This window comes from Rosistilla ulvae (assembly GCF_007741475.1).
GTDB classification, from domain to species: domain Bacteria; phylum Planctomycetota; class Planctomycetia; order Pirellulales; family Pirellulaceae; genus Rosistilla; species Rosistilla ulvae.
This window is the reverse complement of sequence record NZ_CP036261.1, coordinates 2,537,546-2,652,888: the sequence shown is the minus strand read 5'-3', so window position 1 is coordinate 2,652,888 and position 115,343 is coordinate 2,537,546. Positions and strand designations below refer to the sequence as shown.

The 115,343-nt window shown below is 58.1% G+C and carries 73 protein-coding genes and 4 tRNA genes (2 of these 77 running past the window's edge); 55 read left to right on the top strand and 22 right to left on the bottom strand.

Going from position 1 to position 115,343, the window contains the following annotated elements; all coding sequences use genetic code 11:
• Positions 1-1,061: the 5' portion of a TolC family protein gene (locus EC9_RS09510; RefSeq protein WP_145344400.1), read on the bottom strand. The gene continues 985 nt to the left of window position 1, outside the view; 1,061 of the gene's 2,046 nt are visible here — the first part of the coding sequence; it begins with the start codon at positions 1,059-1,061; its stop codon lies off the left edge, out of view.
• A gap of 348 nt (positions 1,062-1,409) precedes the next feature.
• Here EC9_RS09510 and EC9_RS09505 point away from each other — a divergent pair, with 348 nt between their 5' ends.
• Both EC9_RS09505 and EC9_RS09500 read left to right on the top strand, forming a co-directional pair.
• Positions 1,410-2,174 carry a hypothetical protein gene (locus EC9_RS09505; protein WP_145344398.1) on the top strand — a complete coding sequence of 255 codons (765 nt, stop codon included), beginning with the start codon at positions 1,410-1,412 and terminating at the stop codon, positions 2,172-2,174.
• Positions 2,175-2,493: 319 nt separating this feature from the next.
• Positions 2,494-31,020, top strand: coding sequence for a DUF4347 domain-containing protein (locus EC9_RS09500; RefSeq protein WP_218934700.1), 28,527 nt, complete (start codon positions 2,494-2,496; stop codon positions 31,018-31,020).
• A 397-nt stretch (positions 31,021-31,417) separates the two neighbouring features.
• On the opposite strand, the gene EC9_RS09495 is transcribed toward EC9_RS09500, so the two are convergent.
• Complete coding sequence (locus EC9_RS09495; protein ID WP_246106042.1) at positions 31,418-32,476, bottom strand: efflux RND transporter permease subunit; 1,059 nt, start codon at positions 32,474-32,476, stop codon at positions 31,418-31,420.
• Positions 32,477-32,608: 132 nt separating this feature from the next.
• Between EC9_RS09495 and EC9_RS26925 the strand changes: the two genes are divergently transcribed.
• Entirely contained in the window at positions 32,609-32,749 is a 141-nt protein-coding gene (locus tag EC9_RS26925) for a TetR/AcrR family transcriptional regulator C-terminal domain-containing protein (RefSeq protein ID WP_246106041.1), read from the top strand.
• Positions 32,750-33,302: 553 nt separating this feature from the next.
• On the opposite strand, the gene EC9_RS09490 is transcribed toward EC9_RS26925, so the two are convergent.
• The 4 genes from EC9_RS09490 to EC9_RS09475 form a co-directional block, all read right to left on the bottom strand.
• Positions 33,303-33,385 (bottom strand) — tRNA-Ser (locus tag EC9_RS09490).
• Positions 33,386-33,468: 83 nt separating this feature from the next.
• A complete protein-coding gene (gene rho, locus EC9_RS09485) occupies positions 33,469-34,803 on the bottom strand; it encodes a transcription termination factor Rho (protein ID WP_145344394.1) in 1,335 nt (444 codons plus the stop codon).
• A gap of 614 nt (positions 34,804-35,417) precedes the next feature.
• A complete protein-coding gene (locus EC9_RS09480; protein WP_145344392.1) occupies positions 35,418-35,609 on the bottom strand; it encodes a hypothetical protein in 192 nt (63 codons plus the stop codon).
• A 334-nt stretch (positions 35,610-35,943) separates the two neighbouring features.
• A complete protein-coding gene (locus EC9_RS09475) occupies positions 35,944-37,110 on the bottom strand; it encodes a cysteine desulfurase family protein (RefSeq protein WP_246106040.1) in 1,167 nt (388 codons plus the stop codon).
• 381 nt (positions 37,111-37,491) lie between these two features.
• Between EC9_RS09475 and EC9_RS09470 the strand changes: the two genes are divergently transcribed.
• The 4 genes from EC9_RS09470 to EC9_RS27140 all read left to right on the top strand — a co-directional run bounded on the left by EC9_RS09470 (position 37,492) and on the right by EC9_RS27140 (position 40,589).
• Positions 37,492-38,106 (top strand): OmpH family outer membrane protein, encoded by a 615-nt coding sequence (locus EC9_RS09470; RefSeq protein ID WP_145344390.1) that lies wholly within the window; start codon positions 37,492-37,494, stop codon positions 38,104-38,106.
• Positions 38,093-38,752: a DUF2780 domain-containing protein gene (locus tag EC9_RS09465; protein ID WP_145344388.1), complete on the top strand. Its 660-nt coding sequence runs from the start codon at positions 38,093-38,095 to the stop codon at positions 38,750-38,752. The genes EC9_RS09470 and EC9_RS09465 overlap by 14 nt, the downstream gene beginning before the upstream one ends.
• A 279-nt stretch (positions 38,753-39,031) precedes the next feature.
• On the top strand, positions 39,032-39,856 hold the full coding sequence (locus EC9_RS09460; RefSeq protein ID WP_145344386.1) for a sugar phosphate isomerase/epimerase family protein: 825 nt from the start codon (positions 39,032-39,034) through the stop codon (positions 39,854-39,856).
• Between the two features lie 298 nt (positions 39,857-40,154).
• Positions 40,155-40,589: an RNA recognition motif domain-containing protein gene (locus EC9_RS27140; RefSeq protein WP_218934699.1), complete on the top strand. Its 435-nt coding sequence runs from the start codon at positions 40,155-40,157 to the stop codon at positions 40,587-40,589.
• A 173-nt stretch (positions 40,590-40,762) separates the two neighbouring features.
• Here EC9_RS27140 and EC9_RS09450 read toward each other — a convergent pair whose 3' ends face one another.
• Complete coding sequence (locus EC9_RS09450) at positions 40,763-42,295, bottom strand: CehA/McbA family metallohydrolase domain-containing protein (RefSeq protein ID WP_145344382.1); 1,533 nt, start codon at positions 42,293-42,295, stop codon at positions 40,763-40,765.
• Between the two features lie 144 nt (positions 42,296-42,439).
• Here EC9_RS09450 and EC9_RS09445 point away from each other — a divergent pair, with 144 nt between their 5' ends.
• The 8 genes from EC9_RS09445 to EC9_RS09410 all read left to right on the top strand — a co-directional run bounded on the left by EC9_RS09445 (position 42,440) and on the right by EC9_RS09410 (position 52,948).
• Positions 42,440-43,393 (top strand): DnaJ C-terminal domain-containing protein, encoded by a 954-nt coding sequence (locus EC9_RS09445; protein WP_145344380.1) that lies wholly within the window; start codon positions 42,440-42,442, stop codon positions 43,391-43,393.
• Positions 43,393-43,776, top strand: coding sequence for a ribonuclease P protein component (gene rnpA / locus EC9_RS09440; RefSeq protein WP_145344378.1), 384 nt, complete (start codon positions 43,393-43,395; stop codon positions 43,774-43,776). The genes EC9_RS09445 and rnpA overlap by 1 nt, the downstream gene beginning before the upstream one ends.
• Positions 43,777-43,796: 20 nt before the next feature.
• Complete coding sequence (yidD, locus tag EC9_RS09435; protein ID WP_145091875.1) at positions 43,797-44,003, top strand: membrane protein insertion efficiency factor YidD; 207 nt, start codon at positions 43,797-43,799, stop codon at positions 44,001-44,003.
• A gap of 111 nt (positions 44,004-44,114) precedes the next feature.
• Positions 44,115-45,164: a Gfo/Idh/MocA family protein gene (locus tag EC9_RS09430; RefSeq protein ID WP_145344376.1), complete on the top strand. Its 1,050-nt coding sequence runs from the start codon at positions 44,115-44,117 to the stop codon at positions 45,162-45,164.
• Between the two features lie 465 nt (positions 45,165-45,629).
• Positions 45,630-46,193 (top strand): ECF-type sigma factor, encoded by a 564-nt coding sequence (locus EC9_RS09425; RefSeq protein WP_145344374.1) that lies wholly within the window; start codon positions 45,630-45,632, stop codon positions 46,191-46,193.
• A 97-nt stretch (positions 46,194-46,290) separates the two neighbouring features.
• Positions 46,291-48,807 (top strand): serine/threonine-protein kinase, encoded by a 2,517-nt coding sequence (locus EC9_RS09420; RefSeq protein WP_145344372.1) that lies wholly within the window; start codon positions 46,291-46,293, stop codon positions 48,805-48,807.
• A gap of 339 nt (positions 48,808-49,146) precedes the next feature.
• A complete protein-coding gene (locus EC9_RS09415; RefSeq protein WP_218934698.1) occupies positions 49,147-51,471 on the top strand; it encodes a serine/threonine-protein kinase in 2,325 nt (774 codons plus the stop codon).
• Positions 51,472-51,559: 88 nt separating this feature from the next.
• Positions 51,560-52,948, top strand: a complete 1,389-nt coding sequence (locus EC9_RS09410) for a sigma-54-dependent transcriptional regulator (protein WP_145344368.1) — start codon at positions 51,560-51,562, stop codon at positions 52,946-52,948.
• Positions 52,949-53,009: 61 nt separating this feature from the next.
• On the opposite strand, the gene EC9_RS09405 is transcribed toward EC9_RS09410, so the two are convergent.
• The 5 genes from EC9_RS09405 to EC9_RS09385 all read right to left on the bottom strand — a co-directional run bounded on the left by EC9_RS09405 (position 53,010) and on the right by EC9_RS09385 (position 58,626).
• The gene (locus EC9_RS09405) at positions 53,010-54,491 is read right to left on the bottom strand and encodes an Nramp family divalent metal transporter (protein WP_449314243.1); all 1,482 of its coding nucleotides are present in this window, start codon (positions 54,489-54,491) and stop codon (positions 53,010-53,012) included.
• A gap of 242 nt (positions 54,492-54,733) precedes the next feature.
• Positions 54,734-55,519, bottom strand: coding sequence for an enoyl-CoA hydratase/isomerase family protein (locus EC9_RS09400; RefSeq protein WP_246106037.1), 786 nt, complete (start codon positions 55,517-55,519; stop codon positions 54,734-54,736).
• Between the two features lie 32 nt (positions 55,520-55,551).
• A complete protein-coding gene (locus EC9_RS09395; protein ID WP_145344364.1) occupies positions 55,552-56,547 on the bottom strand; it encodes a DUF1573 domain-containing protein in 996 nt (331 codons plus the stop codon).
• A 122-nt stretch (positions 56,548-56,669) separates the two neighbouring features.
• Positions 56,670-57,308, bottom strand: a complete 639-nt coding sequence (pdxH, locus tag EC9_RS09390; protein WP_145344362.1) for a pyridoxamine 5'-phosphate oxidase — start codon at positions 57,306-57,308, stop codon at positions 56,670-56,672.
• A 49-nt stretch (positions 57,309-57,357) separates the two neighbouring features.
• A complete protein-coding gene (locus EC9_RS09385) occupies positions 57,358-58,626 on the bottom strand; it encodes a glycosyltransferase family 87 protein (RefSeq protein WP_145344360.1) in 1,269 nt (422 codons plus the stop codon).
• Between the two features lie 331 nt (positions 58,627-58,957).
• On the opposite strand from EC9_RS09385, the gene EC9_RS09380 reads away from it, so the two are divergent.
• Positions 58,958-60,271, top strand: a complete 1,314-nt coding sequence (locus EC9_RS09380) for an acyltransferase family protein (protein ID WP_145344358.1) — start codon at positions 58,958-58,960, stop codon at positions 60,269-60,271.
• 50 nt (positions 60,272-60,321) lie between these two features.
• On the opposite strand, the gene EC9_RS09375 is transcribed toward EC9_RS09380, so the two are convergent.
• Together EC9_RS09375 and EC9_RS09370 are read right to left on the bottom strand one after the other, a co-directional pair.
• A complete protein-coding gene (locus tag EC9_RS09375) occupies positions 60,322-61,026 on the bottom strand; it encodes a TylF/MycF/NovP-related O-methyltransferase (RefSeq protein ID WP_145344356.1) in 705 nt (234 codons plus the stop codon).
• 86 nt (positions 61,027-61,112) lie between these two features.
• Positions 61,113-62,660 (bottom strand): AI-2E family transporter, encoded by a 1,548-nt coding sequence (locus EC9_RS09370; RefSeq protein ID WP_218934697.1) that lies wholly within the window; start codon positions 62,658-62,660, stop codon positions 61,113-61,115.
• A 147-nt stretch (positions 62,661-62,807) separates the two neighbouring features.
• On the opposite strand from EC9_RS09370, the gene EC9_RS09365 reads away from it, so the two are divergent.
• Positions 62,808-63,884 (top strand): lysylphosphatidylglycerol synthase domain-containing protein, encoded by a 1,077-nt coding sequence (locus EC9_RS09365; protein ID WP_218934696.1) that lies wholly within the window; start codon positions 62,808-62,810, stop codon positions 63,882-63,884.
• Here the strand turns inward: EC9_RS09365 and EC9_RS09360 are convergent.
• Positions 63,832-65,571, bottom strand: coding sequence for a SulP family inorganic anion transporter (locus tag EC9_RS09360; protein WP_145344350.1), 1,740 nt, complete (start codon positions 65,569-65,571; stop codon positions 63,832-63,834). The genes EC9_RS09365 and EC9_RS09360 overlap by 53 nt on opposite strands.
• 466 nt (positions 65,572-66,037) lie before the next feature.
• Between EC9_RS09360 and EC9_RS09355 the strand changes: the two genes are divergently transcribed.
• The 18 genes from EC9_RS09355 (at position 66,038) to EC9_RS09270 (ending at position 86,910) form a co-directional block, all read left to right on the top strand.
• Positions 66,038-67,003 carry a DUF58 domain-containing protein gene (locus EC9_RS09355; RefSeq protein WP_145344348.1) on the top strand — a complete coding sequence of 322 codons (966 nt, stop codon included), beginning with the start codon at positions 66,038-66,040 and terminating at the stop codon, positions 67,001-67,003.
• Positions 67,000-68,055, top strand: coding sequence for a hypothetical protein (locus EC9_RS09350; protein ID WP_145344346.1), 1,056 nt, complete (start codon positions 67,000-67,002; stop codon positions 68,053-68,055). The genes EC9_RS09355 and EC9_RS09350 overlap by 4 nt, the downstream gene beginning before the upstream one ends.
• Positions 68,048-69,076: a vWA domain-containing protein gene (locus EC9_RS09345; protein ID WP_145344344.1), complete on the top strand. Its 1,029-nt coding sequence runs from the start codon at positions 68,048-68,050 to the stop codon at positions 69,074-69,076. Before EC9_RS09350 ends, EC9_RS09345 begins: the two co-directional genes overlap by 8 nt.
• Positions 69,076-72,891, top strand: a complete 3,816-nt coding sequence (locus tag EC9_RS09340; RefSeq protein WP_145344342.1) for a VWA domain-containing protein — start codon at positions 69,076-69,078, stop codon at positions 72,889-72,891. Before EC9_RS09345 ends, EC9_RS09340 begins: the two co-directional genes overlap by 1 nt.
• 299 nt (positions 72,892-73,190) lie before the next feature.
• Positions 73,191-73,274: transfer RNA gene (locus tag EC9_RS09335), tRNA-Leu, on the top strand.
• Between the two features lie 28 nt (positions 73,275-73,302).
• Complete coding sequence (locus EC9_RS09330; RefSeq protein ID WP_145344340.1) at positions 73,303-74,844, top strand: glycosyltransferase family protein; 1,542 nt, start codon at positions 73,303-73,305, stop codon at positions 74,842-74,844.
• 164 nt (positions 74,845-75,008) lie between these two features.
• Positions 75,009-75,503, top strand: a complete 495-nt coding sequence (locus tag EC9_RS09325; protein ID WP_145344338.1) for a 6-pyruvoyl trahydropterin synthase family protein — start codon at positions 75,009-75,011, stop codon at positions 75,501-75,503.
• An 8-nt stretch (positions 75,504-75,511) separates the two neighbouring features.
• Positions 75,512-76,207: a methyltransferase domain-containing protein gene (locus tag EC9_RS09320; RefSeq protein ID WP_218934695.1), complete on the top strand. Its 696-nt coding sequence runs from the start codon at positions 75,512-75,514 to the stop codon at positions 76,205-76,207.
• Entirely contained in the window at positions 76,207-77,424 is a 1,218-nt protein-coding gene (locus EC9_RS09315) for an NAD(P)/FAD-dependent oxidoreductase (RefSeq protein ID WP_145344334.1), read from the top strand. The genes EC9_RS09320 and EC9_RS09315 overlap by 1 nt, the downstream gene beginning before the upstream one ends.
• Complete coding sequence (locus EC9_RS09310; protein WP_145344332.1) at positions 77,372-78,481, top strand: type III polyketide synthase; 1,110 nt, start codon at positions 77,372-77,374, stop codon at positions 78,479-78,481. The genes EC9_RS09315 and EC9_RS09310 overlap by 53 nt, the downstream gene beginning before the upstream one ends.
• A gap of 179 nt (positions 78,482-78,660) precedes the next feature.
• Positions 78,661-79,854: a glycosyltransferase family 61 protein gene (locus tag EC9_RS09305; RefSeq protein ID WP_145344330.1), complete on the top strand. Its 1,194-nt coding sequence runs from the start codon at positions 78,661-78,663 to the stop codon at positions 79,852-79,854.
• A 443-nt stretch (positions 79,855-80,297) separates the two neighbouring features.
• The gene (locus tag EC9_RS09300; RefSeq protein WP_145344328.1) at positions 80,298-81,137 is read left to right on the top strand and encodes a glycosyltransferase; all 840 of its coding nucleotides are present in this window, start codon (positions 80,298-80,300) and stop codon (positions 81,135-81,137) included.
• Between the two features lie 187 nt (positions 81,138-81,324).
• Positions 81,325-82,176: a glucose-1-phosphate cytidylyltransferase gene (rfbF, locus tag EC9_RS09295; protein WP_145344326.1), complete on the top strand. Its 852-nt coding sequence runs from the start codon at positions 81,325-81,327 to the stop codon at positions 82,174-82,176.
• 47 nt (positions 82,177-82,223) lie between these two features.
• The gene (gene rfbG / locus EC9_RS09290; protein WP_145344324.1) at positions 82,224-83,354 is read left to right on the top strand and encodes a CDP-glucose 4,6-dehydratase; all 1,131 of its coding nucleotides are present in this window, start codon (positions 82,224-82,226) and stop codon (positions 83,352-83,354) included.
• Positions 83,355-83,426: 72 nt separating this feature from the next.
• Entirely contained in the window at positions 83,427-84,653 is a 1,227-nt protein-coding gene (locus EC9_RS09285; RefSeq protein WP_145344322.1) for a class I SAM-dependent methyltransferase, read from the top strand.
• 10 nt (positions 84,654-84,663) lie between these two features.
• Complete coding sequence (gene rfbC, locus EC9_RS09280; RefSeq protein ID WP_145344320.1) at positions 84,664-85,194, top strand: dTDP-4-dehydrorhamnose 3,5-epimerase; 531 nt, start codon at positions 84,664-84,666, stop codon at positions 85,192-85,194.
• A gap of 5 nt (positions 85,195-85,199) precedes the next feature.
• The gene (locus tag EC9_RS09275; protein WP_246106131.1) at positions 85,200-86,102 is read left to right on the top strand and encodes an NAD-dependent epimerase/dehydratase family protein; all 903 of its coding nucleotides are present in this window, start codon (positions 85,200-85,202) and stop codon (positions 86,100-86,102) included.
• Positions 86,103-86,145: 43 nt separating this feature from the next.
• Positions 86,146-86,910 (top strand): cephalosporin hydroxylase family protein, encoded by a 765-nt coding sequence (locus tag EC9_RS09270; protein ID WP_145344316.1) that lies wholly within the window; start codon positions 86,146-86,148, stop codon positions 86,908-86,910.
• A gap of 67 nt (positions 86,911-86,977) precedes the next feature.
• Here EC9_RS09270 and EC9_RS09265 read toward each other — a convergent pair whose 3' ends face one another.
• Positions 86,978-88,192 (bottom strand): glycosyltransferase family 2 protein, encoded by a 1,215-nt coding sequence (locus EC9_RS09265; RefSeq protein WP_145344314.1) that lies wholly within the window; start codon positions 88,190-88,192, stop codon positions 86,978-86,980.
• 345 nt (positions 88,193-88,537) lie between these two features.
• Between EC9_RS09265 and EC9_RS09260 the strand changes: the two genes are divergently transcribed.
• The 5 genes from EC9_RS09260 (at position 88,538) to EC9_RS09240 (ending at position 93,765) form a co-directional block, all read left to right on the top strand.
• Positions 88,538-89,197, top strand: coding sequence for a DUF268 domain-containing protein (locus tag EC9_RS09260; RefSeq protein WP_218934694.1), 660 nt, complete (start codon positions 88,538-88,540; stop codon positions 89,195-89,197).
• A gap of 155 nt (positions 89,198-89,352) precedes the next feature.
• Positions 89,353-90,318 (top strand): glycosyltransferase, encoded by a 966-nt coding sequence (locus tag EC9_RS09255; protein ID WP_145344310.1) that lies wholly within the window; start codon positions 89,353-89,355, stop codon positions 90,316-90,318.
• Between the two features lie 86 nt (positions 90,319-90,404).
• Positions 90,405-91,373, top strand: a complete 969-nt coding sequence (locus EC9_RS09250; RefSeq protein ID WP_145344308.1) for a glycosyltransferase family 10 domain-containing protein — start codon at positions 90,405-90,407, stop codon at positions 91,371-91,373.
• A 267-nt stretch (positions 91,374-91,640) separates the two neighbouring features.
• Entirely contained in the window at positions 91,641-92,573 is a 933-nt protein-coding gene (locus EC9_RS09245; protein WP_145344306.1) for an alpha-1,2-fucosyltransferase, read from the top strand.
• 49 nt (positions 92,574-92,622) lie between these two features.
• A complete protein-coding gene (locus tag EC9_RS09240) occupies positions 92,623-93,765 on the top strand; it encodes a glycosyltransferase (protein WP_218934693.1) in 1,143 nt (380 codons plus the stop codon).
• A gap of 61 nt (positions 93,766-93,826) precedes the next feature.
• On the opposite strand, the gene EC9_RS09235 is transcribed toward EC9_RS09240, so the two are convergent.
• Positions 93,827-95,005: a serine/threonine-protein kinase gene (locus EC9_RS09235; protein WP_145344302.1), complete on the bottom strand. Its 1,179-nt coding sequence runs from the start codon at positions 95,003-95,005 to the stop codon at positions 93,827-93,829.
• 335 nt (positions 95,006-95,340) lie between these two features.
• Between EC9_RS09235 and EC9_RS09230 the strand changes: the two genes are divergently transcribed.
• The 4 genes from EC9_RS09230 (at position 95,341) to EC9_RS09215 (ending at position 99,172) form a co-directional block, all read left to right on the top strand.
• On the top strand, positions 95,341-95,979 hold the full coding sequence (locus tag EC9_RS09230; protein WP_218934692.1) for an ankyrin repeat domain-containing protein: 639 nt from the start codon (positions 95,341-95,343) through the stop codon (positions 95,977-95,979).
• Between the two features lie 89 nt (positions 95,980-96,068).
• Positions 96,069-97,328 (top strand): beta-ketoacyl-[acyl-carrier-protein] synthase family protein, encoded by a 1,260-nt coding sequence (locus EC9_RS09225; protein WP_145344298.1) that lies wholly within the window; start codon positions 96,069-96,071, stop codon positions 97,326-97,328.
• Positions 97,329-97,452: 124 nt separating this feature from the next.
• Entirely contained in the window at positions 97,453-97,713 is a 261-nt protein-coding gene (locus EC9_RS09220) for an acyl carrier protein (RefSeq protein WP_145092132.1), read from the top strand.
• Positions 97,714-97,741: 28 nt separating this feature from the next.
• Positions 97,742-99,172: a phytoene desaturase family protein gene (locus tag EC9_RS09215; RefSeq protein ID WP_246106036.1), complete on the top strand. Its 1,431-nt coding sequence runs from the start codon at positions 97,742-97,744 to the stop codon at positions 99,170-99,172.
• Between the two features lie 215 nt (positions 99,173-99,387).
• Here the strand turns inward: EC9_RS09215 and cysK are convergent, their stop codons facing one another.
• Together cysK and EC9_RS09205 are read right to left on the bottom strand one after the other, a co-directional pair.
• A complete protein-coding gene (gene cysK / locus EC9_RS09210) occupies positions 99,388-100,323 on the bottom strand; it encodes a cysteine synthase A (RefSeq protein ID WP_145344296.1) in 936 nt (311 codons plus the stop codon).
• A 441-nt stretch (positions 100,324-100,764) separates the two neighbouring features.
• Positions 100,765-100,851, bottom strand: a tRNA-Ser gene (locus EC9_RS09205).
• Between the two features lie 367 nt (positions 100,852-101,218).
• Between EC9_RS09205 and EC9_RS09200 the strand changes: the two genes are divergently transcribed.
• Positions 101,219-101,302: transfer RNA gene (locus tag EC9_RS09200), tRNA-Leu, on the top strand.
• A 1,139-nt stretch (positions 101,303-102,441) separates the two neighbouring features.
• On the opposite strand, the gene EC9_RS09195 is transcribed toward EC9_RS09200, so the two are convergent.
• On the bottom strand, positions 102,442-104,121 hold the full coding sequence (locus EC9_RS09195; protein WP_145344294.1) for a hypothetical protein: 1,680 nt from the start codon (positions 104,119-104,121) through the stop codon (positions 102,442-102,444).
• A 377-nt stretch (positions 104,122-104,498) separates the two neighbouring features.
• On the opposite strand from EC9_RS09195, the gene EC9_RS09190 reads away from it, so the two are divergent.
• Genes EC9_RS09190 through EC9_RS09145 form a run of 10 tightly spaced genes read left to right on the top strand, consistent with a single transcriptional unit; the run spans position 104,499 to position 112,027 of the window.
• Entirely contained in the window at positions 104,499-104,981 is a 483-nt protein-coding gene (locus EC9_RS09190; protein WP_145344292.1) for a Na+/H+ antiporter subunit E, read from the top strand.
• Positions 104,982-104,986: 5 nt separating this feature from the next.
• Positions 104,987-105,268: a monovalent cation/H+ antiporter complex subunit F gene (locus tag EC9_RS09185; RefSeq protein ID WP_145092641.1), complete on the top strand. Its 282-nt coding sequence runs from the start codon at positions 104,987-104,989 to the stop codon at positions 105,266-105,268.
• Positions 105,265-105,600: a monovalent cation/H(+) antiporter subunit G gene (gene mnhG, locus EC9_RS09180; protein ID WP_145344290.1), complete on the top strand. Its 336-nt coding sequence runs from the start codon at positions 105,265-105,267 to the stop codon at positions 105,598-105,600. The genes EC9_RS09185 and mnhG overlap by 4 nt, the downstream gene beginning before the upstream one ends.
• Positions 105,597-106,148 carry a DUF4040 domain-containing protein gene (locus EC9_RS09175; RefSeq protein ID WP_145119896.1) on the top strand — a complete coding sequence of 184 codons (552 nt, stop codon included), beginning with the start codon at positions 105,597-105,599 and terminating at the stop codon, positions 106,146-106,148. The genes mnhG and EC9_RS09175 overlap by 4 nt, the downstream gene beginning before the upstream one ends.
• Positions 106,145-106,582, top strand: a complete 438-nt coding sequence (locus EC9_RS09170) for a Na(+)/H(+) antiporter subunit B (protein ID WP_145119894.1) — start codon at positions 106,145-106,147, stop codon at positions 106,580-106,582. The genes EC9_RS09175 and EC9_RS09170 overlap by 4 nt, the downstream gene beginning before the upstream one ends.
• Positions 106,583-106,584: 2 nt before the next feature.
• Positions 106,585-107,088: a sodium:proton antiporter gene (locus EC9_RS09165; RefSeq protein ID WP_145124092.1), complete on the top strand. Its 504-nt coding sequence runs from the start codon at positions 106,585-106,587 to the stop codon at positions 107,086-107,088.
• The gene (locus EC9_RS09160) at positions 107,085-108,566 is read left to right on the top strand and encodes a monovalent cation/H+ antiporter subunit D family protein (RefSeq protein WP_246106035.1); all 1,482 of its coding nucleotides are present in this window, start codon (positions 107,085-107,087) and stop codon (positions 108,564-108,566) included. Before EC9_RS09165 ends, EC9_RS09160 begins: the two co-directional genes overlap by 4 nt.
• Complete coding sequence (locus tag EC9_RS09155; RefSeq protein WP_145344288.1) at positions 108,566-110,059, top strand: proton-conducting transporter transmembrane domain-containing protein; 1,494 nt, start codon at positions 108,566-108,568, stop codon at positions 110,057-110,059. Before EC9_RS09160 ends, EC9_RS09155 begins: the two co-directional genes overlap by 1 nt.
• Positions 110,056-110,334, top strand: coding sequence for a hypothetical protein (locus tag EC9_RS09150; RefSeq protein ID WP_145344286.1), 279 nt, complete (start codon positions 110,056-110,058; stop codon positions 110,332-110,334). Before EC9_RS09155 ends, EC9_RS09150 begins: the two co-directional genes overlap by 4 nt.
• Entirely contained in the window at positions 110,324-112,027 is a 1,704-nt protein-coding gene (locus EC9_RS09145; protein ID WP_246106034.1) for a Na(+)/H(+) antiporter subunit D, read from the top strand. The genes EC9_RS09150 and EC9_RS09145 overlap by 11 nt, the downstream gene beginning before the upstream one ends.
• 433 nt (positions 112,028-112,460) lie before the next feature.
• On the opposite strand, the gene EC9_RS09140 is transcribed toward EC9_RS09145, so the two are convergent.
• Together EC9_RS09140 and EC9_RS09135 are read right to left on the bottom strand one after the other, a co-directional pair.
• Complete coding sequence (locus EC9_RS09140; RefSeq protein ID WP_145344282.1) at positions 112,461-113,462, bottom strand: hypothetical protein; 1,002 nt, start codon at positions 113,460-113,462, stop codon at positions 112,461-112,463.
• Between the two features lie 445 nt (positions 113,463-113,907).
• Positions 113,908-115,343, bottom strand: partial view of a hypothetical protein gene (locus tag EC9_RS09135; protein WP_145344280.1) — the 3' end only. The gene runs 1,660 nt beyond the window's last position; the window shows 1,436 of its 3,096 coding nt (coding positions 1,661-3,096); its start codon lies off the right edge, out of view — the gene reads right to left on this strand; it ends in the stop codon at positions 113,908-113,910.

Here is a 115,343-nt window from a genome sequence, read left to right as displayed (position 1 = left end):
AATCCCATCAATAGTCGCAGTTGTCGTTCGCCTCTATAGACCCCGACGGTCTGCCCAGAACGCGGATTGCCATTTAACGCGTCATGAACAAGGTCTTGAAACGCATAGTACTGTACCCGCGCTCGGGCCTCGCGTTCTGCGGTTCCACCAGGCAAGCCCTTTTGAGCGGTGATCGATTGCCAAGTTTTCAGCGCGTTGTCCCGAGCCACGATATTGGCTTCCAAGGTCTGGTAGGCGAGATACAAGTCCCAGTAGGAGTCTTCAACGCGGCTGACAAAGTCACGAACGCCGGTTTCGAAATCGGCCAAACTGATGTCGGTGTTGATTCTGGCAATCATCACCCCATTGGAAAAATTGAATCCTGGTTGCGCGTTGGGGCCGGCGATGCGATTAAATGTGACTCCGGAACCCTGCAACAGCGGATGTCTTGCTTCGGCTTCCCACTGTGTGTCCCATCCGCTTGTGAAACGATTTCCAGGCTGATTGCTTTGGTCATATTGAGTGAGATTGCGGACGGCGAAACGCGTTCCTGTCGCAGTTGTTTTGCTCAACTCTGATGTGAAATTTCCGAGGTCTTGGTTGATGTCGCGTGTGCCGCCACCGAGGGTGATATTGTTGACGGCGCGATCATTCTGAGCCCAGAAAATCCCCGATGTAAACTGTGCATCGAACGCGCTAAGTGCCGCTTCAGTACCGAAAAGCGGATCGGACTCTCGAATGGCTGGGTCGTAGATAGAACTTGTTGTGTCGGCGGCGTTGAGCACGCTGCCACCGAGGTCTTTCATCACTTGGCTGTTCCGCAACGCGACTTGAATCGCCTCGTCAAGTGTCAATTCGCGGTAAACTTCGGGGGGCGCGTCGTCGAGACTACGCGGGGGCAGCGTCGATAGGCCTTGGCTGTGACAAGCGAGCTGGACATCGGGATACTCAATCTGCGTTGCACGGGCAGAGAAATTGTGGTTCTCACAATCGGCGACTTGAGTGCTTTTTTGGGCAAGGTTGCAACCAGCGGTGATGACTATAAATCCTGCCGCCAATACACGAAAATTGTTCTTGTCCACGGTAGCTCCCAACACTTTTCAAGTCGCAGAATACAATTGCCCCAGGGCCAGCAGAGTCTGAACCGGAGACTCCGACCTGAACAACGAGATCGACACGCTCGTTCGGAATTACCAAAAAGAAAGGATTGGGGGGCATGTTCCTCACGAGCGGAAAACTCTCCCGCGCTTCGCTGATTGTTATGATGGGACGATCTGGACCCTCCTCGTAACCGGGATGACCGACAGCAACAACCAAGGGTTCGGTATCAGTATGGTGGATTGAAACGTTGGATTGTTCTGAGGTCATTTGCCGAACGATTATGTTACTCACTTTTGTGCCCTGCAAACCACAGTCAAGGATGGATTCCGATGACCGCAAAGATCCATACATTCTGCCAGATCGTGATTCCTGTCACCTTGATGGCATTCATGTCCAATCTGCAGGGCGAAGAAACGAGCAGTGGGCAAGTTGTAGCCGCGCCCGCGATGAGCCTCTCGTCAACAGCTTTCACGCCATCAAACGACAATGCGAAATCAACAGTTCGTGCGACCGTAAATGAGGTGCCAGAGTTAACAATTCCACGTTTTGCATCCGTCGCGAATCAGTCTGAAGAGACCAAAGTGGTGCACGAGAAAACACATAGCGAAACCAGGGTCGCGGCGCAAGCATTCCCCAAGAAGTTGGTGGCAGAACAAGAAAAACCTACTTTGAGAAGCATTCGCGATATCTCGCTTAACATAGCAACTGTCGGTGCGCCCAAGAACCGGTATCAAACCGATGGTGAACCGGCATCGCATTTGGAGTCGTATCCAACATCAAAGTCTTTCTGTTGGGTTGCGCCAGGGACGGTCCATAACCCACTGTATTTTGAAGATGTCGCATTGGAACGCTACGGAAAAGGTTGTTATCCCTGTATCCAACCCGCAGTTTCCGGTGTCCGCTTCTTTTCCGACGCTCTGTTGTTGCCCTACCAGATGGGCCTCGATTGCCCATGTGAACTTGAGTATACACTAGGTTATCAGAGGCCAGGGAACTGCGCACCGTCAGTTGAGAAGCAACTTCCATGGAGCTGGAAAGGAGCACTGATGGAAGCTGGATTTGTTGGTGGTGGTTTGTTCATGTTCCCACTCTGAAACTCAAGTACGTTTCTATAAATATTAGTTGCAGCACTTGGCCGCCGTGTTCTAAGGAACTCGGCGGTTTTTTTATGCGCATACCACATCCAACAACACCACAGATTAGTACGAACTTACAGAACCATCCCATTCACCCATTGGGGGTGTGATATGGTATACTGCAGCTCGCACTCCTACTCATTTCGGGCCGCTAGCGACTACCGCTTGTTCTGGATTCGCCTCGTTCGGAACGGCCACATTGATCACCAATTGACAACACGCAGACTTAGGTTCAGCCATGACCGAACGTGACCGGAAGTCCACCAAGGCAAAACAGGTGAGTAAGGGTAAACGCGAACGGACGTGGCGGCAGATGAACCTGGATGTACTGCCCATTGAGGTCGAATCTCTCGAACAGCGATTGATGCTCGCGGCGGACGCGGTTGTCATCGATCCCGTGATGCTAGATGTCGACATGGGATTGATGTCGCTTGAGGCTTCACAAGTGGAGGCATCGACAGCGGAGGTAATGCCAGGTTCGCAGCAATTGAACAAGGCAGCAGCCTCTTCGATCTCAGCGAGTATTGAGGCCAATCAATTTGCTGCGGTGCCGGTTCGCCAAATTGTTTTTGTGGACGCGGGAATCGCCGATTCCGATCGTTTAGCGCGCAGCGTTGCTGATAGCGGTGGTGCGGTGATCGTACACCAGCTGGATGGATCGACCGACGGAATCGCTCAGATTTCCGAAGCGCTCGCGCAATACCGCGACGTTCATGCGATCCATATTTTGTCCCATGGTGCAAATGGCGAATTGCAATTGGGGAATTCGGTGCTCAGCGAGTCAACGCTGGAAGACTACAGCAGCGAGCTGGCTAAATGGAACGATTCCCTGGCGCCGGGCGCTGATGTTTTACTGTACGGCTGCAACGTTGCGGATGGACAATGGGGAGTCGATTTTGTCCAAGACTTTGCGCAACTGACCGGCGCCGATGTCGCTGCGTCCTCGAATCTGACCGGCAATGCCAAATTGGGTGGCGACTGGGAACTCGAGTACGCGACGGGTTGGATCGATGCGAGCGTGACCGATGTGTTCTCACAGTCGGCGCTCGACGCATACTCGTACACCTTCGACGTCAATCAGAACGGTGGAGTCCTCACGATCACGGGAACCGATGGGGACGACGAGGTCGAGATTGTCGGAACCGATCCGCTGACTGATGGCGGACTGATCGTCTCACTCAACGGCGACATTAACACGTTCACGAACGTCGATAAGGTCATCTTCGAAGGACTCGACGGCGACGATTCGTTGTCCATTGGCTCGGTCACCGAGGCACTTCTGCCACTTGATTTTTTTACGGGGGTCGGCCTGACAAATTCGACCGGGACGGATATTGAATGGACGTTCCGTGGTGGTGAAGGGAATCTGGACATCCACACCGTACTGAACCTGAGGATCGTCGACGAGCTGACGGCTCACAGCGATGGGACGACGGTTATCGATGCCGACACGGGTGAAGAGAGTCTGGTCAATGGACATATCACGATCACCGGCCAAGATGTTTTGGGCGTCGAATATCGTGGAGTGATCACGATCGCCGCGGGCGCTCTGGTATCGACGCGGGCAATTGACGGCAGCGATCACGAACACGACGCTTCGATCGCCGGTTCCGGCAATCTGACGATCGCTGGCAAGTCGGTTACGGTCGAGTCCGGGGCGCTGTTGGTGACACATGTGATTGAAGGCTCCGTTCCCGATCTGATCGAAGGTGACATCGAAATCACAGCCGAAGAGTTGAACCACCGCGTGTTTCAGAGTCAGCCCGAATTCCCATTTCAGGCGAAGTCGGCTGACATCACACTGAACGACGCGACTTTGATCGGTTCAAACATCACGCTGGCATCAACGGTTTCCGACGAAACGCTGGCCGATGAATTACCGGATCAGGCGGCTGGTGTTGCGGGCGACCTCACCGGCTTTGTCAACCAGATCCCAGGACTGGTGCTGACAGAATTCACAGGTCTCAACGCTTCGGTGATGATACGTGAAGCGTCGACGGATGTCACGGTTACGAACTCCACCATTCGGGCAAGCGGAGACGTCGAGATTTCGTCGAGTTCTTCGGCCGATGGGTCGACGCAGGCGATCGCTCAAAACGCGAAACGCGGACCGCTGGCTGGCGGCGGTGATGGAGGCCAAAACAAGTACGCAATGGCCGCCGGTTTTTCACGCGCGGATTCATCAGCGACCACAACGATCGATGGAACGACGACCATCACGGCCGATGGCAGCGTCGAAATCGCTGCGGAATCCGGTGCGACGGCATCCATGTCGGCGCGCACCGCATCGAACCTTGGCGAAGCTCCCAACGACAACAATCTGGCGACGGCCATCGCAATCGCCACGACGGACCTTGTCGCTCGGACAAATATTGGCAGCACGACGACCATCACATCAACCGGCGGAAACGTAAATATCTCGGCTTCTGGCGAAGCATCGACGGGAGCCGAGGCATCGGTTGGCACCTATCACGACGGAACGGTGGGCGTTGCCCTTTCGTTTGCGTTCGACGAATCAAATGTCGAAACCGTGGTTGAAGGAACGATCAGCGCCAAGGGTGCGAATGCGGATTTGATCTTCGACCCGAGCGCCGATGTTGATCTCGTCAACAACACCATCGAACTCGACTTCAGTGAACACGAACTGATCAACAATCAGAAAGTGATTTACAACTCGGGAGACGAGAATGCCGCGGATCTGCACGTTCCCATTTCAGGCGTCGAAAACGGGAACGAATACTACGTCATACTTAATGGTGACGACACCATCCAACTCGCCCGCGGACCGCACATCGACCTCGATAATTCGCAGGTCGGCGAAGACTCTATTCACACCGTCAGCCAGACGGATGTTATGGAGTTCAACGCAGCGGACACGGTGACCAGCGGAGGTGTGGAAGTACCGACGGTGGACATCGACACCGACACGATCACCATCGTGAATCACGGATTCGCGAACGGCGATATTCTGCTGTATGCCACATTGCAGGAAGAACCGATCGACGGGCTGAGCAACGGCAGCGAATATATTGTTGCCAACGCAACGGCCGACTCGTTCCAACTGCTCAACATCCTTTCCGAAGAACTGATCGATCTGGCCGATGCGCCGGACGTACCGACCTACTTTGTTTATGAACTTCCCGCACTCGAATTCAGTGCTGCGAACGATGTTTCGAGCGACGACAACTTGATCACGATTGAGAACCACGGATTGGAAACCGGCGAGTTGCTGATTTACCGCACGGATCCGACCAAAAGCCGGACCGTGACAAGGGCCCGTGAACCGGATGCTCAGAATCCGGATCTGACCGAAACGACAATCGAGATCAGGGACACTGCGATTGATGGATTGAACAATGCTGGCGAGTTCTTTGTGGTGGTCGTGGATGAGAATTCGTTCCGTCTGGCCGAATCAAAAGATGCAGCATTCGCTGCAGAGGCCCTTGATCTGCTCACGTTCGGAAGCGGAAATCAACATTCGCTCGATATCGGCCTGACCGAGGGCATTGGCATCAGCGCATCGCTGGAAGCCGAAAATGCCGCAGACGCGGGCACCTCGATTGGAGGTGAGCCCGACATTTTTGATAAAGTGAGTAACGCTGAACACGGTGTGGGGAAGCTGGAGCAAGTCGGCGGCGGTATGGTCGGGCGGATTAGTAACGTGGCAAACAACGTCGGCACTCAGACATCGGGAAACCAGACAAATAATCAGCCCAACACCAATCCGCAGAACGCACCAACCAGCCAGACAATGGACGCAGTGGAGGGTGCGGACTTTACGCTTGCCGGCGGAATTGCGGTCAACTACTTCGATCACTCGGTTTTGACTCGCGTAGGGTTTGCCGACCTGCAAACCGAAGGTGACATCAGCATATCTGCGGAGACCGAGCAGTCTGTTTCGACGGGGGCCAGCGCGGGCATCTCAAAGCCCGAAGGAGAAGGCGACAACGAAGGCGATCAGGCACCGGCAAAGTTGGCTGTCGCGGCAGCCCTGGGAATTGGATACTATCAGAACGACGTCGATGCCGTGGTCACCGGGGAAGCCGAACTTGACGCCGCAGGAGAAATCAGCGTCGATGCGTCACTCGCGTATCCGTTGGCAGATGAAGTCAATCCCGGACTCGATTTCGACTCCGTCGCTGACTTTTTCCAGACAGGCGATCCCGATGCCCTGGGAAATGTCGGGGAGAGTGTCTTCGAAACGCTGCTTGGCGACGGAATTGAATCGTTCTTGACGTTTCTGGATGGAACAGGTGGCTTTCAAAGCCGGATGTTTAACACCAACATCGCGACCTCCGTCGCTAACTCGGGACTTGACAATGAATCCGACTCCAGCGGGATTTCCCTTGGCGGCCAGTTGGGAGTTCTTACGTATCTCAACGATGTCCATGCGGTGATTGAAGCCGGTGCGCAGATCAATCAGGACGAATCGGCGCAGTATCGCGATGGAGATCAGGATGTGTCGGTCGCCGCCGCGACCGAGATCGCCCTGATCGCGGCGGTGGGCAATATTTCATTTGCTTTTGGTGATCCGGGATTTAACTCACCCGTGCAAAAGCTGAAAGATCGTGAATTTGCTGCGTTGGTGGATCCTCTGGGGATTAAAAGCGGCAAGGGTGGTGTCGGCGGATCCGTTCTGGTGCCGATCTTCGTGACGACAACAACGGCAACGATTGAAAACGGGGTCGATCTTTATTCGGGCAGTCTGGATGTCACGGCCGACGAAGATTTCCTGACCTTCCTATTCACGCAAGCGGGGGGCGATGCGGATGGTACGTTCGGACTTAGTGGTAGTGTGGACTTTCTGTGGGTGGATAGTACGACCCATGCCGTGATCGAATCGGGCGTGCATATCACAACGGGCGACTTGAATGTTGCTGCCAGCAGTGACATGCTGCACATCAACCTAGCTGGCGCGGTGCAGAAAGGTGAGACGATCTCTGTCGGAGTGGGGATCGGCATCAATACGGTCTGGCGAGACACTCAGGCTCGCATCGGCAATTCGTCCGATGACGCCCCCGGCAGCGACGATACGGTCATCAACGCACAGGACATCAGCATCACCGCAGAAAGCGACGGCGGATTGTATGCGTTTGTCGTTTCAGGAGCGAAGGACAGTCCGGCGACGGAACCACCCGCGGATCCATCCGGTACTCCACCAGCGCCCGCGTCTCCGACAATGCCGCTGGCGAACGTGCCGCTGCCGAGTCTCCATGGACAGACAGCGAACGGCGTGAATCCGTCGTCAGGCAGCAGTTCGTCGTCAGGCAATCCACCGGCCAGTACTCCTCCAGCGGCCGGAAAACAGACGGAGATTAACATCACGCTCGCCGCCAGCGTGTCGGTCAATATCGTCGCCGGTAACACGCTCGCCTATATCAACGATAACGGTTTGTTTACTGCTGATGATGTAATGATCGCAGCGAACGACAGCACTGGAGTGATTTCGGCATCCGGCGGCGCGGCGCTACCCAGCTTCAAGAATGTGTTGCCTGGTGAGGAAATAATAAAGAAGAAGCGCCCGGACAACCAGAATTCAGTGTCGCTGTCACTTGGCGCGGCCCTGAGTTTCAATCAACTGGAATTGGCAACCAAAGCGTTCATCGTCGGGGCGACGCTTCGCCCCGCAAATCCAGTAACCGACGACCAGAACGACATTCAATTGTCGGCAGACAGTGATGGATTCCTGTTTTCTTTCAGCGCAGGTCTCGCCGTGGCGCGAGGCGAAGGGGGTACGGAGAATAAGACGAGCTCGATTGGGCTCGCCGGTTCATTGTCGGTCAATCGTGTTATCACGGAAACCGAAGCCTACATGGACAGTGTCGATGTTGAAGCGACCGGAGACATAACACTCACGGCGATCGACACATCGCGCATGGTGGCGATTGGTGGCGCGGGTGCATACGGCAGCACGAATCCATCGATACACCGCGGTGGAACCGTGAACGAAGAGAACGGCGGTCAGGTGGGGCTGGGCGCAGCCATTGGACTCACCGATCTGACCTCCAATGTCTTTGCTGGAATCACCGGCGATCTTGAGCGTTCCACCGTCACCCATCTCGGCAATCTGACCATCGACGCGTCCTCGGACAGTTCGACTCAGGCGATGTCCGCCTCGGCGGGAGCCACAAAAAACGGCGATGTCGGGGCAGCGGGAACGCTGTCGATCAACCTGATCCGCAATAGTGTGGTTGCCACCATTCGAGACACCGATGCGATAAATCTAGGTTCGTCCGGCGGAGATGTGATTGTCGCGGCTCGGGATGACGCCAATATTCAGTCGTTTGCGGGAGCCGTCGGACTCGGCGGCGACACGCTTGGGCTCGGCGTGTCGCTCAGCTTTAATCTGATTTACGACGACGTCTCCGCAAGTATTGATACATCGCACGTCCAGACCGGCGGAACCGTAACGGTGTCCGCTCGATCGGATGAGACAGCGCCGCCGCTGGCGTTCTTCGACGAAGTTGACACGTTCGACGGGAAAATCCTCGCCTTATCCGTGTCGGGTGGTTTTCCCGACGATGGCTCAGCTGCGGCCGGAGCTGCCACGGTCAACACGGTAACGAACGACATTACCGCCACGATCGTCGACTCGACCGTTATCGGTGGCAACGTGAGTGTGCTGGCGGAGGACGACGCGACGATTCGTGCGCTCACTGGCAGCATTGCCGCACCCTTCTTTGGTGGAAACGCGGCCGTTGGTGTGTCGTTGTCGGCGAACTTCATCGTCGACGAAATCGATGCACAGGTAATCCGTTCCACGGTGAGCTCGACGACGGGCGATGTCGTGATCGATGCCGAATCGGATGCCGAGATAACCAACGTGACATTTGGCCTTGCGATTACCCGCCAGTCCGGTTCCGAAACAGACGACGGCGGCGGAAGTGGCGCTGGCGATTCCGGTGGCAACGATAGTTCGGCCGACGGTGAAGGCCCGCTCGACGGTCTCACGCTGGCCAGTCTGTTCGCCGGCGACGATGATCAGCATGACATGTTCTCGAATACGGCCGTCGGCCTCGCAGCGTCCGACGGATTTGGAACCGCTGGCGGCGGTGTTCAGGATGGACAGGGTGACCAGGGAACCGGTGGCCAGGATGGGGGCAAGTCGTTTGCCGGAACCGGCGCTGCCGCGGGGAATTTTGTCGTCAACTCGATTCAATCCACGGTGACGTCCAGCACGATCAACGCCGGTGGTGCCGTGAAGATCTCCGCAGATGACTTTTCACGCATTGGTTCCGGCGCTGGCGGTGTGGCGTTTGCCTTCTCCGACGGCGGCACGGGGGGCAACAGCGGATCGAAGGCCGGCGGGGTTGGAGCATCGCTGTCGGTTAATGTTGTCGCAAATTCGGTACAGACAATTGTTACCGACACCAACATCACTGCAGAAGGAAATATCGACCTGGAAGCGCGATCGGCTGCTGAAATCATTTCGATGACCATCGCTGGTTCCGGCGCAGCAACCAGTGGCGAAACCGGAGGCACATCCGGGACCGGTGCGGGCGCGCTGTCGATCAACATCGTCACGAAAGACATCGACGCAGCGATCATCAGCGAAACGTTTTCCAGTAACGCAGATATTCACGAAATTACAAGCACCGGCGGAAGTTTGACGATCGACGCGGTCGACGAATCGTCGATCATTGCGGCGGCTGGCGCGGGAACGCTGGCGCTGTCGACTGGTGGCGACGACAACACAGCCGTCTCGATTGGTGCGGCGATTGCAGTCAATACGATCGTCAACGACATCACGGCAGAAATCGACACGGCCCGTGTTGATGTGACGGGAAACGTGAGTGTCAAGGCAATTGCCGACGCGGACATCGCCCTGGCGGCACTGGGCATCGCCGGAGCGGTCACCAGTGGCGATGGCGGAGGCAAGTCATTCGCCGGTGCCGGTTCGGCGGCGGGCAACGCGATCGACAATGAAGTGATCGCGTCGATCTCCGACAGTAACCGCATCAATGCGGGGGGCGATGTCGAAGTCATCGCCAGCAACAATTCGTTCATTGGATCGGGGGCGGGCGGAGCGGCTGTTTCGCTGGCAAGTGGTTCCAACGGGGGAACCGGCGGTGCAATCGGGGCATCCATCGCCGTCAATCTAGTTATCAACAACACGGACGCGGTGATCGACAACAGCACCGTGACGGCGGGCAGCGACGTGTTTGTCGGAGCTTATTCGACGGGCGAGATTACCGCGTTAACTCTAGCGGGTGCCCTGTCGGTTGCCAGCGGAAACAACGACAGTTCAAATGCGGTCGCATTGGCCGGAGCGTTGTCGGGTAACGTGATCGTCAGTAAAGTCAACGCCAACGTCACCAATAGCAGCAACATCGTATCGAGCGGTGGCAGCCTGACGATCAATGCGTTGGACGAATCGACGATCAACGCCAGTGCGGGTGCGGGAACATTGGCCGGTGCATCGGGCAGTGACAGCGCTACGTCGGTGGCGGTTGCTGGAGCGTTTTCGGCCAACACAATCACAAACGCAATCAGTGCGACGATTGAAGATTCGGACGTCGATGTTGCCGGAAGCCTGCAACTCGCAGCCGATGAAGAAGCCGAAATCATTTCGGTGACCGTCGGTATGTCGGGCGCGGCGGCGGGTGGAGATAGCGGTTCGGTTTCGATTGCTGGCGCCGGTTCTGCATCGGGCAACGTGATCGCCAACGATATCGATGCGTGGATCAAGAATTCAACGATCATCACCGGCGGGCTTGTGTTGCTGTCGGCACTGGACGCTTCACAGATTTCTTCGCTGGCGGGCGGTGTGGCTGGCACGATCAGCGAGGGGGGTACATCGGGCGCAGCCGGTGCCTCAATCGGCGTGAACGTCATTACGAACGACGTCGAAGCCACAATCGAAGAGACGGACCTGACCTCCGGCGGCGACGTAACGCTCGACGCAGCGTCGACTGCTGTGATCACGGCCGCGACAATCGGATTCGCGGTTGCCGTGAGTGTCGATTCGAGCAGCGGTGGATCGGGCGGCTCAGGCACCGGTAGCAGTAGCGGCTCAGGCACCGGTACGGGCGGCAGCACCTCAGGCGGTGGCACCGATGCCGGTAGCGGAACGAACAGCAGTTCCAATCCGCTCGACGGAAGCTCATTGGCCATATTGTTCGGAAATCAAAACGCGTTGGATCCTATTGCGATGGGGGTTGTCGGCGGCAACGGCGGGCAAGCTGGCAACGCCTTCAACAGTTCGGCCACTCAGTCGGGCGACGCGTCTGACGGCGGAACATCGCTTGCTGGGGGGGGATCGATCTCCGGCAATGTGATCGTGAATGTCGTGGAAGCGTCGATTCGCAACGACAGTACGATCATCGCCGATGGCATGGTTTCCTTGAATGCGTTGAACGACGCAACCATCATCTCCGCCGCAGGTGGTGCCGCGATTTCGTTCGCCGGAAGCGGCTCACAGGGCTCGAGCAATGGCGGCACGGCTGCGGGAATCGGAGCATCGTTGGCTGCCAATGTGATCGCGTCGGTTGTTGAGGCAGAAATCGAAGACTCGTCGGTAACAGCCGGCAGCGTGTTGATGACATCCGACTCAACGGCGGATATAACGTCCGTCACACTGGCTGGCAGTGTCGCTGCGGCAGGTGGTGAACAGGGGGGGACTGGTGTCGCGATTGCCGGGACGGTTTCGGTCAACGTGGTCGTCAATACCGTCGAAGCACTGGTCATCGACAGCGAGATCACGACGACGAGCCCGATAGCCAGCGGCGGCGATGTAACGCTCAGCGCCAATGACGTCTCCAACACGATTTCCGCAGCCGGAGCGGGAACGCTGGCTGGCACGACCGGGCAGCAACAGAGTTCCACCAGTGTTGCGGTATCCGGGGCGATCGGAATCAACACGATCACGAACACGGTAACCGCATCGATCGATCCGTCGACCGTTAACGCGACCGGCGACGTCAGCGTTTCGGCGACTTCCAACGCCGACATTGGCAGCGCTGCTGTCGGCCTAGCGGGAACCATTGCCGCCGGTCAGGGTGGCGGCAAATCGTTTGTCGGTGTCGGTTCAGCGGCCGTCAATGTGATCGCCAATGACATTGAAGCATCGCTGCTGTCGACGACAATCGATGCCGGCGGCGCCGTTTCTGTCCGCGCCGAAGACAGTTCGAAAATTGGTTCCGGTTCCGGCGCCGCAGCGATCGCCGGCGCGGGAGGTCAGGGAGCCGGTCTCGGCGGTGCGATCGGTGGTTCGTTGTCGCTGAACGTCATCACCAACGATGTCGATGCTCTGATCGACGACACGCCTGTGACGGCGGGCGGCAACGTGTTGGTCGATGCTACGTCGACGGCTGAAATCACGTCGCTTACGCTTGCCGGAGCTGTTTCTGCGACCGCCGGTCAGGAGGACGCGACCGCATTGGGGATCACGGGAGCATTCTCCGCGAACGTCATCGTCAACGAGATTCATTCGACGCTGTCGGGCACCAGTTCGGTGAACACAACCGGCGGCAACGTGACGTTTTCATCCAGCGATTCGTCATCTATACAATCGGCGGCAGGCGCGGGCACGCTTGCCGGCAGCGCGTCGTCGAGCGACGCAAACGCTGTGGCAGTCGCCGGAGCATTTTCAGCCAACACAATCACGAACGAGATCATCACGTCGATCGACGACACACCGATCATCGCGTCCGCCGACGTCAATGTCACAGCCGCGTCGGATGCCGAAATTGTGGCCGTTTCGGTAGGTCTGACCGGCACGGGAGCGCTGGGACGAAGCGGTTCGGTTTCTATCGCCGGAGCGGGTTCGGGCACGGGCAACGCGATTGTAAATCAGATTGAAGCGTCCATCAAAAACACGACCATTGGTGCCGGCGGAGACATCCACGTCACGGCCGACGATTCCTCGACGATTCAGGCCTTCGCGGGTGGAACGGCTGCGTCCATTGGACTAAATGGCAACGCGGGTGCTGCGGGAGCCTCGCTGGCCACGAACGTCATCGTGAACACCGTGGAAGCGACCGTTGAGGATACCACGTTGACATCGGGCGGCGATGTGTCGATGTCCGCGATGTCGACGGCCGACATCAGCGTCGGCACGATCGGATTTGCTCTGGCCGTCAACATCGATACCGGTGGCAGCGGTGGCGGGTCGGGCGGAAGCGGTGGCTCGGGTGGAAGCGGCAGTTCAGGTGATAGCGGTGGCTCGGGCGGAAGCGGCGATGGCGGTGCAAGTGGCACCGGGACCGGATCGAGCAGCGATGAAGACGACGGATTTTTGCTCGATGGCCGAGCACTGGCCAGCCTGTTTGGTGAGGAGGACGAGTTCGACGGGTTTTCCGTCGTCAACGCGGCTTCATCGAGTTCGTTGGTCACCAACAGCGCTGGAGAGTCCGCTAGTACGCTTGGCGCTCCATCGGGCGGCAACGCGTTGACCGGAGCGGGGTCGGCGTCGGGCAATGTGGTCGTGAACGCCGTGGAAGCGTCGATCCGGCGATCGACGGTAACGGCAGACGGCATTGTCGAATTGATCGCGGCCAACGACGCGACCTTTAACTCGGTTGCTGGCGGCGCAGCTCTGGCCGGTTCGGGAGGTGCGAGCAGTTCCAGCGGGAGCGGGAATACATCCGGCGCGATTGGCGCCTCGCTGGCGGCCAACGTGATCACCAACATCACGGCAGCGGAAATCGAAAACGCAACAATCACAGCCGGTGCCGGAGTGATCGTCGATGCCGATTCGAGCGCAGACATTTTCGCGCTATCGCTCGCGGGGTCCGCCGCTGGGTCCGGTGGACAACAGGCCGCGAACGCGGGCGCATTTGCGGGCGCGCTGACCGCCAACGTGATCGTGAACGAAGTCACTGCGGATATCATTCACAGCACGATCGACGCGACAGCGCAGAATGGCAACGACGGCGGCAGCGTGACCGTAAGCGCCGACGATGCTTCACGCATCAACTCAGCAGCCGGAGCGGGAACGATTGCGGGAAGTGGCGGACAGCAGAACGCTAACGCGGTTACGGTTGCTGGCGCGATCTCGGTAAACACGATCGTCAACGACATCACCGCATCGATAGAGACGTCGACCGTTGACACCGCTGGCGACGTGACGCTTGAAGCACACTCCGATGCGGAAGTTCTTGCCATATCGATTGGATTCACCGCAGCGGCGGTCGGCGGTCAGAGCAGTAGTTTTGCTTTTGGCGGAGCCGGTTCGGCCACGGGCAACGCGATTTCCAATGATGTCGAAGCGTTGATTCTTGACAGCGCGATCACCGCTGGCAGTTCGGTGCTTCTGACGGCCACGGACGATTCGGACATCAAAGGCTTCGCGGGCGGAGTCTCTGCGGCGGGAGCGGGCGGATCTTCCGGAGCGAACGCTGGCGCAGCGGGTGCGGGTGTCGTGGTGAACGCGATCGACAACTCCATTCAGACGTTGATCGAGAATTCGATCGTCGTTGCTGACGGCGATTTGGATATGGACGCAACGTCGAACGCCGAAATCATTGCCGGTGCCGTCGGGTTTGCCGGTGCGGGCAGCGGAGGCAGCGGAACGACGGTTGCACTGTCGGCAGCCGGAGCGATTGCGGTCAACGTGATCACCAACGATGTCGATGCGAAGATCGTGGCCGACGTAGCGGTCGACGACGAAACGATTAGCGTGGGCGGAAATCTGTCGCTTGATGCTGTCGACAATTCGACGATCATCGGGGCGGCAGGCGCGGTTTCGCTGTCGGTCTCGTTCAGTTCCGATGTCGCGGTTTCGCCGCAGCTTGGAGCGTCGCTGGTCAGCAACGTGATCACAAGCGACGTGCAAGCGTCCATCGTGAACACAGCGTTGGGCGTCATGGGGGATGTGGACGTCAACTCCAAAGCGACCGGTGAAATCATCGGCGCAACGGTTGGTTTCACGGGCGGTGGTGCCGGCAGCGGCAGCACTGTCGGTGTCCAGGTAAGCCTCGCCGGTTCAGTCACCGTAAACGGGATCAGCAGCGACGTCGAAGCGTCGCTGCGCAACGTGAACCTCGTGGCTGGTGGCGCGGTATCAATTGCGGCGGAAAACGAAGCGGCGATCAAGTCGTTCTCCGGCGGCGCGACAGGCGGTGGTGCGGGCGGTGCGACGGGCGGAGTTGGTGTTGGCGTTGGGGCATCGTTCTCCGTCAACGAAACGGGGGTGGAATCCGATCCTTTGCGTGTCGAGGCGATTATCGAAGACTCGACGATCACGGCAAACAACCTTTCGGTGGACGCATTGGCGAAAGCGGAGATTATCACTGCCGCGATTGCCGGTGCCGTGGGCGGAACTGGTGGCTCGACCGGCGGTATTACCGTCAACGGAGCGGGTGCCGCAGCAATTGATTTGATCACGACGGATGTTTCTGCTCGCGTCATTCGCAGCACGATCACGGTCGCCAACAATACGCCCAGCGTTGAGGGTAGCGTTTCGGTAACGGCCACCAATCGCGGCAACATCATCGCGACTGCCGGTGCGGGCGCTGGCGGTGGGGCCGGCGGTGGTACCGTCGGCGGCGGAACGCTACAAATCGGGCCGTCCATCGTCGTCAACGTTGTCGACCAGTCGGTGACTGCTGAGATTGCGGACAATTCGACAGTGATGGCCGATGGTGCGGTCACCGTGCAAGCGGACTCCGCTGCGGAAATCATTGTGGCGACACTTGGCTTCGGTGGCGGTGGATCCGGTGGCGCAACAGGCGGCGTCAACTTGACTGCCGTCGGTTCGGGGACGGGGAATGCGTTCACCAACCGGGTGTCGGCGATCGTCCGAGACAGCGACATCGACGCGGGTGGTATCGTTACGATCGCGGCCACCGACGATTCGTCGATCTTCGCCGGTGCTGGCGGCGCGACGCTCAGCGCGTCAGGCGGAGGAACCGGCGGCGTCGATGTTGGATTCGCAGGATCTCTGTCCATTAGCGTCGTAACCAGCGAAGTGCTTGCGTCGGTTGACGGTTCGACGATCGATGCAGATTCGCTCTCGGTTGCCGCGAGTGTAACCGCCGAAATTATCACCGCCGCAGTCGGTTTTGCGGGCAATGCCAATGGCGGTGGCGTCGGTGGCGTGGCCATCGCGGGAGCCGGTGCGGGCGTGACGGTTGTGATCGACAGTTCCGTGCAGGCGACGATTGAAGACAACAGCGAAGTTACAGCGACGACCGGCGACGTCAGCGTTACGGCAGCGGATGATTCCTTCGTGCGAGCGGGCGCGGGTGCGGGTGCGGTGTCGTTCGCCGGCGGTGGAACCGGGGGTGTCACGGCACAGGGGGGCGCTTCGTACGCCGTGATGTCGATCGCAAATGACATTGGCGCGCGGATCGATTCGTCCACGGTCAACGCAGCGGGCAACGTCCTTGTATCCGCTCGTTCCGACGCTCAGATTATCGGGGCATCGATTGGTTTCGCCGCGGGTGGATCAGGCGGCCCAGGTGGCGGTATTCAGATCGCTGGCGCTGGATCTGCGGTTGGCAGCGGTGTCGGAAATACGATCAGCGCGGCGATCATTGACAGCGCGATCACAGCAACCGATGTCAGGGTGGATGCTACCGATAGCGTCGATCTGATTACCAACGCGGGTTCATTGGCCGCCGGTGGTTCCGGTGGTATTGCCGTTGCGGTGGGAGTGTCGATCGGCGCGTCCTTCGTTGTCAACGCGGTCAACAATTCGACCGAAGCGATCATCGACAACTCGACAGTCACCGCACGCGGCGATGTCGAAGTCGCAGCGGAATCCAATGTGCAGATGATCGCCAGTACCGTGGCCGGTGCGGCTGCGGTGAACATTGCGATCGGCAGCGGTTCGCTGGCCGGAGCCGGTGCGGGCGCGGATAACACACTGGTCAATTCCGTGACGGCACGAATCGGCGGCGGTAGTGCGGTGAATTCAGAAGGTTCGGTTAGCGTCACGGCGACCGACGATTCGCTTAGCAGCGCCGTCAGTGGTGCCGGGGCGCTAGCCATCTCGCTGGTTGGCGTTTCGGCCGGAGCGTCGATTTCGGTCAACAACGTGTTCACGACGGTGACCGCATCGATCGATGACGCAACGGTCGCAGCCGATGATTCGGTGAATGTTATTGCGATTTCGGATGCGACGCAGATTGCCGTGGGCGTCGGTGCATCCGTCTCGTCGGGCGCTGCGGCTGCCGGGTCATTGGCGTCGAACGTCGTTGTCGGCGACGTGCAAGCAAGCATTCAAGACGCGGGAACTCTGGTTGCCGGCGGCGATGTTAACGTGCAAGCGCATCAGGCGGGTGAACTTAGCGCCGGTTCGGGAGCGGCCGCTGGATCGGGCGTTGCCGCAATCGGTGGCGCGCTCACCAACAACAGCACGGTCTACAGCACGCAAGCTTTCCTGCAGAACACGGATGTTGAATCGGGAGGTAACGTTGCGGTCGAAGCGGTCTCGGAAACCGAATTGGTCTCCGCAACACTCAGTGGTTCCCAGGCTTTTGTCGGTGTCGGCATTAACGGGTCGATCGCGTTGCACGTGACTGCCAATTCAACCGAAGCCTTCATCGACGAAAATTCCTCCGTCGATGCTGCGGGCAACGTGATTGTCGCGGCGGAAGATCATGTGTTCATGGGATTGGGCGCAGGAGGAATCAGCAGCGGATCAATGGGTGCCGCAGCCCTGGCCAGTGCGACGGTTGTGACGGTCAATACAACTGAAGCGCGGATCCACGATGGCGCAACGATCGATGCGTCGGGTCAAGCGGGAACATCATCGGTGTCCGATGGGAATGGAGGCACCATCGACGTGCGTGGAGTCGCTGTCGTAGCCAATTCGTCGGAAGATGTGATCTCCGTGACTGCGGGTGGTGCCACCGGCGGGCAGACCGTTGGCGGTGCCGGATCGATCACGACAACCAGCTTGAACGAAAACACACGAGCCACGATCGGTGCGGGCGCGAGAATCAACCAGAATACGCTGGACGCTCACGCCGAACAGAGCGTTTTTGTCGTGGCGGCCGATAATTCACGGTTGATCGGTGGCGCTGGCTCGGCCGGTGCTGGCGCCGTTGGAATTGGTGGCGGCATCGAAGTGGGCGTGATCGACAAGACGACCGAAGCGACCGTCGCGGAACTTGCGGAAGTCGCAGCGGCAGAGGATGTCGTCGTAACCGCATCGTCTCACGAGGAGATTATCTCCGTATCGGCAGCGGTGTCTGTCGGAGGTGCAGCGGCAAGTTTTGCGGCATCCAGTTCCACACTGCTCAGTACGACGCGAGCGCTGATCGACAGCGGAGCGCAGGTGCTTGCCGGTGACACGGTTTGGGTCGATGCGGCAAACGATTCGGATTTAACACTTGTTTCCGGACAGGCGGGGCTCAGCCTCGTTGCGTCAGCTGGTGCAACGGCCGCCTTGACCGTGGTCGACAAGACAACCGAAGCAATCATCGCCAACGACGCAGTGGTCACCGGACTGGGATTCGGCGACGGTGTCATCGCAAAAACGGGAGCGTTCAGCGAATCTGAGACCGACGCGGCGACCGATGCCGTCTCACACAATTTCAGCGCTGGTGCAGTCGATGGGGATGCCGATGAAATCACGATCGTCGGCCACGGATTTGTGGATGGCGACGAAGTCATCTTCAATGGCGACGGCCCGGCGATCGGCGGTTTACGAGCGGGCGTGCGATACTTTGTGATCACGACCGCAGACGCCAATCGTATCCAGTTGGCGACGACGCTCGAAAACGCACTCGCTGGAACCGCCATTGATTTGACCGCGACCGAAGCGGTTGGCACGGTGAATCGCTTGATCAACATCCGACCCGACGGCACCGTTCCAGTGGTCGATTTATCGGTTCCAAGCGTGAACGCGTCGACCGATACGATCCACGCCCAGCGGCACGGATTTGTAACGGGTGATCAGGTTTTGCTGTCCGATTTTTCAGGGGCGTTCTCTGGCCTGGCCGACGACACAGCGTACTTTGTGATTGCGGTCGATCATGACAACTTCCAACTTGCAGCAACGGAATCTGATGCGTTCAACGGCATCCAGATCGATCTCGAACTCACGGGGGTCACAGGTCGATTGGAACTGGCGGATCCCGCCGCCCAGTCGTTCAGCGTAGCCTTGGAATCCGTCGACTCGGGTGCCAATTCAATTAGCGCTCCGAATCATGGATTCACCGATGGCGACGTCGTCCTGCTTTCCGAAAGTGGACGTTCGATTGATGGGTTGGATAACGGCGTGCTCTACGTGGTGCAGGTTGTGGATGCGGATACGATTCGTCTGTCAGAATTTGGCAGTGATGTAGCGATCGACATCGCCGCGACCGGTGTCAGCGGAACGCTCCGCCGTTCGGTAGCCGCTGAGTCCATCGCAGCGGAGTTCACTTTCGAAAACGTCGATCCGGGCAGCGACACGATCACCGCGACCGATCATGGTCTGATGACGGGCGACAAAATCCTTCTCAGCGGCAACGCGGCGGAGGTTATGGGACTCGACGGCAACCTCGAACACTTCGTCATTCGAATCGACAACAATTCGATTCAGTTAGCTGAGACTCAGGATGCCGCCTTTGCTGGCACGTCGATCAACACTCTGCAGGCAAACGATATCCAGACCGATTCGACGTTCAGTCTTTCGACGCCGCGAGCCGATGTTGGGCTTCCAGAATTTGACGCTGTGGAACTTGAGGAAGTCGTCGTGCACACGGCAACACCCGAGACGCGAGTGGTTCATGGCGTTGTCGTTACCGCCAACAACAACGATCGATTAAAACTGGCTTCGGCCAGCGTTGGGGCCGCGGGGCAGGGGATCGTTGCCGAGTTTGCCGGTTCAGTATCGATTCACGATACCACAACGCGGGCCTTCATCGACGACGGGGCGCAGATCAATCAAACGGATTCTCTCGCAGACTCCCGTCAGGAAGTGGTTGTTGCCGCCGCCAGCAACCTTGATCGGCTGGGGGTCGACGGCAGTGCGTCGCTTGGTTTTTATGCCAGTGCCGCCCCCGGTGTGGACCTCACCACGCTGTCTCAAAGGACCGAAGCGTTTATCGGAGACGCAGCCGTTCATGCGGAGGACGACGTTTCCGTCACGGCCACGGCACGCGAAGAGATTCTGTCGATCGTGGCCACGTTGGCGAGTAGCGTCGTCGTTGGTGTCGGTGCAACGGGGTCTGTGATCACAATCGATAACATGACCCACGCGGCAATTCAGTCCGGCGCGTTGGTTCAGGCCGGGGGAGACGTTCTGGTCTCCGCATCGGATGACTCGAAAACAAAGGTGATCGCTGGAAACATTAACGTCGCGATTGGCGGTGGCGTCGGTGCGTCGACCGGTGTGACGGAGATTTCAAAGACGACGATCGCCGAAATCCAGGACAACGCCGCGATCGACGCGTTGGGGAATTCAGCGGTTGCGATGGACGTCGTTGACGGGCAGAAGTCGGGCAGCAGCATCAACGAACAATCGGTCGCCGCCAATGGCGTCGCGGTACAGGCATCGTCGTCCGAAGATGTCTTTGCAGTAGCCGTTTCAGGATCCGGTGGCGTCGTTGGCGGATTTGCCGGAGCGGTCACGGTGCAATTGATCGATTCGGATACGTTGGCGGTGATCGGCAACGGAGCACAGGTCAATCAAAACGCTGGCAATGAAACGCCAAGCGACGAGCAAAGCGTATTTGTGACGGCAACCAATGACCTCAAGGTGCAGGGTATCAGCGGCGCGTTGTCAGGAGGCGTGTTTGGCGGTTTGTCGGGCGGAGTGGATATTGGACTACTTGGCAACGACACGCAGGCGCTGATCGGCAGCGGCGCAAACGTCGCGGCGGTGAAAGACGCTCACGTCAACGCACTGTCGCAGAAGCAGTTGGAATCGGCAGTGGTCAGCGCTGCTGTCGCTGGTCCGAGCATCGCATTTGCCGGAGCCGTCTCGATTTATTCGATCGGTGGCGATCTCGATTCAAACTACCGGGCCGACACCACCGGAGACGGCAACATCACTAGCGTCGACGACTCCGCAGACGCACTGAAAGGAGAGAACGGAGAGAACGTTGGAGACGGCGTCGATCAATTGGTCTCGGACTTCGTCAACGATAACATCCTGCCGCTGCTGGAAAACGCAGAAGACGGCCTTCAATTTGATCCCACCCAAGTCGACGGGTCCGACGAGAGCATCGACCTTGGCGGCGCGGCATTTTCCCAGTCGGACATCGACGGAGCTGACGAATCTGTCGACCTCGGATCCGGGCACGGGCTGTCAACGGGCGACGTAATCGTCTACCGCGCGGCCGACGATCAATCGGCCGTCGGTGGTCTGATCAACGGCGGTTCGTACTTCGCGATTGTCGATGGCGATCACATTCGTTTTGCAAACTCGGCAGCCAACGCGAACAACAACATTTCGCTCGATATCGAAGTCACCGCGTCCACCGGCGACGTACACAGCGTTTCCTCTCACGGTTTCTCGACGGGCGATGTGATCGCGTACAGCACCGGACCCAATGGCAATACAGCGATTGGCGGATTGGAAAATGGAGCCACCTATTTTGTGATTGTGGATGCGGCGGATTCGTCAAAAATTCGGCTCGCCGAGTCACGGCGGGAGGCTCGTGTCGGTACCGCGATCGATCTCGACCCTGCCACAGCGACGGGAACCGATCATCGCTTCGATTCGATCTCGACCGCCGCTCTCGACAGCGCTGCGGACATCATCCCCCAGCGGATTGGAACCGACCATAATGCGCAGCTTTCAACGCAGGTCACTGCGGGAACTTCGGCGACGATCGGTGAGAACGCGGTTGTCGTTGCGGGGCGTCATATCGACGTGATCGCACATGACAACGTGGAGTCCACACAAATCGCTGGCGGTCTCAGTTTGTTAAGCGCACTAGGTTTCGGTGCGGGCGTCGGAATCATTAATCTAAATAACGATGTCACAGCCGAAGTGCAGCAGGGGGCGATGCTGAGCGCTGGCACCGATGGCACGCTGTCGATTGCAGGACGGCTGGATCGCGAGGGAGAATCCGAAGCATTTGCCGGAGTGGCGAGCGGAGCGGCGGCACTGGGAGCTGCGGTCGTTGTGATCAATGACGGCAGCGAAGTGAAAGCGATCCTACGCGAAGGCACCGATGCGACCAACGGCGTCGAGATTGTCCAGGCAGGGGCGGTTGAGCTGGATGCAACGTCATCCGCCGATTTCACGGGTAGCACAAGGGCAGCGAGTGCTGCAGTGGGCATCGCGGGGGGAGCGTCCGTTGTTGACATCAATTTCGGCGGCGACACGATTGCCGAAGTTGGCAGGTTCACTCAAGTTGGACAGAACGGCACGGTGGGCAGCCTGTCCATCAACGCGACGGTCGAACGATCGGATGCCGAAGCCGACGCGCTGGCCGTTGGCGGCGCAATCCTCGCTGGCGGAGCCGGAGCGACCGGCGATGTCGTCTATGACGGGAACGTCGCGGCGACACTGGGTGCGGACGTAAAGGTCGCGGGTCGGATCGAGGTCCGCGCGGATTCGGATGTGAAGCTCGACGCGGAAACAACCGGTGCGGCTGCTGGTTTGGCCGCAGCCGCCGCAGCAGCACTGTCGAACGCGCGGTTCGGCGGCGCGACGACGGCCGTTGTCACGGCCGGGACGACGATTGATGCCGGATCGCTGTCGGTCGCGGCCGACGGTAATCACGAAGCGTTTGCGATGACCACGGCTGGTTCGGGGGGAGTTCTCGCGGGTCAATTCAACGAAGCAAAGGCGACCAGCGATCGAGCGATCACCGCGACGATCGAAAGCACGCTTACCAAGCAAACGTCGGTCACGACGTCGGGCGACTCCGTCAGTGTCCAAGCCGATTCGAGAGGCCAAGCCAACGCGGAAGCAGAAGGCGTGTCGGTCGGAGTTGGCCTGCAGCTTGGCAAGTCAGTCGCGACGGCGACGTTCTCGCCGACGGTTGAAGCGAGCATCGGTTCGTATGCCGACATTCATTCGGGCTCGAGTATCGACGTGCTGGCCACGCATGGACCAACAAATTCAGACGTCACTGCCGGATTCGACACACTGCCTAACGGAGCGCGCGCCAAAGCCAGCGCATCGGGCGGCGGGATCATTTCTGGAAACGGCTCCGAAGCCAACGCCACGGCGAGTGCCAGGGTGCAGAGTTTTGTCGACCGGAATACCGTGCTGAACGCTTCGACCGAAGGACCAACAATCACGTTGACCGACGATGTGCGTGTGCGGGCGATCTCTGGCAATACGTCGAGCGCTACGGCCGACGCGTTCGGGGCTGGTGGAATCGTGGGCTTTGGCGGAACCGATCCGGAAGCCACATCCGCTGGTCGAACGATTGCCGAACTCCGCAGCGGAGTGCATGTTCCTCAGGCACGGAATTTAATTGTGCAAGCGATTGCCGGTGACTTCGCCGCTGCCGATTCAGACACATCCGGCGGCGGCGTGGTAAGTGTGTTCGGCGACGCGGAAGACGCCGCCGAAGCAATTTCGACACCAGATGTTGATGCGAAGCTCGGCAACGAAGTACAGGTCGATTTGGCGGGCGACCTGGTGCTTGTCGCCCAGTCGCAAACCGACGCCGAGGCCATCGCAGAAGGATTGACTGGGGGCGGAGTCGACGTCAGTCGAGTCGACGCGGTCGCCACAGAAAACCCAACGATCGATAGTTCGATTGGCAATAACGCGGTGATCTTCACCGGTGGAAGCGTCACGGTGACGTCGCTGCACAACGAACCCTTCACCCAATCCGACGGTGTGTTCGACGCGGGAACTCAGGTGGACTTCGTCAACAACACCATCACGATGAACCTGCCGCATCAACTGCAGGGCGACATCGCGATCACCTACGAAAACAATGGCCACCCAACGCTCGGAGGCCTTGCGCCTCAGATCGTCAATTCAACCGACGGCGGTGATCTGTTTGGCCAAGCGCCCGATGACGTGGTGGAAGGTGCGAAGGTCCAATTCCGGCAGCTGATCTTTAATCCAGACGGCAGCGTCTCCTTTGGACGGTACATCGTAGACCGTGATACACAGCAGATCGAAGGCGTCGTCGACGCGGATGGGCTGTGGCATGTCGATGGTATCTATCCACGCTACTATGCCGGCCAGAGGGCCGTCTTGATCGCGGAATTTACGAACCCAAACGGTGACCGAGCAACCGAGTCACTGACGGTTCACGTTGGTGAACGTCAACGTTACAACGCGATCCAGGTGGCGGTTCCCGACGGCAGTGGGTTTGATCCACACAAAGTGCAACTGGGAGCATCGTTTGTCGTCGATACTGTTGAGCCATCACAAAGCGTCGACACGGTGCTGGATGTGATCCGATTCACAACGCCCCATCTTTTCCAGACCGGTGACGTGGTCATCTACAATGCCGACCCAGGCGCCACAAGCATCGAAGGCCTCGTTACCGGAAACACGTACTTCGTGCGTGTGATCGACGATCTGACGATCAAGCTGGCCGCGACGCGGGAACAGGCCACCGATCCATCGACACTAATCGACATCGGACAAATCGACGAAGCATCGGGCACGTTCACACAATCTGACGTCCCGTTAAATAACGGCGATGTGGTAACCTACCGCGGACCGGTTCCACAATCGTTCACGCCGCAGAACGTGATCAACGACGCGCTGGTTGGTGGAGTCGTTGTCGACGCAAATGAAATCGTTATCGAAAACCACGGTTTTGCCGATGGGGAAATCGTTCTCTACACAACCGATGGCTCGGGGGCGGCGATCGATGGTTTGCAGGACGGACGGCAATATCGAGTTATCGTTGCCGATTCGAACCGGATTCAATTGACGGAAATCGGAGCCCTCGATCCAATCGATTTCCAACCATCGGATGGCGATGACGCCCCGGTCGCCTCAAGTCATCTACTAGCCCAGGCGACGCTGCCGATCGCACTGGACGCGACACAAATCGTCTCGGCCAACAACGAAATTGTTTTTGATTCGGCACACAACCTATCCGACGGCGATCTGGTCCGTTACAGCGCAGATGGGACCGCAATTCCCGGTCTGAACGATGGCCAACTTTATCGCGTGATCCGAGTCGATGAGAGCTCGATTCAACTGGCCAGCCTCGCAGACCCCGCAACACCGTTGGATATCGACGCATCGACGGGGACCAATCATCAGTTGCAGACCGCTCCGGCAGGTGCCGTCGGCGGATTGATTCCCGGCACGACGTATTACGTTGTCGCAGCGACGGCAACCGGTTTCCAGTTGTCTGCGACGCCGGGAGGTCCAGCGATCACGGGACTGGATACTTTTGTAAGCGGTCTACATACCCTTGGTGTCGAAGGAATCGATTTCCAGACGACGGGGCAAGGGCGGCAAACGCTCTCGATCGACCTAACCGATGATGTCGAGACGACCGGTATTCACCAGTTGGTCGGACTCAATTCCATCGGCGACAATACGATTGCAGTTTCTAGCCGGTTGGGTGTGTTTGCATCGACGCGAGGTTCTTCAGGATCTCTGCTCGGCAGCGACAAAGCGTCGGAATCGAGTGCCATTTCGACTCCCACGTTATCGACGCGAATCGAATCGGGGGCGAGGATCGAAGCGATGGGCGATGTCAATGTGGTCGCCGATTCATCCGTGCAGGTCAACTCGGTGGCGCGCAATCGCATCGGTTCGTTTGTAGCCGTCGGGGTCGCCGATGCCAGCGCCCAGACCAACAATCGCAGCACCGCCGAAGTTCAAGATGCGACCATCATGGCAGGTGGCAATTTCCGATTGACTTCCGACACCGACACCAACATGCGGCTTCGATCCAATGCGGCTGGGGGTGGATTCATCGATGTCGAAGAAGGGGTGACCGAAGGTCTGGTCGACTTTGAAACTCAAACGATCGTGTCATCCGGCGCGATCATTAAGGCCGAAGAAGTCCTGATTCGCTCGCAGTCATCGCTGGGGGCGTACGGCGACACCGACTCCGAAGCGACAGCTGCGATCGGTTTTGCCAAGGCCGATATGGGCATCCGCACCGATGGCGTGACGCGGACCTTGTCGCAGGTCGACGGCACCATCACGGCAACGACCGTCGATATCATCGCCGAGGGCGCAAGTCTGCAGGCGGAATCGCGAGTCGTGGCCGATGCGGAAGCCGCTGCCGGTGATTCGACTGCCGAAGCACTTGTCGATCTCAAGCACACCGCGATCGTTGAACTGGGGGCCACCTCCGATATTTCGGGCTTTCGACAGGTGGCGATCGAAGCGGGGCACGGATCGGTGGGCACAAGAGCCCGAGCGTTCGCAGATACCGAAGGCGTCGGTTCATCGACCGCGATTTCCAACAACGATCAGAACACCACCGCGAAGATCGTGGCCAAGGCCGGAGGCAAGGTCACCACCCAAGATCTCGATGTCACCGCGGACACACATGTCAGCCAGTGGGAACATCTAACCGATGCCAATGTCTTCAGCATCGACCTGCCGTTGGGAGTGTCGATCGATTTCGGTGACGAAACGGAATCCGATCGGATTGATCCCGGAGACCACACGGCCGAACGCGAGATATTTTGGGAGGCAGATGTTGTCATCGCCCCGGCACCGGAAATCTCCGTGGCACCCAGCGGAAGTGTCGACACGTCGAACCAGTTCCAGCAGACTGTCCTCGACGATCGGGTCGTAATCGATGGCATCAGCACCACTGGTGGAACGATTGACTTTGCCACCCATGTCACGTTCAACGACTCAATCGACACGTCGGCGCAGACATTAGGAGACGAAGGTGAAGAACGCCGCGTGTTTGTCGAAGACGGTATCATCCATGGCGACCAGAGTACGTTCACGTTCCAGCAAACGGCCAGTCGCGTACGCGTCGTTAACGAATCGGCGAAGGACCTTCAGTTTAACGATCTGGATCTGATCACTTCCGGTGTGCAACACAACGTGACAATCGACGTCGATCAGGTCGCGAAGACCGGCGGCGAACGGTTTGTCTTCGATATCGAAGCAGGAACACGTCCCACTCTGCTGGAAATCGAAAACCGCAGCGATTCGGACATCATCTTCAACGGCGACATCAACAACCCGATCGGAACAACAACCATCCGCAACACCGCAGGCGACATCACTTCTACGGCAACCGGCCGGATTCGAACCGCATCGCTGGATGCGGAAGCTTCGCTCGGCAACATCGGCACGGCGACCGATCGCGTGGTTGTGGAAGTCGTCGAAAGCAACGGATTTGGGCACGCTCTCGATGCGTTGGCCGGCGGGGACATTTTCCTCGATGTCACCGGAATTCTCCGCGACGATTCCATTTCCGATTTCACACTGAACCTGAACTCTGTCTCCGCAGGTGGCGAAGCCGACTTGCTGATCCGTGACGGCCTGCGAGAAACACCGATCTTCGGCGCCAACGGCAACGTGCTGGTGGATGTCCCTCGCGAGTTTGGATTCGGCGGTCCGACGGCGTTTCACACGTTCTTCCGCCCCGATTCCGATCAATCCGATCCGGACGGATCCAGCCCGCTGATAGTGATTGACGGGGAAAACCCCGTAGCCATCGACTCCATCGTCGACATCGGTTTGGTCCAAGCTGGCGGGGATATCACGCTGACCGGCGCCCCGACGTCAACCACGATTGAAGTCGTCGCCAATACCGATCTACTTGGCGACGGCAAGATCGACGCGGTCACCAATGGCGACATCACGCTGACCGAGATCAACGACGCCATGCGTGTCTCCAGCATCCTATCGACCCACGGCAACGCTAAATTGATCGTCCCCGACACCGCGGGTTCGACCGAAGACTTTATCTTGATCCCCGGCGGCAGTATTTTAACGCCCAACGGAATGATCACTGTCCTTGTCGGCGACGATGCCGACCTATCATCCAGCAGCCGCATCGAAGCGGGCGGAGCGGTGGTCTTCCGAGCGGACGAAGACAACGCGGACGATGGCGTGGGTTCGACACTCGCGATCCGCGGCACCATCACGGCATCGTCTGTTGAAGTCACAACCCACAATGACGACGACACGATCATCGTTGAGAGTCTCACTGGTGGATCCGATACGCCATTTACCTTCAAGACTCGCGACGGAAATGATTTGATCACCGTCCGCGAGGTCAACGTGTTCGACACGCTGACCTTCGAATCGGGCATCGGTGATGACACTGCAACGTTCAACAACGTTTCGGTGACTTCGCCCAGCGGCACAGGCATCGCGTTCATCGCCGAAAACGGCAGCGACACGGTTGATTTCACCGACGTGAAAGTTAGCGACGCAGGCGACGTCGGCATCGACGTCCAATCCGGCAACGGCGTCGACTCCGCCACCTTTACCCGCGTCGACGTTACCAATCCCGCTGGCAAGGGTATCAGTTACACCGGCGGCGATTCGAGCGATACGGTTGATTTCACCGACGTAAAAGTTAGCGACGCAGGAGACGTCGGCATCGACGTCCAATCCGGCAACGGCGTCGATTCCGCCACCTTTACTCGCGTTGGCATTACCAATCCCGATGGCAAAGGCATCAATTTTGCGGGCGGCGAATCGAGCGACACGGCTCGTTTCAACGATGTGACGGTCAGCGGTTCAACTGGCACCGGCATCGATTTCGTTGGCGACCTGGGAAATGACGAAGCCGAATTTACCAACGTTCAAATCACGACAGCCGGTGAGCGCGGCATCCGTGTTTCTGGCGGGCGGCAGAACGATACAGCATCGTTCCAGTGGGTCACTGTCGATGGTGCCGGTGACACCGGAATCCATGTCGATGGCGGCCGCGGTCGCGACGAAACCAGCTTTACGAACGTCAACGTCCTGAACACAAACGGCGGCGGCATCGAAGTCATCGGTGGCGGGCCGGAAGATGACGCCAGTGGCGAGGATTTGCGCGACGACGCAACGTTCGAATCCGTCACCGTCATGAACGTCGGTCGTGTCGGCATCAACTACCTCGGCGATCGCGGACTCGATACGGTCAGCTTGACCGACATCGAAGTCTCGAATGCTGGAGGACGAGGAGTCAACATCGACAGTGGGGCTGGTTCCGATGTGGTCGATATCCAAACAGCGACGGTGACCGACGTTGGCGCGATCGCGGTGCGTGTGAGTTTCGGCGGCGGCGATAACACGGTCACGGTCGACGATCTGACCGCACGCCGGTCCGCCAGTCGTGGCCTCAACATCGGTACGGGAGACGCCGATATTGAAAGCACGGGTAATGACACCATCAACCTGTCGAACATCGACGTTGCAGACGCCGGCCTCGCCGGAATTCGCGTCGTGACTGGCAATGGCAACGATCAGGTCGCCATTGAAAACGCAACCGTTACGAGTATCGTGGAACAATCGCCGGGTCAGTTCGGACACGGCATCACCATCGAAGGCGGAACGGGTACGGACGACGCGACGCTTCACAATATTGATGTTTCGGATACCGACAACTCCGGTATCCGTTTCATCGGCGGCGATGGTAACGATTCGTTGCTTGTTGATCTCGCAAAAGTGCAACGAGCCGGCGACGCGGGTCTTTCTGTCGATGGAGGAACCGGCGCCAACACCGCGGAATTCATCGACGTCTCGATGATCGACAACGATGCGGCGGGCGGACAGCTGGGTGCAAACGTCAGCAATCTGGCTGAATTCAGCGTCACCACGTCCACGGATGACAACATCCGCGACAATGCCGTCATCGACAATCGATTCATCAACCACACCCGGCGTGATGAAGCCGCCGATGGCCGTACGATTTCCGGCCAGCAGGACGCAATTCGATACACGGAAGTGGACCACGTTAACTTTGCAACAGGTGGCGAAACGGACCGAATTGGGCTCTTTCCTAGCGAGCGGACCACCTATTTCATCGACGCGGGCGATGACTTCGACTTCCTTCATGTCGAAATTGCGAACACGATTCCACAAACCATCTTCCATGACGGTTTTGGCAGCGGCTACATGGACTTTGTGTCGCCGCATCTGCTTGATACATGGGCCAACGTCGAATACCTCGTCACGTTCCACGACGCGATTGATTCCAATGGCAACACGGGTGATTCGCTCGATCCCGGCGGCAGTGGTCAGTCCCCCTCCAACGTTTTCATCACAATCATAGGTACGCGGGATGGATCGCAATCCGCCGCGATTCGAGGCACGGACAACCCGAACGCGCCCGATTCAACCACGCCGGGCACTGAATCATCGTCTCATTACAACGACCTTTTCGTAACGGCTTCCGGCAATGACGAGAGCCGTTGGACCCGCGCCGATTTTGAAGTCAGCGGCGGCGAATTGCAGCTCAACCGTGACCGGTACGAGAAATTCTTGCGTTCGCTCGATACAGGCACCTACCGATTGTCGCTGGCCATCAACGGCCAAAGCGAAGAGATCGAAGTCACCGTCGATCCTGACGCCGAGGACTACGACCAACGGATTGAAGAGGCGATCGACCGCACGATGGAAAAGGTGAAATCGATGCTCGATTTCCAGCCTCGCTCGCAGTTGGAACTTGACAGTGCCGAATTGCAGCTTGACCCTCAAAGGTTTGAGAAATTCCTGCGATCGCTCGACGCAGGCACTTACCAATTGTCGCTGACGATCAATGGCCACAGCGAAGAGATTGAAGTCACCGTCGACCCCGAATCTGAGGACTACGACCAGCAGATTGAAGAGGCGATCGCCCGCACGTTGGACAGGGTTAAAGCGATGCTTGATCTTGAGCGCGATGATCAGGCAACCGCACCCAACGACCAGACAAATGCCGGGATAGACGGAAACTTCCGTCAACAAGCGATAGCTGGTATCGCGTTGGGAGCCATCGCGCAGAACAGCTGGCGGCGAGGCAAACGTTCGGCGAAGCCACTCCGCCGATATTCCCGTCGCGCGACCAGTTCACCCGTTTAAACAAACGCACGGGGGTGATCCACGCGATGCGTCTGAAGAACCATCCATCACGATGGTTCTGGTCGCTGGCGTTCGGTTTTGAGTTGAACCAGGTCTTAAAAACACGCTCCCAGATTCCGTTCTGCAGAAGGCGCCGTAACGTCATCGTTACTTGCCCCGTTCTTTGTGCCAATGCATTCCAGATACCTTGATGCGTCGCTGCCCCCATGTTTGCATGCCGACTCCACTACGCCACTGCCGATTGGGTAGCCCAGTAATTGCATTTCCGCATAATCCATGAAACAGTCGCAGCGACGAAGGTAACTTTCCGGCTTAGCGGCTGCGTCTTGACGTGGTGACCTGAACCCGGGCGTGCGCAAGGCCTATTTTTGACCTAGGTGAGCGGATTCAAACTAGGTTACACCGATGGGGTTGGAATGGGATTGTTGGCCTCGCGAAGCCGAGACGAGGGGGACTGGAAGGAATAGAGGACGGGGATGACAAATAGCGTCAGGGCGGTCGCAAACGTAAGACCATAGATGAGCAACCAGGCTAAGCCTTGCCACAGCGGGCCGCCGGCAAGGGCGAGAGGAACGAGGCCGCCCACGGTGGTCGCGGTTGTCAGGAAGATCGGCATCAGCCGTTGCCGGGCAGCGTCGACGATGGCAGCATGATATTCGCTGCGCGTCAGAGGCCGATCCTTCTCCGTTGAAGTTTGCTCCACGACGATGTCGGCAAATTCGACGAACAGGATCGCCGAATTCAATACGATTCCGAACAACGCCAACACGCCAAGCTGCGGCATGAATCCAAAAGCATTGTTGGTTACCCATAGACCAAACAGAGCGCCGACAAGGGCAAGAGGCAAGGTCACCATGATGATCGAAGTGCGAGAGAGACTGTTGAATTGAAAAATCAACAACAGAACGATTGCAATAAATGACATGCCAAACGAACGGAACATTTTCCCTTGAGCCTTCATCGACTCTTCGAGAGCGCCGCCGATCTCGATGCGAAATCCGGGAGGCAATTCGGCCTTCACCTGCTCCATCGCCTCGCAATGGAAGACGCGATTGGTAATGTCGTTTCCCGACGCCCCGTAGTTGATCCGCGATCGGACTTCGATCGTTCGGTTTCCGTCGCGTCGATCGATCGTCTCCAAACGCCATTGCGGTTCGACGTTTGCAATCGCTGCCAGTGAAATCTTGCCGACGCGGCTTTCGATGTGAGAGCTGTTGACGGCACCAAGCGACTGGCGGCTCTCGGGCTTCAACCGAAAGTAAACCGGGATTTGTCGGTCTCCCTCGCGATACATCGTCAGCAGTTTGCCGGAGTAATAAGCGTCGAGCGTTGATGCAACCTCCGCGGTGCGAATTCCCGAAAGGCTCGCTCGATCGGAATCGACATCGACGAACAACTGCTGGCCGGAGACGCCCCACGAATCGTTGACGTCCCACGTGTCCGGCTCGGCGTCCACGATCGACTTGACGCGGTTGGCGATGCGTCGCAGCTCGTTTGCGTCGGCAAGCCCATTACCCACGACCCGCAAAACGACGGGATCCGCGGGGGGCCAAGCGCCAACTCGATCGGAACCACTCGGGCGCCAGCGATGCAATTCGTCGACTTGCTGCGCACGTTTGCTTTCTGGCCAACGATCGTCCACGGCGAGCCCACACCGTCGCGTCGCAAACGCAACCAGATCGTCGAGCGCACCGTTGAAATGTTTCTCAGCCGGTACGGCGTCAGCTAAGATCTTCGTACGATCCTTTCGCCAATTGACGGCACCCTGACTTGCTGTGATGCGTTGAGGGCCTTTTCGATGGAGGCCGTGAAAAATAGCCGCGTATCCGTTGGCGACGATGGTCCCATGGGCAACGCAATCATAGACTCGCCTTGGCCGAGCGGTTCTCATGGCGGTTTGAGAGCGTAATTTTGACGACGCCCTGTTTCACCGTTTCCAAGCTTGCATCCGCCTCGCCTGCCCCCGCGCATCTCCATTGGCGGATCAAAATGAACTGGCTTGGTCATGCCGACAGCGAAAGGGGCCGCCGGCGCTACGACCACCTCGGCAGAGACGAATCCCGCATGGAAATGGAGAACGGAATCTGCTCGAAGGAATCTGCGGGGGCCACCACCGACAACAAGCAACCTTGAGGCGGGGAGTGATGCCGAGTCGAATACCCCAGTGGTTCAAGCAAGGCATCTGAGACGCACGATTTTGTACCAGCTTTGTCCCAGGCGACTGAGCCAATAAAAAAACACCGCCTGAAACTCAATGTTTCAGACGGTGTTTTTAGAAATAGCGGAGGACACGGGACTCGAACCCGCAGCCCCTTACGGGGTACCTCAGTTCCAATGAGGCCGCTCACCAATTCGCTTATCCTCCAGGCAGTGCGTTGCTTGTATTAAAACAGACAACGCCGCGGCAAGAGCTTCGCTGGAATGCCGCGTTCTGTAAAGAGGGCTTTGTCAACCTGTCAGCTTTGCACCACTGATTAGCTTGATAAATTCTTCGTTGGATTCAAATCGGCCAAGCTGTTTGGTCAATTGTTCCATGGCGTCGACGTGGTGCATCTCCGAGAGCGTGCGACGCAGCATCGTGACCGCTTCGTATGTCTCTTCGTCGTGCAGCAGTTCTTCGCGACGGGTGCCCGATTGCGAGATATCGATCGATGGCCAGACGCGGCGATCGGCCAGACGGCGATCGAGCACGACTTCCATGTTGCCGGTACCCTTAAATTCCTGGAAGATCGCTTCGTCCATTCGGCTGTTGGTGTCGACCAGAGCGGTGCCGACGATCGTCAACGAGCCCCCTTCCTGGAACGCACGCGCGGTGGCGAACAATTTTTTCGGAATGTCCATCGCTTTGACGTCCAGGCCGCCGGTCATCGTCGCCCGGCCGCGGCCGGTCTGACCGACCCACTTGTTGAACGCGCGAGCCAAGCGGGTGATCGAATCGAGCAGCAGGAAGACGTCCTGGCCCATTTCAGCCAATCGTTTGCAGCGTTCGATCACCAGTTGGCTGAGTCGGACGTGCGAATCGACATCCATGTCCAAGCTGCTGGCGATGACTTCGCCGCCGACGACATGTCGCTTCATGTCGGTGACTTCCTCGGGCCGCTCATCGATCAAAAGCACGATCAACTTGACGTCCGGGTGGTTTTCGGCGATTCCGCTGCTGATGTTCTGCAACATCACCGTTTTGCCCGATCGCGGCGGGGCAACGATCAGCGAGCGCTGGCCCTTGCCTAGTGGAGCGAGCAGGTCGATCACGCGGTTGGTGAGCGGTTTTTGGCCGATTTCCAAACGCAGCCATTGCTCGGGATTGATCGCCGTCAGCGAGTCGAAATTTTTGACTTCGGCGTATTCGTCGGGAGTAATTCCATCGACGTCGAGAATTTCGCGGATTCGCGGGCCCTGATGCCGTCGGCCGGGTTGGACCATACCGCGGATCATCACCCCTTCCCGCAGACCGAACTTTTCGATCATCGTGCCAGGGACAAAGGGGTCCGAACGGTCACGGCTGAAGTTGTTATCTGGGCTGCGTAAAAAGCCGTACCCGTTGGGGTGCATTTCCAGCAAGCCAACACCTTCGACCAACGGAGCATCGTCGTCAACGGTTGGCAAGTCGCCCTCGGGCTGACGGTTGCCGTTGTTATTGTTGTTTCCGTCCGAAGGTCGCCGTCTGCGACGACTGACGCGGCCTTTTCCGCCGCCGCCGCCACCGCCGCCGCCATTTCCGTTGGAATTGCTCTCGTTTCCGCTGCCGCTGCGTCCGCGGTAGGATCGTTTCTTTTTAGCCATGAGTCACCCAAGATAGCCAACCGGAGCCCAAGCTTCACCGCGAGGTGATGCACCGAACTACGTGTGCTGGAGTAAGAGATTTCGCCGCAAATCCTTTTAGTTGCAAAACAGAGGTCATGTGTGAGGGATACCAGAGCGGCGGACTGGTCGAGCCCGATGTCGAGCGTATGTCAACTGCAACCGAAGAGGTCTTCCAAACCAATTCTCGTAGAAGCAGACTCGTAGAACCCTGATAAAACTGTCGTACCCGATCGTGCGGCACAAGAGCATCGACAAAAGATGCTAAAGCGATTCATGCACCAAATGGCCTAATGCCATGATCCGTGAGGAATCCAAGTGTCAAAACTTGGGAGTGCGGTTGAATCGACCGTCGATGCGGATTCAATTTGGGCAGCACACGCTATGGTGTAACCACGCCCCAAACACGAAAATCAGGAGTTCTGTGTTTACCTAGAGGCGGACACTCGGCAATCTACTACAAATCGCCGTGCCCTGTTAAGACCAATGTCTTATTCACTGACTGAATCGTATCGCGACTTTAAGCATTGTCAAGCCCGTCGCGGTGATCTGGGGAATTTTTATACCCGAACTGGCCCCTCGTTTTCCGTAATCGGCTATTTGCCGACGTTTTGTAAGCTGGGCGATTCCCTGTCGACCGAATCCCATCGGTTGGCAAAAGGAGCCGCGTTCGGCGGGAACTGCTCGGTAAAGGCTGGCAAGTTGTCCGGCAGATCGCTGTTCAAGATCAACGGCAACCCCGAGGGGCCCGCTTGCGCCTTGATTCGCTGTCCGTTGGCGAGTTCCACAATGAATTGAAACGTTTCGTCTGTTGTTCTACTGGGATGCTTGCTTCGCATGGGTCCGCCAAAATGTGAATCAGTGGTGATAAGATTGCCGCTACGTCGGAAGCCGATGCAATCGGTGGCGTGCCCCGGTGCCACAGAACGATAGGGTGACGTGACGACGGTTTGTTTTTGCGCCCGTTAACAATCCGCGTAAAATCGAGAGTGAAACCGTTGAGATCTCGCGATTTTGAAGCCCAATCGCTTTTGCTGGCCCCAGCACCCGAGAAAAACCCCACACGTGACCATACACAACAGCACGCATCAGGTGGACCATTAGGGGCGAGCTGGATGACGCTCAGCCGAGGCGGCGCATTTGGTCGTAGGCGTCGGCAAGCATCGCGGTGGCTTGATCGATCTGTGCCAGCGTATTGAAGCGTCCGAAACCGATGCGCAGACTCGACCGAGCTTCCTGTTCGCTGCGGCCGATTCCCAGCAGCACGTGACTGGCCGTTGCGTCGACGCTGCTGCATGCCGAACCGCTGGAGACCGCTAACTGAGGCGAGGCGAGCATGATCGCTTCCCCTTCGACTCCTGGAAACATCAGGTTGAGGTTGCTGACCAAACGGAGGTCCGAATCGAGTGGTGGTCCGTTGAGCTGCAGGCCAGGTATTCGTTGGTTCAGCCCAGTGAACATCCGTTGCCGCAATTGCCGGATTTGAAGAGTCTCCGACGGCATGTTGTCGACGCACAATTGCAGCGCGGTCGCCATGCCCACGATCCCAGCCGGGTTCATCGTCCCCGGGCGCAGACGGCGCTGTTGACCGCCACCAAACAGCTGCGGCTTGATTCGCGCAAGTCTCCCCTGGCGGCGGACGTACAACAGCCCCGCCCCCTTGGGGCCGTAAAACTTGTGCGCCGAACAACTGAGCAGATCGACCTCCAATTGCCCGAGGTCGATTTCAACCCGGCCTACCGCTTGGGTCGCATCGGTATGGACCGGGATCCCGCGCCGGTGGGCGATATCGACCAGATTCGCTAGCGGATGCAGGCTGCCAATCTCATTGTTGGCGAGCATCAACGAGACGATCGCGGTGTCGTCTGTCAACGTGTCGGCGAATTGCTCCGGATCGATCTGCCCATTGGCATCGACGTTGAGCACCGTGACGGCAAAGCCTTCGCGGCGCAGCGATTCGATCGGGTCGAGGACCGCCGGGTGCTCGGTGATCGCTGTCACGATGTGGCGTTTGCGGTTTCGCGGGTGCAAACAATGTCCCAGCAGTGCGAGGTTGGTGCTTTCGGTGGCGCCGCTGGTGGCGATCAATTCTCCCGCAGTTGCCCCCAGATTTGCCGCAAGGCTATCCATCGCATCGGCAACTGCGTCTGCGGCGGCATTGCCCGCGACGTGGGAAGTGCTGTGCGGATTGCCATAGGTTTCCAACAGCAGCGGCAGCATCGCGTCGACAACGCGGCGGTCGCACGGTGTCGTTGCGTGGTTGTCGAGGTAGATCAATTCGTCGGACATTGGGGTGACTCGTGGTCGGGCGTCAGGCGATCCGGGGCAAACGATCGGCTGACCGCAGCGACGTACAAGCATGTAATAATTTCGTCGCTTTGTAATTTGTGCAACACCCTATCATTGGAAAGGAGTTGCACGGCGAGGGATGAAAACAGGGCGTTTTCCTAGGCGCAACGACTTCTCGGCGGGTGGATCGGCAGAGCGGACGAGTTTGGCACGCGGTATGCGTTGGGTTGCGATTCGACTCCCGTAGGGGCGGGCATTCAAGTGGCGGTTCGGATCGGAAGACCTGATGGAACAGGCCCGGTGGCGAGCCCCTGTATTGCTTCTGGGTGGAAGCAGCGACCGAAGCCAATCTAATATGCATGCGATGCAAGGAGCGCAACCGTGCGGAGACCCTCTGTGTTGATTTTGATGTTGGGAACGCTGGCGATAGGCATGGCCGTCCCGCTGCGTTGTCCGGCGGAATCACCGACTGCGGCTGGAAGGTTTGCAATCATCGACGTCGCCTACATTTTCAAAAATGCGGCGAGCATCAAAGCGGAGGTCGCCGCGATCGAGCAGCAGATGGCCGGGTTGCAGCGATACGGAAAAGCAAAACAGCAGGAGATGCTCGAGGAGGCCAAGGCGATCCAAGCGTTGAAGCCTGGTTCGATCGAATATGCGCGCCAGGAGGAGAAGGTTGCGGAGCTTGAATCGTCGTTAAAGTTGGAGGTCTTTCGCCGCCGCAAGAGCTTGGCCGATGCCGAGGCGAGCTTGTATTTTGCAAACTATCAGAAAATGCATCAGATCATCGCCCAGCTTGCTCAATACAACAACATCGACCTGGTGCTGCGATACGACGGCGAAGGGATGGATATCGACAAACCCGACACCGTGCTGCGGAGCGTGATGAAAAACGTTGTCTATCGATCCGACGCAATCGATTTGACCCAAATCGTCCTGGCGGCGATGGAGAAAACCCAGGTCGCTGCCAAACCGGTCGCCAATGCGCTCCATTGACTGGCCGCCATCACTCCGAAGCGGCCTGAATGCTAAAACTGCGCCGCGGCGTGACGGCAAGGGGTTTTCTTACGCTTCGAATCTCCATTACATTGATGCCACTTGTGGTCACCGATCGCGCGATGTGTTGCTTTCTTCGCGGCAACGTAAAGGTGTTGGCATCGATCCTGCAAGCGAGACCACTGTTCGCGATTCAAGCAATACAAAGGGTGCACCAATGGACGAACTGCTTCAGCAATTGACCGACCGCTTAGGGATCGATCCGTCGACCGCTCAAGGAGTCACTGGGAAAGCGATGGCGATGATCAAGGAGAATGTCGACGAATCGACCTTCAAGAGCTTGGCCTCGTCGATCCCTGGACTCGATTCGATCATCACCGCAGGCGAAACCCATGACAGCGGCGAACCGAGTGGTGGGTTGTTGGGAAAGTTAGCGGGAATGGCTAGCGGCATGCTGGGCGGATCGGCGGGCAATGCGTTGGAGATGGGAGCGGCACTTTCGGAAAAGGGTTTGCCGACCGACAAGTTAGGCGAGTTCGTAACGATGCTGATCGCTTTCATCAAAGAGAAAGCGGGGGACGACGTGCTGGAGCAAGTGTTTGCCAAATTCCCCATGCTGAAAAGCCTGATCGACAGCCAAGGTTGATGCGGGGGGCGTCTGAAAGCCCCTTGCAACCGCGACGCCAGGCGTTGTCTTAGAGACCAGCGTCGGTTGTTGCGAAGGAATCGGGGGCGCCACAGGTTGCTGTGGCGAAGACTGCCTCGCCGGCTTCTTCGGCGAGCGTTGGATGCGACCGGTTCCCATGGCGCAGCCGTCACATGCGATTGTTGCGGTTTGCGTGCTTTTATTTGTTAGGCCGAGAGAATGTCCGGCCTTTAATCATTTTTTAGAGTGTCAACGAGCTCTGCTCAAAGGGACAACACAATGGCAGGATTTCGATATGGCATCTGTAATGAAACGTTCCAGGATTGGCCGCTGGACAAGGCGCTCGATCTAGCCCGACGTGTCGGTTATACCGGTTGGGAAGTTGCGCCGTTCATGTTGGCCGACGATGCTCGATCGATCACGGCACAGCAACGGAGCGATTATCGTCGACAGGTGGAAGGGGCGGGGTTTGAAGTCATCGGCCTACATTGGTTGCTGGCGAAGACCGAGGGTTATTATTTGACCACCGACAACGCCGCGGTTCGCCAGGCGACGACCGAGTACTTCTGCGAACTAGCGCGGTTGTGTAAGGATCTGGGGGGCAAGGTGATGGTTTTGGGATCGCCGCAGCAGCGGAATGTTCCCGAGGGGGCATCGATGGAGCAGGCTTATGAATTCGCAGCCGAAGTGTTGCGAGGCGTCGTGCCGGCGCTCGAAGCCAACGATGTCCGCATCGCGTTGGAACCGCTGGGGCATGAAGAGGGGAACTTCATGAACACGCAGGCCCAGGGGCGACAGCTGCGCGAGATGATCGGGTCGGAGCACGTCGGTTTGCACTTGGATGTCAAAGCGATGAGCGACGAAACCGACGACATCGCGGGGCTGATTCGCGAAAACGCAGACCTGATGCTTCACTTTCACGCCAACGATCCCAATCGCCAGGGTCCTGGGATGGGATCGGTCGATTTTGCCCCCATCTTTGAAGCGCTCGGCGCGGTCGAATACCAGGGGTGGGTCTCGGTGGAAGTCTTCGATTACGCCCCCGGAATCGAGACCTTGGTTACCGAAAGCATGAAGAACATGCTTGCCGCTCAGAAGCCGTAGTCCCTTTGGTGCAATGCGTTTAGCTCAAGCGGACCGCTTAATTTCGAGCATTTTGGGCTGCTGGGGGGCTCTGGCACTGCTCTCCAGAAGCCACAGTGATCCGAGAAATTACTAGATTTCCTAGGATCAAGGGGGTATGCGGGTGTTCCCGGGTCGAGTATACAATACGAGATTGGACGTTCGTGGAAACGTAGCCGGATCACCTGGCCCCGCAAGTATCGTTCGTACCACTCGATGGATCTCCCGAGAGATCTGATTCTATTACAGCCCAGAAAGTTAGACGGCTGGTTGTCCATCCATGCATGGGAGTTTTGTGTTGGGAAGGAAACTGTATTGTGGAAACTTGAGCTTTAGTGTCTCAAGCTCCGATTTGGAACAATTGTTCGCTCAGTTCGGTACGGTCGAAAGTGCTCAGGTCATCACAGATCGCGACACTGGCCGAAGCAAAGGCTTCGGCTTCGTTGAAATGGGAAGCGACGCGGAAGCGCAAGCGGCCATTACGGGCCTCAATGAACAAGAACACGACGGTCGCTCGTTGACCGTTAATGAAGCTCGTCCGCGTGAAGATCGTGGCGGCGGCGGTGGCGGTGGTTACCGTGGCGGTGGCGGCGGTGGTCGCAGCGGCGGCGGTGGCGGCTACGGTGGTGGCGGCGGCGGTGGCTACGGCGGCGGCGGTGGTCGCAGCGGTGGCGGTGGTGGTGGACGCGGCGGACGCCGTGACGACCGTTACTAAGTCGCTACTAGCTCTGATAACATGAAATTTCAGTCGCTCGCCGATATTTGGTTGGCGGCGCGGCTGACAATCTCTGATTGCCTAGCATGGCCTGGATGCCTAGCTAGGTTTCTTTTTTTATACGGCCTGACTTCCCCCCCTGGTCTCGCCAGCTCGCTGCCGAAGTCCGCCAATCAGTCGACCGTCGCCTGTTCCAAGCGTTCGTCCCAGAACGATCGGGCTGCACGAATGAATGGCGTTACGCTGCGAATATACTCAGGCGACTTCTTTAGCAGCATCTGTTCTCGCTGCTGCAGCCAGTCGATAAAAAATTCGACCGCCGAACGGCTGATCCTGGGCTGGTCGGGAAACATGATGTACCACGGTGCCGAGACGGCAGCGCGATAATGTTTGTCGTAACCGGTCACGACGCGAGCGACGACCCAACCGCTGCGGTCGAAAGTGAACGCGGGGATCACGCCCTTGCTGTCTTTGAATTCCTCTAGCCGCGCCGAATAGATCACCGCGCCGTTGTAGATGACCTCCAAGTAGTCGACCGGGTCGCGAGTGCCCAGTTGCAGGTCCATCTGCAATTCCAGCGGTTCGTTTCCGTAACTGGTAAAGACGTGACCAGGGTATTGCGAATCGAGCCTCGGTCGCAACAGCGGACCGTTGGTCACGACCGATCGTCCCGACCATAATCCGCTCCAGAACGCTTCGGGAGACGTTTCTTCACCACACTGAACATAGACACGGTTATATCCCAAGGGGTTCTTGATCGATCGATAGCCGCTGCCGCTTCCAGCGACTGGTGGAATCCGGAACCCGGCCTCCAGGATATGATGGTAGATATCGTCGGCCCAGAAACCGAGTCCCAATGGATTGTCGTATTCGGGCTGCGTGGCGGGGCGACCATTGGAAACGCGAGAGACCGAACGGTCCAGTTGCAAGAAATCCCCCATCAACGCAAACCCGTTGACCTTGCCGCTTGCTAACCAGATCGGCAGATCCCAGGCAAAAGGGTTTTCGACGACAAAGCGCGCTTGCGGGGCCTTCCTCGCGTTGCGGAACAGCAGACTGCTGGGGGCGTCGTCGTCGACGGGCTGGATCGTTGAATCGGCGCCAACGACCAGCAACCCGCTCCCCTCGCGCCGATCGATCATGTTGTCGGTGGTGATCTGCATCGTCTCGATGCCAATCTCGGCCGCTGACGCATCGGCTTCGGTCTGGGTCGGTTTTCCATCGCCGGTGCGATTCGCCAGGGAGACGATGTCGAGATCCTCGGCCCTCATCAACAGCGGTAGGTCGCGGAGTTTGTGATCGACAAACAGATCGCCGCACAGCCAGCCTTCGGCTTGCGTATCGACAAAACGTTCCAGAGTGATCGTGTGGCTATCTTCCGCGGTGCGATCGATCTGAAAGTTGCCGGTCATGATCCGATATTCGGGGCCGCGCGTCAGGTGGAACTGGAAGTCGCCCGAGGGGACTTCCAGGTCGATCTGTCCGTCGATCGCCCAGCCGATCCCGGCATTGGTCGCACGACGGACGGGGACCTCGCGGCCACGCGGGCCGATCATCACGACCCTGGCGGCGACAGGTTGGTTGCTTTGGCGGTCCTTGATCTGCAGCTTCAAGACCCCTGCGGCGCGTGCTGAATGGGGGAACGATGCGCAGCCCAACAGTGTCGCGGCGGCGAGTGAACGTTCGATGAAGGTTCTTAAGTTCATTGTCAGAAACGGTTTATGTTGAAAGTGCGGTGGCGGAATCAACGACGTCGGCTTTCGGGAATGCACGCCTTTCTTATAAGATTACGATGCGATTGCTGTTGGCGTCGCGCGTTGGAACAAATTCAGGAAGACAGACGGCAAGGTATGGCTGAAGATCTTTATCAAGTACTGGGTGTCAGCAAGACGGCTGAAAAGGACGAAATCCAAAAAGCCTATCGCAAGCTTGCGCGCAAATATCATCCCGACCTGAACCCCGACGATAAATCCGCTCAGGAGAAGTTTAAGCGCATTCAAGAGGCTTACGACGTTCTGAGCGACTCGGAAAAGCGGGGAGCTTACGATCGCTACGGCAGCGACTTCGAGCGAGTCCGCGCCGGCGGCGGGGCTTGGGACGGCGGCGGCTTTGAAGGCGTCGACGTCGAGCAAATCTTCGGCGGACGCGGCGGTGGCGGCGGCGGCGGAGGTTTCCAAGGCGGCTTTGGCGATTTCTTTGAACAGGTTTTTGGTGGGCATCCCGGTGGCGGTCGATCTGCTCCGCGGCAACCGCGTCAAACCCGCGGATCCGATGTTCGCCAAGAGGTTCCGATTCCGTTCAATACAGCGGTTTTGGGCGGAAAGACGGAGATTCGGATCGGCAAGCCGACGGGGACCGAAAGTGTTTCGGTGACGATCCCCGCGGGGGTGGAAACGGGATCGAAGATTCGCTTGCGTGGCCAGGGCCAAGCGTCGCCCAACGGCGGCCCGACGGGCGATTTGATCCTGCAGTTGAACGTCACGCCGCATCCCTACTTTCAACGCCGCGGCAAGCACTTGGACCTAAAGCTGCCGCTGTCGATCGGTGAAGCGATGTTGGGAGCGAAGGTCGATGTGCCAACGCCTGGCGGGACGATCTCGTTGACCATTCCGCCTGGCAGCAGCGACGGCAAGCGACTGCGGATCAAAGGGCAAGGCGTCCGCGATCCGAAGGGAGACGCCGGCGATCTGTATGTCGAGGTGCGTCTGCAGTTGCCGACCGAAATCGATGAGCAGAGCGAAGAGCTGATTCGCAAGTTCGAAGAGCGTAATCCGTTGCAACCGCGGCGATCGTTGATTTGGTAATGGATCAGCGATTCTCGAAAACGCTGCGGCTGAAGACGCCCGAACAATTTGGAACGATCATTCGCAAGGGCCGCGTGGCGACCGATCGGATGCTGGTTCTCAACGCGATGAGCAACGACCTAGGCTTCAGCCGAATCGGGATCACCATCCCCAAGAAGGCTGGCAATGCCGTGGTCAGGAACCGCTGGAAACGCTTGATTCGCGAGGCCTTTCGGACTCAGAAGGATCAACTGCCGCAGGGCTTTGATTTTGTCGTCCGGCCGCGCCGCGGGGCGATCGCCGAGCACGCTGCGATTCGCAAGTCGTTGGTCTCGGTCGCCTGGCGGGCAACCGGGCAGCGGCGTGGCGACGATGCAAAACGAAAACCCGAGTCGAAGTCTTAGCCGGGGGCGAACCGAAAGCGATGCGTTGGCTGTTTATCCTCCCGATCCGCTTCTACCAGCGTTGGATCAGTCCGATGCTGGGCCCCAATTGCCGGTTCAGTCCGACGTGCAGCCAGTACACGATCGAAGCGATCGGCAAGTACGGCGTGCTGCGTGGAATCTGCAAAGGCGTCTGGCGAATCGCTCGCTGCCATCCCTGGAATCCCGGCGGTTACGATCCGCCGTGATTTACTTATAATGCTCGGCGATCGGCGGCTGAAAGCGTTGCTTGCTGAGCCCCGTCAAAGACTCCCTCCTCTCTCCCGCTGAACCCTCTTACGTTGAAAGATAGATCTTAAATGTCGATCGGATTTGGAATCATTGGCTGTGGAATGATCGCGAACTTTCATGCCAAGGCATTGACCGATGCGCCGGGTGTGGAATTGGTCGCCTGTTGTGCTCGCGATTTGGAAAAAGCCAAAGCCTTCGGCGAGCCTCTGGGGATCGCTTGTTACGGATCGGTCGAAGAGATGTTGGCCGATCCGAAGGTCGCTGCCGTGAGTATCGCGACGCCTAGCGGAGCGCACATGGAACCGGCGCTGTTGGCTGCCGAAGCGGGCAAGCACGTTGTCGTCGAAAAGCCGTTGGAAGTCACGCTGGAACGATGCGACAAGATCATCGACGCCTGCGACAAGGCGGGAGTCAAGTTGGGCGTGACGCTGCAGAGTCGGTTCCACAAGAGTTCGCAGTTGATCAAGGAGGCGGTCGAAGGCGATCGCTTTGGCACCGTCACGATGGGCGACGCGTACGTGAAATGGTTCCGCACGCAAGAGTATTACGACAGCGGCGCGTGGCGCGGCACCTGGGAATTGGATGGCGGTGGGGCGTTGATGAATCAAGCGATTCACACCGTCGATCTGCTGACCTGGATGATGGGACCTGTCACCGAGGTTACCGCGTGCACCGGGACTCTGGCACACGAGCGGATCGAAGTAGAAGACGTCGCCGTCGCGACGGTGCGCTTCGAAAGCGGCGCGTTGGGAGTGATCGAGGCTTCGACCGCTGCGTTTCCTGGCAGCCTGAAGCGGATCGAAATCTCCGGCACGCTCGGCACCGCGGTCCTGGAAGAAGAGGATATCAAGACCTGGGAATTCGCCGAGATGACCGACGAAGACCGCCGGGTGCAGGAAGAAATGATCGGTAAAAACAAGACCGGCGGCGGTGCTGCCGACCCAGCGGCGATCGGCCATCATGGGCATACCGCCGTCTTCACCGACGTGGCTCGGGCGATCCAATCGGGCGAAACTCCGCTTGTCGACGGGCGCGAGGGCCGGCGATCGGTAGAGATTATCCTTGCAATCTACAAGGCCGCCAAAGAAAAGCAGAGCGTTCCGCTGCCTTTGGTTTAGCGTGCTACAACTCCCTTGCGGCGACCAAGGAGGCCCCCGATTCCTGGTCTGACCAGACGGTGGCTCGCCGCCCGATCCCACCGACGCTTTGCTCCTCGTTCTAAGGGGGGACCGTGGGTGTTGAGATTTGGGGGGGGGGGCAGTATCATAGCGTTGCCAGTAGTGGGGGCGTTCGACCTGAAACCCGTTACGTCGATCTGCGGATTAGCGTTGGAGTGCAGACAATGGGGCGCAAAACGATGGATGGCTATTGCTTGTCGTTGAATCGGCACCGGGGCGGGGTGGTCGATTCATTTGCTGCGCCCGTTCATGGCGCTCCATTCAGAACGCGATGCTAGCGCAACCCAGCGAAGATTCCTTCAATTGGAACACTGCTTGGTACCGGCATGAAGTTGGGTGGGCGTTGCCTGGTGCGCGGGGATCGGGTAGGGCTAGGACTCAATCAAAGTAGGGAAGGGAAGTTGCATGTCAGATGTTACTACTATCCTACAAAAATTAGAGTCCGGAGACGCTGCAGCGGCGGACGAACTGCTGCCGTTGGTCTATGCCGAATTGCGGAATCTCGCCACTCAAAGGCTCACGCAGGAAAAGGCAGGACAAACACTGCAGGCGACAGCGCTCGTACACGAAGCTTATGTGCGGTTGGTCGATGTCGAGAAACCACAGACCTGGGATGGGCGTGGTCACTTCTTTGCCGCAGCAGCCGAAGCGATGCGTCGGATCTTGGTCGAGAATGCTCGCAGTAAGCAATGTCTTAAACGCGGTGGTGGGATGCAGCGTCATGAACTCGACCAAGTTCCATTGCAGGCGGGAGAAGTCAACGAGGACATCCTGGCATTGGACGAAGCATTGGAGCGACTGGGGACAGTCGATGCCGAAGCTGTGAAATTGGTGAACCTACGGTATTTCGCGGGGCTGACAAACGTCCAGGCCGCCAACGCGATGGATATTTCTCCGCGGACCGCAGATCGGATATGGGCGTTCGCGAGAGCTTGGTTGCAGCAAGCGCTCGACGAACCCGCCTCCTAATCGGGGGGAAACTTCCATTTTTGTGGCGTAAACGGGCTTCAAACCTCGCATTATTCGACGACGGATCGTTTTCTCTCGTCCTTTTGGTCTCCGGTTTATGTGCTGCTCTGAACGCGAACTGTTTATATCTGCTCTGGAAATCGATTCTCCCGATGCGAGACGAGCTCTGTTAGAGCGACTTTGTTCCGACGATCAACATCTGCGCGCCCGCGTCGAGTCGCTGCTGACGACGCATGAGCAAGGGAGTCAATTTTTGCAGATGCCAGCGCTCGAACAGCTCGCTTCGCGGGGGGGCGGGTCGACGGAGCGGGCGTTGCTCGGCCCCAGCGACTCGACGCGGCGAGAAGAATGGGATGAGGCCGGAGCGGGGGATCGTGCCAACGGACGCGAGCCGCTCGACGATTCGCTGTTGAGCTATCTGGAGCCTGCGGAGAACGCCGATTCGCTCGGGCGACTGAAGCATTACGAACTGTTGGAGATCGTCGGGCGGGGGGCCTTCGGAACCGTCTTCAGGGCCTTTGATGTGAAGCTGGAGCGGGTGGTGGCGATCAAGGTAATCGCGATCGAATTGGCTGTCGTCCCGGCAGCTCGAAAGCGATTCTTGCGGGAAGCGCGAAACGCTGCGGCAATTCGGCATGAAAACGTCGTCGCGATCCATGCCGTCGAAGAAGCCCCGGTTCCTCACCTTGTTATGGAGTACGTATCGGGTGTAACATTGCAACAACAGATTGAACAACAGGGCCCGATGGAGTTGTCCGACGTGTTGAAGTTTGGCAAGCAGATTGCCAACGGATTGGCAGCCGCGCATGCCGAGCAATTGGTGCATCGCGATGTGAAGCCGAGCAACATCCTGCTGGAAAGTGGGCCAGGTGGTCGAGTCAAGCTGACCGACTTCGGCCTAGCGCGGGCCAACGATGATGCCAGTATTACACGCAGCGGGATGATCGCAGGGACACCGATGTACATGGCTCCCGAACAAGCCTTTGGAAAGAAGTTGGATCACCGCGCCGACCTCTTCTGTTTGGGCAGCGTGCTCTACAAGATGCTAGCCGGCCGTCCGCCGTTTCGTGCGCCAACGATATTGGCGGTGATGAAACGGGTGGCCGACGACACCCCACAACCGCTGGATGAAATCGTTCCGGGGACTCCCGACTGGATACAAGCGATCGTCGAACGGTTGCACGCGAAAGACCCTAACGATCGCTTTGATTCCGCCGCCGAAGTCAGCGAACTGCTCGATGTTTGCGAAAAGCAATGGCAACAGGGGCTGATCCCCGAGGTGCCGCGGTCCAAGCCGACGCCAACCAAAACTCGCTTGATGGTGCAGCGGCTTGGCAGCGGGAAACTGGCTTCTGTTGCCGCCGCGCTGTTGTTGATTTTCGGGGTGGCGATCGCCGAATTGACAGGCGGTTCGCGATTGGTGCAATCCACCACAACGTGGTTCCGCGGTACGGGGATGCTCGCCGTGCAGTCGGACGATCCGGCGATGTCGATCTATTTGGATGGCAAACTGGCTCGGGGACCAGGGAACGCGTCCGAGGCGAAGGAGGTTGCGGTTGGGGAGTATCAGGTGTCGGCGTTTTCCGCTGGCAAACAAATCGCCAGCAAAACCGTCTTAGTTACGCGTGGCGGACACGTCGCGGTCGAGTTCGCCCCGGCCGCAGTCGATTCGACAGCGAATTCCGTCCCCAAGTCGCCCCCCCGTAGCGCACCTGTCTCGGCGTTGGCTGCCCGGTTGCTCGAGCGGTTTACATCCCCCGATTACCAATGGACCGAACCGGTCAATTTGGGCCCAGAGATCAACAGTCGCGGCGAAGATTCCCAACCGACACTCACGGCGGATGGACTGTGCATGTTTTTTTGCTCCAGCCGCAAGGCGACCCCAGACCTTTGGGAGGCGACGCGAGATGACGTGAACGCACCGTTCACCTCCGCGCGTTTGACCGACTATCAACATGCGACTGGAGCATTCATCATCAATGGAGCGGGGATCAGTTCCGATGGATTGACGGTCGTCGGTGCGGCGCGGCCCGTGAAAGAGTTGGATTTGTACACAATGCATCGCGCCGCGCGCGACCAGCCTTGGGAGCCCCCAACGACTTTAGGCCCGGAGATCAATGAACCGCGTAAGTTTGATCTATATGCCCGGCTCTCCCCAAGCAGTCTCTCCCTGATTTTCACGACGGCACGTCGCCACCACCAACTGGGAGGGTACGAGATTTGGATGGCACACCGAGATCGAATCGACGCCCCATGGCAAGCGCCGCAGCACATGGGGGATCAGGTCAATTCAAATCGCATCGAAGCGAGTCCTCAGTTGCTTGACGATGGACAAACCCTCTTGTTCACCCGTGGCGGTAAGGAGGAGGGGCGGGAGCGGCAGGTGTTCCGACTGCATCTCGCGGTGCTGAACAATCACGGGGACTACGACGTCTACCCGATCGATTCGCCGGTCGAAAATGCTTTCTGGTTGCTTGCCGATGGTGAGACAATGATCTTTAGCGCCGAACGGGAAGATGGGTTGGGCGACCTGGATCTTTGGCAGACACGGCGGGTCTTGAAGAATGCAAAAACGAGCGTTGTTAGTTTGAGTCCCGGAAATGTGGGCAAGTGAGAAACGGGGAGACAGTGCCTGGCGACTGTCGAAACAAGAACCGAGGCAAAAACTTTTAATTTTAAGGCGTAAACGCGACTCAAACCTCGCATTAGATATCGATCGATCGATTTATCTCGTCCTATTGGCTATGCAATGAGCAGCATCGAACGCGAACTATTCATATCAGTACTCGAAGTCGAGTCTTCGATTGCGCGACGGTCCCTGTTAAAGCGATTGTGCCCGGAAGATCACGAGTTGCGGGGCCGTGTCGAGAGTTTGCTGGAAACGCACGAACGCGATAGCCAATTTCTTGCAATGCCAGCCATTGAGCAAATTGCGCCGTCGCGAAGCGGGGCGATGGACCAGTTGCTTGGCGGATCGACGCGGCGTGAAGAACCGGCGAGCGAAGCGCAAACGACGGACTGCGGATCCGAACTCGGCGACATGCAAATCCTGGGGTATCTGGAACCATCGACCTGCCCAAAATCGCTTGGACGATTGGCGCATTACGATCTCTTGGAGATCGTCGGGCAAGGGGCATTCGGTACGGTCTTCAGGGCGTTTGATGAAAAATTGCAGCGGATGGTCGCGATCAAGATGCTCTCGGTCGATTTCGCGGCGACTTCGCCAGCACGGAAACGTTTCCTCCGCGAGGCGCGGACGGCGGCGGCGATTCGTCACGAAAACGTCGTCGCGATCTACGCTGTGGAAGAATCGCCAATCCCCTACATCGTGATGGAGTACGTCTCGGGGATGACGTTGCAGCAACGGCTCTTGCAAACAGGTCCCTTGGACCTCGCCGATGTGCTGCGTCTGGGCAAACAAGTCGCCAACGGATTGGCGGCTGCCCACGCCCAACAAGTGATTCACCGGGACGTCAAGCCAAGCAACATCCTGCTGGAATGCAACGCCGAAGCGCGAGGCAAATTGACCGATTTTGGTCTCGCTCGAACCAGCGATGATGCAAGCATCACGCACAGTGGGATGATCGCGGGAACGCCGCTCTACATGGCTCCGGAACAAGTGTTGGGGCACCGCTTGGATCATCGCGCCGATCTATTCAGTCTCGGCAGCGTACTCTACGAAATGCTCTGCGGGCGTCCACCGTTTCGCGCACCAACGATGCATGCCGTGATGAAACGCGTGGCCGAAGATACTCCCCGGGGGTTGGACGAAATCATTCCTGAAACTCCGGACTGGATGATTGCGATCGTCTCCAAGCTGCATGAGAAAAATCCCGCCGCCCGCTACGGATCGGCCACGGAGGTTGGCGATCTTTTGCAGCGCTGTCTGATCGACCTTGAACAGGGCTGCATTCCTAGCCTGCCCAAGCAGCCTCGGCTCGTCTCGCCTCGATTCTCCGCAATTCCAGCCACACTAACCCGCCTGCATTCGGGCTTCGGAAACCCATTCGTCTCTATAGCTGCAGGCCTGATGCTGACGCTGATCATCGGCGTTGGTATTTCCGATGCAACCGGGGTCACCCAATTGGTCTCGACCGTGATCCGGTTGACCACCGGGGCTGGAACGTTAGTGCTGGCAACCGACGATCCCAATACGCAAGTCATGATCGACGGCGAAGAAGTTGTCATCCGCGGCGCAGGTATCAAAGAACTCACCCTTCGACCAGGGCAGCATCAAGTCGCCGTCATGAAAGATGGAGTTCTTGCCAAACGGGAATTGGTCTCCATCGAACGCAACGGTCGGTCCGTGTTGCAGGTCCGCTTGGAACCGGACGCCCAGCCATCGCATGCCGCGGCGTCGGCAGCGGGCGAAGTGCGACCCCACAGCGCGCCGCGGGCCGCCATGCCGGTCGATGAAGTCGTTCAGCGACTGCTCTCGCCCGATTACGAGTGGAGTGAACCGATCAACCTGGGGCGCGAGATCAACAGCGAATCGGAGGATTCGCAGACAACACTATCGGCGGACGGTTGCCGCATGATGTTCTTTTCCAGACGCAATGGAACACATGGAATCTACGAATGTCGTCGCGACAACCTAGACCAACCTTTTGGAAAGCCCGTTCGAATCCCTCCAGGGGATCTCAACGATTCGCGTTTCCAATTCAGTCCAGGCCTTTCGTCCGATGGGCTCAGCTTGGTTTTCTCTTGCCGCGACAAAAAACTTGATTTGTTCATCTCGCATCGTGAGTCGCGCGATGAGCCCTGGCAGCGTGCAAAGGAACTCAACAGGGAATTGAAGTTGCGGAGCAACGCGATGCATCCCAGTTTTTCTCCCAGCGGACTAACTCTCGCTTTCAGCTCCTCGCGACCTGGTGGGAAGGCTGGGGCAATGGACATCTGGATCGCACATCGTCGCCATCTGAACGCGCCGTGGACGCCCGCGAAAGCGTTGGGAAACGCCATCAATACGGACCGCTTCGAGGGATATCCTCAATTGCTCGATGATAATCAGACGCTGTTATTTGTTCGCAGCTATGACGTCGGTCATTCGGGGCACCCCTTGATGCGACAATACCTCGCCCAACGCAACAACCAAGGCGAAATCGAAGTGCAGCACCTCAATTCGCCTGTATCGCATTCATTCTTTTTATTACCGGATGCGAAGTCGATGTATTTCAGTCGTTGTGGTCCACCGGGCCGTGGGGCACCGCAGGGGCTTTGGTTAACCCGACGCGTGCCCAAGAGGACCGTGGCCGATGGTGGCAGGGCGAACCTGTGACCGAAACCCATTTCCGATGCATGACCCAATTTTATTTGTACCTTTTCGACGAACCGTGGCGTCGAAACAAAACTAGTGAAACCCTCAAATGCCAGATAGATCCATGAACTTATTGCTCGTCGACGACGACGCCGTCTTTCGCGATGCGTTTGTGCGCTGGATGCAATTTAAGGGGCATCACGTGACCGCGGTTTCAAGCGGAGCCGAAGCGATCAGCCAGTGCGAAAAACGTGATTTTGATATCGCCGTCTTCGACCTGAACATGCCGGGCATGTCGGGACTGGAGTTGTTGCAACGCGTGCAGGCGAGCGGCAAGATGGAGGTGATCATCCTGACCGGAGAAGGGACGATCGAATCGGCGGTCTTGGCGATCCAGATGGGAGCATTTGGCTACCTGACGAAACCGTGCTCGATGGGAGAGCTCGAGGAACGCTGTCAAGCGGCGTGCCAGCAGCGGCAAGCGTGTCTGAAGAATAAACCAGCCCGCGCCCGGCGAAGGCCTCCGTTGACGTTGGTTGGCGAATCGCCAGCGATGCGCGACGTCGTGCGTTTGATCCACCGAATCGCCCCGACCGATAAACCGGTCCTGATTCAAGGGGCCAGCGGCACAGGGAAAGAGGTTGTGGCCCGCGCCGTTCAACAACACAGCAAACTGTGCGATCAGCCTTTTGTAACGATCAACTGCGCCGCCCTCCCCGAACTGTTGGTCGAGAGCGAATTGTTTGGTCATCAAAAGGGTTCATTCACAGGGGCGACGACCGAAAAACCGGGGTTGTTTGAAATCGCCGACGGCGGCACGTTGTTCATCGACGAAATCGGCGAACTTCCACTCGCCCTGCAACCCAAGCTGTTGAGAGTCCTCGAAGATGGTTCGATGCGTCGCATCGGAGGACACACAGAACGAAATGTTAGGGTGCGGATCATCGTGGCGACCAACCGCGATCTGGCGGCGGAGGTGCAGGCGGGGAACTTCCGCGAGGATCTCTATTACCGTATCAATGTGCTATCCGTTCACATGCCCCCGTTGTGCCAGCGCAGCGGAGACATCGATCGCTTGGTCGATTACTTTCTCGCTTCGCCCTGGCAGGTCGATCCCGCTGCCCGCAAGGCGCTGAATCGTTACGACTGGCCGGGGAATGTCCGCCAGTTGAGTAACGTTCTGCAACGCGCGACGGTACTGGCTGATAACGACACGATCACGCTGGACGATCTTCCAAACGAGATTGCCAGCGGTGTGAAAGAAGTCTCGCAGATCGACACCGGTGACAGGAAGCCCGCGTTCGCCGTGTGCGACCACGACAGTAACGATACGGTCGCGTTGGATGATATTTCCAAAGCCCACGTCCTGGAAGTTCTTGCCAAGGAAAATGGTAACAAAGCCAGTGCGGCTCGGAAGCTAGGGATTCACCGTCGCAAGCTCTACCGCTTGTTGGAACGTTACCAATCCAATGAAAGTACGCCTCAAATGACCTCTTAAACCGGCGGCACGAATCCAGACAGGAAGAGGTCGTCGAACAATCTGCACCGCTTCGGTAACGCTAATCAACCAGATTCGAATAAACTGTCCAGATTCCGGTCACATACATCGCAAAGACCGACAACCACAAACAGTGATCCCACAGCAGTCCCGGTTCGAGCCCGGCAATGCTGCGTCGATAGCGGAAGAATAACGCGGCCCCGCCCAGCATCGGTAGCATCAAGCCTTGCATCAGCCCGCTCAACAACACCAGATGGACAGGGTTGGGATACATCAAATACAAAACAAGACACAGCATCGGGAACAATCCGCTGAGGATTCGGACCCAACGTCGCTGGGTCGCCTCATCGCTGCGGATGAACCCCATCACGCGGATCGCGTCGGAAAACGTTCTCGCGTGGCTGGCGTTGGCGACGAAGTAGGTCGAATAGAGCACGGCAAAGGCGCCAAACAGGAACAGAATCGAGGCCCAGTTGCCAAACACCGGATGGAACATCGTCGCCAACGTGCGAACCATGTGATCCTTGCTGGGGTTGAGGTCGGCCCGATGCAACGTCGCCGCCCCCAACAGATAGAAGACCATCGTCGAAAAGGTGTAGACGATCATCGAACCCCAGGCATCCAACCGCATCACCTTCATCCAGCCCTTCGCTCGGGCGTGCCATTGCGGCGTTTCATCGCGTGGACCGGTGAACCGACCGTAACCTTTTTCCAAGCACCAGTACGGATAGACGATCAATTCCGCGGCCCCAACACCGATGATGCCAAACGTCGCCAACGCGGTGACCAGCGGCGAGACACCACCCGAATTGGCCGGCATGTTGCCCCGCAACCCCGAGACAAACTCTGTCCATTTCACGCTCCAATCGGGTTGCGTTTGCAGTTGAAATAGATTGTAAATCGTTAGTAGCGTGAATCCGGTCACCAGCGTGATCGACAGCGACTGGATCATGCTGTAGCGCCCCACCACCAACAGCCCGCAAGTGATAACGGCGACGATCGCCGCCCAGATCTTGGCATCCGGCGGCGGATTCAACTTCGCCGGCCCTGTCGTTTCCGTCGCGCCATACTGCTCGGCGTATTCTGCGATGAGGGCTTCAGCTTGAGCTGCCTCGTGTGCGGTTTCCGCTCCCTCTTGTGCGTTTTCGATCGACCGGACCTGCACCAATTGTCGACTGATCCGCGCATCCTCCGCCTCGTTGTACAAAGATCCTTGCACAGTCAACGGGATGCTGATCGCCAGCGATTGGCCAACACCACCGACGATCCCTCCCAGTTGCCCGATCGACGCGAACCACATCGCGAACCAAAACCAGACCAACCAATTGCCGCGGCCTTCGATTCGTGGTCCGGGGACTTCCGAGAGAGCGTCGAGCGTCGTCTTGCCACTGCTGAGTGCATAGCGGCCAAACTCTACCTGGGCAAAGACCTTGACCACACATCCCAGCAGGATCAGCCACAGCAGCAGAAACCCCGCTTCGGCTCCCGTCTTGGTCGTCGCGATCAATTCGCCCGAACCAACGATCGATCCGGCCACGATCATGCCGGGCCCAGCAAAGCGTAACATGCCAAGGCGATGGGTTGGCGGATCGAGCGTCTCAGGCAATTTGTCGGTCACTATCGGCACCTCTGGGGGAATCGAAACCGCATAGGTTAATGTTTCCCAAAGGCCGATGGAACACCGCAGCGGACCACTATTTTTCAGTGGTCGCTCGCTCCGCCCGAGCGATCCGTAAGCAATACCAGCGGCTTGAAGATCACCGCGAAGTCCGGATCAACCTGGCACTACGGCCAATTCGGGTCGCGCTTCTCTGTAAACGCAGCCAAGCCCTCGGCTGCCGCTTCGGTCGTGCACGCGGTCGCTCCCATCGCAGCCCCAACCGACATCTGCATCAACAGCGTTTCACCGACGGTTTCATTCAGCAACCGCTTGCTCAATTGAATCGCTTCGGCCGGCGCGGCTGCACAGTCGACAACCAACTGGTTGGCGCGGACCCAGATTTTGTCGGCATCGACGATTTCATCGATCAAGTTCAATCGCAACGCTTTTGCGGCGTCGATCTGTTCGCCGGTCAGCATCATCCGAGCTGCCGTCTTGCCGCCGCCACGGAAGCAGAGCAGCGGAGAGACGACGCCACTGATCAATCCTCTGCGGACGGCAGGAACGCCAAAACTTGCCGAAGGGGTGGCGACGATCAAGTCGGCGGCCAGGGCGAGTCCGAACCCGGCCCCCAACGCGGTTCCATCGACGGCGGCGATGATCGGTTTGGGGAAACGCAACATCGTTTCCAGTAGATCTCTAAGTTGCGTCCAATCGTCGTGCCATGCACCAAGCGCCGACTGCGGATCACCGCTGGCCGTTTGATGCATCTGTTTCAGATCCAACCCCGCACAGAAATGAGCGCCGCTGGCCGTCAGGATCACACCGCGGACCTGTTTTTCCTGATGCAGATCGAAGAAGGCTTGCGAGAGTTCTTCGATCGCCGAACGATCCAAGGCGTTGCGTTGATCGGGACGCGTCAGCTGGATCGTGCCGCTGGGCGCATTGACTTGAACATTGACTGCGGGCACGGTATCAGCAACTCCTGGCAAGATGGGATCGACTACAAAACTTCGCCCGACACGGAACAGGTTGCGTCGCTGCCGCCGTTGAGATCGGTTTGAATCTCGATCGAATCGAAGATCTTTCCGGGAACCTGTCCCGACGCGAACTGCACGTTCACGAAATGCAACTTCTTCTTTCCCTCGGGCTTGGTGAACTGAAATCGCAGGTCCTTGCACTTGATCTCTTTGACCTCAAACGCCTCGGGGCCGCGAAGCACCAATCGTTTGCTGACCATTCCCCCCTTGGGGACCGAGCCGAGATTCAGCGACGCCGGGGTCAGGATCAGATCGGGTTCGACCCGGCCGATCACTTCCAAGGCGATCGTCGGCGTCTTTTCTTCGTTGGTGATCAACGTCATGCGTTCGCGGAATTCACCAATCGGTGCATCCTTTCGAAGACCAACCTTCATCTCATAGGAAACTCCGCGAGCCGACTTCTCACGTCGTTGCAACGACACCTGCAACTGGCTGAATTGGCTGCGAACATCCTGGATCTGCCAGGCCTGGTTTCCGGTGTAAGAAATTTTCAGCGTGACCGGCTTCGCATCGCCATCGCGGAACGAACCAAAGTTGACTTCTGCGGGCTCGACCACGACATCGGTGCGGATAAAACCCGACACGTTTAACTGCACTTCGGTATGCGCCGGTTCAGCGAACACGACGGTCACGACCGCCGATTTCTGACCGGTAAAAGAAGTTGTATTGAACTTCGCCACCACCGACCCCGATTCGCCCGGCGCGATGCGACCTTTGGCGATCGATGGCTGCGTGCAACCGCAACTGGTTCGCAACTTGGTGATCAGGATGTCTTTGTCGAGCGTGTTCTTGAAGTCGAAGTGGAACTCGGCATTCGATCCCTTACTGACAGCTCCGAAATCATGTTGGGTTTCGACAAACAGCCCCTTGGCCCATGATTGTTGTGCGTTTGCCCGACCGCACAAAAGAACGAGAAAACCAACTGCCAGTACAGATGAAATAGATGCTTTTCGATACATTGGCGAAAATGGTGGGTTTGGGTTAACGAAGCGGTCCGGGCCTAGTCAATCGATCCATCTTACACCGCCCCGTCGAGCAATTACCACACCGGTTTTGCGGCAACTCGAGAGCCGGTACTCACTTAGGGGGATAAGCGACTGCGTCCCCAGCCCCCTTGGCCATCGCTACGGAACTCGATCCGATCGTGCAGTCGCCCGGGGCCTCCCTGCCAGAATTCGAGTCGCGTGGGGACGATGCGATAGCCTCCCCAGAAGCTCGGCAGTGGAATCTCTCCCTTGCCAAAGCGAGTTTTCATCTCGTTCAACTTCGCCTCTAACAACTGGCGATGCGAGACGACTTCGCTCTGCCGCGAGACCCACGCCCCCAACTGGCTTTCCCGTGGCCGCTTCAGAAAATATTTCAGTGATTCCGCCGACGAGACCTTCGTCGCGACGCCGCTTACCTCGACTTGGCGGTGCAGCGGCAACCATTGGAACAGTAACGAGACGTGCGAGTTGGCGGCGATCTGTTGCGCCTTGCGGCTGCCGTAGTTCGTGAAGAAGACGAATCCCGATTCGTCGAAGTACTTCAACAACACGGTGCGTTGGCTCGGTCGCCCGTCGGCATCGACTGTCGCAAGAACCATCGCGTTGGGTTCCAACAGTTCAGCCGTCGACGCCTGGTCAAACCAAGCGGTGAACTGTTGGAAGGGATTCGGATCGACCGAATCGACATCCAATGGTTGCCCGGCATACTCTTGTCGAAGCTCTGAAAGATCCACGCGTAGTTCCTGGAATAAAAGGGGCGTTAAATGAATGCAAAAGGTCAGCCTAGCGTCCCGCCGGACAGCCAGCAACTAGCGTCATCGGCGGCCGACCGTACCACGCCAGCATCGCCAACAAGACGACAGGCGTTGGCGGAAAGCCAAGGGTTTGTACGACCGAATCGTTGACCGCGGTCGCGATAAAACAGGCGACGATCCAAGGCATCGCTTCGCCCAACCGGCCCTGGCACGCGATCGCGATCGGCAGCAATCCCAGCAATGTCAGGTCGTAGGCAAAGTAGTGAGGGCTCAACAGGATCGTCCCCAACACCGTCGCGATCCAAAACCGATCGTCCAACCGGGGAACGCTCTGCGGCGAAGCGATTTGCGCTTGGCCGATTCGCGCGGCGCGTCCCATCAGCACGATCACGATCGCCGCGCCGGCGGCAAACAGGCCCCAGTAGACGGCTCGATGGGGGCCGGTTGCTGTCAACAACAACGCTCCCAAATTCTGAGCGAGATCGGCGGAGTAGCCTGCGGTTTGATGATACGTTCCCACGCCAGCGACAACGCCGACGTAGTCGATCCAACTGCTGACCGGAACAAACAACAACGACGCCGCTGCGATCGTCGCGGCCGACCCGGCGGCGGCGAAGACAAAGGACCATCGCCGCCGCACAATCATCATTCCGATCATCACGGGAACCACGATCGGCTTCATCAACATCAAACCAAACAACGTCCCGCCCCAGCCCTCGCGGCCGCTGCGGCACAATACGAACACTCCGACCCAAACGCCCAGCCACAGCAGACTCTTCTGTCCCATCACCAGGCTCTGCATCGCCGGCGGAAAGATGACCAGGCCGATCAGGATCGCAACCACCTGCCCCGTTCTTAACTGTAAACCTCGCGACATCAGCCAAGCGAGTGCCGGCAAACTGGTTGCCAACAGTGCCAGCCAGACGCAACACGCGTTCGGGTATTCGATCCGCGACAACGGACTGATCGCTGCGTACCAAGCGGGCGGATAGACCATCGGATAATACTCCGACTCGGGCCACTCGAACCCCACCAACGCCGCGTCGTGCTGCATTTGGTCGGTCGTTGCCGGGTCGTACAGCAAGTCGGCATCGCCGCGGGCGACCAGCCGTCCCCCGATCCATTCCTGCAGAAAATCTCCCCCCAACGCACTCTCCCGCGGCTCTGTTTCGCGGCGGAAGTTGCTGGCTGTCGCCGCGATCAAACAAACGACCAAGATCGCCAACAATGTCGCAGCACCAACCGCTCGCCCGGTCGACGGGGATCGATTGGCGGCGGGGGGCGTCGGGGCGGTCATGAGGTGGATCGAGGGATGGAGTGGTGCTGCAGCAAGCGGCGCAACGGCTGCAGCGGTTCGCCGGCTCTCGCCTCACCGTCCACGGGGAACCCGCGCGATGTCGCGCCGCGTGGGGCAAGGTGTTCCGGGATCGTTGACGTTATCGGAATTACGGGTTCCCTCGCCGCATCGAATGCTCGAATCGGTTGGCACGGTTTTGCGGTGTCGTGTCGCAATCGTCATAATCCGAATCCTCGACCATCGATCCGTTTTACAAACGCGATGAGCCAAGCTAAAAAAGCGGCAACGCCCTCCAGTTCCAGTCCTCCCACTGCAACGAAAGTTCCCCCTCATGTCATCGACCGTGAAAAACGCGTCGTCGGAAAGCTTGATGAGTCGTCTGCCCGGTTCCCAGCCGCCGAAGATGTCAGCCGCCCCCGTGGCTGCCGCGTCGTCCAGACGTCTCGTCTCGCTGGACGCCTATCGCGGCTTCATCATGTTGCTGTTGGCCGCCAACGGTTTTGGGATCGCTCGTTTGGCATCGTTGCCCGAATCGGCTCCGATCTGGAACATCCTGGACCGCGGCATCTGGACCAACATCGGCTGGTACTTTCATCATCCCGAATGGATCAGCCAGTTCCATCGCTATGGCGTCTCCCCCTGGGATCTGATTCAGCCCGCCTTCATGTTTATGGTCGGCGTCGCGATGCCCTTCTCCTTCGCTCGCCGCGAGAGTTCGGGGCAGTCCGATTTTTCCCGCCACATGCACGCCTTGATCCGCGCGGTTGTGCTGATCTTGTTGGGCGTCTTTTTGCAGTCGGCCAGTCGCGATGCGACGAACTGGACCTTCGTCAACGTGCTGTCGCAGATCGGCCTGGGCTACTTCTTTGTCTATCTGATGCTGCCGCTGCGATGGGGCTGGCAAGTCGTTGCGATCGGCTTGATCCTGATCGGCTACGGGCTGTTCTTCAAAGTCTACGACCTTCCGGCGAACTACGATTTCAATGCGGTCGCGGCAACGCCCGAGACCGTCTTTGAAGGAACCTGGAAGCCGTGGTCCAAGAATGCCAACATCGCACATCAAGTCGATCTGCGGTTGCTCAACGCGTTGCCTCGCGACGAAGAGTTCCTTCGCAACCAAGGAGGCTATGTGACCCTAAACTTCATCCCATCGATGGCTACGATGCTGTTGGGCGTCTTGTGCGGCCGGCTGTTGATCGAGCCAACCTCGCCGTGGCGCAAGTTTGGCATCTTGTTGTTGATGGCAGCGGTCACCTATGGGCTGGGGATCGCAGCGGGCGAAACGATCTGCCCGATCGTCAAACGGATCTGGACGCCGTCGTGGACTCTCTTCAGCGGCGGCTATGTGATCGCGATGCTCGCCCTGTTTTATCTGCTGTTCGATCTGTTGCCGCTGCGGAAGCTTGCCTTCCCGCTGGTTGTGATCGGCGTCAATTCGCTGCTGATGTATATGATGGGCCAGTTGATTCGCGGCTGGACCGCCGGGCGAGTCGAAGCCCACTTTGGCGGCCTGATCGAACGCGTACTGCCGGGCGCATTCGACAGTCAAATGTGGGGCGCGTTGGTCGCTCCCATCAGTGCGATGATCGTCTTCTGGCTGATCGCCTACTGGCTGTATCGTCAGCGGATCTTCTTGCGAGTCTAGGCACAGCGATTGCGGGCGTCTCCAGGCAGACGCCCCGTGGCATTCCGTGATTAGGGCAGCTTCACAATCATGCACTGAGTGGTTGGGATATCGATCAACCATTCCGGCTTGTCGGCCAGAAACTCATGGAACGCTTCGCTCACGCCATCGAGAATCGAATAGTCGTGAGAGATCAAAATCCCACCGGGAACCATCCGCGGATAAAAGAACTCGAGGCAAGCTTTGGTTCCTTCGTAGAGATCGACATCAAAATGGGCGAGTGCAAACTTCTTCTGTTTGATCTCTTCATCATCGATGACCGAATCGGGGAACAGCCCCTGATGATAATGGACGTTTTTACAATCCTTCAGATACGCCTGCACTCGGTCTTTGCTGCAAGCATACTGGGCTGGACGAAAAACCCCGCCATCGATATCGGTCCCTTCGGGCAAGCCCGCAAACGTATCGAACAAATGAAGCGCCTTGTCCCCTTTTCCTTCGCAAAGCATCCTTGCCGATCCGCCGCGAAATACGCCGACCTCTGCAAAATCACCCGCCAACTTGCTCTGCGCTTTGGCGAGCGAATGCAATAAAAACGCTTCATTTGTCAGCGGACCACCCCGGACGTCGCGACGCATTTTTTTGATCATCGCGATCTTTTCGGGAGACTTGTGCGCACCGAGAGATTGACGCTGCAAGAACGAGACGAGTCCCGTGCCCACTTGTTCCAAGCGACCACCACCAAGACTTTGTACAAAACGATTCTTCAGCAACATTCAAGATTTCCTAAAACAAACGGGTGTTCGATCGCCTACAAGAATGCTTGCCGATGGTGGGGGACGCAAGTCTGCGTTTCAAAAAATCAGCGAACAGCGATTGTGTCCGGCTTTACGTTTGAATCCGGGTGCTGCGAATCCATGTGCAGCAGTTCGCGATTCAAAATCTCCAACAACGTTTGCAGAAAGACGACGATCATCGGGCCCATCAAGATTCCAATCGGTCCAAAGACTTGCACGCCCCCCAATACGCTCAATAGCGCCAACAGTGGATGCAGGTTCGATTGCCCTTTCAGCACCAGCGGTTTGATGATGTTGTCGACCATCGAAACGACGACCATCCCGTAGATTCCAAGCCCGATCGCCGCGGGCAGGTTGTCTTGTACAAACGCCAACCACAGACAGCATGGCACCCAAACCGAAGCCGCTCCTAAGAACGGAATCAGCGCCATGAACGAGGTCAGTAGGAACAACAGCACGATCGATTCGATCCCCGCGACGTAATAACCGATCGTCGCCAACACGCCTTGGGCCAGAGCGCTTAAGAAGGTCGCCAACACCACGGCTCGGCTGACCTTATCGAATTCGATCAGCAGTTCTTTTTCATACCGATCGTCCAGCGGCGACAGCGCCATGATCGTCTTGGTCATCCCCGGTCCGTCGAGCAGGAAGAAGTAGATCGAGATCGTTAGGATCATCAATCCAAACAGGGCTTTGGCGGCGAAGACCGCGGTCGCTTGCGTCACCGAAACGACGCGAGGTTGGATGAAATGGAACACCTCGCGAATCCAAGTCTCCCTTTTTTCCGGCGTCGGATTAACCGCCTGCCGGATCGGACCCAGGAACGGGCCGCCGGAGATTGTGTTCTTGAACTTGCCATAGTCGCGAGTGATCGAGGCGACCGCCATGTGGAAGCGATTGGCCGGGAGCAGTTCGTCCATTTCGTCAGCCGTCGGATCGGTCTCGTCGGCCGCTTCGCCCACCTCGGCGGCAGGCTCCACGTTCGTCGCATCGAGGCTGGCAACCGCTTCGGCAAGGTACGTATTCAGTTCGTCGATATCGGTGGAGACTTGTTCAAAGTAGGCCGCGTGGATGCCTCCGTCCCGATTGACAAGCGCTTGTTCCAAAGTGCCGAATTCGTTCCTCAACTGAGCTAACTGTTTCTCTACTTGAACATGTTCGCGCTGCAGATCGAACATCTGGTTCACTTGCATCAGACGGTCGTCGACAGCTTCCAGCTCGGTCGCGCAGGGCAACTCAAGCCCCACGGCTTTCAGGCTGCGAGCGATCGCGAGGTCGATGCTTCCTAGATTGATCTCGGTAACGATCCGCGTCGCCTGGACACTGGCCATTCCCAACAGAATGCAACCGGGCAGCAGCACGATTAACAGGACCGTGGCAGTCGTCAGCGTGGCAGCGGTGTGGCCACGGCCGGGAAAGCGTTTGCTGTACCAGTCGTGCAGTGGATGGAACAGTACGACCAATAGCGCCGCGAGGAACAGCGGGATGAAGAAGTTGATCATCACGCGGTAGAACAGCAGGCTTGTCACCAGGATCACCACGATCAAGACCGCAATCGAAATGAATCGATACATACCAAATCGCGGCAAGTCGGCGTTTTCGGAATCGGTCATAGGTCGGTCGTCTTCAGTTAAAGATGATGAATCGAGTAGACTGGAATTGTCCCGTTTTACCCGCCGCATGCAACGCACTGACAGATTGATTCGCTTGTGAAATCCAAAAACGCCGCCGGTTCTCGGCCCCGTCCCTCTCGAAAAACGGTGCTGTTGCGAATCGCAAAGTTCGCCATCGCGCTGGCGGTTGTCGTCGGGCTGGCGCACACAATTCGATCGGCCGCCGGCGAATTGGCGGAACATCGAGATCGTATTCGCGGTGAAATCGCCGATCTTGACCAGCAACTGGAAAGCACGACCGATCCCGCCGCGCGGGCCGATCTGCAAGCGCGGCGCGAGCGCTGGGTATCACAGCAGCCGCGTCTGGCCGCGATCGATTGGTGGCGAGTCGCCGCCGCGGCGGCTGTCTATTTGGCTAGCCTGTTTCCCGCGGCACTCTTCTTTCATCAAGTGCTCCGCCATATGAAGCAACATCCGCGGCTGGGCGATGCCGTCCGCGCCCACATCCTCGGCCACATGGGCAAATACGTTCCGGGCAAAGCGATGGTTGTCGTGTTGCGGACCGGCGCTATCGCGGGGCCCAATGTTCGCGCTGGCGTTGCCGTGGTCGCCGCGTTTATCGAGACACTGTTGATGATGGCCGTCGGCGGGACCGTTGCGGGAGTCTTTGTGGTCTGTCTGCGGATGCCGACCGGAATCACGTTATTGGCGATCGGCCTGGCGGCGTGCGCCGCGGTCCCGACATTGCCTTCGCTGTTCCGGTTTGTCGTTCGCAAGATTTCCGAATCGCGATTCGGCAGCGATAAGGGGCTCGACGACGCCGGGATCGACTGGCGTTTGATCGGCTGCGGCTGGGGCTGGATGCTGTTGATGTGGACCGCGATCGGATGGTCCTTCGCACTGCTGATCCAAGCGACGCCCGGCGCGACGGTCGACGCCTTCACCTGGCAGGATTACATGCTTGCCACTGCAGCGATCGCACTGGCGATGGTCGCCGGATTTATCTCGCTGCTGCCCGGTGGAGCGGGAGTCCGAGAGCTGGTTCTTTCAACTCTGCTGGCTCCCCGCTTTGGACTGGTCCCCGCCCTGGTCGCTGCGATCCTGGCCAGGCTTGTTTTCCTGGCGGTCGAAGTCGGCATCGGGGGCCTGTTGTGGACCACTCGCCGGCGGACTACGCCAGGCGATCGGTCGCGATGTGATACTGAGGATCTTCCGACAGGTTGATCTCGACAAGATCCCCCGCCTTGTCCAACAGCGTCCGGCATTCGCTGCTCAAGTGCGTCAGATGCAAACGTTTTCCGCAGCTTTCGTACTTTTCCGCCAGCGTGTTGATCGCTTCAAGCCCCGATTGATCGTAGACCCGCGTGAAGTAGAAATCGATCACGACGTCTTCGGGATCGTTGGCGACGTCGAACAGATCTTTGAACGACGAGACCGAAGCGAAGAACAGCGGACCGTGCAATTGATAGATCTTGCCCCCCTGTTCGTTGAGGCTGACTTCGGCCCCCAGGTGAGTCGCGTGTTGCCAGGCGAAGACCAGTGCCGAAACGATCACGCCCAGGATTACCGCCGATGCCAGATCGTGCATGAAGACGGTGTAAGCCGAGACCAGGATCATCACAAACACGTCGCTTCGTGGCATCCGGCGGACCATCTTTAACGACGCCCATTCGAACGTTCCGATCACGACCATAAACATCACGCCGACCAATGCGGCCATCGGGATCTGTTCGATCAACGGAGCCAGGAACAAGACGAACAACAGCAGGCAGACCGCCGCGGTGATTCCCGACAGCCGGCCGCGGCCGCCGGAGTTAACGTTGATCAACGACTGGCCGATCATCGCACAACCACCCATTCCGCCGAACAGGCCACAGACCATGTTGGCAGCTCCCTGTCCGATGCATTCGCGATTTCCTTTACCTCGTGTTTCGGTGATCTCGTCGATCAAGGTCAGCGTCATCAGCGATTCGATCAGCCCCACGCCGCACAAGACGACGGCAAACGGCAGGATAATTCGCAGTGTTTCGAAGTTCATCGGGACCATTTCGTATTCCATGAAGAACAGCCGTGGCAGGCCACCGCTGATCCCCGATTCTTCGGTTGCCGCTTCGCCAACAACCGTTGGGTCGATCGACACCGCTGTGCTCGCGGCGACGGCTTCGTCGGCGGCAGCAAAGCGGACGTTGTGTACCACGGGCATCGTCGAATCCAATGCCATCGCGTCCGCTTTGGCTTCGGCGATCGCGGCAGCTTGTGTATTGGTTCGCAACATGTCACCGACGGTTGCCAACATATTTCCCTCGGTGTCGGCCGAGCGATTGATCGCGATCGACAACAGCGTTACCGTCAAGATCGCGACCAGCGACGCGGGAACCGCGCGGGTCAAGCGAGGCAACAACCAGATGATGCCCATCGTCAATGCTACCAATGCCAACATGACTCCCAAGCGTGGCCCGGTCAGATAAACCAAGTCGCCCGCGGGAGAGAGTGTTTTGAAGCTGCCCAGTTGAGCCAAGCCGATCACGATCGCTAGACCGTTCACAAAACCGAGCATCACCGAATGCGGCACCATCCGAATCAGCTTGCCCAAGCGGCCGATGCCGATCGCGATCTGAAGCAGTCCGCAAAGGATGACGGTTGGGAACAGATATTCGACGCCATATTGGGCGACCAACGCCACCACTACGACTGCCATCGCACCGGTTGCACCGGAGATCATTCCCGGACGGCCGCCAAACGCAGCGGTGATCAAACCGATGAAAAATGCGGAATAGAGGCCGATCAGGGGCGAGACGCCTGCGACAAATGCAAACGCGATCGCTTCGGGAACCAAGGCCAACGCGACGGTGACGCCCGACAGGACATCGTTCTTGATAGAACTGGATTGGCGAGCAAAGAAATTGAGCATTTCAAATCCATATAGGGATCGCCAAGGGTCGATAGGTTGACATTCAGGAAGGTGCTGCAAACGCACCCAACGTCGACCATCCGCGATCAAAGAAACAAGAATACAGGCCATCGCTGCGGCGGAACCGCGGATGAGCCGAGCCGGCAAACCACGAAGGTTGCGGCATAGAATCCATCCGAGACGATGGAGAGACTGAAATATAGATCGACATTAAATCGGGTCAACCGAGCTTTTGGGACCCAGCAGTGGCGTCGATCCACCCCTTGGTGGACGGCCTAGGAGCCCCTGGCCGCGACGTGTCCAGGCGTTCCGTTAAAGGGGATCCAAGGTGCGATGTCTGCCTTTAACGTACGTGAAAGTGGTTCGCCGGGATTGCTTGCGGTCTTGCGAAAAATCAAAAATTAGCGAACCTTTTTCCCGTTGGGGCCGCATTGATTCGATCCCCCTTTCCTCATACGATCGACGCATGTTACCTCGAGAGATCATCCGCCGAGTCCGCGAAATCCAAGTCCAAACCGGGCGTCAGGTCGCCGATGTGCTGGCCGGACAATACGTCTCGGTCTTCAAAGGACGCGGCATCGAATTCGACGAAGTCCGCCCTTATGTCCCCGGCGACGATGTCCGCACGATCGACTGGAACGTGACGGCTCGAACGGGCGAACCGTTTGTCAAACGGTACGTCGAAGAGCGTCAGCTGACGCTGATGGTGATGGCCGATGTCTCGGCCTCCCAGGACTTTGGATCGGCCACACGGTCGAAGCGCGAAGCGACAGCGGAGCTGGCCGCGCTGTTGGCTTTTTCGGCAACGCGAAACGACGACAAGGTCGGGTTGGCTCTGTTCCACGGCGGGATCGACCAATATATTCCGCCCCGCAAGGGCCAGAAACATTCATTGCGAGTCGTCCGCGAAGTCCTTGCCCACGGCAACGTCGAAACGAAATCGGGGACCACGCCTGCCAAGCGGCCTCGTCGTTGGTTGCCCTTCGGTCGACGTCGGGCTTGGCTTCGAACGGGTCGACAAGCGACCGATGTCGGCGGCGCGATGGAGTTCCTGATGTCGGTGACGTCGCGAAAAACTGTCTGCTTTGTGATCAGCGACTTCCTGGACGACGGCTATTTAAAAGCGATGCAGAGTGCCAACCGAAAGCACGACGTGATCGCCGTGCTGATCACCGATCCGAAGGAGCGAGAGATTCCTAACGTCGGCATGGTCAACGTCGCCGATCCCGAAACGGGCCGCGTGCAGCGGTACGATACCGGGTCGGTCGCCTTCCGAGATCACGTCGCCGCCGCGTCCGAAGATCGAATCGATCAACTGCGCCGTTCATTCGGAAGCTCCGGCATCGACTTCATCCACATCGACGCTTCGAAAAGCGTCGTCGATCCCTTGGTGCGGTTCTTTCGTATGCGTTCTCGGAGGATGCATCGTTGAATCGAATTACGTTTTTTCTGGCGCTCGTCGCCTCGATCGCCATCGGTTCGCTCACGCCCCGCGACGGCTGGGCGCAACCGATCGAAAAGGTCAGCCAATCGGGGCCGGTCTCGGTCGCGATCTCGTTGGATCCGCCAGAGCCTTTAATCGGTGATCCGGTCACGCTGCGGATCGAGGTCCAAGCGGAACAGGATGTCGAAGTCCTGATGCCCGAATTCGGAGAAGCTCTGGACCGCTTTGCGATCGTCGACTTTGTCCCTCGCGAAGCGATCGACGATGCGGGTAAAACGATCCTATCGCAGCAATACCGGCTGCAACCCGCCGGTTCGGGTAAACAAGCGATCCCGCCGATCCTGATCGAATACGTCGACAATCGCCCCGACCAACGGCAAGCTCCCGAAGGCTTCGACGCTTACGAAATCTTGACCGACGCGATCCCCTTCACGGTGCAATCGGTTCTTCCCGAGGATGTCGCCGCCGACCTGAACCCGCCGCTGGGGCGACTCGAACCGCGTCAGCCCCCAGCGCCGGCTCGCTGGCCGTGGGTGCTGGCACTGGTCGCCGTCTGCGCCGCCGCCACGCCATTTGCTTGGCGAGCGTATACCGATTGGCAGCGCCGTCGCCGCCGCAAGAGCGCCTACGAAGTCGCGCGATGGCGGTTGGATCAACTGCTTCGCCAGCCCCGCATCTCCGCCGATGAGATCGATACGTTTTATGTCGACCTGTCGAATCTGGTCCGCCATTATTTGGAGGACCGGTTTGAACTGCGGGCTCCCGAGCTGACGACCGAAGAGTTTTTGAACTCCTTGCAAGCCTCACCCGATATGACCCGCGACCACCAATCGCTGCTCCGCGAGTTCCTCCGCCAAGCCGATCTTGTCAAGTTCGCCGGTGCGGTGCCAAGCGATGCCGACATCGCCCGCAGCATCGACGCAGCCAGCCAGTTCTTGGAAGAGACTCGCGAGAACGCGCCGCTGATGGAGTTCGATCAGGACGAACCACAGCACAGCGAACCGCAGACACCTGCGGCGACGGAGGTGCGGAATGTCTGAGATCGAATTCCGCGATCCGTGGTTGTTGCTGCTCGCGCTACTGGCTCCGCTGGTCTTTGTCTGGGCCTCGCGGCGACCGTCGATGCTTGTCTATTCGTCGTTGGCGATCCTCGACAGTGCCCCGCGCAGCGTGCGCGTTCGGTTGGCCAAGTTGCCTGCACTTCTGATGGCACTGACGTTGATCGCTCTGTCGATCGCGATCGCTGGCCCGCGGACGCCCGATGCCGAAACGCGGATCAGCCGCGAAGGGGTGGCGATCATGATGGTCGTCGATCATTCCAGTTCGATGAACGCCCGCGATCTCGTTAAAGACGATCAAAGCGTCGACCGATTGCAGGTCGTCAAACAAGTCTTCCGCCAGTTTGTATTGGGCGACGAGGGGACTGCCGGGAAGGGCCGCCCCGACGATGCGATCGGGCTGATCGCCTTTGCCGGCTACGCCGACAGCCTCTGCCCACTGACGTTGGACCATGGCAACCTGGTGGCGATGTTGGACGATTTGGAACTGGTCCGCCGCGAGGATGAAGATGGAACAGCGATCGGCGACGGGCTGGCGCTTGCTGTCGAACGATTGCGGCGCAGCGAGGCGAAGTCGCGGATCGTGATCCTGTTGACCGACGGCGTCAACAACGCCGGGGCGATCGTGCCGAAAGAGGCGGCTGAGGTCGCGGCGGCCAATAATATCAAGGTCTACAGTATCGGAGCGGGGACCAACGGGCTGGCCCCGATCCCGATGCAGGATCCGTTTGGGCGGATGCGTTTGGTTCGCGCCGAGGTCGAGATCGATGAAGAGACGTTGACCGAGATCGCCGACGTCACCGGCGGTCAATATTTCCGAGCTGTCGACATCGACGCGCTCGGCGAGATCTACGGGCAGATCGATCGCTTGGAACGGACCAAGGTGACGGAGTTTCGTTATCTGCAGTACACCGAACATTATGGCACCTTCGCTCTGCTGGGGCTGTGCCTGATGGGAACTGCGGTTGTGTTGGGATCGACGGTCTTTAGGACGCTGCCGTGATGTTGTCTGATTTTCGTTTTGCCAATCCTCAGTGGTCCGCGGCGATTTGGATCGTCCTGGCCGCCGTTGCGGTTTTGTTGTGGCTGGACCAACGCCGCGGCGACGTCTTGTCGCGGATGTTGTCACCGGCGATGCAATCGCGATTGGTCCGCCGCCCATCGCTGCTGCGACGCTGGGCCAGTATCGGTTGCTTGGGACTGGCGGGTTTAAGCGTCGTCGTCGCGTTGATGCGGCCACAGTGGGGGCTGCATTATGTAGAGACGCCACGCGTCGGCGCTCAGGTGATGGTCTGCTTGGACGTCAGCAAATCGATGCTCGCCGAAGACACCGCGCCGAACCGTTTGGAACGTGCCAAAGCGGAACTCGCCGACCTGCTGACCTATCTCGACGGCGACCAAGTTGGCTTGATCGCGTTTGCCGGCCGAGCCAGCGTGTTGTGTCCGCTCACCCCCGACTTCGGCTTCTTTAAGTTGATCCTCGAAGGGGCGGGCCCCAACAGCGTTGGGCGGGGCGGAACGCGGTTGGAAGAACCGATCCGCAAAGCGATCGAAGGCTTCCGCAGCGAAAGCGATGTCTCCCGATTGCTGGTCCTGATCACCGATGGCGAAGATCACGATTCGCATCCGTTGGACGCGGCGAAAGCGGCCGCCGAGCGTGGCATCAAGATTTTGGCGATCGGTCTGGGGGACGAATCGGGGAGCGAGATCCGCATCACCGATCCGAAAACCGGTGTCCAGGAGACAGTTCGCGATGCCAACGGCGATACCGTTGTCACGCGCCTCGACGGCCAGACGCTCCGCGACATGGCGCTAGCGACGCAGGGAGCCTACATTCCCGCCGGGACTGGCGTTTTGAACCTGCAATCGATCTACGAAGCTCACATCGCGCCGCTGGTGCGCGGGCAATTGGACGATCGTGGCCGCGCCGTCCGCAACGAAGCATTTCAGTGGGCGCTACTGTCGGCACTGATCTTCCTGCTGGCTGGAACCGTCTTGGCCGGCGGATCGGCTGCCGCATCGCAAACGCTCGATCTCCCTTCGCTTCCGGCCGGTCAAAAGGCCGCCGCCGCGATCGCGCTGCTGGTCGTTGGGACCTGCATGACGGTCCCCGCATCGGCAGCCGAGGATACTCAATCTGCGGACGATCGAGCCGTCGCCGCGCAACTGTCGACCGACGACTCCGCTGCTGCAGCCGTTGAGGCGAGTTCGGATTCCGATGGCGAGGCGGAGGATTCGTTGGAGGATCGCGATCCGCGTTCGCTCTACAACGAAGGGATCGAAAAGATCAAAAGTGACTTCGACGGGGCTGAGCGTCTGTTAGTCGCGGCCCGCCGCGGCGCGGGGATCGACGGCGAGCTGCGGTTTCGGGCGACGTACAACATGGGCTGGGTCGAGATCGGCCGCGCTGATGAACTGCTGGAAGATAAGCCTGCCGAATCGCTGCGGCATCTCGAATCGGCAGCCGATTGGTTTCGAATGGCGATCGGTTTGCGCGACGACGACATGCAGGCCCGGCATAACCTGGAAGTGGTTCTGCGGCGGATCTTGGAGCTGCGCGACAGACTGGCGAACCAGGACGATCGCGACGTGACGCAGCGGATCGACGCCTTGATCGAAGCCCAGCGAGCGGTGGTTGGCAGCGCTGTCGCCTTGGTCCAACGGATCTCCGCGATCGACGATCCCAATGCGACCGATGCGTTTCGCAACGAGTTCCGGCAGCTGGCGGTGGAGCAGCGAAAGCAATTGGCCGATGCGCAATCGTTGACCGAGGTCGCGCGGGAGGAACTGGACGTGATCGACGGCAAACCGGAAGCCGATCGAACCGACGAACAGAAGCTCCGCGCGGCCCAACTGAACAACGTCCTGCACTACGTCAATCGAGCGAACCAACGGATGGGCGGGGCTCGCAGCCAGATGCGGTTGCGCCAAGCCGAGCGGGCGTTTCGGCGATCCGCTTCGGCATTGGAAGAACTGAAACGGGCCCGCGACCAGTTGCGGCAGCCTGTCGAAGTCTTGGATCAGATCTTGACCGATGCCACGACTGCCGCCCAGGGAACCGCGCTGCTCGCCGCGGATGGCGAACGGGGATCGGCCAAGAGTCCGCTCCCTGAAGCGAGCCCCACCACGCCGGCTTGGCTGAATCAAGAATACCTTCGCGAACGGCAGCAATCGGTCAGCGAACGAACCACCGAATTGTATCAGCGTCTGAAAGCGGGAGCCGATCAGCATGCAGCGGCGTCGCCAGACCAGGATGCTGCGGCCGACGACGAAACGGCTGCCTTCATGGAATCGCTTCGCGAAGCACTGCCGTCGCTGGAAGCTGGCGATCGAGCGATGGGACAAGCGGTGAAGGACCTGGATACTCCCGACTATCGCGCTGCACTTGATCAACAGCGGCTGGGAATTGAGAAATTGAGCGATGCCCGCGAACGGTTCCTCGATCTCCGCGGGCTGATCGAATTGACGTATGCGACGCAAACGCAGATCGCCGCCATGCTGGATCCCAGTGCCAGCTTGCCCGAGCCGCCGAAAGACCTGACGGAAGAACCACCAGCGTTGACCGAAGCCGACATCGCTCAGCGGCAAACGCTCGTCGAACCGCTGCAAACGCGTAACCGCACGCGATTGGATCGCTTATCGGAATTGATCGCCAAGCAGCAACAGACGCTCTCCGCCGCCGCGAACGCTGATCCGGCAACGCCGCCAACCGACGACGCGCCCGATCCCGCCGCCGAACTGCAACGCTTCGAACTCGCTGCGGAGTTGGCTGGCAAAGCAAAAGCCGAAATGACCAAGGTGTTGGGAACGTTAGCTGAGGTGACGGCGGAAGAAGCTGAAGTTCCGGCTGCCGAATCGAAACAGGAAGCAAAGGAATCGGAAGAGCCAGCGGAGCCGAAAGAGGAACCAAAGGAAGCTGCTGAGTCAAAGGAGTCAAAGGAGCCGAAGGAATCTGTGGAGCCAAGCGAGTCCGAATCGGAGGACGTGGAGAAGGAAGCAGATAAAGAAGCGGAAGCCGAGAAGCCGGAGCCGAAGAAAACTGAGCTGAAGGAAGCGGAGAGCGAAGATCCCGAGAAAGCTGACGCCGACGAAGCGGCGGTGGAACCGCAGCCCGCGGTGAGCGAGCCGTTTGCGTTGCCCAGCGGTCACGCTCAGGCAGCGGTCGAGCATTTGGAAGCGCTCCGCCGGCTGTTTTTCTCCGTCGTCGAACATCTTCGCGAAGCCGCGATGCAGCAGGCTCAATTGAACGACGAAACGCAACAGATTGCCGGTCTGCAGGACGATCCGGCGGCGATGCGTCAGCTGGGGCCGATCTCGTTGGAGCAAGCCGAACTGAGCAACAAGGCGCAGCAGATCGCCGACGCGTTAAACAAACAAGCGGAACAGTCGCCGGAGTCGCCGGCCGGCCATCAGTTGTCGCCTCAGCAGACCGAAGAATTTGAACAGGCCGGCCAACGTTATCGCGAGGCGGCGGGATTGGTGACCGCGGGGATGCAGTCGATGCAAGCCGTTGGCGATGCGTTAACCGAAGCGGATCCGCAGGTCGAAGCCGCGAGAGAACATCAAGATGAGGCGTTGACCAAGCTGGTCGAAGCATTGCAATTATTGCAGCCGCCGCAGTCGGATCCGAACGACCAACCGCAGGATTCGGGCGAGGACCAGCAAGAGCAACAGCCGCAGGAGTCCGACCAGGGCGAACAGCCGCAGATGGATTCGTCTAGCTTTTTGCAGGCCGTTCGCGACCGCGAGGCCCAGCGGCGTCGCGACCAGGAACGCAGTCGACGCTTGACGCGCGAACCGGTGGCCAAGGATTGGTAGGTGGCTGACGGCGGCTCGATTTTGCCGTTCCCGATGCGACGTCGAACGTTCCTGGCACCGCTGCGGAAAAAAGATCCGAAAGCATGGTTTACAGGATACCTTCATCGAATCTACAATCGGCGAAAACCTGGTGCTGTGGTTTTGCCGGATCGGCTCAAATCGCAGATTTCCAGACAATGCCTTCCATCGTTTGCGATGGTTTGGTTAAATTAAATCAAGCATTGAACGATTGTTTCCGAAACAATAAGATCGGAAAACAATTGGCGTCGTGAAAACGACGCAACAGTTTTTGAAGACATGCGGGCGTGGCGGAATTGGCAGACGCGCAAGATTCAGGTTCTTGTTCTCGCAAGGGAGTGGAGGTTCGATTCCTCTCGCCCGCACTATTCTTAAACTCTTTCTTGGTCGCAGATGAAACTTGCCGTCCTCCACAATCACTTTGATCGTGGCGATGTCACGCAAGTGGTTCTAAATCATTTGCAAGCTTTGGCCGCCAGTCAGCTTCCGATCGATCGGGTTTTGTTGCTGCACGGTGGTCGCGACGCGGGCCTTTCCGATTTGCAAAGCCTTCGCTTTCCCGTCGATGCGATTTCAGTCGACGCTCTCTCGGATGATTCTTCGTCGATAGATCAGGCACAAGTTGCAGCCGACCAGATCGCCCAAGCGATCACCGCTGCCGGTGGTTCGTGCGACGACACCCTGCTCCATTTTCATAACCACAGTCTCGGTGAGCACCTGTTGCTTCCGGGAGCTGTCGCTCAGTTGGCCGACGCGGGCTGGCCGATCGTGTTGCAGATCCACGATTTCGCCGAAGACTATTCGTCCGCAAACTATCAACGCTGGCTCCAGTCGCTCGCCACACAGACGCCCGATCGGGTCGAACGCCATCTCTATCCGCAAGCTGCCAATTTGCATTACGTCGCCGCGACGCAGCGCGATCGCAGTCTGTTGTCCGCGATGGGCGTTGCTGATGCGGTGTTGCATCGATTGCCCCCGATCGCGCCGGCGATTCCTGAAAGCCAACTCGATCGCGCGGCGGCAAAACGCAAGTTGACCGCGGCGTTGGATCTCGATGCGGACAAGCCGCTGGGGATTTATCCGGCATGTGGCAGCCGAGCCAAGAACATCGGCGAGCTGCTGCTGTGGAGTGCGGTTTGCGACGATGCGACGTTTGCCGTCGCGGCGCCCCCCACCGATCCGATCGATCAAAAGATGTACGCGATGTGGTCGACCTTCGCCCGCAACCAGCAACTGCCGGTGCGGTTCGATGCGGAGCTTGTCGAAGGGATCTCGCGAGGCGAATTGCTGGCCGCGGCCGATTTCTTGTTCACGTCGAGCGTCGCCGAAAACGGAGCGTCTGTTTTTCTGGAAGCCATGTTGGCCGGACGTCCGCTGCGAGGTCGCGACCTTCCGGCGGTGACCGACGACCTACGCGCCGCCGGATGTGAATTCCCGGGCCTTTCGCCGTCGCTTTCGATCCCAGCCGCTGTGATCGGGCAATCGGCTCAGCCACAGATCTGGGAAGCCTATTGTGCAGCTTGGGGTTGGTTGCCCGATGGTTTTATCGACGCCTTGGATTTGGAGTCGGTCGATCGCGGGCCGATCGTCGGCGACATCGACTTTGCCCGTTTGCCGATCGGTCTGCAGGCGCGAGCGATCGCCGCGGCGAAGTCCGATCGCAAGCTGGCTGGCCAAATTCGCGACGCCAATCCCATCATGCACGACCTGCCCGCAGCACCCGGCGACCCGCAGCCGCATCTCGCTGCCAACGCGCATCGAGCGGCCGAAGCGTTCAACGAATCGGCGCTCGCCGATCGGTTGACGCAAATCTATCGAGCCGCCTTGCAAAGTGATCGCGATGCCGGAACAACGGCTCCCGACGCCGCCGGGCAGTTGTTCGTTCAGCTGGCCCGCTACGAAGCCTTTAGGCCGTGTCGCACGATCGAATTGTAAATCGAGAATCTTTCGCGTGGCTGACGGTCGCTGCGGGCGGCTATTGCAATAGGTAGGCATCGCGCGGTTCAATGCTTGTTGTTCGCGATCGCTCTTTTGAGTGATGTTTGACCGGCGAAGGTCGCGATCTGTTAATCCGCATCCAGTGCGATCATGGGGGACCGATGGACGATTCTGCCAGTTACCGTGTCGAGGTCAGCAAAGAGGCGTTTGTCTTTTCTGCGGCTCATTTCATAACTTTTGCCGGGGATGTTTGCGAACGCCTGCATGGCCACAACTACGGCGTGAAGGTCGCTGTCGAAGGACCGTTGGATGCAAATCGATACGTCGTCGACTTCATCGCCCTCCGCGATGCGGTGCTGCATGAAACCTTGCAATTGGACCATCATGTCCTACTGCCCCGCGATCATGCCGAGATCAAGGTCCAAGAGGAAGATGGCGAAATTGTTGCGCGGTTCCGTGAGCGGCGGTGGGTCTTTCCGAAGGAAGACTGCATCGTGCTGCCGGTGATCAACACAACGGCTGAAGAGTTGGCCCGAGTGATCGCCCAACGCGTTCGCGAGCAGACTCGTTCGAAGTTTGGCGACGCGATTCGCACGATCGAAGTCGGTGTCGACGAGAACCACGGCCAGTGGGGAGTTTGTCGATTGCCATGGTAACACGATGGTTGAAAGAACGACGCCGCGAACCGGAATTGATGGATCAGCCCGATCTCGATCCGGCGCTGCATCATCAGGCACTGGCAGGACTGACTCGGGTTAATGCGTTCAGCGGAACGGCTTCCTCACTATGGGGGCCGATTTCAAACCTGGCTCATCGATCGGGAGGACCGATTCGCGTGCTGGACGTTGCCAGCGGTGGCGGCGATGTGGCGATCGGATTGGCGCAGCGCTCGCAGCAGTCGGGGTTGCCGGTTGCGGTCGACGGTTGCGATATGAGCGACGTGGCGCTCGCGTACGCTCAACAACGGGCCGACGCACGGAAATTGCAGGTCAACTTTCTGAAAGCGGATGTTTTGGCTGATCCGTTGCCCGCGGGCTACGACGTGATTTGTTGTTCGTTGTTCCTGCATCACTTCGATCCTCCCGAAGTCATTCAATTGTTGTCCGCGATGCGCGACAGCGGAGCGAAATTGATCGTGATCAGCGATCTGTTGCGAACTCAGTTCGGTTATCTGATGTGCTGGGCTGGAATTCGGTTGTTGACGCGCAGCCGGATCTGCCATGTCGACGGACCGCTGTCGGTTCAGGGGGCGTTCACGCGTTCTGAATTGAGGGAGCTCGCCGATCGGGGGGGGCTGCAGGGGATGGTTTTGAAAAACATCTGGCCGCAGCGGTTGCTGATGACTTGGGAACGGTCTTAATGGACGCCACGATCGACCTGACGACGGCAAGCGGGCGAATTTGGGATGTTGTCGTTGTAGGTGCGGGGGTTGCGGGGGCGACCGCTGCGATCGGGATCGCTCGCCGCGGAGCTAGCGTGCTGTTGGTCGATCGGAAAGCGTTTCCGCGGGACAAGGTTTGCGGTGCCTGCCTGAATAACGATGCCGTGGCTGGCTTGAAAGCTTTAGGGGTGCTCGAACCGATCATGCGAGCGGGAGCCTTGCCGCTGGGGGCTTACGAATTGCGATCGGGCTTGCGGTCAGTGACCCTCGATCTTCCGGGGGGCCTTTCGATCAGTCGTCGCGCGATGGACGCGGTGTTGGTCGAACAGGCGATCGCGGCGGGATGTGAGTTCTTGTCCGGCGTGACTCTACGGGTGGATAGCGATTCTCCAGCAACCGGCGGCGGAGAGGGCGAGTATCGCCAGCTGTCGGATCCGGCTGGAAACGTCGCGTTGCGCGGTCGGATCGTCGTCATGGCGACCGGGTTGGCGAGCGATCAACACATCCCACAGCCGCAGATGCAGGTGGTTGCCAAACCCGAATCGCGGGTGGGGTTTGGGATCTCCACCTCCAACTATCCTCGCGCCTACCGGGAGGGAACGATCTACATGGCGGTGGCGGCTAATGGATATGTGGGAGCATCGCGGACCGAGCATGGGCAATTGAATATCGCTGCGGCGATCGATCGCCAAGCGTTGCGGGGCGAATCGGCGGCGGCGGTTTGCGGGGCGATATTGCGCGAGTCGGGGTTTCCGGTCAGCGAGGAAATGTTGGATGGAACTTGGCGAGGAACGACCACGTTGACTCGCCGCCGGCAGAATGTTGCGTGCGAGCGATTGTTCGTCGTCGGCGACGCAGCTGGGTATATTGAACCTTTTACAGGGGAAGGGATGGCCTGGGCGATCCGCGGTGGCCGCAGCGTGGCTCCGCTGGCCGCAGCGGCTGCGAAACGCTGGGACGCCAGTTATGTCAAACGCTGGGGGATAGCCACTGAAGACCTGGTTATCACCCAACAATACTGGTGCCACGCCTTCGCGCGGACGCTGCGATACCCGAAGCTGGTACGTGGTTTGCTGAGAGTCGTTAACGTTGCTCCTTCGTTGGGGCAGTTTGTGGTACGACAAATCAATCGGGAGCGGCAGCATGACATGTTCGATCATTGGCCTGGGGACGGCGCAAGCTCCAGAAGTTGTTAGCCAAGAGGATGCGCTCGCTCTCAGCACCGACGTGATCTGCGAGACCGACAAGCAGAAGCGTTTGTTGAGGACGCTGTTTCGCAAATCGGGCGTGTCATCGCGGCGGACAGTGATCCCGTACGAGCTCGGGTACCACTGGCACAAATCCGACAGCGAATCCAACGAATCGGGGACTGGCGGCGACGGTCCCACCACAGCCCAGCGGATGTCGCTGTACAAAAAACATGCGACTCCCTTGGCTCTCGCCTCGGCGACCGCTGCGATCCACGACGCGGCGGTGCTGCCCGGCGACATCACGCACCTGGTCACCGTTTCCTGTACTGGCTTTGCCGCGCCCGGCGTCGATATCGACCTGATCCAATTGCTTGGCATGCCATCGACGACGCAGCGCGTTCACGTCGGTTACATGGGATGTCACGGTGCGATCAACGGGATGCGAACCGTCCAAGGTCTCACGGCAGCCGATCCCAACGCCTGTGTGTTGATGTGTTGTGTCGAACTTTGCAGTTTGCACTTTCGCATGCGTTGGGACCTCGATGGCGTGGTTGGCAACGCGCTGTTCGCCGATGGTTCGGGCAGCATCATCGCGGCGGGTGCCAACTGGGAAACCAAGCATCCGCATTCGGCTTCGATCTGCAAGATCGAAGCGACCGGAGCCTGCCTGATCGAAGACACCAACGACGAGATGTCTTGGCACATCGGCGACCATGGATTTCAGATGCGGCTGACCAGCGGGGTTCCCGATTGCATCAAAACCTATCTGCGATCATGGATCTGCCAGTGGCTGAACTCTCAAGGATTGAAGATCGAAGACATCCAACGTTGGATTGTCCATCCGGGAGGCCCGCGCATTCTCGATGCGGTCGAGGAGGCGCTTCATCTTCAAGCGACGCACACTCAGGTCTCCCGCGAAGTCTTGAACGACCTGGGCAACATGTCGTCGGCGACCGTCTTGTTTGTGATGGAGCGAAATCAATCCCAGCGTTGCGAGGGGCCAGCGGTCGTGCTGGCGTTTGGCCCCGGCGTAATGGCCGAAGCGGCTTTGCTGCGGTATTAAGGCCCCGACAGTGTCGTCGACGTTTTCGATGCGCCGGTCGATCTATCTCAGCGGTGATCTGGACTCTCCATAGCGGTAGGGGTACAGTGCGTGGAATCTCAATTCGACCTACAGCGGCCCGGCAAGCAATAAACGGCGGGACGGGATTGAGCGAGCGACCGGAGCGCGACTTTTTCGAGATGGATATTGCCAATCACAATCGCAAACTAGTGCACTACGGAAAGTATGTGTTTGCGTTGTCGACGTTACTGCCGTTTCGACTCGGGAAGAAAAAGCCTACCGAAACGCTGTCGACCGCTGAACTGCTGGACCGCTATCCGCGACGCGTCAAGCTGCGGTGGCGTGAGGAAGCCGGCCGTTTGCCAGTGAAGTCGCCCCGCCAGGCTATCAAATCGGACCGAACCGACGATCTCGCCGACGGGCTTGTCATGGAAATCGAAGGGGGATGGTGCCACGGCCGACAGTGCGACTGGATTGGAATCGACGACGTCGTGCTATCGGAACTGCATCGTTGCGATGGTCCGCTCGCCCCCAAAGCGGTTCCCGGCGGTTGGCTCAATCCACGTCGCATCCGCCGCGCGATGACAACTCCCCGCCGCCTGCCCCAACCAGTCCGGGTCGCCGGTGACGTCGTCGTCCTCAACACGTCCGGATCGCACAACTATTTTCACTGGTTGTGCGAGGTGCTGCCACGTCTGGAACTGGTCCGCCAGGCGGGCGTGCTGCAAGCGGATGCCTACGTGGTCGACAATTACAAACCGTTCCAACGGCAGGCGCTCGATTTATTGGGGATCCCATCGGATAAGGTGATTGAACCTCATGAAGGCCTGTTGCTTCACGCCGATCGATTGATCGTCCCTTCCCTTGCGACCACGGCGTCGCGGCGGCGACTGAGCGAACGACTGCAATCGCAATTGAAGTCGGCCACAAATCCTCCGCATGCCCAGCCGGGGCGGCGATTGTACGTCAGCCGCCGTCTGGCGCGAAACCGCTCGCTGGGCAACGACGCGGAAGTTGCAGCGTTGTTGGCCAGGCATGGCTTTGAATCGCATTGCCTGGAGCAATACACGCTGGAAGAGCAGGTGCGGCTGTTTCGCGATGCCGCAATCGTCGTCGGTCTGCATGGCGCCGGACTGACCAACATTCTGCTGTCGGCTAGGCCTATCGATTTGATCGAGATCAAACCGTCGAATTGTGATCGCGATTATTTCCAATTGCTCGCAAATGAAGTTGGAGCATCGTGCCAGCAAGTCGCGGCTAGCCGGAACCGTTGGCGAGGTTCGTGGCATTGCCCGCTCGAACCTCTTGAAAACGCGGTCCTCGGCGCAATCGCGGCCAGCGAAACCCCGTTGCTAGCGAACCACACCGCCTGAACGCCGCCTGTGTGAGTTGCGACACTTGGCGAGCCGCCGCCTTCCATCGTGCTTCGCAAAGACTTCATTCTTGGGTATCGGGCGAGGTTCCACGACGTAAGCGTTTGGCAATTCGCCGAAGGCTCGCAACTTTGCCCGCCAAGTTCTCGCCGACTTGAAGCGCGAACCGGTTCTTCGAGCATGCAAACCATCCGACTGCGTTCACGTTGCGAATGCCCGAAAGTTGCCTACGTCGCTGGGGCTGTCGCCCTTGGAACTCGTTGCCGATTCATTCGATATAGGCAAAGCGGCTAATTGATCTATTCTGCTACTGCCCGATTCGCTATCACAGGCCTGTCCCACTCACACAGTTGGGTGGGTTCCTCGCCTCCGCTCGTCGTTCGGTGAATGAATGTTTCGAGACCAGGGGATGAAGACAGAAACTGTAGCATAGAGATTGAGCTATGAAAGTATCGGGATTCACCATCGCTCGCAACGCAATCCATTACGACTACCCCGTTGTCGAGAGCATCACATCGATACTGCCGATCGTCGATGAAATGATCGTGGCGGTAGGTCAAAGCTGCGATGGGACGCGGGAGTTAATTCAATCGATCGATTCCCCAAAGATACGGATCATCGATACCGTCTGGGATGAAACGAGCCGACAAAACGGCACCGTTTTAGCCGAGCAAACCAACCTTGCACTGCGCGAGTGTTCTGGCGATTGGTGTTTCTATATCCAAGCCGATGAAGTGATCCACGAAGCCGATTTAGACCGGATCCAGGCAAGCATGCGGCGGCATGTTAACAACAAGCGAGTGGAAGGACTGTCGTTCCGTTACCATCATTTTCGCGCCGACTACAACATTCGCGATCCGCTCCCTTATCGGCGGCAGGTCAGGATCGTACGCGCGAACGCGGGTGTGCAATCGGTTGGCGATGCATGTGGATTTAACGTTCAGGATCGTAAACTGGTCGCCGCCCCCACAGGTGCTTGGGTATATCACTATGGATATGTTAAGCCGCCAAAGACGATGGCGGCCAAGTCTGACTACTTCTTAAGCCTCTACGATGGCAGACAAGTGACGCCCGGGGAGCAAACAGAAGAGGAGTCCTATGCCTGGGACCTGAAGACTTGCGAGCCATTTCGGGGATCACACCCACGGATCATGGAAGAGAGAATCGCCGCGAAAGACTGGGAGACTCCAGACGTTCGCCTGGGATCGCGATGGTGCAATCCAACATTCTGGGCTGGCCTGCTACACAAGAACTCTCGGACGCTGCGGCGATGGGTCGCTTAAGTGCGCCAGCGGATCTTCGCCGAACGCCTCGGCGAAGAGTCTCGATCGTGCGTCAAACAACGCAAAAGCAACCCAAATTGTTTCTCGATTGACGCAACTTACCTCGTTCGCTATCCTCCCCGCCACGTTGGCACTCGGTTCGCGTCGTAATAGCGTGGAATTTGCGATTTACCCTTAAGGTTGCGTTATGAAAGCAGTAATTCTCGCTGGTGGTTTTGGTACTCGACTGAGCGAAGAAACGCAACTAAAGCCCAAGCCAATGGTAGAAATCGGTGGCCGGCCCATCCTCTGGCACCTACTGAAGTTGTACAGCCATCATGGCATCAACGACTTTGTAATCTGCGCTGGGTACAAGGCCTACCTCATCAAAGAGTACTTCGCAAACTATCCGCTACACATGTCGGATATGACCTGGGACTATCGAACCAATACGGTGGAAGTCCATCAGAATCACGTCGAGCCTTGGCGAGTGACAGTGATTGATACAGGACTCGAAACGATGACCGGAGGTCGCTTGAAACGGATCCGCCAACATGTCGGCGACGAAACGTTCCTGATGACCTACGGAGATGGCTTGGCGGATATCGACATCCAAGCAAGCATTCGTTTTCACCGCGCCCATGGCAAGCTGGCGACAGTCACTGCGACCCAGCCAAGTGGCAGGTTTGGACGCCTGGCGATCGGTAACGACACCCGGGTCTCCGCATTCCAAGAGAAGCCGACTGGAGACGGTGGCTGGATCAACGGTGGTTTCTTTGTGTTGGAGCCCGAGACACTCGATTTCATCGAAGGGGATTTAACGATCTGGGAACGCGAACCGCTTGAACAATTAGCGATGCGAGGAGAACTGTCGGCATACAAACACTCTGGTTTTTGGATGCCCATGGACACGCTCCGCGACAAGCAGTCTCTGGAGCAGAAGTGGGAAGAGCTCGATTGCCCGTGGCGCGTCTGGAACAAGATGCATTGCAGCGAAGATCAGGTCATCCGGACGCTGCCCGAGCGAGTGCACTCACAAATAACAAAACAAGCTGCGTGACGCCGAAGGGCTTTCAGCAAAGACTCGGCTTCACCAAGGAGGGTGAGATGTTCGACAATACGTTCTCGGGACGCAGGGTACTAGTCACCGGAGATACCGGTTTTAAAGGCTCTTGGCTGTGCCAGTGGTTATTGCAACTGGGGGCTGAAGTGTTTGGTTGCGGTTTGACGCCGACAACAACCCCCAGCCTGTTTGAGTTGCTGGAACTGGAAGGCCAATACGACCACCGCACAATCGACATCCGCGACCAAGAAAAGGTCGCAGCATTTGTTGCTGAAGCACGGCCCGATATCGTGCTGCACTTGGCGGCGCAGCCGCTGGTTCGATTGTCCTACCAGCAACCCAAAGAGACGTTCGACACCAACGTGATGGGAACCCTGCACGTGCTCGAAGCAGTGCGGCAGCAACCAGACATCCAAGCCTGCGTCGTGATCTCATCGGACAAGTGTTACGAGAACCGCGAATGGGTTTGGGGATATCGAGAGCAGGATCCGTTGGGTGGCAAAGACCCCTATAGCGCAAGCAAGGCGGCCACTGAGATTGTGACGGCCTCGTATCGCGATTCCTTTTTTCGCGACGCCGGCACAACCTGTGTGGCAAGCGCTCGAGCGGGCAACGTGATCGGCGGCGGCGACTGGGCTCAAGACCGTATCGTCCCCGACTTTGTCTCTAGCATCCTGGCCGAGCAGCCTTTGGTGTTACGAAACCCCAACGCAATCCGCCCGTGGCAACACGTCCTCGAACCGCTTTCGGGATACCTTGCCTTGGCATCGCGTCTGTGCGGCGCAGACGGAACGCAGTTCGCTAGCGGATGGAATTTCGGGCCGGCCCCCGCAGCGCATGTGACGGTTGGCCAACTTGCTAAGCGACTCGTGGCGACCTGGGGCGCCGGCGAGGTCCGTATCGATCCGGCAGCTGCTGAAGCGCTGCCCGAAAGCGGCATCCTCAAACTCGATTGCTCCAAGGCGATTTCGCAATTGGCCTGGCAGCCGAATTGGGACTTCGCAACGACAATCCAAGCTACCGTCGAGTGGTATCGCAGTTGGAGCGAAGGGGCAGACATGCGGGACCTCACGCGACAACAGATCAAAAACTTTGAACATGCGGCGTCGACAGCTGGAGCAGAGTGGGCTGACCAATCCCGCCAGCCTCATCACTCCCAGAGGCTTGCGGGCTAATCGCGCGGTCGCGGTGGAAAGCTGTACGAGCAATCGGCGGCTGTGTACAGAATTTATTAGGATCCTTGAATCATGATTTCGAATTGTCGCGCCTGTGGCTCGAGCCACTTGGAGCCCGTGCTTTCGCTCGGGAAGACGCCGTTGGCCAACCGGCTTTTGACCGCGGACCAGTTGACCGAGCCTGAGCCGACGTTCCCGCTCGAGCTGGTTTTCTGCGCCGATTGCACGCTAGTGCAAATCACTGAAACAGTTCCTCCGGAAGAGTTATTCAGCGAATACGCCTACTTCTCGTCGTACTCCGACACCATGCTCGAACACGCCCAAAATTTGGTCGAGCACTTGGTCCCAACGCTGCAGTTGACGGAAGATAGTTTGGCGGTGGAAATCGCCAGCAACGACGGCTACCTGCTGCAATACTACCAGCAACTCGGAGTCCCTGTGTTAGGCATCGAGCCGGCACAGAACATCGCGGCTGTCGCCCAGGAACGTGGGATCCAGACGGTTGCCGATTTTTTCAGCCTGGAACTTGCGACGCAACTGACCGAACAGGGGCAAAGCGCGGATGTCATTCACGGGCACAACGTCATGGCCCACGTCCCTGAATTGAACGGGTTCGTCGCCGGCGTTCACCGCATCCTGAAGCCAACCGGGCACGCAGTATTTGAAGTGCCCTACGTAAAAGACCTCGTCGATCAAGTGGAGTTCGACACGATCTACCACGAACACTTGTGCTATTTCTCGTTGACCACGCTCGATCGCTTGTTCCGCAGCCACGGATTGACGATCGTCGAAGCTTCCCGAGTTCCGATCCACGGCGGTTCGCTGCGGATCGTCGCTTGCCGCAGCGAACACTGCGACCAGCCGGGCGAATCGGTTCGAACGCTACTGGCCGAAGAGAGTGCCTGGGGCGTCGACAAACTGTCGTTCTATCTCGGCTTGCGGAACACTGTCGAAGGCCTCCGCCAGGACCTGCTGGAATTGCTGCAAGACCTTAAATCTGAAGGCATGCGGATCGCTGCATACGGCGCCTCGGCCAAAGGCAGCACTCTGCTGAATTACTTTGGACTTGGCAAAGAAGTGTTGGAATACGTGGTCGATCGCAGCCCGGTGAAACAGGGACGCTACACGCCTGGCACCCACCTGAAAATTTATGAACCCGAGATGCTGGTCGCCGACCAACCCGACTATGTATTGTTGTTGACCTGGAACTTCTGCGACGAGATCCTGCAACAGCAGGTCGATTACCAGGACCGTGGCGGGAAGTTTATCGTGCCGATTCCCCAGGTTCGCATTGCGTAAGGCGCTCGACATGATTTTCCAAACGACTCCGCTCGAAGGTGTCTTCGTGATTGAAGTCGAGCCAGCCGAGGACGAACGTGGATTCTTCGCGCGGATTTACTGCCAACAAGAGTTTGCCCAGCGGGGGCTGATCTCCCAATTCAGTCAGTCCAGCCTGTCGTTTAACAAGCGTCGTGGTACGGTTCGCGGGATGCACTTTCAAGAAGCCCCCAGCGCCGAAACAAAGACAGTTCGTGTTATCCGCGGCGCGATCTTCGATGTTGCAATCGATGTTCGACCGCAATCGCCCACGCGAGGAGAGTGGACGAGCGTGGAACTAACGCAGGACAACCGAAAGTCACTGTATATCCCCGAAGGATTCGCACACGGCTTCCAGACGCTATCGGATGATACCGAAGTGCTGTATCAAATATCTTCCGACTACGATGCGACCCTAGCACGAGGTTTTCGCTGGAACGACCCTGCGTTTGGAATCAGTTGGCCGCTTGAAGCCAGCGTGATCTCACCGCGCGACCTTAGCTATGCGGATTACGAACGTTGAAACGGGTGCTAGTTACCGGAGCTCGTGGTTTTCTGGGCTCCCATTGCCTACCGTTGCTAGTCGCAGGTGGATATGAAGTCCACGCGGTCTCCCAGAAACCGATGCCTACGTCGGATGGGATCCAGTGGCATTACGGCGATCTGTTGCAAGCTGGCTCCGCCGATCGCGTGTGTTCAGAAATTAGCCCGACGCATCTCCTGCACCTCGCCTGGGAAACCGCGCCGTCGCAATACTGGACCTCTCCGCAGAACCTGCGTTGGCTGTCGGCAAGTATCGATCTTATGCAACGGTTTCAAGATAGCGGCGGCCAGCGTTTGGTCAGCGCGGGAACCTGCGCGGAGTACGACTGGCAGTACGGATTGTGTCGCGAAAGCATCACCCCGCTAGTGCCGCGATCTTTATACGGGAAGTCCAAGCTTGCGTTGTCACAGTTGCTCGAAACGTGGTCCGAACAGATTGGTTTAAGCGCCGCGACAGCACGAATCTTCTTCATGTATGGCCCCGGCAGCCCAGCAGCCCGGTTCCCTGGCCCGGTGATCTCCGCCCTGCTCGCGGGGCAGGTTCCCGAATGTTCTCACGGTCGCCAAGTGCGTGACTATCTCTACGTTTCCGATGCTGCCAGCGCGCTGGTAGCTGTATTGGACAGCAAGGTTTGCGGGCCAATCAACATCGGATCGGGTAAGCCGATAACACTGCGCGAATTGGTCAGCGAGATCAGCTCCCAATTCGGAGGCGAGAATCGTGTACGCTGGGGCGCTGTACCGACCGCAACAGATGATCCGCCTTGGGTCGTTGCCGACACGACACGACTGAACCGCGAAGTCGCTTGGCAACCACAAACCAGTTTACGGTCGGGGATCCAAAGCACCATCGAACACGCTCGACGCGTTCAGTCTCATTCAACGTAATCGATCAAACTATAACGCCACCCTTCGACGAGTAGTATTTCAAATGCAAATCTCAATAGACACAGAACAAGCTCAAATTTCGATCCAGGAAAATGGCGATACTCGGCAATTGCCACTGTACTCGAAAGCGGGTTACGAGTTGCTGTCGGACCTCTGGACCAAAGTGGGTTGGAACGAAAAACAGATCTACACCTACACTTGGTTTGGCCGCCCGATCATCCAGTTGTCCCAAGATATGATTCGCACGCAAGAGGCGATCTACCAAGTGCGACCGGATGTGATCGTCGAGACCGGCGTGGCTCATGGTGGATCGCTGGTCTATTATGCCAGTTTGATGAAAGCGATGGGGCGCGGTCGTGTGATCGGTGTCGACGTCGAAATCCGCAAACACAATCGCGAGGCGATCGAAGCGCATGAACTCGCTTCGATGATCACGCTGGTCGAAGGCGATTCGATCAGCGATGAGATCGTCAACCAAGTCAAGTCGCTAATTCAGCCGGGTGAAACCGTGATGGTACTACTCGATTCCTGCCACACGAAAGATCATGTATTAGGTGAATTGAATGCGTATCATGATCTGGTTTCCCCTGGATCTTACATCGTCGCTACCGATGGGATCATGAAAGATGTCTACGATACACCGCGTGGTGAAGCGAGCTGGGAACACGATCATCCAACCGCTTCGGCCGCGGAATTTGCCGCCGCACATCCTGAGTTTGAGCTCGTCGCTCCACCGTGGACCTTTAACGAAAGCGAACTGACCGAAGATGTCACGCACTGGCCCGCCGGCTGGTTACGACGACGGTAATTATCGCGTCATGGAGCGCCACCGCAGACATTTTGCGGTGGCGACAGAAACGTCGGACCAATTCCCGTTACGCAGCACGCGATGGATTCCCGCTGCTTAACCCCACCATTTCAGCGAAGCGTCCAGCAAGCCGCGTTGCGATGGATGATCGATTGCGAAGCAGTTCACCGACCACCTCCGCTGCCTGCTGCACGTCCGCGATTGGACGATCTTCGCCTGTCAGCCGCATGTCGGCAGACGTCTGCATTTTCGCCTTCATGCGATGGAATCGCAGCGATCTCCGGTGCCGTACCGCAGCGACAGAGGCCTGTTCGTAGTCGAGTTCATGTTGCTCCGCAAACTGGCGACTCCAGCGATCGATATGGTCACGATTTTTGCCCGCTGCGGCCAGAATCACTTTTAATTGTGTCGCTGGCTCGACGGTCGCTCCTTCGGCAAACACCTCGCCCACCTGAGCCGACGACTCATAGATCATCGCGTGGATCGATTTGGGATAGTCACCCCCGTCCATCGGGACCGAGTGATGAAACGGATAGTTGCCTTCTGCTAGAAATTTTTTGCTCGCCTCCTTCTTGGCAGTGTCGGTGGAAAATTGAGAGCTGCCTGTGCTGTGCCGAGAGGCTCCATTTATCGCAAACGGCTCACGGCTATAAACGAAGCGATCGAGCGTGTTAGAAATCGCCATCGACGAATAAACGTCGGGAATGCACGACCGGAAGAAACGATCCCCGAAGGTTGCATTCCGAATGACATCCATGCTTACAAAGCTGCCGTTGTATAGCACGGGGAGATCTGAATAGTTGGCGCTACCCACAAGTACCCGGTGCAACCAATCCTTGCTGCGGCGGAACTCAAAACCGGATGACATTGGCACCCGCAAACGCGCCGAAAGTGGATCGTTCGGCAGCGGCCAATGATAATCACAGGTTGCCGAACGGATTGCCTTGGCGCCGGTGACGTCGGCCAGGTGGTTCACTTTTTGCAAACAATTTGGAAGCAAGGCGTCGTCGTCACCGATAATCGCAACCCAGTCGCTTTCGACATGCGATATCGCAAATTCCCAGTTCTCCGACATGCTCAAACGACGACCTGTGTTCAAGTATCGGATCCGCGAATCTTCGAAACTTTCGACGACACTGCGGGTGGCATCCTGGCTGCAATTGTCGCTGACGAGAATTTGCAACTGGTCATCGTCTTGCGCGACTACCGTTCTCAACGTCACTTCAAGCGTATCGGCGCGCTCGCGTGTGGGAACGACTATGGTAAATGTTCGTTTGCTCATAATATCGGTTCGCCAGCGGCACACAACTGTGTATGGAGGGATTGGCCAATGTTACGACTAGGCTAGTGAAGAAGAGGAGCCCAAGGCAAGGCAAAATTTCAAGCCGAGACAGCACTCCCTAAATCGGGCTATTCTTCTGAACCGCGTTTCGCTATATCTCGACGCCACGCGATTGCCCAATCAGCTTGCTCTGACCGGAAGGTCCGACTGGGCCATCCTTGGTGCCCCCCTGCGTAATGGGAGCATGGGAGAGTTGAGACACCCGAGCGAAGGGATGCAATGAACCTTATTACGAAGACACGTCGGAAGTTGGGTTTTCGATCTCAGTATCGAGATTTCGTATCGTTGAACAAGACCGAACGTCCCGAACTATCGGCCGACTGGTCCGATCGCTGGGCACGGCTGAACGACGTCAGCGACCAACATCCCTTCGACGCCCACTACGTCTACCACACCGCGTGGGCGGCACGTGTATTGGCGGACCTGCGACCGAGCAAACACATCGACATCAGCTCGTGCACCTATTTTGCGACCCTGACTTCGGCGTTCGTGCCCGTTGAATTCTATGATTATCGCCCGACGCCGCTGTCGCTATCGAACCTGAAGTCGGATGCGGCCGATCTGTGCGATCTTCCCTTTGCAAATCAAAGCGTCGAAAGCATTTCGTGCATGCACACGATCGAACATGTCGGCCTGGGACGGTATGGCGATCCGATGGATGCCAACGGGGATAAAAAGGCGCTTCTGGAACTCCAGCGAGTCGTCGCACCTGGAGGTAAGTTGTTGATGGTGGTTCCTGTTGGCAAACCGCGGATACAGTTCAACGCACATCGCATCTACGCCCCTCAAATGATCAAGGATTATCTGCCTCAGTTGTCGCTTAGCAGCTGGGCGATGCTTCCGGATGATTCAAGCCAAGGCCTGCTAGACAATCCCTCCTTCGAACTTGCACTCCAGCAACGTTATGCCTGCGGTTGTTTTTTGTTTGAACGACCAGCAGCGTGAACACGGTCTCATTAAACCTCCGCTCGCAAACCCACCATCGTTTGCGACGGGTTCGACCGATCCGATCATTGTTTTTATTTCCCGCACCAAAGAGCCTGTAAAACGCGGCGGGCTCATTTTATGTGTATCAGGCAGGACACTACAGGACAGCCGCCATGTCGGAAAATAGAATTGACGTTGTGATGTCGATCTACAACGCGGAACGATATTTGCCCGAAGCGATCCAAAGCATCTTGCATCAAACGTTCCCCCAATTCCGCTTGATCTGCGTCGATGATGGCAGCACCGATGGTTCCGCAGAGATCTTGGACCGGTTCGCCGCGGCAGATTCGCGTGTTGAAATTATCCGTCAGACGAATCAGGGCGTCGTCGGGGCAGCAAATGCGGGTGTCGCTGCCTGTACCGCACCTCTGATCGCAAGAATGGACTCAGACGATATCGCGATGCCCGAACGGTTCGCGAAACAGGTTGAATTTCTAGACTCGCACCCCGACGTGGTTGCTGTTGGCGCGGGGATTCTTGAAATCGATTCGAGCGGCGGGGCACTGGCCGTTGTTCAATATCCGACCTCGCACGAACAAATCGACAGCGCCAATCTTGTCTTGAAGTCGGCGATTGCAAATCCCGTGTCCATGCTTCGCCGCACGGCGATCGAATCCGTGGGAGGCTATCGCCCCGAGTTTGCTTGGGTCGAGGATCTCGACCTCTGGTTGCGTTTGGCTGAAGTCGGCAAGCTGGCGAATTTACCTGAGGTTTTGCTCTGCTATCGCCAGCATGCTGCCAGCGGTACTTGGAACGGAGGCGTGACGCGCGACGAGCGTCTGGTGAGTCTACTCGAAGAAACCTACGCGCGACGTGGGCTCGCCCGTCCCGAACAATTGATCCGCAAATGTCGCAGGCCAAGATCGCCAGCAGGTCCGCTGAAATGGGCCAAAAAGGCTTCGCGGCAAGGGCAATGGGAGATCGCTTGCAAGCATCTTCGATCTCAATGGGGGACCAACCCGTTGAGTGCCCGCACCTGGAGCACGACGATTGAGGTGGCCGCGCGGTCCGCCGTTGCGTGTGCATTTGGAAAACGGGCGCAGTTCCCGCCGATTCCGAGCTATCGTGACGCAGCATAATGAAACGGAAGCTTGAAACACAACGCTGAGGCTTGTTTCACTCGCTACTTGCGACGCGTTGCACAACTGAACCAAGGAAGGTCTCGATGTATCGGGTATTGGTGACAACCTGTGGCCCCAAAATGCACTACGTTCGCCAGACTCCCGGTAGACGGGCGGTCTGGGAGGATTTTGAGTTTATATTTAACCAATCCGATGTCAGTTGCGATGCGTGGGTTGTCTTCGAGAGTCTCCCCGCGGCGACGTGGGCAACGTGCCCTCCAGAGAATGTGCTGTTCATCTCGGCTGAACCTCCCACCTTGCGCACTTACCGCAGCGACTTCCTTCGCCAGTTCCACTGGGTTTTGACCTGCCACGAGGTCACCCATCGAGGGCTGATCGCACGCCAGCAGGCGCTTCCATGGCACGTCGGCATCCAGTTCGGCGCCGAGTGTCACGTCGCGCTGGACTACGACCAGCTTTCAGCGATGTCATATCCGGAAAAAACGCATGTCATGAGCGTCGTGATCTCGAACAAGGCGACGACGCCCGGACATCGTCAACGATTGGAGTTTGTGCAACAGCTTAAGGAACATCTAGGAGAAGCACTGGATGTCTTTGGCAACGGGCATCATCCGATTGCCGACAAATGGGAGGCGGTTGCACCCTACCGATTCCATCTGGCGTTGGAAAATACTGCGCATCCGGACTACATAAGCGAGAAGATTGCCGATGCGTTTCTCGGCTTTGCGTATCCCTTTTATTTTGGTGCTCCCAACGCGGATGAATATTTGCCGCAGGACAGTTTTACGCCGATTGACATTTTCCAGCCTCAGCAGGCGATCGATTCAATCTGTTCCGGGATCGAGCAGCGGTTGGATGTTGCCCATCGACAGCAGGTCGCCGCGGCCCGGAAGATTGTCTTAGACGATTTGAATTTGTTCCCAACGTTGGTCGCATTGTTGCGCGAACGGATGCAACATGGCGACCGCCAGCAAGTTTGTCTGTACCCGAAGAATCAACATGTTCAATTGGCTCTTCGCAGCGTCGGGCAGCTATTCAGGAAATGCGGCTAGTCGTCCGCTAGCTCAGCGGAGCACCAGAAGAGTTTGGGCGAAGCTGGCGTGAAGCGGGGGCTGGCGCTGCCAAAAGCAGATCGTGGTCGCTGGCCAGCAGGCCGGCTAACGAGTGCTGCAAATCGATATTGCATACAGAGGTGATGTCGGAGATGATCCAACCCGTAATTTGATGGGCTGTTGGCGTTCGTCCGGCGCGGCATGGAACCCCGCAACGACGCGTGGCGAACTTGCCAGTGGTGACACCTGATCGGATGGGAGCTTGCAATGATCGTAACACGTTTGATCGGTGGCCTAGGCAATCAATTGTTTCAGTACGCTTACGGTGCGTACTTGGCAAAACAGGCCGGCGTGGAGCACTACATCGATGTCAGTGCCTTTGAAGAATACCAGCTGCGCGACATGACGCTCGATCGGTTTGCGATTCGAGCCCTCCGATTGCCGGAGGCTTTGCGACACCGAGTCCCTGCCAGATATTCTGGAGCATCAAAAGCGTATTCCAGCTGGCAATCGTTTGCCGCACGGGCGTTTCCACGACAGTCGGGCGTCTTTCGATTGCGTCGTGAGAAGCCGTTTGGGTTTCGCGACAAGTGGCTCCATTCACACGCCAATCTCTACACGGAAGGTTATTGGCAGGGAGAAGCGTTTTTTCCCGGGATGGAGGAAGCCCTGCGGGAGGAGTTCCGTTTGGTCGACCCCGTTTCGGAGGCCACCGCAGCGATGGCACGCCGGATGGATAACACGCAAAGCGTTGCGTTGCATGTTCGCCGCGGCGACTACGTTTCGGATCCAACAAACCAAAAGATCTTCCGCACCTTGGAACCAGGGTACTATCGACGCTGCCTAGAAGACCTTCGCCAACACGTTGCCGATCCGCAAATCTTTTTGTTCTCCAACGATATCCCTTGGTGCTTAAAGAACTTGGATGTTGGTATCCCCTTTACGCCGGTGACGCACAACGACGGGGCCACCTGCCATGAGGATCTGTATCTGATCAGCCAGTGTCGACACGCGGTGATCGCCAACAGTTCGTTCAGTTGGTGGGGCGCTTACTTGGCGGCCGATTCCGACGCGCGACGTGTCTATTATCCGTCGCCTTGGTTTCACCCTGGCACCCTCGACGGAACTGCGATCCCGTGCCGAAAATGGATCGGCGAACACCAACTGGAACATCCCACCGCGATGCGTTCCGCGGCGTAAGGCTGCACGCACTCAATGGGGCGATTTACTTTAAACCTTGGACTTTCCCGTGACCTCGACCGCTATCCCGTGCCCCAGTTCTCCCGCATGCGTCGTCCTGGCATCGACTCAGACGACTTGGGGCGGGGGCGAAGCGTACCTGTTTGCGCTGGCCCAAGGTTTACTGGCTCGCGGTGTCGAAGTTCGATTGTTAGCCCCAAGCGACGGGCAACTTGCACAACGAATGCGAGATGCGTTGCCCGAGATCTCGCAGTGCGATGCGTCGCGAAAAAGCCCTGCGGCGATCTGGCGGATGCGGCAGTGGATGAAGACCTTGGGGCCCGCCGTTTTGCACTGCAATGATTCGCGTTCGTTATCGCGAATGGGGCTGGCGGCTGTCGGATTGAAGTCACTTCGCGTCGTTTCGATGCGGCACACGATGTTTCCGATTCGCTCCCCGGCCAAATACCATCGACTGTCCCAGAAAGTGATCTGCGTTTCCCATGCGGTCGCGGACGCATGCGGCGCACGCGGACTTTCTCCCGCATGGGCTCAGGTGATCCATGCGGCGATCGACCCGCCTCGAGTGGCGGCTGCTGACGTCGAGCGTCTGCGAAACGAACTGCTAGGAAACGATCATCAAAAACTCATCGTTGCCGTGGGCAACCTGTTCCCCTGCAAAGGACACTCGACGTTGATTGACGCTGCGGCGTTGCTTAGGGATAAAGGCTGCAGAGCACTGACGGTGATCGCAGGCGAAGGCCGTCAACGGGAAATATTAGAACAGCAGATCGAAACGCTTGGACTCGCCAACGAGGTGCGATTGCTCGGATTTCGCGACGATGCAAACACCCTGCTCGCCGCCGCCGATGTGATCGCCCATCCGGCTCGTGACGAAGGGCTCTGTTTAACTGTCGCAGCTGCGATGATGCTGAAGAGACCAGTTGTTGCGACCGCCGTTGGCGGCTTAAGCGATGTGCTAGGGATCGAACCACGAATGCAGGCCGATGGGCCATTCGCGGCGGTCGTTCCCGTGGATGACGAAGGCCAGTTGGCCGAACAACTCTATCGTCAGCTCGATTCGCCAGCGGACGAGCAGGCCTTAACGCGTGCCCAAGACTTTGCTCTCACTCGATTCACCACACCTCGCATGGTCGACGCGACGCTGGCGTTGTACCAGAATCTGTTTCGGCAGCAGCGAGCCGCCGCCTAATTGCGTGCGGTCGCCAATCCACATGTGATCACGGATTGAGCGGCCTCGGCGGCGCGGCATTCTAAACGATCGATTCGTTTTCGTTGCCGCTGGGGTCTTCGTTCTCTTCGCGTTCTTTTTCCAACGACAGCTCGATCCGGTTCAGCTCTTCCAGCCACAGCCGGATGTCGTTGTCGTATTCGGTCGACATGTCGCTCAGGACCAATTGGCGATGGAACGCCGCGGCACCTTGTTCGACATGTTCAGCCGCCTCGGCGCTCGGAAAGCGGCGGTTGGGATCCGGAGCGATCAGGCCGCGACAGAAGTGCATCAGCAGCGCGTTGCACGTGACTTCCGCTGGCAAGACTTCGTTCAGTCGCTGAGGCAGTTCGCGTTTGGCTTGCAACAATTCCCGCAGCGAGATGTCGCCGCGGAAGGGAGGCCGCCCGCTGAGCATTTCGATCAGCACGTATCCCAGGCTCGCCAGATCGCTCTTGGGCGTCGCGTTGTCGTGCTCCAGAACTTCCGGTGCAGCATAGACCGGCGTGCACGAACGATCGACCGGCGGAGTACGGTAATCGTACGCCGAACCGATGTCGATCAATTTGCTGTGCCCCGACTTCTTCAGCATGATGTTCGACGGTTTGATGTCGCCGTGCACAATGCTTTCGCGGTGCAGCGCCGCGAGGGCTTCGAGGCATTCGCGCAAGATTGCCACCGCAACGCCTGCTTTAAAGCGGTTCTGAACCGGCCCGCGTGTCAGAATAACTTCGTTGACATATTTCCAACGCCGTTTGCTGATGTTGCCTTCGAGCAGTTTGAGTTTCTCGGGTCGCATCAGCGCTTGCAGATCGTATCCGTCGACCCACTCCATCACCATGATCCGGATTCGGTTGCGTTCGACGAAGTTCTGCACGTCCAAGACGTTATCGTTTTGGATCATCGCTACACGGGCTGCGATTCCCGCGATCCGCGACATCGCCGCTTCGTAATCGCGGACATCGCTGTATCTCTCCGGCGAGAAAACCTTCATCGCCACGGGCAACGTAAAACCGTCGGTGCCACGACGGGCCGACAGGTAAACTTTCCCTTGGCCCCCCATCCCCAAAAGCTTCCCCAGGCGATGGTAGGTCGTCCAGTTCAGCTTCTTGTTGGATAGCACTTCCTCGTACCGTGAGACCAGTTCCTGATCGACAGTTCGAGAATGCTTGCCACGAAGCGTCAACGTGACGTTCGGATCGTGTCGTGTCGTTGTCAACATTGCCTTGTTTCCAAATTTGCTTCCATGCCGTTGCGGTCCGCTCGCAAGACACCATGGACCCACCTGCCCATTCACTCCGCCAATGCCCAGCCATGAGGTGCGGCCGCTAGTCTACCTACCTTTGCAGGGTTTGGGGGAGGGCATTTCTTTTCCAATACACCTAAGTCTCATCGCGTCAACGGTTTAGAATTTATTTCCCTGTGCAGGAAACGTTAAAAAATTGCCCCATGTGATGCCTCGTCTGCTTGCCTCGACGATAGGGTTCGTGGTTCGATAGTCACTGGCACGTTTGCGTGCCACGAATTTTCATAGCGTGCTCGATGGGGATGACCTCGATGAAAACCCGTTTTTTCCACCTCAGTTGGCTGTTGGTCGTCGTCTTGATCGGCTGCGACAGCAGTGCCGAGCGGAAAGAGAAGCAGCCCGCAGCCCCGGCTGCTGAAGCGGTCCGCGACGACGCGGATTCGCCCACCGCCGACGCGGCGGCACAGCAGATTACACCGATCACGCTGGCAGACTTTCGCAATGCCGCTGGCCTGGGACAGATCGAACCGGTTCGGCAGGGGATCCAACAGGGGCTCCGCATCGGAGCTGCCGACGAACAGGGACGGACCGCGCTGATGCTGGCCGCCTTCGATGGGCATTCCGCCGTGGTGGAATTGCTGTTGGAAAACGATGTCGATGTCGATGCCAAGGACTCGTCGGACCGAACGGCGCTGATGTACGCAGCATCGGGGCCTAATGATGCGACGGTCAAGCGACTGCTAGACGCGGGAGCCAGCGTCAATCTGGCCGATAACGTCGAAGGCTTCACCGCCCTGATGTTTGCCGCTGCCGAAGGGCAGACCGAAATTTGCAAGATGCTGCTGGCGCGACAGGCCAATCGCGACGCAAAAGACATCGACGGCGACACCGCGCTCAGCTTTGCCCAGAAGAACAATCACGCTGCCGTCGTGCAGCTGTTGTCTAAGTAACGGTTCGGTAAGCTCTCGTTCGAGCGGCTTGCGGAAGGTTGGAAAAGATTTAAATTACAGGCTTTCGGGCCTCTTCCAGAGAGATACATGTGACCGCCGCTGACAGTTCTTTCCAATTGCCTGACGACCAACGCATCGTAATTACCGGGATCGGTTTGACCGCCCCCAATGGCAACGATTGGGGCACCTATCGCGAGGCGCTGCTTTCGGGGCGCAGCGGTGTGACCGATTACGAAATCCGCTACTTCGGCAAAACCTTGGCCGGCGTTTGCGATTTTGACGCCAAGCGGCATCAGAGCCGCAAGGACATCCGTCGCGGAACGCGCGCTGGCAGCGTCGGGATCTACGCCGCCAATGAAGCCATCTTGCACAGCGGGATCGATTGGGCGAACACCGACAAATCGAATGTCGGCGTCTACATTGGCGTCACCGAACACGGCAATGTCGAAACCGAAAACGAGATCTACGAGATCAAAGGCTTCGATTACGACACCAAATATTGGTCGCACCATCACAATCCACGAACGGTTGCCAACAGTCCAGCAGGCGAAATCGCCCTGAACATGGGGATCACTGGACCGCACTACACGATCGGTGCCGCTTGTGCTGCGGGCAACGCGGGACTGATCCAAGGGGCCCAGATGTTGCGGCTGAACGAATGCGACCTAGCATTGGCCGGCGGCGTTTCCGAAAGCATCCATACCTTTGGGATCTTTGCCGGTTTCAACAGCCAAGGCGCCTTGGCGACGCACGAAAATCCCGAGCTTGCCTCGCGGCCATTCGACGTCGATCGCAACGGCATCGTCGTCGCCGAAGGCGGCTGCGTCTACGTCCTCGAACGGCTCTCCGACGCCCGCCGACGCGGTGCCGAAATCTACGGCGAACTGGTCGGGTATGCGATGAATACCGATGCTACCGACTTTGTTTTGCCCAACCCCGAACGGCAGGCTCAGTGCGTGACCAAAGCGCTCAAGCGAGCCGGGATGGCGGCCGACCAAATCGACATCGTCAGCACCCATGCGACCGGAACCAGCAGCGGCGACGCGCAGGAATGCCTGGCGCTTCGAGAAGCGTTTGCCGGTTGCGAAAACGTTCACTTCAACAACACCAAAAGCTATATCGGCCACGCGATGGGAGCCGCCGGGGCGTTGGAACTGGCCGGCAACCTGTCAGCCTTCAAAGACTCCGTCTGCCATCCGACCATCAACGTCGATCAACTCGACCCGGCCTGCGAACTGCCAGGGCTGGTGATCAACGAGCCAAAAGAATTGGATGACGTTCAATACATCCTAAACAACTCATTCGGAATGCTCGGGATCAATTCTGTCGTGATCATTCGTCGGTTTTGATTGATCAAGCCTGTTGAAAATTCAGTTAACCCTTTATGATGCTTCGGTGCCCCGGGCCACAATTTCAATCCACTTGGCGGACCAGCGGTTCCGCGTTTGAAAATATCCAGGAGAATAGGACGTTATGACGCCTGAAGACATTCGCGAAGAGATTATCGACATCCTCGGCGACATCGCTCCCGATGAGGATCTGAGCAACTTGGAAGATGCCAAGCCGTTCCGCGAGCAATTGGAACTCGATAGCATGGATTTCCTGGACATCGTGATGGAGTTGCGCAAGCGGCACCGCGTTCAGATCCCAGAAGAGGAATACGGCCAGCTGGCAAGCATGCAGAGCACCGTGACCTACCTGGAACCGAAGATGAAAGATATCGTTCGCAGCTAGCGAATCCCTTCCTGCAAGCTAATCCGCTTTGACCACGGCTAACTCCCCCACCGATCCGCTGAACGAAGACGTCTACGACACCATCATCATTGGTGCGGGGATGTCGGGGTTGGCCGCAGGCATTCGCCTGGCCTACTTCGACCAGCGTGTTTGCATTCTTGAAAAGCACTACACCATCGGCGGCTTGAATTCGTTCTACCGCCAAGGTGGACGTGACTATGACGTCGGGCTGCATGCGGTCACAAACTTCACCGAGAAGGGAAGCAAACGCGGCCCGTTGGCCAAGTTGCTGCGACAGTTGCGTTTCCGTTGGGACGATTTCCAGTTGGTCCCCGCGATTGGTTCGGCGATCCGCTTCCCCGACGTGGAGCTGAATTTCGGCAACGACATCAAGCTTTTGGAAGCGGATATTGCCAAGCAGTTCCCGCACCAGAAAGACAACTTCCAAAAACTGCTCGCCCGTCTACTCGACTACGACGACCTCGACGAGGCTTCGTTTAATATCTCGACGCGACAGGTTTTGGAAGAGACGATCACCGATCCTTTGCTGATCGAAATGTTGCTGTGTCCGCTGATGTGGTACGGCAACGCGCGCCAGCAAGACATGGACTTCGGCCAGTTTTGCATCATGTTCCGCGCCTGTTACATGGAGGGTTTTGCCCGGCCATTTAAAGGAGTCCGGCTGATCCTCAAAAATCTTGTTCGCAAGTTCCGCGGACTCGGCGGCGAACTAAAGCTTCGCAGCGGAGTCGACAGGATCCATGTCGATGGCGATCGCGCCGTCGGCGTGGTGTTGGACGATGGGACGGAGATTCGCGGCAAGCGGATTCTTTCATCGGCGGGGCAGATCGAAACGATGCGACTGTGCGACGACATCACGCAAGTCGACGTCGCCCGCGCCGGCCAGCTGTCGTTTATCGAATCGATTTCGATCCTCGATCGTCAGCCCAAGCAGATCGGATTCGATCGCACGATTCTGTTCTACAACGACAGCCCGCGTTTCCACTGGGAACGACCGGAGAATACGCTGTGCGATCCACGCACCGGCGTCGTCTGCTCACCGAACAATTACCTGTACGACGATTCCGATGGCCAGTTGCCCGATGGGGTGATTCGGATCACCACCCTGGCGAATCACGATCGCTGGTGCGGGCTGTCCGACGAAGAGTATCGTCGACAGAAGACGATTCAATACGATGAAGCGATCGACGCGGCGGTTCGCTTCATGCCCGATTTCCGCCGGCACGTCATCGACACCGACGTTTTCACGCCCAAGACGATCCGCCGTTTTACGTGGCACGATAACGGTGCGATTTATGGCGCCCCTGAAAAACAACTCGATGGACAGACACATCTATCGAATCTGTTCCTGTGCGGAACCGACCAGGGCTTCGTCGGAATTGTCGGAGCAATCGTCAGCGGGATCTCGATGGCCAACCGCCACTGCTTGACATCGTAAGCAAACCCTTCACCACCCCGCGTGCAAAACCAGTTCACTCGCGCCGGCATCGCCCCGCACGACTAGTTTAACCGCGTGGGCATCGCCCCGCGCGACTAGCTTTAACCGCGTGGGCATCGCCCCGCGCGTTTTCGGAGCATTGCCCCAGCAACACGCGCTGCCCGATCGGGCAGCCGGTTTAACGAAGCGAGCGACAATCGCTTGGCGGCGATCTTTTATTGGTCGCTGAACAGTGGCGTGCTCAGGTAGCGTTCGCCCAGGCTGCACATGATCGTCACGATTCGCTTCCCCTTGTACTCGGGGCGAGCGGCGATCTGTTGAGCGGCCCACATGTTCGCACCGCTGCTGATCCCAGCCACGATCCCTTCTTGCTTGGCCAATTGGCGCCCCGTCTCAAAGGCGTCCTCATCGTCGACAAGCACAATATCATCGATGATCGAAGTATCGAGATTGCCAGGGATAAAACCGGCACCGATGCCTTGAATCCGGTGCTTGCCCGGTGCGCCGCCACTGATCACGGGCGAATGCTTTGGTTCGACAGCGATCGCTTTGAAGTCGGGATTGACGCTTTTCATGTACCGCGCCACGCCAGTGATCGTGCCGCCGGTGCCAACGCCCGCAATCAGCACGTCGATATCGTGACCGCTATCCTCCCAGATCTCTGGACCGGTGGTCGCTTCATGGATCGCGGGATTGGCCGGGTTTTCAAACTGTTGTGGCATCCAAGCATTGTCCCCCTTGTCGACCAATTCCGCAGCTTGGTTAATCGCTCCCTTCATCCCTTCGGCCGCTGGCGTCAGCACCAAATTGGCACCCATCGCTCGCAGCAGCGCGCGGCGTTCGACCGACATCGACTCGGGCATCGTCAGCGTCAACTTGTAACCCTTGGCAGCGCAAACAAACGCCAGCGCGATCCCCGTGTTGCCGCTGGTCGGTTCGATGATGTGTGTCTCGGAATTCAAGACCCCCGACTTCTCGGCCGCTTCAACCATCGCCACGCCGATCCGATCTTTGACGCTATTAAGCGGCTGGAAGAACTCGCACTTGGCAAACACCGTCGCTTGATCGCCAGGGACCAAGCGGTTGATTTGGATCATCGGGGTGTCGCCAATCGCTTGCGATGCATTGGCGTAAGTTTTTCCGCGCGGCATGTGGAAGGTCCTTTACGAGAAGTCAAACATCAATCAGTTTCCGATCTCGCCGATCCGGCACCGTTGCGCCAGTCAGCCAAGGGGCAAGCCCATAATATCAATGGGTATCGTCGGCATCGTAGCATCGGGACTTCGGCGATTTCGCACCGATTCTGCCAGTTATATCAGATGGGACGACAATCCACACACGGCTCTGAAGAGGGCCTCTGAGCAAATCCGTGTTCAATTGGAGCGATCGGCCGACACGCGATTGCATCCGGTTCGACAAGAAACCGCGAGCTCTTGTTCGACCACTGGCTTGCCTAAACGCGATAGCGTATTTGACCTGAAGCGGACGCCGGGGGAGGAAGCGATGGAGAGTGAGGCGGGGCACCGTCGCGATTGGCGAAGCAAAACGCCAAGAAAAAAGGCCATTTAGGAAGTTCCTAAATGACCAATCAGCGGATGGGGTGGGATTCGAACCCACGGTACGGTCACCCGTACGCTAGTTTTCAAGACTAGAGCCTTCGACCACTCGGCCACCCATCCGTTTTTTGTTTTTGTCGCGTTTGCCCCACCGCATTCTGAGGGGGATTCGCGAGTAGAAAGTCTACAGCTAAAGTCCCAAGCGGCAAAGTGCGGTTCAGGGCTCGGTGCAACGTTCCGACGCGAAATCGTCGCTGGTCGCCCCGCACCGTCCCGCAAGATGCATCCAATCGATACAGTTCTTCCGCGTCTCCGCAGTTTTTTTGCTGGTGACATCCCAGCCCGGCTTGCAAAATATCATCAGCTGCGAGATACTCACCCCACGCGGAGATTGGCGGACTGCCCCGAACAATCACTCCCCCGCGTATCGCGATCCTGGTCGCAGTGCTTTCGAGTACCGCAGGCTTCCAGATCGACGGTTTTACGATATGCCGAAGTGGCGGAATTGGCAGACGCGCTGGATTCAAAATCCAGTTGGAGCAATCCAGTGTGGGTTCGAGTCCCACCTTCGGTACTTGGTGACAAGATCACCAGCAATCAAAGGCCCGTTAAACCTAGTGTTTTGCGGGCTTTTTTCGTATCCACTTCGATTCTGCGATTGCGTCTGACCGCCTGTTTGTGCCACGCCACACGGTGGATTTTTATTTACCCCACTCGCCCCTTCTTCAATCGCTCTGTAGAACGATTCCTGCATCGCCATCGTCATCGATGAAAATGCCGCCCTCGTTCATTCAACCGGCCTCCAGACGGTCGCGATCTTTGCTAGCCGACACCTCTTCCTCTGTGCCTTCGTGGCTTCGCGAGAGGCCCTTCGCTGGGGATCGTAGCGGACGACTCTCACGGAGGCACCAAGGCACGGTGCTTAAGCCGCTGTCACCTTGGCGACGAAGGCTTCCAGGAGTTACTAACCGACGGCGTGGGATTCGGCCAGCTGATTTTCAGGTTCGTCCACCTGCGCCACGATCCGTTTCGTTTCTGCTTCATGATCAGTTACCCTTCTCTGTGCCTTCGTGCCTCCGTGAGAGACCCTTTGCACGGGAACAGACGACTCTCACGGAGGCACCAAGGCACGGTGCTTAAGCCTTCGTCACCTTGGCGACGAAGGCTTCCAAGAGTTGCTCGCCGACGGTTTTGGATTCGGCCAGCTGATTTTCAGGTTCGTCCACCTGCGCCACGATCCGTTTCGTTTTTGCCTCATGATCAGTTACCCTTCTCTGTGCCTTCGTGCCTCCGTGAGAGGCCCTTCGCACGGGAACAGACCTTTTGAGGTGGTGACCTGATCCCGAGCGCGCCCAAGATCAGGTCACCACCTCTTTATTCCGCCCTCCGTGCTCAAGGGGCCACCGGATGCCAGCGACCAGACTCGGGGACAAGACTGCATGTATCAGGCCGGAGGCCGACACATCCTCTGCCGGTAGTGTAAACCACCGGTATCAAGCAGCCTCAAAACACGAGGCCGAAGGCTGGCACAAGTTCTTGCTGTGCGCAGCCACAGCCAAAGTCAGGCTTGTAGTGTGTCGGCCTCCGGCCTTTGAAAATTCTTGTGGCTCTTCGGTTCCGGTGGCTCACACCACCGGCAGTTCATGTTCCGCCCTCCGGGCTCAGGAGTTTGGGGTGAAACTTAGGTAGCAGTCACTGAGAGATGCTTGCTCGCTACCGTTTATCGGCCGGTGGTTCGAACTGCGCTAGGCCTTCGACGCCGCGATCGGCTTGCCAGAGCCAGATGTTGCGATCGGCGAAGTGTTTTAGTAGCGGCGTGTCGGCTTCGGGACCCAGGCGATGGGCCCAGACGATTGGAGCGTTGTCGATGTCGGCGCGGTTGTAGACCCACTCGCGATGGACGTTGTGATCGGGTGAATATTCAACCAATACAAGATGTTTGCCCGGCTCTTGTTCCAGGAGTTCGGCGATCTCGGATCGGTTGGGGGATTCGATTCGCGTGGCGTTGCCGACTGCATACGCGATCAAGGCTAACAGGCTGTAGACAACGATCGTCGGCAGAATCATACGTGCCAGCCGATTACTGTGTCCGGCGGCGTGCAGCCATCGCAGCGACTGAAACATCGCGACATAAAAGAGGCAGGCGACCGGAGCGACATAGTGCGGGAAGGTCCGTGAGTGGACGAATTGGAACTCGATCACCAACAGCCCCAGCACAACGGCGACGGCAAACAACAACCATCGGTCGCGGCGGATCAACGCCAACGCAGGCAACAGGCACAGACCACCCATGAACGTGTAGAAATGACTCAGATGCTGCAGTTTGCTGGAAACCAACGACGTATATCCGGCGAACGTTTGCGCATCGAGCTGCCGTTGTCGGCACCAGTTGCGGTAAAAAGCTTCCATCGCGGGAAGGTTGTATTTCGGAACCGGCGGCATCGCGTTCCAGATCACCATCGACGTGGCGGTGTATTGTTTGGAGTGAGCCGAGTAGGGCAACTGAGTCGCCCGGCCAGTGACTGCAGCGTTGTTGATCGCCAGGCTCACGATTCCGATACCGCCGATCAACAGGCTCGGCAGAGCCACCTGAACCAAATTGTTGATACGATCCGAAGCGGGGGACTTCCAGAGCCAGCGGAGCAACACAACCGCTGCGACGCCGCACAGCAAGAAGCCTTCCAGCGGGCGGCTGTTCGCCAAAATGACCGCTCCGCACGCAAACAGACTGGCGTATTGCCAGACCGGGCGTGGCCAGCGGTCGCGGTCGGTGATCCGCCGCAGGGCGCCGATCAACAGCGAACCGCCGAGCAGTTGGACTCCGCCGCCCCAGTAGGTTTGCCCCCAAGCCATCAGCATCGGGACGTTAATCGCCAGCAACAGTCCGGCAATCAGAGCCCAGCGACGATGGATCCAGCCGCGCAACGCCCAATAGGTGGCCGCGATTCCCAGAGCCAACGCGAGCCAGCTGCCGACGATCGGATGCCCGGTGGTCACCTGCCCTAGCGCCAGGAAGATCCCGTTGCCCGGCGGATACTTGGACATGTAGCTGGGCTGCGAGAGGACGTGGTAGGTCTCGAAGTGTTTCCAATACGGGTGCGTTGGATTGGTCAGCCGCCCCGAGGCGTAGGTGTCGGCGGCCAGCAGATAACTGAACTCGTCGTGAATTCGAGGCAACGGATACCGAATCAGCGTTAGGCCGAGATTCGTCACCAGCGAGACGGCAAACACCAGCAGCAGGCTGATCCAGGGGCGTTTGGAGAGCGAATCGATCGCCGCGACAACACGCCCGCCGCCCGAATCTCGCTGGCCGCTGATCCAAAACGCCACCAATAGACTGATACTCATCAGCATCAGACTCAGCGAATCGGGCAGGCCTTGGTAATTTGTCACGTTGTTTGGGCGTTGGTGAAACTGGCGTTTGGGTAACCGCAACCTTAGTCGGCGCGGGGGAGACGTTTAAGGTATCGCCTCGGAAATCTAGCTCTAGCCGCTGCAACAGCAATCGCAATCGGACGACTGTGGCTAGCAAAGGGTCGCGGTCCAATCGGTTTTGCCGAAGATCGGGGCTGTTCGATCGCTGCGTCTATAGAGGCGACCTCGACGCCGCGGCGTCGGCGTTGGGTGGGACCGGTTGCCATTGGCGGGGAGGCGGTGAAAACGGGGCGAGCGAGAGCATGAAATGGCTGACAGCCCCCCTGCAAGTCGACTTGATCGATCGTTATAGTGCTTCCATCTTGCCTATCGTTCGAGAATGCGTAGAGCATACTGTGAAATATCTGTTTATCATCACTCTCAGCATCGCCTTGTTCGCAACCTGGTTGTTGTGGTCGGGGCACTTTGACGATCCTTTCCTGATCGCTTTGGGAGTTGGGTCGTGTGTGATTTCGGTGGCGATCTCGCGACGGATGAAGATCATCGACGAGGAAGGGGCGCCGGCTCATCTGGGCCTGCGACCGTTCACCTCCTACGCGCCGTGGCTGATCAAAGAGATCGTTCAGTCGAACATGGAAGTCACACGGATCATACTGTCGCCCAAAATGCCGCTGCAACGGAGCATGATCCGCGTTTCGGCGAATCAAAAGACCGAGTTGGGCCGCGTTATTCTCGCCAACTCGATCACCCTGACTCCCGGAACGGTGACCGTTCGCGTCGAAGGTAATTCGATTCTGGTCCATGCATTGTCGTTCGAAGGGGCCGCCGAAGACCTCTCCGGCGAAATGGATCGCCGCGTTTGCGCATTGGAGAAGTAACGGTCATGACAGGCATCTTCCTGATAACATCGATCGCGATCCTGATCACGATGGCGTTGGCTCTGATCCGAGCGATGCTCGGCCCAACCGTTTTCGACCGCGTGCTGGCGCTGAATATGGTCGGAACCAAAACCGTGCTGCTGATTGCGGTGGTGGATGTCGCCACCGAGCGAGGCGATTTTCTCGACCTGGCGCTCCTCTACAGCCTGATGAACTTCATCGGGATGGTCGCCCTGCTGCGATTCACCGAATACGGCAGCTTCAGCCGCGAGGGGACCGAGCTATGATCGCGCTCGATATCCTCAGCTGGGCCCTGATGTTGATCGGTGCCTTTTTTTCGATCGTCGGTGGAATCGGGATCGTCCGCTTGCCCGAATTCTTCTCGCGACTGCATGGCGCTGGAATCACCGACACGATGGGTGCCGGAGCGATCTTGTTGGGACTGGTCTTCCAAGTAGGGCTCAGTCTCGCCGCGGTGAAGTTGATAATGATCTTGTTCTTCTTGCTGGTGACCAGCCCCAGTTCGTGCCACGCGTTGGCGCGTTCCGCTTTCACACATGGGTTGAAACCTGTGCTGGATTCCTCACGACGCGATGGAAGCTCGGGAACGGAAGTATGAATCTGATCGTCTTTACCATTCTCGCAATGCTCGCCGCGACCGCGGTCACCGTCGCGCGGATCCGCGATCTGTGGGCAGCGATCATGTTCACGGGGATCTACAGTTTTCTTAGCGCCAGTTGGATGCTGATCCTCGACGCGCCCGACGTCGCGTTTACCGAAGCGGCTGTTGGCGCGGGGATCTCGACCGTCCTGATGCTCAGCACGTTGGTCCTGGTCGGTCCCAGTGACGCCGGCCGTCGCAAGCCCGCTTTGGTGCCGTTGACGGTTGTCACGATCACCGGTTGTGCGTTGGTCTACGGCACGCTGGACATGCCTCATTTTGGCGATCCCAACGATCCGATTCACCTGCATCCGCGGCCATCGTTTGTCGAAAAATCGCAAGTCGACATGCACGGCTTGCCGAACGTGATCACCTCCGTTTTGGCTAGCTACCGCGGTTACGATACGCTTGGCGAAACGACGGTTGTTTTGACAGCTGGGATCGCGGTGCTGCTGATCTTACGAAAAGAGAAAGACGAGCCCGAACGGGAGGCTGTCTCCCAATGATTGCGTTTCCGATCATTCGAGTCGTCACCAAACTGCTGATTCCCTACATCCTGTTGTTTGGTTTCTACGTTCAATTCCATGGTGACTTTGGCCCCGGCGGCGGCTTCCAAGCCGGCGTGATCTTGGCTGCAGCGTTGATCCTGTACGGCTTGGTCTTCGGACTGCAAGCTGTGCAGCGCGTCGTCCCGGCTTGGGCCGTTGAAAAGATGATGGCGTTGGGCGTCTTGATCTACGCGGGGACGGGGATCACCACCATCTTGTTGGGCGGAAAGTTCCTCGACTATGAAGTCCTCGATCACCACCTGCTGCCCGGCATCCTGCCGCATGGCCAACACTTGGGGATCTTTGTTGTGGAGCTTGGTGTAGGGATCACGGTGACTGCGGTGATGACGATGATCTTCTACACGTTTGCGGGAAGGAAACACGTTCTGTGAATATGGAACAAGTCGTCGGATTGTATAACTACTGGGTTGTCATCTTTTTGATGATGACCGGGTTCTATATGGTCATTGCCCGACGCAATTTGATGAAATCGATCATCGGCCTGAACATCTTCCAAACCTCGGTCTTCCTGTTGTACATCACGATGGGGAAGATCCACGGCGGCACCGCGCCGATCGTTCCTCCTCGGATTGTGCAGAACCACGCTCACGATGGACATGCCGACGGGGAAGCCGCCGGACACGCCGCCTCGCACGCGGCCGAAGTGGCTCATGCAACAGGCAAGAGTGTGGAAGAGGTGATCGAAGCGGGAGCGAGGATGTCGGGAGAAGTCGATGGGATCATCTACTCGAATCCCCTGCCGAGTGTTTTGATGCTGACGGCGATTGTGGTCGGTATCGCCACGACCGCCCTGGCGCTGTCGTTGATCGTGCGTATCCGTGAAGACTACGGAACGATCGATGAGGAGAAGATTTTGGAAATGGATCGGCTGCCGTGATCGCTCAAAACCTGCCGGTCCTGCTGATCGTGGTACCGTTGATTGCAGCACCGCTGTGCGTGCTGATTGGAAATCGCAAGCTCGTTTATTTGCTGGCTCTCGCCGTCGCCTGCGCCGTCTTTGCGATGTCGGTTGGTCTGATGGCCGAGGTCGTTCGATCGGGGCCGATTCACTACAACATCGGCAATTGGGCGCCTCCCTACGGCATCGAATACGTCGTCGATGGGCTCAGCGGATTTGTGCTGCTGTTTGTCTCTGCGATCGGCGCGGTCGTGCTGTTATACGCGCCGCCAAGTGTGGAAGCTGAGATCCCGGCGTCGAAGCACTATCTGTTTTACGCAACCTATCTGTTGTGCCTGACCGGATTGCTGGGGATCTGCATCACCGGCGATCTGTTTAACGTTTTTGTCTTCTTAGAGATCTCGTCGCTGTCGTCGTACGCATTGATCAGTCTGGGGCGAACCCGCCGCGCACCGTTGGCCGCTCTTCAGTATTTGATCCTGGGGACCGTGGGGGCCACGTTTATTCTGATCGGAATCGGGCTGATCTATCAGATGACCGGGACGTTAAATATGGCCGACATCGCCCAGCGGTTGCCGGTCGGTTTGCAGACCCGCACCGGGTTGGTGGCGTTTGCTTTTTTAACGATCGGTTTGTGTATCAAGATGGCGGTCTTTCCGCTGCACACCTGGCTGCCCGGAGCGTACACCTACGCCCCCTCGGTCGTCACCTGCTTTATCGCGGCGACGGCGACCAAAGTCTCGGTCTACACGTTCATTCGCATCGTCTTTGGAATCATCTCGCCGCAGTTTGCGTTTGTCGAATTGCCGTTGGCCAAGGGGCTGATGATGATGGCGATCGTCGGCATCTTCGCCGCCTCGCTCGCTGCGATCTATCAACAAGATGTCAAACGCATCCTCGCTTTCTCCAGCATCGCCCAAGTCGGATACATGTTGTTGGGGATCAGTATCAGCAACGAAGCGGGACTGTCCGCCGGGATCGTTCACATGTTTAACCATGCGATCATCAAAGGTGGTCTGTTTATGGTCGTTGGTTGCTTTACGCTGCGATTGGGATCGAGCCAATTGAGCGATTGGCGGGGCGCCGGGCGGACGATGCCTTGGACCGCGCTGGCCTGGACCGTCGGCGGCCTCGGTTTGATCGGTGTTCCCGTGACCGCCGGCTTTGTCAGCAAGTGGATGTTGTTGACGGCGGTCATCGATTCGGGAGCTTGGCCGGTCGGCATCTTGATGCTGCTGAGTTCTCTGTTGGCGTTGCTTTATATCTGGCGAGTCGTCGAGACGTTGTACTTTAACGAACCGACGGAGATCGCGGGCCAAGCGACCGAACCGCCGCTGCGAATGTTGATTCCGACCTATCTGGTGGTTGGATCGACGTTGGTCTTTGGCGTTTGGACCGTCTATTCGGCCGGCTTGGCTCAATTTGCTGCGATCGGTTTGTTGGGAGGAACCCCCTGATGACTCCTGAAAACCTTCTGATCCTGGCGATGGGATTGCCGTTGATCGGCGTCGGTCTGGTCTTCCTGTTTGGCAAGCTGCCGAACGTGCGCGAAGCCGCTTCGCTGACGATCGCGATCGCGCTGTTTGGCATCACCTGCCTGTTGGCATCACACGTTTTTGCCGGCGGACGTCCCGAGTGGCATATCGGTGAAATGATCCCTGGGTTCGAGATCGCTTTTACGGTCGAACCGCTGGGGATGCTGTTCGCCTTGGTCGCGTCGGGGCTTTGGATTTTGACGACCGTTTATGCCGCGGGCTACATGCGTGGCAACCACGAATCGCACCAGACGCGGTTCTTCGCCTGCTTTGCCGCGGCGATCTTCGCAGCTTTGGCAGCCGCCTTTTCCGCGAACCTGTTCACGCTGTTTGTCGCTTACGAAATCATGACGATCTCCACCTACCCGTTGGTCACGCACCACGGCACCCGCGAGGCTCGTAACGGAGGCCGCGTCTACTTGGGGATCCTGCTTTCGACTTCGGTTGCGTTCTTCATGTTTGCGATCGCTTGGACGTCGAACATCGCCGGCACACTCGACTTTCGATTGGGCGGAATCCTGGCCGAGCCCTTGGCCGATGGGAAGATCACCGAAACACAACTCGGCGTTTTGCTGGGGCTGTTTGCGTTTGGAATCGGCAAAGCTGCCTTGATGCCGTTCCACCGCTGGCTACCAGCGGCGATGGTCGCACCCACGCCCGTCAGTGCTCTACTGCACGCGGTGGCTGTCGTGAAAGTCGGCGTCTTTTCGGTCCTTAAAGTCGCTGTCTTCATCTTCGGTATTGATCTGCTGCGAACGACGAGCGTCAGCATCTGGCTAGCCTATGTCGCCGCGGGAACGCTGGTGACCGCTTCGCTCGTTGCGATGACGAAGGACAGCCTGAAGGCGAGGCTCGCTTATTCGACGATCAGCCAACTTGCATACATTTCGCTTGGGGCCGCCTTGGCGACGCCCGCCAGCGTGATCGGCGGTGGGATGCATATCGCGATGCACGCCGTCGGCAAGATCACCTTGTTCTTTTGTGCCGGTGCGATCTACGTGGCGACCCACAAAAAGAAGATCAGCCAGATGCAAGGGCTGGGGCGACAGATGCCCTTCACGTTTGCAGCGTTTCTGATCGCATCGCTCAGCATTATCGGCTTGCCTCCTGGTGGCGGCGTCTGGAGCAAATGGTTCCTCGCGGTTGGCACCGTCGAAACGCAGCACTATTTGCTGACCGCCGCGCTGATGATCAGCTCGCTGTTGAACATCGCCTATCTGATTCCCATTCCGATCCGCGCCTTCATGGCTCCCCAGGAAACGACAGCCGATCCGCACGCTGCTCCCGCTGGGATTCAAGAGGCTCCGTGGATGTGCGTCGTGCCGCTGTGCCTGACCGCGGCGCTTAGCATCGTGCTGTTTTTCACCGCCGGTTCGATTTACGAAGTCTTGCTGCCGCTGGTCTCATCGCAATGAATGCCTCCAAACATAAATCCAAACGAGTGACCGATCCGCCCAGCTGGTTCGAACGGCCGCGGAACATCAACGCGATGATCGCCGGATTGGTGATCGTTTGCGGATTGTTGGTTGTCGCCGATCTGTTTTACACCAATCCGCATCCGCACTTCGACCTCGAGACCTCGTTTGGATTCCAAGCTTGGTTTGGCTTCGTCTCCTTTGTCGTGATCGTTTTCCTGGGCCGCATCCTGCGAATGATCGTGGGCCGCAAGGAGGATTATTATGATCGCTAATCTGCCTCCTGGCTTGATCATGATTCTCGGGGCCCTGGTGTTGCCCTTTGTCGCTCGTCGGCTGCAAGCCTACGGCGTCTTGGCCCTTTCGGTGATCAGCCTTGGCCTGTTTTTGATCACGCCCGCCGGCGAACATGGCAACATCACGCTGTTTGGCATGACGTTGAATATGGTCCGGATCGATTCGTTGAGCCGGATCTTTGGGATCGTGTTTCATATCGCCGCGATCGTGTCGTCGATCTACGCGCTGCATGTCCGCGATCCGCGACAGCATATCGCCGCGTTAGTCTATGCAGGCGGAGCGATCGGTGCCTGTTGTGCCGGCGACCTGATCACGCTGTTCGTGTTCTGGGAACTGACGGCTCTGTCGAGCGTCTTTCTGATCTGGGCCAGCGACAGCGAGCGATCGTATCGCAGCGGAATGCGTTACCTGATCATTCAAGTCGCCTCGGGCGTGCTGCTGTTATCTGGAGCGATCATCCATTACGTCCAGTCGGGCAGTTTGACGTTCGACAGTTTTGTCGTCGAAGGGCAACCGTTGGGTTTGGCAGCGACTTTGATCCTGCTGGCCCTGGGCATCAAGTGCGCGTTTCCGCTGCTGCATAATTGGTTGCAGGATTCTTACCCCGAAGCGACAGCGACGGGGACGGTTTTTCTGAGTGCGTTTACGACGAAGCTGGCCGTTTATTCATTGATCCGCGGTTTTGCGGGGCTCGATCTTTTGATCCCGATCGGATGCGCGATGACGCTCTTCCCGATCGTTTTTGCAGTGATCGAAAACGATCTTCGCCGAGTGCTCGCGTACAGTCTGAACAACCAATTGGGGTTCATGGTCGTCGGCGTTGGGATCGGAACCGAACTGGCGATCAACGGCACGGTGGCTCACGCGTTCTGTCACATCATCTACAAATCGCTGCTGTTCATGTCGATGGGAGCTGTGCTGTATCGCGTCGGCACGACGAAGGCTACCGAGTTGGGTGGGCTGCACAAATCGATGCCTTGGACGACGCTCTTCTGCATCATCGGTGCCGGAGCGATCTCGGGATTCCCGTTGTTGAGCGGTTTTATCAGCAAGTCGATGATCATTTCCGCCGCCGCCGAACAGCATCAGTTCTGGGTTTGGATCGTGCTGCTGATCGCATCGGCGGGCGTGATGGAGCACTCGGGAATCAAGATCCCCTTCTTCGCTTTCTTCGCTCACGATTCGGGCAAGCGAGTGGAAGAGGCACCTTGGAATATGCTGACCGCGATGGCGATCGCCGCCTTCTTCTGCGTCGGCTTGGGAATCGCTTATCCGTTGCTGTACCGGATGCTCCCCTACACCGTCGACTACCATCCCTACACCGTGACACACGTGGTCACGCAGATGCAGTTGTTGTTGTTCGCACTGCTGGCCTTTGTGGTGTTGATGAAGTCGGGGCTGTATCCCGCCGAACAGCGGTCGACGAATCTCGACACCGACTGGATCTATCGCCGCTTGTTGCCCGCCTGCATCCGCGGATTGCGAACTGTTTACGATGTAATCAACGACGCCTTCCGCAGCGACATGGTGGTGATCGTCCACGGCATCATGGACTTCACTCGAGCGACGTTCAACGAAAACGGCATCTTGGGCCGCACCTGGTCCAGCAGCACCATGACCCTCTGGGCCACCCTGCTGCTAGCCGTCTGTCTGCTGCTGTATTATCTGTAGCATCGCCGTTTCTGCCGGCTGATACATCGAGTTGAGCACGCTGCTGCCCCCTGAGTTTTGCCGACGTCAGAAACGCGCGGCCCGATGGGCACGCGGTTAAACGAGGGGGAGAGTCGCGCGTCGTTTAACCGCGTGGGCATCGCCCCGCGTTCCTGGGGTGGTTGGCACTGAATAAACAACGGCCGTGCACGGGAAGCAACGCGCGGCCCGATGGGCACGCGGTTAAACGAAGGGGTGAGTCGCCCGTCGTTACGTTCAACGAAGCGTAGTGGACGAGGCTAATTGCTTCCACGGTCCGAGGCTCCTTCGTTCAACCGCGTGGGCATCGCCCCGCGCTCCTGGGTTGGTTTACACTCAACAAACAACGCCCGTGCACGTGAAGATGTGCAGCGGGCGTGGTGTGTTTGCTAGTGTCGATGGGGCTCAGCCGGCGTTAGCGATCGCGACCGATCGCTCCGCCAATTTCAGCTCCGATCTGACCGCCGGCGCGGCCGCCGATCGATTCGCCAACACCGGCACCGATCGATGCACCGGCGCGAGCTCCGTTGCTCGACCGTCCGTTGTTGCGATCGTTCCAATAGCCTTGGTGGCGCTGGCCATAGCCATCATCCCAGACGCGGTCGTTCCACTGCGAATCGTTCATGTAGCGATCGCCATCGCGGCGGTATCGGCGGCCGTCGCGATCGAAGTAGTAGGGACCATCAAACTCGCCTTGGATATTGGCATCGCCACGGTAGCCCATGCGATGTCGTGGTTGATGTCCGTCGTGGTGTCCCGCTTGTTGGCGAGGGTTCAAGTAGCGGTTGTTGGTGTAGTCGAACCAGCGACCGTCAACCCAGTAGGCCCAGCGACCGTTGCCACGATCGCCCAACCAATACCACCAGCGATCGTTGTGTTGACGGAAACGCCATTTGTCGTTGGCATCGTTGTTCGCTTGAGCGTTTGGATTGGCTTCGTTATTGGCTTGAGCGTCCTCCAAAAGTTCGGCGTCGCCTTGCAGCAATGCCTGCGAATCGCGAGTCTGCTGCGACTGCAGATCGGCTTCGGGATTGATTCCCGCATCGGCATCGACTCCAGCAGGTCGATTACCGTTCTCATCGACGCCTACACCTAGCGGAGTGTTCGTGCCGGTCTGCACATCGGCAGCGGTCGGCCCATCGCCTTGAACCTGAGCCTTCGTGTCAGTATCCGCGTCGACGGTCGCCTTTGCTTCGACATCGGCATCAACGTCCAGATCGGCCTGCGCTTCGGCCGCTGGCTGATTCGGCACCGCAGCTTCGGCAGCTTCACCAATCTCCTGCCCCAGCTCAGCAGCCGCCTCGCCGGTCGCATTCAACGCCCCGTCGATGGCATCTCCAACATCCTGAGCCTTCGCGGCTTGGAATCCAAATAAACTTGCAGCCAATGCGGCGGTGCAAAATGTCGTTCGTCTCATCGTTCACTTCTCCGTTCAGAAAAATCGTGTGGGAGGGAGTGGATTGCGAACAGGACCAAGCAACGAGCTCCCGTTCGCAAACCATCGGTACGATGATTCCAAAGGCAGATCGCGTGCCAAATCAATTTGGGGCACTCGCCAATGCCGATCAACCAGGCAGCGATTGGAAAAACGAATCGAAATCGTCACGAACAGGATCCATCGACCGCAAACCGCATCCAACCAATCGGCGTGAGATCAGCCAACATGGTTGCTGAGCTGCCAACGTGCGGGCACGACAAACCGCAGAGTGGGCTCGTGGACAGGCCTCCTGGCGGCAAGAGTGCTCAATTGCGAGGGGCTATTCACGCTGGGAAACCGAGGTTGAACAGCGGGACGCCGAGCGATCTACCGATGGCGTCTACGATATATGCATCGCTAGCCGGCAGCATCGCATTGCCGCGCGTTAGAATCGCGGCGGTTGCGTGTTGGGGGTCGCGGTTTGAGGCTGAGGCTGAGGGGGAACGCCGAAGCCTTGCTGTAGGTCGCCGAGGTTCAAATTTTGGATCTGCAGATCGATGATCTCCAGAGTTCGCGGTTTGAACTTCAAGATCTCGGCTTGAAATGATCCGCCCGATTGGCCGTTAGCGTATTGCCGCTGCAATTCGACGGGGCGGTTGCGAACACCTTCGATTACGAACAGGTCTTTGTCGGCGATGTAGCCCATTCGGTCGGCGGTCCCGCGGAACAAGCCCTTCTCGTTGCGACCCTGGAACGCGACGTTCGACATCGCTTTGGCTTCCCATTGCCCAAACGACTGGCCACGTAAATTAAACTGATGTGCCGACGGCGTTTGCGAAAACTCCAACTGGTCGCAGTCCAAGACGGCTTGTCCGTCCTGAGCTTCGACGATCTGCCGCGCGTCGATCCGTTGCTCCTCGTTGGCGACCGGAGAGGTTGCGACGCGGACACCGCGGACAAAACGCAACACCTTGTTGGCGAAGTTGCCTTCGATCTTCTCCTGGTAGACCAGGTGAGCGGCCAGCCAGCCACCGGTTTTCGAGAGCGTTGCCAATGGGCCCGAGTCGGTCACTTCCGGCTTGCTCCACATGTGGTACCACCCCGGTCCGCTTCCCAATAGCTGCGATTGGGCTGGGGTCACGTCGAGGGTGGGCAATTGCAATTGGTGGCTTCCCATCAGATTGCCGCGAAGATCGCGTTGGACCGCCGACAGCAAGACTCCATTGCTGTTTGCATCGATCCCGCGAAACGAGATCCGTTCGACATCGGCTTGCTTCGAAGCGTCGGGAGCTGTGAAGTTGATCCGCTGGGCCAAGCTGACTTCCAACAAATCGCAGCCGACGTGCAGGTCCCAACGCGTCGGTTCGTCTAGCGTCGTCACTGCTCCGGTCATTTTGACGCCACGCATCAACTGAGCGGTGCGGCCGTTGAATTGCATCTGACCTTCCCAAGTGCAGCGCGGCGGCGCGACCCAGCGGAAGTTCGATTCTCCGGCGGCTGACAGAACCGAGGTTGGCATTTGGAATTCGCCGGCGCGGTCCATGAACAACGAATTGTCGCCCATTCGCAATTGGACCATCGGGCCGCGGAAGTAGCCGTCGGCGATCTCGATCTGTGCTGGAAAGCCGGAAACCTGGACGATCCGCCCTTCGGCGCCGTCGACAAAAATCAATTCGCGTCCGGTCAAGACGACCGGCAACGGGCCTTGCTGCGATTCGAGAACGTGTTCGATGCGGACGTCTTCGTTGATCGAAAACTCATGCGCGACAGCGTTCTTGCCGTCGGTCAAAATGTTCGCCGACAACGTGCGGCCGCTGATATGAGGCCGTGGCTGGCTGGCGGCGGCGGGCTGCCCAAAGCCAGCGCCCAAACCTCCCGTCG

What these genes read in the sequence shown, in the direction of transcription:
- EC9_RS09370 (WP_218934697.1), bottom strand. Translation starts at nt 62,660, where the DNA reads ATGACCGATTCCGAAAACGCCGACTTGCCGCGATTTGGTATGTATCGA.
- EC9_RS09155 (WP_145344288.1), top strand. Translation starts at nt 108,566, where the DNA reads ATGACTCCTGAAAACCTTCTGATCCTGGCGATGGGATTGCCGTTGATC.
- EC9_RS09230 (WP_218934692.1), top strand. Translation starts at nt 95,341, where the DNA reads ATGAAAACCCGTTTTTTCCACCTCAGTTGGCTGTTGGTCGTCGTCTTG.
- EC9_RS09425 (WP_145344374.1), top strand. Translation starts at nt 45,630, where the DNA reads ATGTCAGATGTTACTACTATCCTACAAAAATTAGAGTCCGGAGACGCT.
- EC9_RS09410 (WP_145344368.1), top strand. Translation starts at nt 51,560, where the DNA reads ATGCCAGATAGATCCATGAACTTATTGCTCGTCGACGACGACGCCGTC.
- EC9_RS09185 (WP_145092641.1), top strand. Translation starts at nt 104,987, where the DNA reads ATGACAGGCATCTTCCTGATAACATCGATCGCGATCCTGATCACGATG.
- EC9_RS27140 (WP_218934699.1), top strand. Translation starts at nt 40,155, where the DNA reads ATGCATGGGAGTTTTGTGTTGGGAAGGAAACTGTATTGTGGAAACTTG.
- EC9_RS09270 (WP_145344316.1), top strand. Translation starts at nt 86,146, where the DNA reads ATGCAAATCTCAATAGACACAGAACAAGCTCAAATTTCGATCCAGGAA.
- EC9_RS09450 (WP_145344382.1), bottom strand. Translation starts at nt 42,295, where the DNA reads ATGAACTTAAGAACCTTCATCGAACGTTCACTCGCCGCCGCGACACTG.
- EC9_RS09250 (WP_145344308.1), top strand. Translation starts at nt 90,405, where the DNA reads ATGTATCGGGTATTGGTGACAACCTGTGGCCCCAAAATGCACTACGTT.
- rho (WP_145344394.1), bottom strand. Translation starts at nt 34,803, where the DNA reads ATGGCTAAAAAGAAACGATCCTACCGCGGACGCAGCGGCAGCGGAAAC.
- EC9_RS09460 (WP_145344386.1), top strand. Translation starts at nt 39,032, where the DNA reads ATGGCAGGATTTCGATATGGCATCTGTAATGAAACGTTCCAGGATTGG.
- EC9_RS09340 (WP_145344342.1), top strand. Translation starts at nt 69,076, where the DNA reads ATGTTGTCTGATTTTCGTTTTGCCAATCCTCAGTGGTCCGCGGCGATT.
- EC9_RS09395 (WP_145344364.1), bottom strand. Translation starts at nt 56,547, where the DNA reads ATGTATCGAAAAGCATCTATTTCATCTGTACTGGCAGTTGGTTTTCTC.
- EC9_RS09465 (WP_145344388.1), top strand. Translation starts at nt 38,093, where the DNA reads ATGCGCTCCATTGACTGGCCGCCATCACTCCGAAGCGGCCTGAATGCT.
- EC9_RS09415 (WP_218934698.1), top strand. Translation starts at nt 49,147, where the DNA reads ATGGACCAGTTGCTTGGCGGATCGACGCGGCGTGAAGAACCGGCGAGC.
- EC9_RS09140 (WP_145344282.1), bottom strand. Translation starts at nt 113,462, where the DNA reads ATGAGACGAACGACATTTTGCACCGCCGCATTGGCTGCAAGTTTATTT.
- EC9_RS09355 (WP_145344348.1), top strand. Translation starts at nt 66,038, where the DNA reads ATGTTACCTCGAGAGATCATCCGCCGAGTCCGCGAAATCCAAGTCCAA.
- EC9_RS09315 (WP_145344334.1), top strand. Translation starts at nt 76,207, where the DNA reads ATGGACGCCACGATCGACCTGACGACGGCAAGCGGGCGAATTTGGGAT.
- EC9_RS09245 (WP_145344306.1), top strand. Translation starts at nt 91,641, where the DNA reads ATGATCGTAACACGTTTGATCGGTGGCCTAGGCAATCAATTGTTTCAG.
- EC9_RS09265 (WP_145344314.1), bottom strand. Translation starts at nt 88,192, where the DNA reads ATGAGCAAACGAACATTTACCATAGTCGTTCCCACACGCGAGCGCGCC.
- EC9_RS09375 (WP_145344356.1), bottom strand. Translation starts at nt 61,026, where the DNA reads ATGTTGCTGAAGAATCGTTTTGTACAAAGTCTTGGTGGTGGTCGCTTG.
- EC9_RS09420 (WP_145344372.1), top strand. Translation starts at nt 46,291, where the DNA reads ATGTGCTGCTCTGAACGCGAACTGTTTATATCTGCTCTGGAAATCGAT.
- yidD (WP_145091875.1), top strand. Translation starts at nt 43,797, where the DNA reads ATGCGTTGGCTGTTTATCCTCCCGATCCGCTTCTACCAGCGTTGGATC.
- EC9_RS09175 (WP_145119896.1), top strand. Translation starts at nt 105,597, where the DNA reads ATGAATCTGATCGTCTTTACCATTCTCGCAATGCTCGCCGCGACCGCG.
- EC9_RS09150 (WP_145344286.1), top strand. Translation starts at nt 110,056, where the DNA reads ATGAATGCCTCCAAACATAAATCCAAACGAGTGACCGATCCGCCCAGC.
- rfbC (WP_145344320.1), top strand. Translation starts at nt 84,664, where the DNA reads ATGATTTTCCAAACGACTCCGCTCGAAGGTGTCTTCGTGATTGAAGTC.
- EC9_RS09360 (WP_145344350.1), bottom strand. Translation starts at nt 65,571, where the DNA reads ATGCTCAATTTCTTTGCTCGCCAATCCAGTTCTATCAAGAACGATGTC.
- EC9_RS09305 (WP_145344330.1), top strand. Translation starts at nt 78,661, where the DNA reads ATGGATATTGCCAATCACAATCGCAAACTAGTGCACTACGGAAAGTAT.
- rfbG (WP_145344324.1), top strand. Translation starts at nt 82,224, where the DNA reads ATGTTCGACAATACGTTCTCGGGACGCAGGGTACTAGTCACCGGAGAT.
- rfbF (WP_145344326.1), top strand. Translation starts at nt 81,325, where the DNA reads ATGAAAGCAGTAATTCTCGCTGGTGGTTTTGGTACTCGACTGAGCGAA.
- mnhG (WP_145344290.1), top strand. Translation starts at nt 105,265, where the DNA reads ATGATCGCGCTCGATATCCTCAGCTGGGCCCTGATGTTGATCGGTGCC.
- EC9_RS09255 (WP_145344310.1), top strand. Translation starts at nt 89,353, where the DNA reads ATGTCGGAAAATAGAATTGACGTTGTGATGTCGATCTACAACGCGGAA.
- EC9_RS09310 (WP_145344332.1), top strand. Translation starts at nt 77,372, where the DNA reads ATGACATGTTCGATCATTGGCCTGGGGACGGCGCAAGCTCCAGAAGTT.
- EC9_RS09445 (WP_145344380.1), top strand. Translation starts at nt 42,440, where the DNA reads ATGGCTGAAGATCTTTATCAAGTACTGGGTGTCAGCAAGACGGCTGAA.
- EC9_RS09330 (WP_145344340.1), top strand. Translation starts at nt 73,303, where the DNA reads ATGAAACTTGCCGTCCTCCACAATCACTTTGATCGTGGCGATGTCACG.
- EC9_RS09475 (WP_246106040.1), bottom strand. Translation starts at nt 37,110, where the DNA reads ATGTCCGACGAATTGATCTACCTCGACAACCACGCAACGACACCGTGC.
- EC9_RS09505 (WP_145344398.1), top strand. Translation starts at nt 1,410, where the DNA reads ATGACCGCAAAGATCCATACATTCTGCCAGATCGTGATTCCTGTCACC.
- cysK (WP_145344296.1), bottom strand. Translation starts at nt 100,323, where the DNA reads ATGCCGCGCGGAAAAACTTACGCCAATGCATCGCAAGCGATTGGCGAC.
- EC9_RS09405 (WP_449314243.1), bottom strand. Translation starts at nt 54,491, where the DNA reads ATGATCGTGGCCGGATCGATCGTTGGTTCGGGCGAATTGATCGCGACG.
- EC9_RS09170 (WP_145119894.1), top strand. Translation starts at nt 106,145, where the DNA reads ATGATTGCGTTTCCGATCATTCGAGTCGTCACCAAACTGCTGATTCCC.
- EC9_RS09165 (WP_145124092.1), top strand. Translation starts at nt 106,585, where the DNA reads ATGGAACAAGTCGTCGGATTGTATAACTACTGGGTTGTCATCTTTTTG.
- EC9_RS09145 (WP_246106034.1), top strand. Translation starts at nt 110,324, where the DNA reads ATGATCGCTAATCTGCCTCCTGGCTTGATCATGATTCTCGGGGCCCTG.
- EC9_RS09235 (WP_145344302.1), bottom strand. Translation starts at nt 95,005, where the DNA reads ATGTTGACAACGACACGACACGATCCGAACGTCACGTTGACGCTTCGT.
- EC9_RS09285 (WP_145344322.1), top strand. Translation starts at nt 83,427, where the DNA reads ATGATTTCGAATTGTCGCGCCTGTGGCTCGAGCCACTTGGAGCCCGTG.
- EC9_RS09300 (WP_145344328.1), top strand. Translation starts at nt 80,298, where the DNA reads ATGAAAGTATCGGGATTCACCATCGCTCGCAACGCAATCCATTACGAC.
- EC9_RS26925 (WP_246106041.1), top strand. Translation starts at nt 32,609, where the DNA reads ATGCAATTCGTCGACTTGCTGCGCACGTTTGCTTTCTGGCCAACGATC.
- EC9_RS09325 (WP_145344338.1), top strand. Translation starts at nt 75,009, where the DNA reads ATGGACGATTCTGCCAGTTACCGTGTCGAGGTCAGCAAAGAGGCGTTT.
- EC9_RS09345 (WP_145344344.1), top strand. Translation starts at nt 68,048, where the DNA reads ATGTCTGAGATCGAATTCCGCGATCCGTGGTTGTTGCTGCTCGCGCTA.
- rnpA (WP_145344378.1), top strand. Translation starts at nt 43,393, where the DNA reads ATGGATCAGCGATTCTCGAAAACGCTGCGGCTGAAGACGCCCGAACAA.
- EC9_RS09430 (WP_145344376.1), top strand. Translation starts at nt 44,115, where the DNA reads ATGTCGATCGGATTTGGAATCATTGGCTGTGGAATGATCGCGAACTTT.
- EC9_RS09385 (WP_145344360.1), bottom strand. Translation starts at nt 58,626, where the DNA reads ATGACCGCCCCGACGCCCCCCGCCGCCAATCGATCCCCGTCGACCGGG.
- EC9_RS09220 (WP_145092132.1), top strand. Translation starts at nt 97,453, where the DNA reads ATGACGCCTGAAGACATTCGCGAAGAGATTATCGACATCCTCGGCGAC.
- EC9_RS09380 (WP_145344358.1), top strand. Translation starts at nt 58,958, where the DNA reads ATGTCATCGACCGTGAAAAACGCGTCGTCGGAAAGCTTGATGAGTCGT.